102 protein-coding genes, 1 pseudogene and 1 riboswitch (1 of these 104 running past the window's edge) are annotated in these 115,343 nt (G+C 71.6%); of the genes and pseudogenes, 48 read left to right on the plus strand and 55 right to left on the minus strand.

The window, feature by feature from the left end; all coding sequences use genetic code 11:
• Positions 1-131: 131 nt before the first annotated feature.
• From ACFXPL_RS12365 to ACFXPL_RS12385, 5 genes are all read left to right on the plus strand, one after another.
• The gene (locus ACFXPL_RS12365) at positions 132-1,136 is read left to right on the plus strand and encodes a carbohydrate ABC transporter permease (RefSeq protein ID WP_384916709.1); all 1,005 of its coding nucleotides are present in this window, start codon (positions 132-134) and stop codon (positions 1,134-1,136) included.
• Positions 1,133-2,032: a carbohydrate ABC transporter permease gene (locus tag ACFXPL_RS12370; RefSeq protein WP_384916712.1), complete on the plus strand. Its 900-nt coding sequence runs from the start codon at positions 1,133-1,135 to the stop codon at positions 2,030-2,032. The genes ACFXPL_RS12365 and ACFXPL_RS12370 overlap by 4 nt, the downstream gene beginning before the upstream one ends.
• 151 nt (positions 2,033-2,183) lie before the next feature.
• Positions 2,184-2,864, plus strand: a complete 681-nt coding sequence (locus tag ACFXPL_RS12375; RefSeq protein ID WP_384916715.1) for a ferritin-like domain-containing protein — start codon at positions 2,184-2,186, stop codon at positions 2,862-2,864.
• Positions 2,861-3,718, plus strand: a complete 858-nt coding sequence (locus ACFXPL_RS12380; RefSeq protein WP_384916718.1) for a ferritin-like domain-containing protein — start codon at positions 2,861-2,863, stop codon at positions 3,716-3,718. The genes ACFXPL_RS12375 and ACFXPL_RS12380 overlap by 4 nt, the downstream gene beginning before the upstream one ends.
• A gap of 141 nt (positions 3,719-3,859) precedes the next feature.
• Positions 3,860-4,726, plus strand: a complete 867-nt coding sequence (locus tag ACFXPL_RS12385) for an endo alpha-1,4 polygalactosaminidase (RefSeq protein WP_384916721.1) — start codon at positions 3,860-3,862, stop codon at positions 4,724-4,726.
• Positions 4,727-5,264: 538 nt separating this feature from the next.
• Here ACFXPL_RS12385 and ACFXPL_RS12390 read toward each other — a convergent pair.
• The 3 genes from ACFXPL_RS12390 to ACFXPL_RS12400 all read right to left on the minus strand — a co-directional run bounded on the left by ACFXPL_RS12390 (position 5,265) and on the right by ACFXPL_RS12400 (position 7,568).
• Positions 5,265-5,657 carry a hypothetical protein gene (locus tag ACFXPL_RS12390; protein WP_384916723.1) on the minus strand — a complete coding sequence of 131 codons (393 nt, stop codon included), beginning with the start codon at positions 5,655-5,657 and terminating at the stop codon, positions 5,265-5,267.
• 46 nt (positions 5,658-5,703) lie between these two features.
• Positions 5,704-6,423: an HAD family hydrolase gene (locus ACFXPL_RS12395; RefSeq protein ID WP_384916725.1), complete on the minus strand. Its 720-nt coding sequence runs from the start codon at positions 6,421-6,423 to the stop codon at positions 5,704-5,706.
• 236 nt (positions 6,424-6,659) lie between these two features.
• The gene (locus ACFXPL_RS12400; protein WP_384916727.1) at positions 6,660-7,568 is read right to left on the minus strand and encodes a ScbA/BarX family gamma-butyrolactone biosynthesis protein; all 909 of its coding nucleotides are present in this window, start codon (positions 7,566-7,568) and stop codon (positions 6,660-6,662) included.
• Between the two features lie 149 nt (positions 7,569-7,717).
• On the opposite strand from ACFXPL_RS12400, the gene ACFXPL_RS12405 reads away from it, so the two are divergent.
• The 8 genes from ACFXPL_RS12405 (at position 7,718) to ACFXPL_RS12440 (ending at position 17,163) form a co-directional block, all read left to right on the plus strand.
• Positions 7,718-8,596 (plus strand): ScbR family autoregulator-binding transcription factor, encoded by an 879-nt coding sequence (locus tag ACFXPL_RS12405; protein WP_384916730.1) that lies wholly within the window; start codon positions 7,718-7,720, stop codon positions 8,594-8,596.
• 267 nt (positions 8,597-8,863) lie between these two features.
• Positions 8,864-9,928 (plus strand): 5-dehydro-2-deoxygluconokinase, encoded by a 1,065-nt coding sequence (gene iolC / locus ACFXPL_RS12410; protein WP_384916734.1) that lies wholly within the window; start codon positions 8,864-8,866, stop codon positions 9,926-9,928.
• Positions 9,921-10,790 (plus strand): aldolase, encoded by an 870-nt coding sequence (locus ACFXPL_RS12415; RefSeq protein ID WP_384916737.1) that lies wholly within the window; start codon positions 9,921-9,923, stop codon positions 10,788-10,790. The genes iolC and ACFXPL_RS12415 overlap by 8 nt, the downstream gene beginning before the upstream one ends.
• A gap of 77 nt (positions 10,791-10,867) precedes the next feature.
• Positions 10,868-11,773 (plus strand): 5-deoxy-glucuronate isomerase, encoded by a 906-nt coding sequence (gene iolB, locus ACFXPL_RS12420; protein WP_384917009.1) that lies wholly within the window; start codon positions 10,868-10,870, stop codon positions 11,771-11,773.
• Positions 11,773-13,656 carry a 3D-(3,5/4)-trihydroxycyclohexane-1,2-dione acylhydrolase (decyclizing) gene (iolD, locus tag ACFXPL_RS12425; protein WP_384916740.1) on the plus strand — a complete coding sequence of 628 codons (1,884 nt, stop codon included), beginning with the start codon at positions 11,773-11,775 and terminating at the stop codon, positions 13,654-13,656. Before iolB ends, iolD begins: the two co-directional genes overlap by 1 nt.
• 38 nt (positions 13,657-13,694) lie before the next feature.
• Positions 13,695-15,191 (plus strand): CoA-acylating methylmalonate-semialdehyde dehydrogenase, encoded by a 1,497-nt coding sequence (locus ACFXPL_RS12430; RefSeq protein ID WP_384916743.1) that lies wholly within the window; start codon positions 13,695-13,697, stop codon positions 15,189-15,191.
• Positions 15,192-15,277: 86 nt separating this feature from the next.
• Positions 15,278-16,300: a Gfo/Idh/MocA family protein gene (locus tag ACFXPL_RS12435; RefSeq protein ID WP_384916746.1), complete on the plus strand. Its 1,023-nt coding sequence runs from the start codon at positions 15,278-15,280 to the stop codon at positions 16,298-16,300.
• The gene (locus ACFXPL_RS12440) at positions 16,297-17,163 is read left to right on the plus strand and encodes a sugar phosphate isomerase/epimerase family protein (RefSeq protein WP_384916749.1); all 867 of its coding nucleotides are present in this window, start codon (positions 16,297-16,299) and stop codon (positions 17,161-17,163) included. The genes ACFXPL_RS12435 and ACFXPL_RS12440 overlap by 4 nt, the downstream gene beginning before the upstream one ends.
• Here ACFXPL_RS12440 and ACFXPL_RS12445 read toward each other — a convergent pair.
• Positions 17,141-18,487, minus strand: coding sequence for a PP2C family protein-serine/threonine phosphatase (locus ACFXPL_RS12445; protein WP_384916751.1), 1,347 nt, complete (start codon positions 18,485-18,487; stop codon positions 17,141-17,143). The two genes, ACFXPL_RS12440 and ACFXPL_RS12445, sit on opposite strands and share 23 nt — an antisense overlap.
• Before the next feature lie 114 nt (positions 18,488-18,601).
• On the opposite strand from ACFXPL_RS12445, the gene ACFXPL_RS12450 reads away from it, so the two are divergent.
• From ACFXPL_RS12450 to ACFXPL_RS12465, 4 genes are all read left to right on the plus strand, one after another.
• Entirely contained in the window at positions 18,602-19,144 is a 543-nt protein-coding gene (locus ACFXPL_RS12450; RefSeq protein WP_384916754.1) for a nitroreductase family deazaflavin-dependent oxidoreductase, read from the plus strand.
• A gap of 162 nt (positions 19,145-19,306) precedes the next feature.
• Positions 19,307-20,431, plus strand: a complete 1,125-nt coding sequence (locus tag ACFXPL_RS12455; protein WP_384916758.1) for a trypsin-like serine peptidase — start codon at positions 19,307-19,309, stop codon at positions 20,429-20,431.
• Between the two features lie 106 nt (positions 20,432-20,537).
• Positions 20,538-20,948 (plus strand): hypothetical protein, encoded by a 411-nt coding sequence (locus ACFXPL_RS12460; RefSeq protein WP_384916761.1) that lies wholly within the window; start codon positions 20,538-20,540, stop codon positions 20,946-20,948.
• 275 nt (positions 20,949-21,223) lie between these two features.
• A complete protein-coding gene (locus tag ACFXPL_RS12465) occupies positions 21,224-22,627 on the plus strand; it encodes an amino acid permease (protein ID WP_384916763.1) in 1,404 nt (467 codons plus the stop codon).
• Between the two features lie 127 nt (positions 22,628-22,754).
• Here the strand turns inward: ACFXPL_RS12465 and ACFXPL_RS12470 are convergent, their stop codons facing one another.
• The 4 genes from ACFXPL_RS12470 to ACFXPL_RS12485 form a co-directional block, all read right to left on the minus strand.
• Positions 22,755-23,534 (minus strand): transglycosylase SLT domain-containing protein, encoded by a 780-nt coding sequence (locus ACFXPL_RS12470; protein ID WP_384916766.1) that lies wholly within the window; start codon positions 23,532-23,534, stop codon positions 22,755-22,757.
• 4 nt (positions 23,535-23,538) lie between these two features.
• Positions 23,539-23,703: riboswitch (cyclic di-AMP (ydaO/yuaA leader) on the minus strand.
• Positions 23,704-24,258: 555 nt separating this feature from the next.
• Positions 24,259-25,587, minus strand: a complete 1,329-nt coding sequence (locus ACFXPL_RS12475; RefSeq protein WP_384916769.1) for an enolase C-terminal domain-like protein — start codon at positions 25,585-25,587, stop codon at positions 24,259-24,261.
• Positions 25,588-25,625: 38 nt separating this feature from the next.
• Positions 25,626-26,963, minus strand: coding sequence for a gluconate:H+ symporter (locus ACFXPL_RS12480; protein WP_384916772.1), 1,338 nt, complete (start codon positions 26,961-26,963; stop codon positions 25,626-25,628).
• A 558-nt stretch (positions 26,964-27,521) separates the two neighbouring features.
• Positions 27,522-28,133 (minus strand): substrate-binding domain-containing protein, encoded by a 612-nt coding sequence (locus ACFXPL_RS12485; RefSeq protein WP_384916775.1) that lies wholly within the window; start codon positions 28,131-28,133, stop codon positions 27,522-27,524.
• A gap of 69 nt (positions 28,134-28,202) precedes the next feature.
• Between ACFXPL_RS12485 and ACFXPL_RS12490 the strand changes: the two genes are divergently transcribed.
• Positions 28,203-29,891 (plus strand): adenine deaminase, encoded by a 1,689-nt coding sequence (locus ACFXPL_RS12490; RefSeq protein ID WP_384916778.1) that lies wholly within the window; start codon positions 28,203-28,205, stop codon positions 29,889-29,891.
• An 84-nt stretch (positions 29,892-29,975) separates the two neighbouring features.
• Here the strand turns inward: ACFXPL_RS12490 and ACFXPL_RS12495 are convergent, their stop codons facing one another.
• From ACFXPL_RS12495 to ACFXPL_RS12520, 6 genes and pseudogenes are all read right to left on the minus strand, one after another.
• Positions 29,976-31,247, minus strand: coding sequence for a TIGR02679 family protein (locus ACFXPL_RS12495; protein WP_384916781.1), 1,272 nt, complete (start codon positions 31,245-31,247; stop codon positions 29,976-29,978).
• Between the two features lie 62 nt (positions 31,248-31,309).
• Positions 31,310-35,440 (minus strand): TIGR02680 family protein, encoded by a 4,131-nt coding sequence (locus tag ACFXPL_RS12500; protein WP_384916784.1) that lies wholly within the window; start codon positions 35,438-35,440, stop codon positions 31,310-31,312.
• A complete protein-coding gene (locus tag ACFXPL_RS12505) occupies positions 35,437-36,801 on the minus strand; it encodes a TIGR02678 family protein (protein WP_384916787.1) in 1,365 nt (454 codons plus the stop codon). Before ACFXPL_RS12505 ends, ACFXPL_RS12500 begins: the two co-directional genes overlap by 4 nt.
• Entirely contained in the window at positions 36,798-38,354 is a 1,557-nt protein-coding gene (locus ACFXPL_RS12510) for a TIGR02677 family protein (RefSeq protein ID WP_384916790.1), read from the minus strand. The genes ACFXPL_RS12505 and ACFXPL_RS12510 overlap by 4 nt, the downstream gene beginning before the upstream one ends.
• Positions 38,355-38,634: 280 nt before the next feature.
• Positions 38,635-39,735: pseudogene (locus ACFXPL_RS12515) on the minus strand (polysaccharide lyase family 1 protein); the annotation flags it as partial.
• Positions 39,736-39,932: 197 nt separating this feature from the next.
• Positions 39,933-40,574, minus strand: coding sequence for a TetR/AcrR family transcriptional regulator (locus ACFXPL_RS12520; protein WP_384916793.1), 642 nt, complete (start codon positions 40,572-40,574; stop codon positions 39,933-39,935).
• Positions 40,575-40,687: 113 nt separating this feature from the next.
• On the opposite strand from ACFXPL_RS12520, the gene ACFXPL_RS12525 reads away from it, so the two are divergent.
• The 7 genes from ACFXPL_RS12525 (at position 40,688) to ACFXPL_RS12555 (ending at position 47,769) form a co-directional block, all read left to right on the plus strand.
• Entirely contained in the window at positions 40,688-40,858 is a 171-nt protein-coding gene (locus tag ACFXPL_RS12525) for a hypothetical protein (RefSeq protein WP_384916797.1), read from the plus strand.
• Positions 40,855-41,475, plus strand: coding sequence for a WHG domain-containing protein (locus ACFXPL_RS12530; RefSeq protein WP_384916800.1), 621 nt, complete (start codon positions 40,855-40,857; stop codon positions 41,473-41,475). Before ACFXPL_RS12525 ends, ACFXPL_RS12530 begins: the two co-directional genes overlap by 4 nt.
• Positions 41,476-42,079: 604 nt before the next feature.
• A complete protein-coding gene (locus ACFXPL_RS12535) occupies positions 42,080-43,126 on the plus strand; it encodes a medium chain dehydrogenase/reductase family protein (RefSeq protein ID WP_384916803.1) in 1,047 nt (348 codons plus the stop codon).
• 581 nt (positions 43,127-43,707) lie between these two features.
• Complete coding sequence (locus ACFXPL_RS12540) at positions 43,708-44,343, plus strand: ABC transporter permease (RefSeq protein WP_384916806.1); 636 nt, start codon at positions 43,708-43,710, stop codon at positions 44,341-44,343.
• Between the two features lie 323 nt (positions 44,344-44,666).
• The gene (locus tag ACFXPL_RS12545) at positions 44,667-45,884 is read left to right on the plus strand and encodes a sensor histidine kinase (protein WP_384916808.1); all 1,218 of its coding nucleotides are present in this window, start codon (positions 44,667-44,669) and stop codon (positions 45,882-45,884) included.
• An 18-nt stretch (positions 45,885-45,902) separates the two neighbouring features.
• Positions 45,903-46,601 carry a response regulator gene (locus ACFXPL_RS12550; RefSeq protein WP_384916812.1) on the plus strand — a complete coding sequence of 233 codons (699 nt, stop codon included), beginning with the start codon at positions 45,903-45,905 and terminating at the stop codon, positions 46,599-46,601.
• A gap of 124 nt (positions 46,602-46,725) precedes the next feature.
• Entirely contained in the window at positions 46,726-47,769 is a 1,044-nt protein-coding gene (locus tag ACFXPL_RS12555; protein WP_384916815.1) for a DUF418 domain-containing protein, read from the plus strand.
• 52 nt (positions 47,770-47,821) lie between these two features.
• Here the strand turns inward: ACFXPL_RS12555 and ACFXPL_RS12560 are convergent, their stop codons facing one another.
• From ACFXPL_RS12560 to ACFXPL_RS12585, 6 genes are all read right to left on the minus strand, one after another.
• Positions 47,822-48,733, minus strand: a complete 912-nt coding sequence (locus tag ACFXPL_RS12560; protein ID WP_384916817.1) for a hypothetical protein — start codon at positions 48,731-48,733, stop codon at positions 47,822-47,824.
• 4 nt (positions 48,734-48,737) lie between these two features.
• A complete protein-coding gene (locus ACFXPL_RS12565; protein WP_384916819.1) occupies positions 48,738-49,157 on the minus strand; it encodes a hypothetical protein in 420 nt (139 codons plus the stop codon).
• A 137-nt stretch (positions 49,158-49,294) separates the two neighbouring features.
• Positions 49,295-49,834, minus strand: a complete 540-nt coding sequence (locus ACFXPL_RS12570) for a hypothetical protein (RefSeq protein ID WP_384916821.1) — start codon at positions 49,832-49,834, stop codon at positions 49,295-49,297.
• A 34-nt stretch (positions 49,835-49,868) separates the two neighbouring features.
• Positions 49,869-50,096, minus strand: a complete 228-nt coding sequence (locus ACFXPL_RS12575) for a hypothetical protein (protein WP_384916824.1) — start codon at positions 50,094-50,096, stop codon at positions 49,869-49,871.
• A 97-nt stretch (positions 50,097-50,193) separates the two neighbouring features.
• Entirely contained in the window at positions 50,194-50,877 is a 684-nt protein-coding gene (locus ACFXPL_RS12580; RefSeq protein WP_384916828.1) for a DUF6585 family protein, read from the minus strand.
• The gene (locus tag ACFXPL_RS12585; RefSeq protein WP_384916831.1) at positions 50,874-51,956 is read right to left on the minus strand and encodes a BTAD domain-containing putative transcriptional regulator; all 1,083 of its coding nucleotides are present in this window, start codon (positions 51,954-51,956) and stop codon (positions 50,874-50,876) included. Before ACFXPL_RS12585 ends, ACFXPL_RS12580 begins: the two co-directional genes overlap by 4 nt.
• Before the next feature lie 184 nt (positions 51,957-52,140).
• On the opposite strand from ACFXPL_RS12585, the gene ACFXPL_RS12590 reads away from it, so the two are divergent.
• Entirely contained in the window at positions 52,141-54,474 is a 2,334-nt protein-coding gene (locus tag ACFXPL_RS12590) for a helix-turn-helix domain-containing protein (RefSeq protein ID WP_384916834.1), read from the plus strand.
• Positions 54,475-54,577: 103 nt separating this feature from the next.
• Positions 54,578-54,706 carry a hypothetical protein gene (locus ACFXPL_RS12595; RefSeq protein WP_384916837.1) on the plus strand — a complete coding sequence of 43 codons (129 nt, stop codon included), beginning with the start codon at positions 54,578-54,580 and terminating at the stop codon, positions 54,704-54,706.
• Positions 54,707-54,880: 174 nt separating this feature from the next.
• On the opposite strand, the gene ACFXPL_RS12600 is transcribed toward ACFXPL_RS12595, so the two are convergent.
• Positions 54,881-55,900: an aldo/keto reductase gene (locus ACFXPL_RS12600; protein ID WP_384916840.1), complete on the minus strand. Its 1,020-nt coding sequence runs from the start codon at positions 55,898-55,900 to the stop codon at positions 54,881-54,883.
• A 28-nt stretch (positions 55,901-55,928) separates the two neighbouring features.
• Positions 55,929-56,825: a helix-turn-helix transcriptional regulator gene (locus ACFXPL_RS12605; RefSeq protein ID WP_384916843.1), complete on the minus strand. Its 897-nt coding sequence runs from the start codon at positions 56,823-56,825 to the stop codon at positions 55,929-55,931.
• Between the two features lie 363 nt (positions 56,826-57,188).
• Here ACFXPL_RS12605 and ACFXPL_RS12610 point away from each other — a divergent pair, with 363 nt between their 5' ends.
• The 3 genes from ACFXPL_RS12610 to ACFXPL_RS12620 all read left to right on the plus strand — a co-directional run bounded on the left by ACFXPL_RS12610 (position 57,189) and on the right by ACFXPL_RS12620 (position 61,175).
• Positions 57,189-58,592, plus strand: a complete 1,404-nt coding sequence (locus ACFXPL_RS12610) for an MFS transporter (RefSeq protein ID WP_384916846.1) — start codon at positions 57,189-57,191, stop codon at positions 58,590-58,592.
• Positions 58,592-59,476 carry an aldo/keto reductase gene (locus ACFXPL_RS12615; protein WP_384916850.1) on the plus strand — a complete coding sequence of 295 codons (885 nt, stop codon included), beginning with the start codon at positions 58,592-58,594 and terminating at the stop codon, positions 59,474-59,476. The genes ACFXPL_RS12610 and ACFXPL_RS12615 overlap by 1 nt, the downstream gene beginning before the upstream one ends.
• A gap of 613 nt (positions 59,477-60,089) precedes the next feature.
• The gene (locus ACFXPL_RS12620) at positions 60,090-61,175 is read left to right on the plus strand and encodes a BTAD domain-containing putative transcriptional regulator (protein WP_384916853.1); all 1,086 of its coding nucleotides are present in this window, start codon (positions 60,090-60,092) and stop codon (positions 61,173-61,175) included.
• Here ACFXPL_RS12620 and ACFXPL_RS12625 read toward each other — a convergent pair whose 3' ends face one another.
• Entirely contained in the window at positions 61,176-61,838 is a 663-nt protein-coding gene (locus ACFXPL_RS12625) for a cutinase family protein (RefSeq protein WP_384916855.1), read from the minus strand.
• Between the two features lie 157 nt (positions 61,839-61,995).
• Between ACFXPL_RS12625 and ACFXPL_RS12630 the strand changes: the two genes are divergently transcribed.
• A complete protein-coding gene (locus ACFXPL_RS12630) occupies positions 61,996-63,657 on the plus strand; it encodes a peptidase M23 (protein ID WP_384917011.1) in 1,662 nt (553 codons plus the stop codon).
• Between the two features lie 136 nt (positions 63,658-63,793).
• On the opposite strand, the gene ACFXPL_RS12635 is transcribed toward ACFXPL_RS12630, so the two are convergent.
• Both ACFXPL_RS12635 and ACFXPL_RS12640 read right to left on the minus strand, forming a co-directional pair.
• Positions 63,794-64,837 (minus strand): alpha/beta hydrolase, encoded by a 1,044-nt coding sequence (locus ACFXPL_RS12635; protein WP_384917014.1) that lies wholly within the window; start codon positions 64,835-64,837, stop codon positions 63,794-63,796.
• A 73-nt stretch (positions 64,838-64,910) separates the two neighbouring features.
• The gene (locus ACFXPL_RS12640) at positions 64,911-65,201 is read right to left on the minus strand and encodes a penicillin acylase family protein (RefSeq protein ID WP_384916858.1); all 291 of its coding nucleotides are present in this window, start codon (positions 65,199-65,201) and stop codon (positions 64,911-64,913) included.
• Between the two features lie 150 nt (positions 65,202-65,351).
• Here ACFXPL_RS12640 and ACFXPL_RS12645 point away from each other — a divergent pair, with 150 nt between their 5' ends.
• Positions 65,352-66,875 carry a peptidoglycan DD-metalloendopeptidase family protein gene (locus ACFXPL_RS12645; RefSeq protein ID WP_384916861.1) on the plus strand — a complete coding sequence of 508 codons (1,524 nt, stop codon included), beginning with the start codon at positions 65,352-65,354 and terminating at the stop codon, positions 66,873-66,875.
• Positions 66,876-66,892: 17 nt separating this feature from the next.
• A complete protein-coding gene (locus ACFXPL_RS12650) occupies positions 66,893-67,753 on the plus strand; it encodes a hypothetical protein (RefSeq protein ID WP_384916864.1) in 861 nt (286 codons plus the stop codon).
• On the opposite strand, the gene ACFXPL_RS12655 is transcribed toward ACFXPL_RS12650, so the two are convergent.
• Both ACFXPL_RS12655 and ACFXPL_RS12660 read right to left on the minus strand, forming a co-directional pair.
• Positions 67,641-68,048, minus strand: coding sequence for a site-specific integrase (locus ACFXPL_RS12655; RefSeq protein ID WP_384917017.1), 408 nt, complete (start codon positions 68,046-68,048; stop codon positions 67,641-67,643). The genes ACFXPL_RS12650 and ACFXPL_RS12655 overlap by 113 nt on opposite strands.
• Positions 68,049-68,377: 329 nt before the next feature.
• Complete coding sequence (locus tag ACFXPL_RS12660) at positions 68,378-68,944, minus strand: rhodanese-like domain-containing protein (protein ID WP_384916867.1); 567 nt, start codon at positions 68,942-68,944, stop codon at positions 68,378-68,380.
• 84 nt (positions 68,945-69,028) lie between these two features.
• Here ACFXPL_RS12660 and ACFXPL_RS12665 point away from each other — a divergent pair, with 84 nt between their 5' ends.
• Positions 69,029-69,307 (plus strand): metal-sensitive transcriptional regulator, encoded by a 279-nt coding sequence (locus ACFXPL_RS12665; protein ID WP_384917020.1) that lies wholly within the window; start codon positions 69,029-69,031, stop codon positions 69,305-69,307.
• Positions 69,308-69,323: 16 nt separating this feature from the next.
• On the opposite strand, the gene ACFXPL_RS12670 is transcribed toward ACFXPL_RS12665, so the two are convergent.
• From ACFXPL_RS12670 to ACFXPL_RS12680, 3 genes are read right to left on the minus strand one after another with little or no spacing between them, the layout of a single operon-like run.
• Positions 69,324-70,067, minus strand: a complete 744-nt coding sequence (locus ACFXPL_RS12670; protein ID WP_384916870.1) for a sulfite exporter TauE/SafE family protein — start codon at positions 70,065-70,067, stop codon at positions 69,324-69,326.
• Positions 70,064-70,429, minus strand: a complete 366-nt coding sequence (locus ACFXPL_RS12675) for a rhodanese-like domain-containing protein (RefSeq protein WP_384916873.1) — start codon at positions 70,427-70,429, stop codon at positions 70,064-70,066. Before ACFXPL_RS12675 ends, ACFXPL_RS12670 begins: the two co-directional genes overlap by 4 nt.
• A gap of 45 nt (positions 70,430-70,474) precedes the next feature.
• Positions 70,475-71,839: a rhodanese-like domain-containing protein gene (locus ACFXPL_RS12680; protein WP_384916876.1), complete on the minus strand. Its 1,365-nt coding sequence runs from the start codon at positions 71,837-71,839 to the stop codon at positions 70,475-70,477.
• Positions 71,840-72,198: 359 nt separating this feature from the next.
• Between ACFXPL_RS12680 and ACFXPL_RS12685 the strand changes: the two genes are divergently transcribed.
• From ACFXPL_RS12685 to ACFXPL_RS12700, 4 genes are all read left to right on the plus strand, one after another.
• Positions 72,199-72,651: a GntR family transcriptional regulator gene (locus ACFXPL_RS12685; RefSeq protein ID WP_384916879.1), complete on the plus strand. Its 453-nt coding sequence runs from the start codon at positions 72,199-72,201 to the stop codon at positions 72,649-72,651.
• Positions 72,652-72,655: 4 nt separating this feature from the next.
• On the plus strand, positions 72,656-73,588 hold the full coding sequence (locus tag ACFXPL_RS12690; protein WP_384917022.1) for an ABC transporter ATP-binding protein: 933 nt from the start codon (positions 72,656-72,658) through the stop codon (positions 73,586-73,588).
• Positions 73,585-74,640 (plus strand): ABC transporter, encoded by a 1,056-nt coding sequence (locus tag ACFXPL_RS12695; protein ID WP_384916882.1) that lies wholly within the window; start codon positions 73,585-73,587, stop codon positions 74,638-74,640. The genes ACFXPL_RS12690 and ACFXPL_RS12695 overlap by 4 nt, the downstream gene beginning before the upstream one ends.
• Positions 74,641-74,722: 82 nt before the next feature.
• Positions 74,723-78,109 carry a S8 family serine peptidase gene (locus ACFXPL_RS12700; RefSeq protein WP_384916885.1) on the plus strand — a complete coding sequence of 1,129 codons (3,387 nt, stop codon included), beginning with the start codon at positions 74,723-74,725 and terminating at the stop codon, positions 78,107-78,109.
• Positions 78,110-78,512: 403 nt separating this feature from the next.
• On the opposite strand, the gene ACFXPL_RS12705 is transcribed toward ACFXPL_RS12700, so the two are convergent.
• Positions 78,513-79,841, minus strand: coding sequence for a class I SAM-dependent RNA methyltransferase (locus ACFXPL_RS12705; RefSeq protein WP_384916888.1), 1,329 nt, complete (start codon positions 79,839-79,841; stop codon positions 78,513-78,515).
• A gap of 106 nt (positions 79,842-79,947) precedes the next feature.
• Complete coding sequence (locus ACFXPL_RS12710) at positions 79,948-81,996, minus strand: APC family permease (RefSeq protein WP_384916891.1); 2,049 nt, start codon at positions 81,994-81,996, stop codon at positions 79,948-79,950.
• Between the two features lie 381 nt (positions 81,997-82,377).
• On the opposite strand from ACFXPL_RS12710, the gene ACFXPL_RS12715 reads away from it, so the two are divergent.
• Positions 82,378-83,046, plus strand: coding sequence for a potassium channel family protein (locus tag ACFXPL_RS12715; protein WP_384916894.1), 669 nt, complete (start codon positions 82,378-82,380; stop codon positions 83,044-83,046).
• Entirely contained in the window at positions 83,046-83,723 is a 678-nt protein-coding gene (locus tag ACFXPL_RS12720) for a potassium channel family protein (RefSeq protein WP_384916897.1), read from the plus strand. The genes ACFXPL_RS12715 and ACFXPL_RS12720 overlap by 1 nt, the downstream gene beginning before the upstream one ends.
• A gap of 198 nt (positions 83,724-83,921) precedes the next feature.
• Here the strand turns inward: ACFXPL_RS12720 and ACFXPL_RS12725 are convergent, their stop codons facing one another.
• From ACFXPL_RS12725 to ACFXPL_RS12755, 7 genes are all read right to left on the minus strand, one after another.
• Positions 83,922-84,710 (minus strand): DUF3159 domain-containing protein, encoded by a 789-nt coding sequence (locus ACFXPL_RS12725; protein WP_384916900.1) that lies wholly within the window; start codon positions 84,708-84,710, stop codon positions 83,922-83,924.
• Positions 84,711-84,713: 3 nt separating this feature from the next.
• A complete protein-coding gene (locus tag ACFXPL_RS12730; protein WP_384916903.1) occupies positions 84,714-85,100 on the minus strand; it encodes an OB-fold nucleic acid binding domain-containing protein in 387 nt (128 codons plus the stop codon).
• A gap of 69 nt (positions 85,101-85,169) precedes the next feature.
• Positions 85,170-85,859: a response regulator gene (locus ACFXPL_RS12735; RefSeq protein WP_365819145.1), complete on the minus strand. Its 690-nt coding sequence runs from the start codon at positions 85,857-85,859 to the stop codon at positions 85,170-85,172.
• Between the two features lie 26 nt (positions 85,860-85,885).
• Positions 85,886-88,429 (minus strand): ATP-binding protein, encoded by a 2,544-nt coding sequence (locus tag ACFXPL_RS12740; RefSeq protein WP_384916907.1) that lies wholly within the window; start codon positions 88,427-88,429, stop codon positions 85,886-85,888.
• Between the two features lie 247 nt (positions 88,430-88,676).
• Positions 88,677-89,468: a DUF3710 domain-containing protein gene (locus tag ACFXPL_RS12745; RefSeq protein ID WP_384916910.1), complete on the minus strand. Its 792-nt coding sequence runs from the start codon at positions 89,466-89,468 to the stop codon at positions 88,677-88,679.
• 1 nt (position 89,469) lies between these two features.
• A complete protein-coding gene (gene dut / locus ACFXPL_RS12750; RefSeq protein ID WP_384916913.1) occupies positions 89,470-90,012 on the minus strand; it encodes a dUTP diphosphatase in 543 nt (180 codons plus the stop codon).
• Positions 90,009-90,629 (minus strand): PaaI family thioesterase, encoded by a 621-nt coding sequence (locus tag ACFXPL_RS12755; RefSeq protein WP_384916916.1) that lies wholly within the window; start codon positions 90,627-90,629, stop codon positions 90,009-90,011. The genes dut and ACFXPL_RS12755 overlap by 4 nt, the downstream gene beginning before the upstream one ends.
• A 58-nt stretch (positions 90,630-90,687) precedes the next feature.
• Between ACFXPL_RS12755 and ACFXPL_RS12760 the strand changes: the two genes are divergently transcribed.
• Positions 90,688-91,146 carry a DUF3093 domain-containing protein gene (locus tag ACFXPL_RS12760; RefSeq protein WP_384916919.1) on the plus strand — a complete coding sequence of 153 codons (459 nt, stop codon included), beginning with the start codon at positions 90,688-90,690 and terminating at the stop codon, positions 91,144-91,146.
• Positions 91,147-91,222: 76 nt separating this feature from the next.
• Here the strand turns inward: ACFXPL_RS12760 and ACFXPL_RS12765 are convergent, their stop codons facing one another.
• From ACFXPL_RS12765 to ACFXPL_RS12780, 4 genes are all read right to left on the minus strand, one after another.
• A complete protein-coding gene (locus tag ACFXPL_RS12765) occupies positions 91,223-92,149 on the minus strand; it encodes a hypothetical protein (protein ID WP_384916922.1) in 927 nt (308 codons plus the stop codon).
• A 13-nt stretch (positions 92,150-92,162) separates the two neighbouring features.
• Complete coding sequence (locus ACFXPL_RS12770; protein ID WP_030350183.1) at positions 92,163-92,459, minus strand: DUF4193 domain-containing protein; 297 nt, start codon at positions 92,457-92,459, stop codon at positions 92,163-92,165.
• 406 nt (positions 92,460-92,865) lie between these two features.
• Positions 92,866-94,098 carry a sensor histidine kinase gene (locus ACFXPL_RS12775; RefSeq protein WP_384916925.1) on the minus strand — a complete coding sequence of 411 codons (1,233 nt, stop codon included), beginning with the start codon at positions 94,096-94,098 and terminating at the stop codon, positions 92,866-92,868.
• Positions 94,099-94,102: 4 nt separating this feature from the next.
• The gene (locus tag ACFXPL_RS12780) at positions 94,103-94,756 is read right to left on the minus strand and encodes a response regulator transcription factor (protein ID WP_384916928.1); all 654 of its coding nucleotides are present in this window, start codon (positions 94,754-94,756) and stop codon (positions 94,103-94,105) included.
• Between the two features lie 335 nt (positions 94,757-95,091).
• Between ACFXPL_RS12780 and ACFXPL_RS12785 the strand changes: the two genes are divergently transcribed.
• The gene (locus ACFXPL_RS12785; RefSeq protein WP_384916931.1) at positions 95,092-95,265 is read left to right on the plus strand and encodes a hypothetical protein; all 174 of its coding nucleotides are present in this window, start codon (positions 95,092-95,094) and stop codon (positions 95,263-95,265) included.
• Between the two features lie 184 nt (positions 95,266-95,449).
• On the opposite strand, the gene ACFXPL_RS12790 is transcribed toward ACFXPL_RS12785, so the two are convergent.
• Positions 95,450-96,250, minus strand: coding sequence for an inositol monophosphatase family protein (locus tag ACFXPL_RS12790; RefSeq protein ID WP_384916934.1), 801 nt, complete (start codon positions 96,248-96,250; stop codon positions 95,450-95,452).
• Between the two features lie 11 nt (positions 96,251-96,261).
• A complete protein-coding gene (locus tag ACFXPL_RS12795) occupies positions 96,262-97,389 on the minus strand; it encodes a ferrochelatase (protein ID WP_384916936.1) in 1,128 nt (375 codons plus the stop codon).
• 152 nt (positions 97,390-97,541) lie between these two features.
• On the opposite strand from ACFXPL_RS12795, the gene ACFXPL_RS12800 reads away from it, so the two are divergent.
• Both ACFXPL_RS12800 and ACFXPL_RS12805 read left to right on the plus strand, forming a co-directional pair.
• A complete protein-coding gene (locus tag ACFXPL_RS12800; protein ID WP_384917025.1) occupies positions 97,542-98,804 on the plus strand; it encodes an MFS transporter in 1,263 nt (420 codons plus the stop codon).
• Positions 98,749-100,083, plus strand: a complete 1,335-nt coding sequence (locus ACFXPL_RS12805) for a D-arabinono-1,4-lactone oxidase (RefSeq protein ID WP_384917028.1) — start codon at positions 98,749-98,751, stop codon at positions 100,081-100,083. Before ACFXPL_RS12800 ends, ACFXPL_RS12805 begins: the two co-directional genes overlap by 56 nt.
• Before the next feature lie 27 nt (positions 100,084-100,110).
• Here ACFXPL_RS12805 and ACFXPL_RS12810 read toward each other — a convergent pair whose 3' ends face one another.
• Positions 100,111-101,142 (minus strand): hypothetical protein, encoded by a 1,032-nt coding sequence (locus ACFXPL_RS12810; protein ID WP_384916939.1) that lies wholly within the window; start codon positions 101,140-101,142, stop codon positions 100,111-100,113.
• Between the two features lie 513 nt (positions 101,143-101,655).
• On the opposite strand from ACFXPL_RS12810, the gene sepH reads away from it, so the two are divergent.
• The gene (gene sepH / locus ACFXPL_RS12815) at positions 101,656-102,684 is read left to right on the plus strand and encodes a septation protein SepH (protein WP_384916942.1); all 1,029 of its coding nucleotides are present in this window, start codon (positions 101,656-101,658) and stop codon (positions 102,682-102,684) included.
• Between the two features lie 125 nt (positions 102,685-102,809).
• Here sepH and ACFXPL_RS12820 read toward each other — a convergent pair whose 3' ends face one another.
• Complete coding sequence (locus ACFXPL_RS12820; RefSeq protein WP_384916945.1) at positions 102,810-103,634, minus strand: sulfurtransferase; 825 nt, start codon at positions 103,632-103,634, stop codon at positions 102,810-102,812.
• Between the two features lie 288 nt (positions 103,635-103,922).
• On the opposite strand from ACFXPL_RS12820, the gene ACFXPL_RS12825 reads away from it, so the two are divergent.
• Positions 103,923-104,693, plus strand: a complete 771-nt coding sequence (locus ACFXPL_RS12825; protein ID WP_384916948.1) for a VOC family protein — start codon at positions 103,923-103,925, stop codon at positions 104,691-104,693.
• 448 nt (positions 104,694-105,141) lie between these two features.
• Here the strand turns inward: ACFXPL_RS12825 and ACFXPL_RS12830 are convergent, their stop codons facing one another.
• The 6 genes from ACFXPL_RS12830 to ACFXPL_RS12855 all read right to left on the minus strand — a co-directional run bounded on the left by ACFXPL_RS12830 (position 105,142) and on the right by ACFXPL_RS12855 (position 108,320).
• Positions 105,142-105,603, minus strand: coding sequence for a pyridoxamine 5'-phosphate oxidase family protein (locus tag ACFXPL_RS12830; protein ID WP_384916951.1), 462 nt, complete (start codon positions 105,601-105,603; stop codon positions 105,142-105,144).
• 130 nt (positions 105,604-105,733) lie between these two features.
• Positions 105,734-105,931 carry a hypothetical protein gene (locus tag ACFXPL_RS12835; protein WP_384916954.1) on the minus strand — a complete coding sequence of 66 codons (198 nt, stop codon included), beginning with the start codon at positions 105,929-105,931 and terminating at the stop codon, positions 105,734-105,736.
• A gap of 238 nt (positions 105,932-106,169) precedes the next feature.
• On the minus strand, positions 106,170-106,319 hold the full coding sequence (locus ACFXPL_RS12840) for a hypothetical protein (protein ID WP_384916956.1): 150 nt from the start codon (positions 106,317-106,319) through the stop codon (positions 106,170-106,172).
• Positions 106,316-106,747, minus strand: coding sequence for a hypothetical protein (locus tag ACFXPL_RS12845; protein WP_384916959.1), 432 nt, complete (start codon positions 106,745-106,747; stop codon positions 106,316-106,318). The genes ACFXPL_RS12840 and ACFXPL_RS12845 overlap by 4 nt, the downstream gene beginning before the upstream one ends.
• 240 nt (positions 106,748-106,987) lie before the next feature.
• On the minus strand, positions 106,988-107,152 hold the full coding sequence (locus ACFXPL_RS12850) for a hypothetical protein (RefSeq protein WP_384916962.1): 165 nt from the start codon (positions 107,150-107,152) through the stop codon (positions 106,988-106,990).
• Between the two features lie 613 nt (positions 107,153-107,765).
• On the minus strand, positions 107,766-108,320 hold the full coding sequence (locus tag ACFXPL_RS12855) for a hypothetical protein (RefSeq protein WP_384916965.1): 555 nt from the start codon (positions 108,318-108,320) through the stop codon (positions 107,766-107,768).
• Positions 108,321-108,767: 447 nt separating this feature from the next.
• On the opposite strand from ACFXPL_RS12855, the gene ACFXPL_RS12860 reads away from it, so the two are divergent.
• Both ACFXPL_RS12860 and ACFXPL_RS12865 read left to right on the plus strand, forming a co-directional pair.
• A complete protein-coding gene (locus ACFXPL_RS12860) occupies positions 108,768-109,631 on the plus strand; it encodes a hypothetical protein (RefSeq protein ID WP_384916968.1) in 864 nt (287 codons plus the stop codon).
• Positions 109,632-109,718: 87 nt separating this feature from the next.
• On the plus strand, positions 109,719-112,328 hold the full coding sequence (locus ACFXPL_RS12865; RefSeq protein ID WP_384916971.1) for an NACHT domain-containing protein: 2,610 nt from the start codon (positions 109,719-109,721) through the stop codon (positions 112,326-112,328).
• Between the two features lie 3 nt (positions 112,329-112,331).
• Here the strand turns inward: ACFXPL_RS12865 and ACFXPL_RS12870 are convergent, their stop codons facing one another.
• On the minus strand, positions 112,332-114,587 hold the full coding sequence (locus tag ACFXPL_RS12870; protein WP_384916974.1) for a hypothetical protein: 2,256 nt from the start codon (positions 114,585-114,587) through the stop codon (positions 112,332-112,334).
• A gap of 3 nt (positions 114,588-114,590) precedes the next feature.
• On the minus strand, positions 114,591-115,343 hold the 3' portion of the coding sequence (locus tag ACFXPL_RS12875) for a hypothetical protein (protein ID WP_384916977.1). It continues 678 nt past the right edge of the window; only the last 753 of its 1,431 coding nucleotides appear in the window; its start codon lies off the right edge, out of view; its stop codon occupies positions 114,591-114,593.

The raw sequence follows: 115,343 nt of genomic DNA on the forward strand, positions 1-115,343 counted from the left end.
CCGCACCCCGCCCCCCGGGCGCCCCGGGCCACCCAGCCCCCCCCGGCCGGGCCGCTACGCCCGGTACGGCCGGCCCCCCCCCCGCGCCCCAACGCGGGGAGGGCACCTGGGGCTGGCTGTTCGTCAGCCCCATGGTGCTCGGCCTGGGTCTCTTCCTGGTTCTGCCGATCCTGATGGCCCTGTGGGTGAGCCTGCTGCACTGGGACGGCCAGTCCAACCCGTTCTCCGGTGACGCCGACTTCGTCGGTCTCGACAACTACCGGTCGCTGCTCACCCAGGACGGTCTGGACCGCACGCTCTTCGCGACCGCCCTGCGCAACAACGCCTACTACGTGGTGCTGACGGTGCCGCTCCAGACCGGCCTGGCGCTGGGACTGGCGCTGCTCGTCAACCAGAAGCTGCTGCGCGGGCGCGGCGCGCTGCGCACCGCGTTCTTCTTCCCCTCGGTCACCAGCTCCATCGCCGTCTCCACGGTCTTCCTCTTCCTCTTCCAGGGCAGCGGGGCCGTCAACTCCCTGCTGTCGTGGATCGGGGTCAAGGGACCGAACTGGTTCGCGGATCCACGCGGTGTGCTCTCCCTGATCCTCGGCTCGCTGGGCGTCGTCGACCCGGAGCGGCCCACCGGGATGCTGGCCGAGCACACCGCCATGGGGCTGTCGTGGTTCGAGTGGCTGTCCGGCCCCTCGGTCGCGATGTGCACGATCATCCTGCTCTCCGTGTGGACCACGTCGGGCACCTTCATGCTGATCTTCCTCGCGGCGCTCCAGGACATCCCGAGGGAGTTGGAGGAGGCCGCGGCGCTCGAAGGCGTCAACCGCCGCCAGCTCCTGCGGTACGTGACGCTCCCGGCGCTGCGTCCCGTGCTCTTCCTGGTCCTCACCCTGGGGCTGATCTCCACCTGGCAGGTCTTCGACCAGGTGTACGTGATGGGCCAGGGCGCCCCGGGCAACACGACGCTGACGCCCGCGTTCCTGTCGTACTCCGCGGGCTTCGACAACGCGGACTTCGGCCAGGGCTCGGCGATCGCGTTCATCCTGCTCGCCCTGATCCTCTGCCTGACCGCCCTCCAGCGCTGGGCGCTGGGTGAGCGCGGCGCGGGCACCAGGCGGAACCGACGTACGAGGAGGAACCGATGACCGCCTCGGGCACGCGGGTACGCGACCGGGCCCGCCCGGTACTGCCCCGGTTCCCGCTGCCGCTGCGCACCGCGGGGTACGTGCTGGTGGTGGGTATGGGGCTGCTCTATCTGCTGCCGTTCGCGCTCCAGTTGGTGACCGGGTTCAAGACCGACCCGGACGCCGCCACGCATCCGCTGTCGCTGCTGCCCGCGACGCCGACGACCGCCGCCTACCAGCGGCTGTTCGGGCTTGGCCAGGGCGACGACGGGGTGCCGTTCCTGCGCTGGCTCTCCAACTCGGCGCTGGTGGCCGTGCTGGTGACCGCGGGGCGGGTGCTGTTCGACTCGATGGCCGGTTACGCGCTGGCGCGGCTGCGCTTCCGGGGCCGCTCGCTGCTGTTCGGCTTCGTCGTCGCGCTGATCGCGGTCCCCGGGGTGACGCTGCTCATTCCGAAGTTCCTGGTGCTCAACACCTTCGGCATCTTCGACACGTACACCGGCATGATCCTGCCGCTGCTGGTGGACGCGGCGGGCGTCTTCATCATGAAGCAGTTCTTCGAATCGGTGCCGCGCGAGGTGGAGGAGGCGGCGCGGGTCGACGGAGCGGGGGTGTTCCGGATCTTCTGGTCCGTCGTCCTGCCGATGGCGCGGCCCGCACTGATCACCCTGACGATCCTGTCGTTCCAGGGCTCGTGGAACGAGTTCACCCACTTCCTCGTCTCCACCCAGTCCGCGCAGTACGAGACGCTCACCACCGGACTGGCCCGCTTCGTCTCGGGCGGGCTCGGCGGCGGTACGCAGTATCCGCTGAAGCTGGCGGCGGCGCTGCTCTCCACCCTGCCGGTGGCCGCGCTGTTCTTCTGCTTCCAGCGGTACTTCGTCAGCAACGCCAACTCGGGGGCCGTCAAGGAGTAGCGCGGTGCCCGGACGGGGCGGGGCGCGTAATCGGCCGATCCGGTGAAACACCACCGGCCCGCCGGTGACGTCCCCCGCCCCGTCCGCGTTCCTCTCGCGAAGGTGTCGTGGGGTGCCCGCGGCCGTGCGGGCCCCGACGAGAGGGGGCGTGATGAGCGCGGAGCACACCGGGGCCCGGCCGCCGGCACAACTCACCGAGCGGGCGTGGCTTCCGCACAGCGGCACACCGCGCGTCACGGGCGGGCTGAGGGCGCCGGTCGCGTCCGAGGAGGACATCATGGCGCTGCAGACGGCGGCGTCGCTGGAGAACCTGGCGGTGAGCGCCTACCGGGCCGCCGCGCGTCTGCCGTTCATCGGCAACGGCAACAGGACGGTCGTGGAGTTCATCGCCAGGACCACGCGCCACCACGAGGAGCACGCCAAGGCGTTCAACGCCGCGGTGACCCGGGCCGGCGGCCGGGCCCAGACCGGGACCGACCCGAAGTACGCGGCCGTGGTCAGGAAGGCGCTGCCGACCCTCAGGACCCCGGGGGACGTGGTCGGGCTGGCGATCTCCCTGGAGGACGTGGCCGCGCAGACGTACACGAAGAACATCGGCCAGGTCAGCAGCGCGTCGCTGCGCCGGCTCTTCGGTTCGGTCGCCCCGGTCGAGGCGCAGCACCGGGCGACGCTGCTGGTGGTACGGGCGCTGCTCGCCGCCGGTGACGAGCGGCTGATCGCGCGCCCCACCGATGCCGGGGAGCTGCCGGCGGCGGTCGGTTCCGTCGGCTTCCCCGACGCGTTCCAGTCGACGGCCGACGCGTCGCCCGTCGCGGAGGGGGCGATCCGATGAGTACGGGTACGGGTACGGGCGCGGCGCGCGGCGGCTGGGAGCTGCCCATCGGTGAGGACCGGCTCGACCGTCTCACCCGTGAGATGGCCGAGGCACACCAGGAGACCCTGCCCGTACTGCGGGCGTCCGCCGCAGCTCTGGCGGAACGGCTCGGGGCCGGCCGTGCGGGGCGGGAGGGAGCGCCGGACGCCGGGCGCCGCCGGTTCCTGCGGGGCGCCGGGGGCGCCGGGGCCGCGTTCGCGCTGGCGGCCTGCTCGGGCGGGGGGAGCGGCGGCCCGTCCTCCGGTGGCCCGTCCTCCGGCTCCGCGTCCTCCGGCTCGGCGGCGGACCCCGTCGCGGACACGGTCACGTACCCCGGTGACCTGCGGACCGTCGCGCTGGCGGCGGCGCTGGAGAACCAGGCGGTCGGCGCGTACCGGACCGCCCTGGCGGCGGGCAGGGCGGGCAGGCTCGGCACCGTACCGCCCGCCGTATCGGCCTTCCTCACGACGGCGATGGCGCAGCACGCGGACCACGCCGAGGCGTGGAACTCGCTGCTGGCGGACGCGGACAGGCCCGCGGTCACGGGGGTGCCGCTCTCCGACCGCGAGGAGGTCGCCGCCGCGCTGGGCAAGGCGCGGAGCGTGGGCGACGTCGCGGCGCTGGCACTTCAGCTGGAGAACCAGGCGGCGCAGACGTATCTGCTCTCGGTCTACGGCGTGAAGACCGCATCGGTGATCGAGACGGCGGCGACGATCGCGCCCGTGGAGGCGATGCACGCGGCCGTCCTGTCCTTCGTGGTGGGGCGTTACCCGGTGCCGGACGCGTTCCTGCCGGTCCACCGGGCGGCGAGGCCGACCCTCCTGACGGAGTGAAACCGGACGGGTGCGGTGCGCCTCCTCCGACCCCTCTGACCGGGGGCGGAGCCGGGACGCGGCGGGCGCGGTGGGAGAATGGGACCCGTCAGCCGCTCCACACCTCACCACACTTCACCGCACCGAGATCGAGGCACCACCTTGCCGTTCGCCCCAGTCGCCCGCGCATCGGCGGCTCCCCTGCTCGCCCTGTCCCTCGCGCTCGCGCTCACCGGCTGCGGCCCGAGCGAGGACTCCCCCGGCAAGGCCTCCGGCAACTCCTCTGCCACGAGCGCGAGTTCGGCCCCTCAGGTGAAGCAGCCGAAGGCGAACGAGCCCTTCGACTATCAGCTCGGCGGGGCGTACGACCCGCCCGCCGGGGTCCGTACGGTCATCAGGGACCGTACGTCGAAGCCCGCAGCCGGGGCGTTCAACATCTGCTACGTCAACGCCTATCAGACGCAGCCGGACGCCGTGGAGTGGTGGGAGGAGAACCATCCGGACCTGCTGTTGCGGGACACGGACGGCGACACCGTCATCGACGAGGACTGGGACGAGCCGCTGCTGGACGTCTCCACCGCCGACCGCCGTGAACAGTTGGCGGGCATCGTCGGCGGGTGGATCGACGGCTGCGCGCGGGACGGCTTCGACGCCGTCGAGGCGGACAACCTGGACTCGTACCTGAGGTCGGACTCCCTGCTCGACCGCGAGCAGGCGGTCGCCTTCGCCGATCTGCTGGCGGCGCGCGCCCACCGGGCGGGGCTGGCGATCGGCCAGAAGAACGCCGTGGAGATGACCGGGGCACGGGACGAGATCGGCTTCGACTTCGCGGTCGCCGAGGAGTGCGGGCGCTACGACGAGTGCGGGGAGTACGCCGACGCGTACGACGACAAGGTGCTGGTGGTCGAGTACCGGCGGGCGGACTTCACCACGGCGTGCGAGAAGTGGGGCGACCGGCTGTCGATCGTGCTGCGCGACCTCGACGTCGTACCGGCGGGAGAGCCGGACCACGTCAACGAGCGCTGCTGACGGAGCCGAGCGGCCGGCGGCGGTGGGGGCGGCCCGGTACCGCGACGACCTCGGCGACGAGAACGAGGCCGACACGATCACCGAGGCGGGCCAGAAGTCCCAGCCTCCGCCGTTCCTCACGCGTGTGAAGGGCGCCGCCACCGAACACCGTCGCGGTGCGTTACTTACCTGCGTGAGCTTTCCGCCACAGGGACTGCGTGGGCGGGGAGGCGCTCTGCACGGGCACGACTCGCCCAGGGCGAGCGCGCCGGCTGCCGGCGCCATGACGGTACCCGCCCTGCGGGTGAACCGATGGCCCGACATCGTGGACGGCAACACACTCGGTGATCTTCTCCACGAAGGGCTGGAACCCCGGGGCAATGGAACCCCGGGACGATTACGCCAGCCTGGTCATCCTCGCCCCCGGGGCACAGGCATTCTTCTGCGAGCCGCCCGAACTCGCCCGCCGCATGATGGCGGCCATACGCGTGCGGGCCGGCTCCGGGGCGGGGCCGGCCCGTACGCCGCAGACCGCGCTCCGCCGCCCATCCACCCGGGGTCACCGGCGGCGGAGCCACCGGGGCCATCGGGGGGTGTGGCGGGGGCGGCGCGGGGGAAGTGCCTGGCCGGGGGGCCGGGGGGCGGGGTTGTCCGTGTCGGGTGGAAGGCGCAGCCCCTCCTTGTCGTAGCGGGTGGCCGCGATCACCTCCACCAGCCGCTCCTCGTCGAAGTCCTCCGAGCCCCGCACATGCGGGACGAAGCCGACGAGCACCCCGTCCTCGACGACCTCGGCCCGCAGTCCCAGCTCCCCGTCGATGTCCCAGACGGCCTCACCGCCGTCGAACAGGACGACCCTGACGCCGCACTGGTACACGCCCAGGTGTGCCAGATGGGCCGGTACGCCCCGGGCGCGCAGCGACGACACGAGACGGCCGGCACGTTCCTCGTCCATCCGATGGCCATCTCCCTGTGCGGCGACTTTTAGGAGTGATAGGTCCTCAGGGCTTCATGGTAGGCCGATTCCACGAGATCTGGGCGGGCACGCGGTCGCCCGCCCAGTCACGCACCTCCGGCTCGTCCAGTGAGCGTACCCACAGGTCGACCAGTGCCATGGTGCGCTCCGAGGGCCACGGGCCGACGCCCAGGATGCGCATCCCGGCCCGGTCCGCGGCCTCGATCCCGCAGTGGGAGTCCTCGACCGCGAGGGTGTCGGCCGGGTCCGCGCCGCAGAGCCGGGCCGCGGTGAGATAGACGTCCGGGTGCGGCTTGGGTCTGATGCCCAGGTCGTCGTCGGGTACGACGACCTGGGCGAAGAGATCGAGCAGCCCCGCGGTGGCGAGCGAGGACTCCACCACCGCTCTCGGGCAGTTGCTGGCGACGGCCAGCGGGGCGAACCTGGCCGTCTGTTCGACGAGTTGGCGCGCGCCCGGCATGGTCAGGGGCCGGTCGGCGACCAAGGCGCCGAAGTGTGCGAGCAACCGTTCCGTCAGGTCCTCGCCCAGCTCGGGGTGGCCCGCCTCCTCGGCCATGAGAACGCCGCACTCCGTGTAGTGCAGCCCTTTGGCGCGTTCGGCGAAGCCCGGCGCCGGGGTGAACCCGAACTCGCGCAGGGCGCGGAGGCGCGCGTCCTGCCAGTGGCATTCGGTGTCCATGAGAGTGCCGTCACAGTCGAAGACGATGGCGGCAGGTGTCCAGGAAAGGATGCGTTGAGCTGTCATCCGATTGTTTCCGTTCAGGAGAGCCCTGACAGCGGCAGCACCGGCCACCGCGTCGATGTGAATACACCGCGGGCGCGAGGGTCACCCGCTAAGAAGCGGGTGCTGTTCCAGGGGGTCGGTGGATACGACCTCGGAATGGAGGCCGGATCCAGCGACCACCGAAGAACATAACGATCGCTACGCTAGAGAGAGAAACATTGAGCAGTCAAGCGATCGCATTTAGTATCGCTATCTGCTTATTGGTAACGCAGCACCCCGAAAGCCTTCTGCTGACCGTCCTGGAAAAAGCGGAAAACGCAGGTCGCGTGGTGCGGAACGCACAGCACGCGGGCAGGCGGCGCGTATTCGATGAAGCGCGCCGTTTTCAGCCGACCGGCGGTAGGGCGCAGCAGCCTGCCGCGGCTCACGAAGGCCGCCGCCTGACGCGCGGCCTCCAGAACGATCATGCCCGGCAGATGGTCGGTCGCGTGATCGAAGAAGTACGGATGCCTCATGTCCGCGGGTTCCACCAGGAGGGTGGCGCCGTCGGTCCCGATCACGACGTCGTGCGCGCCGCTCACCCCGACGCCGCCCGGTTCCGGGCGGGTACGGTCGGCGGGCCCGGCGGGCGCGGTGGCCGTCGTACGGCCCTCCCGTACGGCGTCGTACTGCTCGGGCCGGAAGAACCGGGCGCCGCCCCCGGCGCGCGCGAAGCGCACCCCGCCGGCCAGGTAGTCGACGTCCAGCCGGAGCCCGTTGACCGCGCCGTCGGCGTCGTGGCGCAGGCCGCTCACGGCCACCCGGCAGGTGACGCCGGTGGCGCCCGAGACCAGCCGCGGTTCGGCGGTGGGGTCGACCTCGAAGAACAGATCGGTGATGACCAGGTTCGCCGACGGCTGGACCGCGAGGTACCGCAGGGGGATGTAGATACCGAGCTGACGCAGCGTCTCGACGATCATCAGCGGACTGTGCAGATCACCCCCGCGCGGGAAGGTCGGGTGGGAGCGCGGCCAGGAGGCCGCGGCCTCGAATCCGCCGCCCCTCACCGGCCGTACGTCGGTGAGCAGCACCTCCGCGACGGAGGCGCGGTGCACCAGTTCACGGGCGACGGTGCGCGACCAGGAGAGGGGCCTGTCGTACCTGTCGATATCAACCGATGTGTTCATGCGACAAGAACATCGTAATTCTCATGATTACGCACCCGCTCCCACCCCGGGGGAGCGCCACCGGGGCCCGCCGGTAAAGGCGCTAGATTGCCTCCTGTCAGGTGACGGAACGGCAATTCGGGGTACACGTGCAGGTACGGACGGAACAGGTGCGGGCGAAAACGACGCGGAGGTTTCTCCTTGAAGCGGCGGCACATTTGTTCGACGAACGAGGTTATGTCGGAACCAGCATCAGTGATATCAGCACACAATCAGGTCGCACGAGCGGAGCAATTTATTTCCATTACTCCAGCAAGGAGAATCTCGCGCTGGCCATCGTGCAGGAGCATTTCGCGGCCTGGCCGGAGCTGATCGGACGCTACCGGACGGCCGAATTCCCCGCCCTGGAGCGACTGGTCGCACTGAGTTTCGACGTGGCGAGGGCCTTCCGTGACGATGTGGTGATCCGCGCCGGGTCCCGGCTCTGGGCGGAGCGCTCCGCCATCGACGTCACGCTGCCGCGCCCCTTCGTGGGGTGGCTGGAGACGGTCACCGCACTGCTCGAAGAGGCGCGCGAGGAAGGGGCGCTCGCCGAGGGGGTCGCCCCGGACATGGCCGCGCACGGACTGGTCTGCGCGTTCTTCGGGCTGCACACCGTCTCGGACGCGCTGGAGGGGCGCCGCCAGATCGAGGAGGGGCTGCACGATCTGTGGCTGCTGCTCCTGACCGCACTCCAGCCGGAGTGCGACGCGCGGGCGCTGCTCGTCCGGGCGCGCGAACAGCGCGAACGGATGCGGCGGGCCGAGCCCCCGGCGGAGGACGGGACGCAGGGCGGGCCGAAGGGAGGGCCGAAGGGAGGGCCGAAGGGCGAGGGGAAGGCGCCGCGGAAGAGAAAGACCACGGCGGCGGGGAAGGGCAAGGCCGTGGGAAAGGGCACGGCGACGGGGAAGAGCGCCGGCAAGGGGAAGAGCGCCCTGAAGTCGGACGGCCGGCGCGGGGCCCTGGCCGCCGTCCCGCCGGTACGCCGACGGGACGGCGTCGGATCGTAGACGGACCGGGTACGGGTACGGGTACGGCACCGCCGCCGGCGACCTGTCGGCGGGACAGAGGGAACGGGCCGGCGCCGCGTCGGCCGGGCGGCCCGGATCCGCCCCGGGAGGCGGTGCCGCGCCGCCCGGGAGGCGGTGCCGCGCTCGCCGCCCGTTCGCGGGGAAACCCATGTTTACAAACTATTGACAGGACATATGGACATCGCGCATCGTTCTCGCAACTAGAGCGCGCTAGTAGAGCGTGCCAGGTGCTGGAGGTCCCCACACATGGCAGTCCTGGACGTCCTGACCATGGGACGGGTCGGAGTCGACATCTATCCGCTGCAGACAGGGGTCGGCCTGGCGGACGTCACCTCGTTCGGCAAGTACCTGGGCGGCAGCCCCACCAACGTCGCCGTCGCCGCGGCCCGTTACGGCCGGAACACGGCGGTGATCACCAAGACCGGCGACGACCCCTTCGGGCAGTACGTACGGCGCGCGCTCACCGAGTACGGCGTCGACCCCACGCACGTCGGGGTCTCCGGCGTCGCGCCCACCCCGGTGACGTTCTGCGAGATCTTCCCGCCGGACGACTTCCCCCTCCACTTCTACCGGCTGCCCCTCGCCCCCGACCTGGACATCCGCCCCGACGAACTGGACCTCGGCGCCGTCGCGTCGGCCCGGATCTTCTGGATGTCCGGCACCGGGCTGAGCGCCGAGCCGAGCCGCTCCGCCACGCTCGCGGCGCTCCGGCACCGCGACCGGGCGTCCATCACCGTCTTCGATCTCGACTGGCGGCCGATGTTCTGGGAGAGCCCGTACGGAGACGGCCGCGCCCTCCGGTCCGAGGAGGTGAGGGCGGAGGCCCGCCTGTACTACCGCGAGGCCCTGGCCCACGCCACCGTCGCCGTCGGCAACCGGGAGGAGTGCGAGGTCGCCACCGGCGAGACCGAGCCGTACGCCGCCGCCCGCGCGCTGCTGGCGCTCGGTGTCGAGACCGCCGTCGTCAAGCAGGGCCCCAAGGGCGTGCTCGCCATGGACCGGTCCGGCCACGCGGTCGAAGTGCCGCCCGCACCCGTCGACGTCGTCAACGGCCTCGGTGCGGGCGACGCGTTCGGCGGCGCGCTCTGCCACGGTCTGCTGGCCGGCTGGGACCTGACCCGGACGATGCGCTTCGCCAACGCCGCGGGCGCGATCGTCGCCGGTGAACTGGCCTGTTCGGACGCCATGCCCGACACGGCGGCGGTCGAGGCGAAGCTCACGGAGAGCGCGAAGCTCATGGACAGCGCGAAGCTCACAGCGAGCACGACCGAGGAGGAGAGCAAGGGTGTCCAGGGAGTCCAGGGTGTCTGACCGGATCCGGCGGATCGTCGAGACGCGGGTCACCAACCCCGGCGCCATCGCCGAGGCCGCCGCCCGGCGGGTCAGAGCCGCCTCGCCGCTCGGCGGGAACGGCCGGGCGATGATCATCGCCGCGGACCACCCCGCGCGCGGCGCCAACTCGGTCGGCTCCGACCCCACCGCGATGGCCGACCGCGGCCGGCTCCTGGACCGGATGTGCGTCGCGCTGGAACGCCCCGGGGTGACAGGGGTCCTCTCCACCGCCGACATACTCGAAGACCTGCTGCTGCTCGGGGTGCTCGACGGCAAGACCGTCTTCGGCTCCATGAACCGCGCGGGGCTGGCCGGTTCGGCCTTCGAGATCGACGACCGGTTCACCGGGTACGACGCCGAGACCATCGCCGCCATGCGGTTCGACGGCGGCAAGACGCTCACCCGGATCTGCCTGGACGACCCGGCCACGCCCTCCGTGCTGGAGCAGACCGCGCGGGCCGTGGACGAGCTGAACGACCGCGAACTGATCGCCATGGTCGAGCCGTTCCTGTCGCACTGGGTGGACGGGAAGATCCGTAACGACCTCTCCCCCGACGCGGTGATCAAGTCGATCACCATCGCGTCCGGGCTCGGCCGGCGCAGCGCCTACACCTGGCTGAAGCTGCCCGTCGTCGAGGAGATGGAGCGGGTCCTCGCCTCCTCCACGCTGCCCGTGCTGCTGCTCGGCGGCGAGGTCAAGGACGCGGAGGCGGCGTTCACCGCCTGGCAGAAGGCGCTCTCCCTGCCGACCGTGCAGGGCCTGATCGTCGGCCGGTCGCTGCTCTACCCCGCGGACGGCGATGTCGCCGGCGCCGTGGACCGCGCGGTGAGCCTGCTGTGAGGGACAACGGCCCGGCTGTGCGAGAGAACGAACCCGCCGTGCGGAACAACCCCGCCGTGCCGGACGACGAGGAGTCCGTGGTGAGTGACCACACCCTGCATCTGCCCGCCGGTTCCACCGCCGAGGGACCGTTCACCACGGTCGTCACCCCCGAGTCGGCGCGCTGGGGCCACTCCGGGCTGCGCGTCGTCGAACTCGCCGCGGGCGAGCAGGTCTCCCTCCCCACCGGCGACAGCGAGTATCTGGTGCTGCCGCTCAGCGGGTCCTGCACGGTCGCCGCCGACGGCAGGACCCTCCTCCTCGCCGGCCGGGACGGCGTCTTCGACGCGGTCACCGACTTCGCGTACCTGCCGCGCGACACCGACGCCGTGGTCCGCAGCGAGCGCGGGGGCCGGTTCGCCCTCCCGTCGGCGCGCTGCGAGCGGCGGCTGACCGTACGGTACGGCCCCGCCCAGGACGTACCCGCCGAGCTGCGCGGCGCCGGGAACTGCTCGCGCCAGGTCAACAACTACTGCCTGCCCGGCACGTTCGAGGCGGACCAGCTCCTCGTCTGCGAAGTGCTCACCCCCGGCGGCAACTGGTCCTCGTACCCGCCCCACAAGCACGACGAGGTCCGCCACGACGCGCACGGGAACCCGGTCGAGAGCGAGCTGGAGGAGATCTACTACTTCGAGATCGCGCCAGGACCCGCCGGGCCGGGACTCGCCTACCAGCGGGTGTACGGGACGGCGGAGCGGCCCCTCGACGTCCTCGCCGAGGTGCGGGACGGGGACACGGTGCTGATCCCGCACGGCTGGCACGGCCCCTCGATCGCCGCCCCCGGCTACGACCTCTACTACCTGAACGTCATGGCCGGCCCCGGACAGGACCGCGCCTGGCTGATCTGCGACGACCCGGCACACGGCTGGGTCCGCGCCACCTGGGAGGACCAGGCCACCGACCCCCGGCTGCCGTTCGGCACCGGCACCCCGAAGGAGCTGTGATGGCGACGGAGACCGTACGGCTCACCACCGCGCAGGCGCTCGTACGGTTCCTGGCGCACCAGTACAGCGAGCGCGACGGCCAGGAACAGCGGCTGATCCCGGGCGTCTGGGGCATCTTCGGGCACGGCAACGTGGCGGGCCTCGGGCAGGCCCTGCTCCAGGCGGACCGTACCGGTGAGGCGGACCTCCCGTACCACCTGGCCCGCAACGAGCAGGGCATGGTGCACGCCGCCGTGGCCTTCGCGAAGATGCGCGACCGGCTCTCCGCGTACGCCTGCACCGCGTCCACAGGCCCCGGCTCCACCAACATGATCACGGGCGCCGCGCTGGCCACCACCAACCGGCTGCCGGTGCTGCTGCTGCCCAGCGACATGTTCGCCACCCGCGCCGCCGACCCGGTGCTCCAGCAGTTGGAGGACACCCGGGGCGGCGACGTCACCGTCAACGACGCCTTCCGGCCGGTGTCCAAGTACTTCGACCGGATCAGCCGGCCCGAACAGCTCGTGCCCGCCGCGCTCGCCGCGATGCGGGTGCTCACCGACCCGGTGGAGACCGGCGCGGTGACGCTCTGTCTGCCGCAGGACGTGCAGGCCGAGGCGTACGACTGGCCGGTGGCGTTCTTCCGCCGCCGCGTCTGGCACATCGGGCGGCCCGTGCCGGAACCCGCCGCGCTGGGGCGCGCCGCCGCCCTGCTGCGCACGGCGCGCAGGCCGCTGCTCGTCGCGGGCGGCGGCGTCGTGTACTCCGGCGCCGAGGCCGCGCTGCGCCACTTCGCCGAGGCCACCGGCATCCCGGTCGCGGACACCCACGCCGGCAAGGGGGCGCTGCCCTGGGACCATCCGAGCGCGGTCGGCGGCCTCGGCTCGACCGGTACGGCGGCGGCCAACGCGCTGGCCGCCGAGGCGGACGTCGTCATCGGCGTCGGCACGCGCTACAGCGACTTCACCACCGCGAGCCACACCCTGTTCGGCGATCCGGACGTGAAGTTCGTCAACCTCAACGTGGCCCGGCTCGACGCGGTGAAGCACTCCGCCGAGCCGCTGGTCGCCGACGCGCGGCTCGGACTCCAGGCGCTTGAGCGGGAGCTGGACGGCTGGAAGACCGACGACGCCTACCGGCAGCGGGTGCTGGAGCTGACGGCCGAGTGGCGGCGTACGGCGGAGGAGTGCTTCTCCCTCGGGCACGGGCCGCTGCCCGCGCAGACCGAGATCCTGGGCGCGCTGCGCCGGTCGCTCGACGACCGGGACGTCGTGATCAACGCGGCCGGCTCGATGCCGGGCGACCTCCAGATGCTGTGGCGCGCCCGCGACCCGAAGGCGTACCACGTCGAGTACGCGTACTCCTGCATGGGATACGAGGTGGCCGCGGGGCTCGGCGCGAAGATGGCCGATCCGAGCCGCGAGGTCGTCGTGCTGGTCGGTGACGGCTCGTATCTGATGATGGCCCAGGAGATCGTCACCATGGTCTCCGAGCGGATCAAGGTCATCATCGTGATCGTCCAGAACCACGGCTTCGCCTCGATCGGCGCGCTCTCCGAGTCGCTGGGCTCGCAGCGCTTCGGTACGCGCTACCGCTACCGGGACGACCAGAGCGGGCAGCTCGACGGCGATGTCCTGCCGGTCGACCTGGCGGCCAACGCCGCCTCGCTCGGCGCCGACGTCCTCCCCGCCGCCACCGTCGAGGAGTTCACCCGGGCGATGGCCAAGGCCCGGGCCTCGCACCGGACGACGGTCGTCCACGTCGAGACGGATCTGTACGGACCGAACCCGCCCGGCAGCGCCTGGTGGGACGTCCCGGTCAGCGAGGTCTCCGAACTGGAGTCGACCCGGCGGGCGTACGGGACGTACCGCGACGCCAAGCGCTCCCAGCGCCACTACCTCTGACGCCGCCCGCACCACCCACACCTTCCGAGGACCTTGAGATGACCACGATCGACCACTGGATCGACGGAGCGCCCACCCCGGGCGCCTCCTCCCGTACCGCCCCCGTCTTCAACCCCGCGACCGGCGCGTCCGCCACGCGGGTGCGGCTCGCCGGTGCGGGCGACGTGGACGCCGCGGTCGCCGCCGCCTCCCGCGCCTTCGAGAGCTGGAGCGAGACCTCGCTCAGCCGGCGGATCCAGGTGATGTTCGCCTTCCGCGAGCTGCTGGTGCGCCACGAGGACGAACTCGCGCGGATCATCTCCGCCGAGCACGGCAAGGTCGTCGACGACGCGCGCGGCGAGATCGTCCGGGGCCGTGAGGTCGTGGAGTACGTCTGCGGGCTCGGCGACATCCTCAAGGGGTCCTTCTCCGACCAGGTGTCCACCGATGTGGACGTCCACAACTTCCGCCAGCCGCTGGGCGTGTGCGCGGGCATCACCCCGTTCAACTTCCCCGCGATGGTGCCGCTGTGGATGCACCCCGTCGCCATCGCCACCGGCAACACCTTCGTCCTCAAGCCCAGCGAACGCGACCCGTCGGCGGCGAACTTCGTCGCGCGGCTGTACGCGGAGGCCGGGCTGCCCGACGGCGTCTTCAACGTCGTGCACGGTGACAAGGCCGCCGTCGACGCGATCCTCGACCACCCGGACATCGCCGCCGTCTCCTTCGTCGGCTCCACGCCCATCGCCCGGTACGTGCACGAGCGCGGCACCGCCGGCGGCAAGCGCGTCCAGGCCCTCGGCGGCGCCAAGAACCACGGCGTGGTGATGGACGACGCGGACCTCGACTTCGCCGCCCAGCACCTGATCGCCGCCGCGTACGGCTCGGCCGGTGAGCGGTGCATGGCGATCTCCGTCGCCGTGGCCGTCGGCGCCGCCGCCGATCCGCTGGTGGCGGTCCTGGAGCGCAAGGCACGCGCGATCAGGGTCGGCCCCGGCGACGACCCGGCGAGCGAGATGGGCCCGCTGGTCACCGCCGCCGCGCGGGACCGCGTCGTCGGCGCGGTAGCCGGGGGCGCGGCGCAGGGCGCCACCGTCGTGGTCGACGGGCGCGGACTGAAGGTGGCGGGGCACGAGGACGGCTTCTTCGTCGGCCCGTCGCTGCTGGACCGGGTGACGGCCGGGATGGACGCGTACCGCGAGGAGATCTTCGGACCGGTGCTCGCGGTGGTACGCGTCGACATCCTCGACGAGGCGATCGCGCTGATCAACGCCAACCCGTACGGGAACGGCACGGCCGTCTTCACCGCGGACGGCGGGACCGCGCGCCACTTCCAGCGCAAGGTCAAGGTCGGCATGATCGGCGTGAACGTGCCGGTCCCGGTGCCGATGTCGTACTACTCCTTCGGCGGCTGGAAGGACTCGCTCATCGGCGACAGCCCTGTCCACGGGCCCGAGGGCGTGCGCTTCTACACCCGCGCCAAGGTGGTCACCACGCGCTGGCCGCACCGCACGCGGGAGGCCGCCGCGGGCTTCAGCTTCCCCACCTCGGAGTGACCGGCTCCACCTGACCGGGGCCGCCTCCCGCTGCGGGCCCCCAGCTCCCGGCTCCCCCTCCTGAATCATGTGAAAGGGCAACCCCCATGACCGTGCGCATCGGTGTCATCGGCACCGGAATGATCGGCCAGGACCACATCCGCCGGCTCACCCACGTGATCACCGGCACCCGGGTCACGGCGGTGTTCGACATCGACACCGCGCGGGCCGAGGAGGTCGCCGCGTCCGTCGGCGCCCGCGCCCTGGCCACCGGGCGCGAGGTCGTCGGCGCGCCCGACGTGGACGCCGTCGTCGTCACCTCGTGGGGCCCGACCCACGCCGAGCACGTCCTCGGTGCCATCGCCGCGGGCAAGCCGGTCTTCTGCGAGAAGCCGCTCGCCACGGAGGCCGAGGACTGTCTGAAGATCATCGATGCGGAGACGGCCCACGGCTCCCGGCTCGTCCAGGTCGGCTTCATGCGCCGTTACGACGCGGGCTACCGCGAGATGAAGAAGGTCATCGAGTCGGGCGCCATCGGTACGCCGCTGATGGTGCACTGCGCCCACCGCAACGCGACCGTCCCGGCGTCGTACACCTCGGCGATGGCCGCGCAGGACACCGCCGTCCACGAGATCGACGTGCTGCGCTGGCTGCTGGACGACGAGATCCGCTCCGTACAGGTGGTGACACCGCGCAGGACCGGTAAGCGGCACGCGCACCTCCAGGACCCGCAGATCATGCTCTTCGAGACCGCCGAGGGGGTCAGGATCGACCTGGAGGTCTTCGTCAACTGCCAGTACGGGTACGACATCCAGTGCGAGACCGTCGGCGAGGAGGGCCTGGTGCGCCTCCCCGACCCGGCGGCCGTCTCCGTACGGCGGGCCGGCCACCTCTCCACCGGAATCCTCCAGGACTGGCAGGGCCGCTTCGAGAGCGCCTTCGACACCGAGTTCCGCGAGTGGGCCGAGTCCGTGGCGAACGGCGCCGAGCCCACCGGTCCCTCGGCGTGGGACGGCTACGCCGCGACCGTCATCACCGGCGCGCTCGTCCAGGCCCTGGAGTCCGGCGCGATCGTACGGGTCGACGCGCTGGAGAAGCGGCCCGCCTTCTACGGAGGAGACACCCGGTGAAGATCGCCCTCGACCCCTACATGCTCCGCGCGCTGCCCATCCGGGAGATGGTCCGCACGGTCGCCGACCTGGGGTACGCGTACATCGAACTCTCCCCGCGCGACGACTTCATGCCCTTCTTCCGCCACCCGCGCGCCGACGACGAGCGGGTGGCCGAGCTGAAGAGCGCGCTCGACGAGACGGGCGTACAGCTCTCCAGTGTGCTGCCGCTCTACAAGTGGTCCAGCCCGGACGAGACCGAGCGGCAGAGCGCCGTCCGCTACTGGAAGCGGATGATCGAGATCACCTCGCAGCTCGGCTGCCCGCTGATGAACTCCGAGTTCAACGGCCGCCCCGAGGCCGCCGCGCGGAGCGAGGCCGCGTTCTGGCGGTCGATGGAGGAGCTGCTGCCGGTCTTCGAACGCGAGGGCATCGCCCTCAACCTGGAGGCCCACCCGGACGACTTCTGCGAGGAGAACGACCCCGCGGTCGACCTCGTCCGGGCCGTCAACAAGCCGTACGTGAACTACCTGTACTGCGCCCCGCACACCTTCCACCTCTCCGGCGCCGATCCGGGCGCCGACATCGCGAAGATGCTGCGGTACGCGGGCGACAAGCTCCAGCACCTGCACATCGCGGACACCTTCGACCACAAGGGCTCGTCCGGGCTGCGGTACATCCTCAACCCGCCGGGCACGGCGGCCCGGATCCACCAGCACCTCGACATCGGGCAGGGGGAGGTGGACTGGAACACCTTCTTCTCGACCCTGCGCGGGATGGACTTCGACGGGGTCGCGACCGTCTGCGTCTTCGCGTGGGAGGAGCGGGCGAAGGAGTCGTCCGCGTTCATGCTGGAGCGCGTCACGAAGGAACTGGCCCGCTGAGGTCAGGGGCCCCGGCGCCGGCCGGGCCGCCCTGCCGCTCCGGCGCGTACCGGAGCAGCAGGGCGGCCGCGTCGTCGTGCAACGGCCCCGCCACATGGCGTACGAGATCCCTGCGCAGCGCCTCCAGCGCGGACACGGGGTCGGGGTGGGCGAGGAGCGGGGCGCGCTCGCCGAGCGGGTAGAAGGTCCCCGTCGCGTCGCGCGCCTCCGTCACCCCGTCGGTGTAGAGGAGGAGTTGGTCGCCGGGCGTGAACTCCGCCCGGAAGGGCCGGGGGCCCTCGGTGCCGTGCGCCTCCAGGCCGAGGGGCAGCGCGTACTGGTCGGGCTCGGGGAACTCCACCGCACCGTCCGCGCGGACCAGCATGGGCGGCGGATGCCCGTAGTTGAGGAAGACGGCGCCGCCCTCCTCCCCGAACTCCGCGATCAGCGCGGTGACGAACTTCTCGCCGTCCAGCTCCCGGCTCATGGCCCGCTCCACCCGGGCGCCGACCCGGGTCAGTTCGGGCTCGTCGTGCGCCGCCTCCCGGAACGCCCCGAGGACGACGGCGACGGTCTCCACCGCTTCGAGCCCCTTGCCCTGGACATCGCCGACGATGACGCGTACGCGCCCCTCCCCGACGGCCACCTCGTACAGATCGCCCCCGATCCGGGCCTCCGCCACGGCCGAGGTGTACGAGACGGCGGCGCGCAGCGGACCGGCCGTGCGCGGTACGGGGCGGAGCAGGGCGCGCTGGGCCACCTCCGCGATCGAACGGACGCTGGCGAGTTCGGCCTCGCGGCGCTGGCGCATCACGACGGCGACCAGGCTCGCGGCCGTCGCCCCGGCGACCGAGCCGAACGCCGTGTAGCCGCGACGGCTCTGCACCAGCCCGTCGTACAGCCCGAGTGTGAGACAGCACACGAGGGCGAGGACGCCGATGAAGGCGGTACGCCGCCAGCCGCCGACGAGCCCGGCGAAGGCGGGGCCGAGCGAGAAGAGCGGCAGGAAGCCGATCCTGGGCCCGGCGATCAGCTCCACCAGGGCGACGACCGCGAGCGCGGCGAACGGCAGAACTCCCAGGACGACGGGGGTGGAGAGGTCGCCGCCCGCGGTGGCGCGCCCGGCCGGCGGGCCGGTCCGCGCCCAGGGACGCGCGCCCGGCTTCCTTCCCGGGATTCGTCCCCGCTTCCTTCGCGGCTCGGCGCCCGGGTTCCTTCCCTGGCCGGTGGCCGGGGCGCCGCCGGGTCCCGCGCCGGGGCCGGGGGCCGGGTCCGCGCCGGACCGTGCGCCGGACCGGCCTTCCGATCGGTCCTCCCGCAGCATGTCCGCTCCCGCCTCGCCCATGTTTAGACTATGCAAAGGTTCTGTTGTCAAAGCATCGCGAAAGCTCCGTGAACGTCCCGTCGTTATCGAATCGACGCCGTCGTCCGGCCTCTCCGGTGCCAGGAGGTGCAGGCTGTGAACCAGCCGTCCCCGCCGCCGCACGCGACTCCTCCCACCGGATGGCGGCGGAAGCTGGCCGCGCTGCCGGTCCTCCTCTACCGCGCGGGCCTCGGACCGCTGTTCGGCCGGCGGACGCTGCTGCTCATCCACACCGGCCGGGTCTCGGGGCTGTCGCGGCAGGACGTGATCGCGGTCGTGGAGCAGGACACGGCGCCCCGGAGCTGGACCGTCGCCGCCGGATCCGCCGCCTCGGCACGGTGGTACCAGAACCTGCGGCACACCCCCCAGGTCACCATCCAGACCGGCCGCCGCTACCGGGCCGTCACGGCCCGCTTCGTCGCTCCGGAGGAGTGCGGGCTGATCATGGAACGGTACGCGCGGACCCGCCCCCGCGCGGCGCGGACGCTCCGCTCGTCGCTGGGCCCGGCCCCGGAGGCCGACGGCGACCAGGGGTACCGGGCGGCGGGCGAGCGGGTCGCCTTCGTACGGCTGGAGGAGTCCCGGCCGTCGTTCCCGCGCCCGGCGTCCTCCCCCGCACCGCGACCGCCGGCTCCCTAGCTGGCCTCCGGCTGCTGTTCAGGCCGCCGGGCCGCGGTGTCTTGAACCGGGGCGGGCTCCCCCACGTACTACCTCCTCAAGACAGGTTGTCGCCGGACTCCGTACTTCCCGGGCCCCGTGCGCACACCGTTCGACGCACTTGAGGGACCGGAGGAACGATCCATGCGCTCCAGGCACCGCCCGGTGATGCTCATGGCCTGCATGCTCGCCTTACTCGCGATCAGCGCCACCGCCTGCTCCGCGCCCGCCGGGAGCGCCGGTTCCGGGTCCGCCGTAGGGGTCGGCCCCGCCGGGGCCGCCGGGGCCGACGCGCCGGAGGGCTGGCGCGAGGGAGGCTGGCGGGACTGGGACGCCGCGGACTGGGCACGGGAGGCCGCCGCGTTCTTCAACCCGGTCATCGAGGGGCTGTGGATTCCGGGCCGGATGCTCCAGGGCACCAGCGCGGACCAGCCCGTGGACGGCGAGTTCGAGGACGCGGGCGTCTCCGACCCGGAGCCGGCGCCCGTCCCGGCGCAACCCGCGCCCGTCTCGTACCGCGACAACGCCCCGATGGTCGGCAAGCTCTTCTTCGACACCCCCGAGGGCCCTTCGGTCTGCTCCGCGACGGTGGTGACGGACCCGGCGAACCCCGGCGCCTCCAACCTGGTGTGGACGGCCGGGCACTGCGTGCACGCGGGGGCGAAGGGCGGCTGGCTCCGCAACATCGTCTTCGTCCCGTCCTACAACGACAAGGGGCTGGAGGGCGCGGCCCTGGCAGGGGTGCGCAAGAGTCAGCTCGCGCCGTTCGGGATCTGGTGGGCGGACTGGGCGCAGACCTCGCCGCAGTGGATCTCCGAAGGAACCCCGTCGGGCGGCAGCGGTTCGCCGTTCGACTTCGCCGTGCTCCATGTGAAGAAGCCCGCGGGGAGCGATTTCGCGTCGCTGGAGGAGACGGTCGGCGGCGCGTCCCGCGTCATGTTCGACGCGCCGCCGGCGACGAAGATCGCGGGGATGGGCATCTGGGGCTATCCGGCGGCGGAGCCCTTCGACGGCGAGCGGATGTTCACCTGCCGGGGCCGCCCCGGCCGGCTGTCGGTCAGGGACGACCAGCCGGCGCTGTACCGGATCGGCTGCACCATGACCGGGGGCTCCTCCGGCGGCGGATGGTTCATCGAGGACGCGAAGGGGCTGCCCGCGCTGGTGAGCAACACGTCGATCGGCCCGAGCGCGCAGACCTGGCTGGCGGGGCCTCATCTCGGCGCCGGGGCGAAGGCCGTCTACGAGGCCGTCAGCGACAAGTTCGCCTGAGCGGTGGCCGCCAGGCGGTACGCGGGCCCGTACGGGAGGCGGGCAGACTCACCGTATCGCCGGGCCGCCGGCGTCTCCCGTACGGATACGAAAGCGAGATCCGAAGGTGCCGCACATCATCGTCGAGTACACGCCCAACTTGGCCGAGGAACTGGACGTCGACACCCTCCTCGACCTCCTGCACGAGACCGCCCGGGCGCTGGGCGTCTTTCCCCGCTGGGGCACCCGCACCCTCGCCATGCCGGCGACCGCCGCGCGGGTCGGCGACCGTCCGGAGGCCGGGCCGGACAACGGCCACGTGCAGATCAGGCTGACGATCGCCCCCGGCCGACCCGAGGAGGTCAGGGGCCGGATAGCGGACGAGCTGTTCGCGACGGCGGAGAAGCACCTGGAGCCGCTCGCCGCCCGCCGCCCGGTCGGGTTCCAGCTCACGATCACCGAGTTCGACCCCACGGTCACCAGGACCGGCGGCAGCATCGTCGGCTCCCCGACCCACCGGCCGCCGCTCGACGCGTAGCCCTTGCCCCACTCTCCCGCCTCGGCCGCCGCCGGATTCGGTGGCGGCCGGGGCGGGGCGGGCAGCAGCGGGTCGGTGCGGGCGGCGGAGGGGCGGGGCGGGCAGCAGCGGGTCGGTGCGGGCGGCGGAGGGGCGGGGCGGGCGCCGGAGGGGCGGTGCGGGCGCCGGTCTTCGCGTCCGGAAACGTTTTGCCTGGACGGGGGCCGTCCGGGGACACTGCGAGGGCCGTACCGTCCCCGTCCCCACAAGCCCCGAAAGCAGTCTGAACCCACCCCATGCGCGACCCACTCCCCCACCACCCCACCGTCGCCGCGCGGGCCACGGAATCCGGCGAACCACTGGCCGGCGGGCTCAAGCAGCGCCATCTCACCATGCTCGGGCTCGGCGGTGTCATCGGCGCCGGGCTCTTCGTCGGCTCCGGCGCCGGGATCGCGCTGGCCGGCCCCGGGATCGTCGTCTCGTACCTGATCGCGGGCGCGCTCGCGATGTGCGTGATGCGGATGCTGGGCGAGATGTCGACGGCGATGCCCGCGTCGGGCTCGTTCTCCGTACACGCCGAGCGCGCGCTCGGCCGGTGGGCGGGGTTCAGCGTCGGCTGGCTGTACTGGTTCCTGCTGGTCGTCGTGCTCGCCGTGGAGGCGACGGGCGCGGCGCAGATCGCGAACGGCTGGCTGCCCTCCGTACCGCAGTGGGCCTGGGTCCTGATCTTCATGATCGTCTTCACCGGCGCGAACCTCGCCGCCGTGAAGAACTTCGGCGAGTTCGAGTTCTACTTCGCCGCCCTGAAGGTCTTCGCGATCGTCGCGTTCCTGGTCCTCGGGCTGCTCGCGGTCTTCGGCGTCCTGCCCGACACCCGACCGGCCGGTCTCGCCCACCTCACCGGACAGGGCGGCTTCCTCCCGAACGGATGGCAGGGCGTCACGTCCGGGGTGCTCGCGGTGATCTTCGCCTTCGGCGGTCTGGAGGTCGTCACGATCGCGGCGGCCGAGTCCGACGACCCGGTGCGCTCTGTGGCCCGCGCGGTGCGCAGCGCGGTCTTCCGGATCCTGTTCTTCTACGTCGGCTCGATGGCGGTCATCGTGACCGTGCTGCCCTGGACGGCACAGAAGGCCGGGCTCAGCCCGTACGTCACCGTCCTCGACGCGATCGGTATCCCGTCGGCCGGACAGATCATGAACATCGTGGTGTTCGTGGCGCTGCTCTCGGCGCTCAACGCCAACCTCTACGGCTCGTCCCGCATGATCTTCTCCCTGGCCGAACGCGGCGAGGCGCCGAAGGCCCTGCTGAAGCTGGGCGGCGCGGGGGTGCCCCGGCGGGCGGTGCTGGCGTCGGTGGCGTTCGGGTTCGTCTCCGTACTGCTCAATCTGAAGTGGCCCGACACCGTCTTCCTGTACATGCTCAACGCGGTCGGCGCGGTGCTGCTCTTCGTCTGGGCGATGATCGCCGTCTCGCAGCTCCGGCTGCGCCCGCGCATCGAGCGGGAGGCACCCGAGCGCCTGGTCCTGCGGATGTGGCTCTTCCCCGGCCTGACCTGGGTGACGCTCGCCGCGATGGGGACGGTGTTCGTCCTGATGCTCAGCGACGACACGGCCCGCCCGCAGCTCCTGTGGTCCCTGGGCGCGACGGCGCTGGTCCTGGCGGTGGCGGGGATACGGGAGCTGCGCGCGCGGCGTGTGTGATGTGGGAGGGCGCGCACGGCGACTGGGTGTGGGCGCGCGCACAGGGACGGGCCCCGGCTCCGCCGTCGCTGGACGGCGGGGCCGGGGCCCGGTGTGTTCGCCGCCCGTCGGGGCGGCGCGGGTCCGCTCAGTAAGGACCGTTCACGTTGTCGATCGAGCCGTACCTGGCGGCGGCGTAGTTGCACGCGGCCGTGATGTTGGCGACCGGGTCGTAGCTGTCCGTCGAGGTGCCGGGCACGTGGTACGCCTGGAACGTCGGGGCGATGACCTGGAGCAGCCCCTTGGACGGGACGCCGTTCTGGGCGTTGATGTCCCAGTTGTTGATGGCGTTCGGGTCGCCCGAGGACTCACGCATCACGTTGCGGTGGATGCCCTCGTAGGTGCCGGGGATCCCGTGCTGGGCCATGACGTCCAGCGACTCGCGGATCCAGCCGTCCAGGTTGTTGTCGTACGTCTTCACGGCGGCCTGGGTGACGGAGCCGGTCGTGGCGGACTTCGTGCTCGCCTCGACGGCCGGCTTGGCGGCGGTGGCCGACTTGGTGGCGGTGGCCGCCGTCTTCCCCTTGAGGGCCAGCTTCAGGCCGGGGTGGATGTGCGACGGGTTGGCCCCGACGGCGCTCCGGTTGTCCGCGTAGAGCTTCTTCCAGCCGCCGCTGACCGAGTGCGCGTGCGCGATCTTGGACAGGGAGTCGCCCGAGACCACGACGTACGTGGTGGCCTTCTGCACGGCGGCGGGAGCCTCCGCGACCTTGGCGGCGCTGACGTATCCCGTAGCCGGGGTCGCCGCCTGGGCGGTGGCCGCGGAGACCAGCGGAATCGCGAGGGCGGCGCCCCCGGTGCCCACCGCGACGAGGCGTCGGGCGATCGAGCCAGTTCTGGGACGGCGGTGCTTGGCGTTTCTGGGCACGACGAATTCCTCTCCGTCGCCTGCGAGGTGAGCTGTCGGGTTCGGACTGGAGATGTCCGGCCGTACGGCGATGCGTACGGCTTCACCCCAAGCCGTTCCGGAAGATCCGGACCGGCGACTTACCTGGGTCCCCCGCTCCTGCCTTCTGACGGATAGGTGTCTGGGTTTCCGGACAGCGGCAGGATTGGGCGTTCCATCCGGATGGACGAGAACGTAAGCGAGATATCAGGACGGCACAAGTTCCGAATTTTCGGTGCAATAGCCCCTTCGATGCCGTCCCGGGAACTCAACTTTCCTCTCTCGCGAGAGAAAACGCCCACCTCGCCCCAGCCGTCGGCCGACGCGGCAGTGACGCACGTCACGAACGTAACGGAATAATCGGACAGGCAAAAGACCTTTAAGGCGTCAAGAACGCCCAACACTACCTATATTCACTTAACGGTAAAGAGGGACAAAACGCCCTTATTGGGCACACGTGGATGAGCGTGCCCCCTCGCCCCCTCACCCGACGCTCCGACAACTGGGAACATGTCGCGGGAATTGACTCGGGACGTCACCGAATTCGCCCGGGGATTCGCCGTGGTGACGGCCTGTCGCATCACGCGGCGCCTCCCGATGCCTTCCTCCACGCTTTCCGCGATATCTTCCGGCCGTCGTCGTAGAGGTCGGTCATGAGCGTGGCAAAGGGGGCCCGAACGGAACGGCCCCCTCACCTTGCCCCGCCTCACCTCACCAGGCAGGGACGCTTACTGTCGAACTCCCAGTTACCCACCAGGAAACGCATCGCCGCGGCGTCGTCCCGGCCGGAAAGGTTCTTCTCCACATACAACTCGTGGGCCGCGAGGAGCCGGTCCATGTCGAGTTCGACGCCGAGACCCGGAGTGTCGTCGACCGTGACCTCGCCGCCGACGATCCGCGGGGGCTCCACGGTCAGCCGCTCCAGGCCCTCCTGCCAGATCCAGTGGGTGTCGAGGGCGTTGTACTCACCCGGGGCCGCGGCCCCGCAGTGGGCCATCATGGCCAGCGAGATGTCGAAGTGATTGTTGGAGTGGCAGCCCCACGTCAGGCCGGTCTCATGGCAGAGCTGGGCCACCCGCACCGACCCCTGCATCGTCCAGAAGTGCGGGTCCGCGAGCGGGATGGAGACCGACTGCAGCGCCATCGCGTGGGTGAGCTGGCGCCAGTCCGTCGCCACCATGTTGGTCGCGGTGGGCAGACCGGTGGCCCGGCGGAACTCCGCCAGGATCTCCCGGCCGGAGAACCCGTCCTCGGCTCCGCACGGGTCCTCGGCGTACGCGAGGGTGCCGACCAGGGGCCGGCACAGTTCGACCGCTTCCCGCAGCGACCAGGCCCCGTTGGGATCGAGGGTGATCCGCGCCCCGGGGAAGCGTTCCTTCAGGGCGCGCACGGCCTTGACCTCCTCCGCCCCGGACAGGACACCCCCCTTGAGCTTGAAGTCCCGGAAGCCGTACCGCGCGTACGTCGCCTCCGCCTGCCGGACGATCGACTCCGTGGTCAGCGCCTCCTCGTGGCGGACGCGGTACCACTCCACGTCCGCGCCGGGTTCCCGCACGTACTCCAGATCGGTCCTGCCGGGGTCGCCGACGTAGAAGAGGTAGCCGAGGACACGTACCGCGTCGCGTTGCTTGCCGTCCCCGAGCAGGGCGGCCACCGGCACCTCCAGGTGCTGGCCCAACAGGTCGAGCAGCGCCGATTCGACGGCCGTCACGGCGTGCACCGCCGTACGCAGGTCGAAGGTCTGCTCCCCGCGCCCTCCCGCGTCCCGGCCGCCGAACCGTTCTCCCAGAGCGCGCAGCACCCGCTTGTGGTCGCCCAACCGGGCCCCGACGACCAGGGGTTGCGCCTCGCGCAACGTACGGGTGATGCCCTCACCGCCCGGCACCTCACCCACGCCGGTCCGGCCCTCGGAGTCCTGGACGACCAGGACGTTGCGGGTGAAGTACGGGGCGTGCGCGCCGGAGAGGTTGAGTGCCATGGAGTCACGGCCTGCCACCGGATACACGGAGAAGCCGGTGACGACGGGCTGGCTCATGGGGCGGGTCCTTCCAGAGTCCGGGGAATGCGGGCAGTTCAGAGATCGAGGAGGATCAGGGCGCGTTCCATGAGGAGTACGCCGCCGAGGCCGAGGACGGAGAGCACGGTCGTGTAGGTGGTACGCGCCTTGATCGCCTCGATGACCGACAGGTTGAAGTACTCCTTGAACATCCAGAAGCCCGGGTCGTTGACGTGCGAGAAGGCGATCGAGCCGCAGGAGACGGCCAGCACCATGATCTCGGGCGGCACCCCGCTGCCCGCGAGCAGCGGCAGCACCACGCCGGAAGCCGTGACGACGGCGACCGTCGCCGAGCCCAGGGCGACCCGGAGGATCACGGCCACGAGCCAGGCGAGGACGACCGGCGAGACGGACCAGCCGTCGGTGATGTCCTTGATGTAGTCCGATATCCCGCCGTCGACGAGGACCTGCTTGAAGGCACCGCCGGCCCCGATCACCAGCAGGATCATCGCCATCGCCTGCGCCGCTCCCCGGCACGAGGCGCTGACCTCCGCCAGGCTCCGGCCGATCCGCGGCCCGAACGCCCAGATCGCCACAACCAGCGTCAGCAGCAGGGCGATCGGAGCCGAGCCGATGAAGGCGACGAAGTGGGTGAGCGGAGTCTCGGCCGAGGTGGCCATGTCGGTGACGGCCGCACCCGCGATCAGCACGACGGGCAGCAGCGCGACCGCCAGCGACCAGGCCGTGCCCGGCATCTCCTCGTCCTCGAAGACGCGCTCGCTCACCAGACCCTGGGGTACGGAGGGGTTCATGGCCCGGATGAACGCGAGCCGCGGCCACACCAACGCGATGAGCGCGCCGATGGGCACGGCGATGAACAGACCGTAGAACAGGGTCAGTCCGACGGAGGCGTGGAAGGTCGAGGCCACCGCGGTCGGCCCCGGGTGCGGAGGCAGGAAGCTGTGCATGGTGGACAGGGCGATGGACATCGGCAGCCCGACCCACAGCAGGTTCGACCGGGTGACCCGTACGAGGGTGAAGACCACGGGCACGATGATCACGAAGGCGACCTCGTAGAACATCGTGACGCCGATGAGCATGGCCGTCGCCACCATGGCCACCTGCACCCCTCGGGTGCCGCAGACGGCGAGGAGCTTGGTCGCTATCCGCTGGGCGGCGCCGGAATCCCCCATCACCCGGCCGACCATGGCGCCGATCCCGATGGTGAGCATCGTGTCGCCGATCTGTCCGCCGATGCCCTCGGAGAGGATGTCCGGAATCTTCGTGAGGGGGATCCCCTGGACGAGGGCGACCGCGACGGCGACGAGCAGGAGGGCCGCGAAACCGTTCAGCTTGAGCCGCGTCATGAGGAAGAGCAGGACCAGCACGCTGATCCCTACGACGACAAGTGGCATGGGTCAGTTCCCCTTTGAACTGTGCACCGGACAAGCGGGCGAAGCGTGCGGTGGAGCGGGGATCAGTGCCTTGTTTCCATATAAGGATGTTGTCCACGTACAAGAACGGAGGCTAGAGAGGTGAGCCCCAAGGGGTCAATGGGTCTGCGGTGACGGATCCCCCCTGGGCGCCTGCCAGTTGCCCGTACACGCGGCCCCGGGCGGACGGCGGGTACGGGTACGAGTACGGGCGGAGGGGCGGGGCGGGGCGGGGAAGCGGAGGGGCGGGGGCAGCTCGGGCGGAGGCCTGGCTGCGCCGGGCCGGTGGTGCGTTGTGACGGGCGGGGCCGCCCCCTCCCCGCCACCACACACCACCGGGTCAGCGCACCCGGGCCGAAGACCTCGGCGGGATCACCCCGAACCCTCGAACTCGCCCGGCTCCGGGGCCAGGCCAGGCCCCTCGGCGGGGACGGTCGCTCGCGCCCGCGTGTGAGGGATCAGGGGGCGGAGATCAGGGGCAGGGGCCGATCCCTGGCCGCCTGCCCGAGACCGCCGAGCCCCGCCTGCCGTCGGCCGCGTTCAACCGGCGGGGACCGGTGCCGTGGAGGCGCCGACGATCAGTTCGGTCGCGATGCGCACCCGGCGGGCGCGCTTGGGCGGGTGGGGTTCCTGGAGCAGGCGGACCGCTGCCGCGCCCGCCTCTTCGAGCGGGACCCGTAGCGCCGTCGTGTCGGGGCGGTCCGTGCTGATCGCGGTCAGGTCGTCCGACGCGGCCAGGCTGATGTCGGCGGGGACCCGTACTCCCGCGTCGCGCAGCCCCAGGCGCAGGCCGATCAGCAGGTAGCTGCTGTACGCGACCACGGCGGTGACGGTCCGCTCGGCGGCGATGTGTTCGGCGGCGGCCAGTCCCGCGTCGATACGGGGGGCTACGGGGCCGAGGACCGTGAGGTCGACGCCGCCCCGGCGGGCCGCCTCCTTGACGGCGGCGGTCCGGCGTTCGGCCATCCACGAGCCCTCCGGGCCGCCCACATAGGCGATGGACCGGTGGCCGAGGCCCACCAGGTGCGTCACGATGTCCGCCACGCCGCCCGGGGTGTCGATCAGGACACCGGGTACCGACGGCACCGTACGGTCCACGGTGGCGACGGGCAGTTTCGCGGTGAAGGCCCTGATCACCGGGTCCGGGCTCACCGGCGCTATGAAGACGAGCCCGTCGACGCGGGAGGCGACGAAGCCTGTCGACCGAACGAGAGAACCCCGATGCCTGCGCCCAGCCACTGCGACCTGCTGATCCGCGGAGCCCGCGTGGTCTCCGTACACACCGGGGAGCTGACCGCCGCCGATGTCGCGATCACCGGCGATCTGATCCGCGCCCTGCTGCGGCCCGGCACGCCGATCGACGCCGCGCGCGTCATCGACGCCGACGGGCTGCTGGTGGCGCCCGGTTACATCGACGCGCACATGCACATCGAGAGCTCGCTGCTCGCGCCGCGCGAGTTCGCCCGGATCACTCTGCCCCGCGGCACCACGACGGTCCTCGCCGACCCGCACGAGATCGTCAACGTCGCCGGGCGCGCGGCCATGGCGTGGATGATCGAACAGGGCCGCACCGCCCAGCAGTCCATGCACTGGGCGGTGCCCTCCTGCGTACCTGCCCTGGAGGGGTTCGAGACGGCGGGGGCCGTGCTCGGCGCCGACGACATCGCCGAGATGCTGGACTGGGAGGGTGTCACCACGCTCGGCGAGGTGATGGACTACCGGGCCGTGGTCGACGGCGGCCGGCGGATGCGTGAGATCGTCGCCGCGGCCCGTGCCAAGGGCGTACGGCTGGACGGGCACTGCCCGAACCTGTCCGGCGACGACCTGGGCGAGTACCTGTGGGCGGGCATCGACTCCGACCACACCAAGAACTCCCCCGAGGTCGCGGTCGAGAAGGCCCGGCTCGGCATGCTGCTGATGCTCCAGGAGAAGTGCCTCACGCCGGAGTTGGTGAGCAGCCTCGCCGCGCTGCCCGTCCTGCCCGACTTCTGTCTGGTCACCGACGACCTCGCGGCGGACGCCATCGTCGGGCGCGGCCACCTCGACCACATCGCGCGGGTCGCCGTCGGCGCCGGTATGGACCCGCTGACGGCGCTGCGCGCGTTGACCCTGCACCCCGCCCGGCGCCTCGGCCTGGACGACCGGGGCGTGGTGGCGCCCGGCCGGCGCGCGGACCTGGTGCTCCTGCGTGACCTGGCCGACTTCACCCCGGTCATGGTCGTCTGCGGCGGCGAGCAGGTCGAGGAGAGCGCCCCGGCCGAGCTGTCCGGCAACCCGTTCGCCGACTCCGTCCACCTCGACCCGCTCGCGGCGGACGACCACGCGTGGACGGTGGACCTGCCGGACGGCGAACACGTCTTCCGGGCCCTGCGGGTCAATCCGGTGGACACCTTCACCGAACCGGCCGAGGTCGTCCTCCCCGTACGGGACGGCGTCGTCCGGTGGGAGGGCCGGACGGCGGTACTGACCGTGCTCGAACGCCACCACCGCAGCGGGCGGCGCGCGACGGCCCCGGTGGTCGGCTTCGACCTGTCGGACGGGGCGGCGGCCACCACGTACGCGCACGACAGCCACAACCTGACGGTGATCGCCACGACGTCCGCGGCGCTGCGCGAGGCCGCCAACCGTGTCATCGGCTCGCACGGCGGGATCTGCGTGATCGCCGCGGACCAGGAGCCGGTGCATCTGCCGCTGCCGGTGGCCGGGGTCCTCTCCGACCGCCCCGCCGACGAGGTGTCCCGGGGCGCGGCGGCGATCCGCGACGCCCTGCACCGCTGGGGCTGGGCGCACCGGAACGCGTTCATGTCCATCTCCACCATGACGCTGCCGGTCTCCCCACAGGTGAAGCTGACGGACCTCGGGCTGGTACGGGTGGCCGACCGGGCCTGGGAGCCCGCCGTCCTGACGTGAGTACGGGGCGCGCCGGGGCCCGGTGCCCTACGCCGCCCGGGCCAGGGCGCGTGTGCCGCGGGCCCGGTGCCGTACCGCGCCCGGTCAGTGCGCGCGTGCCGCGCCGTCCGGATCGCCGGCGGCCAGGTCCGCCAGGAGGAGGTCGGCGACCAGTTCCTCGACCACGGCGGCGCCGTGGCCGGAGAGGGCGGTCGCCAGTTCCGGGTCCCAGGGCGCCTCGGTGACGCGGCCTGGCGGGAGGCCGTACGGGGTGCGGGCGACGGCGGAGCGGTAGTCCGCCGCGGTCATGCGCCAGGGGCGGGCCGTCGTCTTGTCGAGGACGTACGCGGCGATGCGGATGCCCTCGCCGTCGAAGTCGCCGTGGTAGCGGAGCGCCGCGCCGCGCTCCGCGAGGAGGCGCAGGAGGTGGACGGCCGCGCTGTTGGGCCAGCCCGACGTGCAGACGAGGGGCGGGCAGCGCGGGCCGAACCGGCGTAGGGCGAGGGCCATGACGCTGGGGTTCTCCACGATGTGGACGACGGTCGCGGGCTCCGTTGCGAGCGTGAACTCGCCCGGGGCGCGCACCAGGGCGAGGGTCGGACTGGCGGCCTGTCCCGCCTCGGCGCACACGCGCGCCACGCGGGCGAGCGGTCCACCGCCGAGGGGACGCAGTCCGGCGGCGAGGACGGTGGCGGACAGTTCGTCGTCGGCGACGCCCGCGCGGGCCCACAGGGCGCGCCGGTCCCCGGCGGAGCGCGGCGGGTCGACGTCGTGGAGGGCCGCCAGGGCGCGCAGGACGAGGGAGGACAGGCGGGTCGGGTCGTCCAGGGCGTGGGAGTCGCCTCGTACCACCCGGGCGGCGAAGACCGGCAGCGGCTCGGCGTGGGCGGGCAGTGCGGCCAGCACCGTGAGGGCGTCGGTGAGCAGGGCGCGGGTGCGTTCCGGTGAGCCGCCGACAAGACCGGTGGTCCGGCAGGAGGCGGCCCAGTCGGCGAGCGCGGGCTGGGCCCGTACGGTCGCGTGGCCGTCCAGCCAGGCCCATACGGCGGCGCGCCGGCCGTCCCGGTGGCGCCGTTCTGTGGCGCGGTCGTGCAGCGGGCCGACCAGGTCGGTGACGGCTTCGCGTACCGTACGGCCGCAGAGTTCGGTGACCGCCTCCTCCAGCCGGGCCAGGGCGACGGTGGTCCTGGCGTCGGGCAGGCGGTCCAGGCCGAGGAGGTCGGCGAGGGCTTCGCGCTGGGGGTCGTCGAGCGGTCCCAGGCTCACCCGGGTGACCGGGCGGCCCGAGGAGAGCCGGTCGTGGACCGTCTGCCACAGGGGGCGCAACTCGGGCCTTCGCAGGGCCCGTTCACCCGGGGTCGGTGCCGGGTCCGTCATTCCGTCTCCAGGTCGGTGCCGTGTCCAGGTCGGTCGCGTCCCCGGGGTCGGTGCCGGGTCCGTCATTCCGCCTCCAGGTCGGTGCCGTTCCAGACGAAGCGGGCGCTGGTGACGGCGTCGTCGTCCGTGCCGGTGAGGAGCTGGTGGACGGCGATGCCGGGCAGTTCCCCGTAGGTGCACCACTCGTGGTCGGAGGTGAGCATGAGGTCCAGGTCGAGGGCGGTGAGCAGCGCGAAGACCTGGCCGCGGTTGACGCTGTCGACGCCGACGAAGACCTCGTCCAGCAGGATCGGCCGGGGCGCCCCCGGCACGGCCTCGTAGTGGGCGGAGACCGCGGCGAACAGGGGCAGGTGCAGGGCGATGGCCTTCTCGCCGCCGGAGAGCGCGCCGTGGAGTTTCTTGGTCAGGGGCTGCCAGCCCGCTCCGTTCGCGCGGTCCAGCCGGACGGTGAACTGGTGCCAGGCCGTGTAGTCGAGCACCTCGCCGAGCTGTTCCTCCCAACTCGCGGCCGTGTCGCTGCTCTTGGCCTCGTCGATGCGCGAGCGGAAGAAGGCGTGCAGCGCGTCCCGGTCGGCGTCGGTGACCCGGCCCGGGTCCTTGAGCAGCAGTTCACGGGCGGTGCGGGTGCCGTCCGGGAGGTCGGGGCGGACCTGCCAGACCAGTTGGACGGCGACGCGGGAGGCGGTGCGGACGCGTTCCAGGTGGCCGTTCATCCGTCCGACGAGTTCGCCGGCCTGGCGGATACGGGCCGCGAGGTGCCGGCGGATGTCGCCGGTGAGGATCTGGTCGAAGAGGCGGCGCTCGGCGCCGGTGATGTCGTCGCGGCTGCGGTCGCGTTCCTGGGTGAGTGTGGTGAGCAGGCCGGTCGCCCCGACGCGTACGCCGTCCAGCGTGGCGGTGAAGAGCTGGACGTCCTCGTCGGGCTCCAGGTCGAGGTCGGCCCGGGCGCCGAGGTGCCGGCGCGCTTCGTGGACGGCCTCGGAGAGGCGGGTGGCGGCGTCACCGAGGTTACGGGGGGCGTGCGGGACGCCGGGCCACTGCGCGGCGGTGGCGCGGGCGGCCTCCAGGGTGGCCTTGGTACCGTCCCGCGCGTCGAGTTCCAGGGTGATGCCGGCGTCCTCCGCGAGTCCGGCGAGGCACAGGTGCCGCAGCCGCCGCGCGGCGCTGTCCCTGGCCGTGACCGCCCGCTCGCGCTGTTCGGCGTCGCGCCGGCTGGTGGCCCGCAGTTCTCCGATCCGGCCTTCCACGCCGATGAGGTGTTCGCCCGCCCCGCGGGCCTCCTCGCGGCAGCGGTCGCGTGCGGTCCGTGCCTCGGCGACGCGGGCGACCACCTGCCGGTAGTCCTCGCCCACGGTGGACTCCACGGCTTCCAGACGTGCCCGCGCCCCGTCGGCCTCGGTCTCGGCGGCGGTCGCGGCCTCGGTCTGCTGCCGGGCGTCCTGGTGCGAGCGGTCGGCCTGCGCCGCCAGCCCGCGGCCCTGGTCGGCGGCCGCCGCCGCGTGGAGCCGGGCGTCCACCCAGGTGTCGGCGGTGTCCCGGAACGCGTCGACGGCGTCGGAGAGCTGACGCAGCCTTCCGCCGTCGGTGGGCAGACCGTGCTCCGCCGCCCGGCGGCTGAGGGTGCGCACGGCCGCTGCCACGTCGTGCTCGCACCGTTCGAGGCGCTGGGCGTCGTCGCGTACGGCGTCGTCCCTGACGGCGACCTGGTCCTCGGCACGGTCCGCTTCGCGGCGGCACAGATCCAGCTCCCGGTGGCCGGGGCGGCCCGCCCGGTCGCCGTCGAGCCGGGCGCGGCCGGCGGCCAGGGCCCGCAGCCGGTCGTCGAGCGCGGCGAGGGAGGAGTGCGCCCGCGCGATGAGATCGGTGAGTTCGCCGATCCGGCGCTGCCGTGCCCGCTGCCGGGCGAGGGAGCCGATGTGGGCGGGCTCCGGCTTCGCCCACGTCCCGGTGGCGAGCGCGAGGCGCCAGGTGCCGTCGGCGGACACGGCGGCCTGGTGGTCGCCGGAAGGCCGCGTCCCGTAGGCGATCCCGGCGAGCAGGCGGGTCACCGTCTCCGCGGGGACGGGGATGTCGTCCTCGGGGCGCAGCACCTCCAGCAGGTTCGGCCCGGGGGCGGGCAGGGCCAGGGCCGCCTCGGCGCGGGTGTCGTGTCCGGGCAGCGTGACGCTTCCGTACGGGCCGACCCAGGCGTCCAGCAGGCCCGACGCCTCCAGTGCGGCCTCCACCCCGGCCTGTTCGGCGAGGGGGACGTCCTCGTGGAAGGCGACCAGGCGCCACAGCGGCGCCCCCATCATCGTCTCCCGGTCCGCCGTGCGGGTGAACGGTGGCGGGGGCGGCAGGTCGGTCTCCTGGCGCAGCCGGGTCATCTGCCGCACCAGCCCGTCCCGCTCCTCCAGCAGGCTCCGCCGGGTCACCCGGGCGGTCGCCTCGTCCGCGGCGATCTCCTGTTCCACGGGGCGCGCGGCGGCGTCCACCAGGGCCGTCACCTCGGTCTCCGACGCGGCGTGCGCGGCGAGTTCCTCGGGGTCGGCGCGGAGTTCCCCGCACCCCTCGGCCCAGGTGCGCAGGTCCTCGGCCTGTACGGCGAGGGCGTCGTCCCAGGCGCGGGCCGCCGTGTCGCGCCGGACGGTGGCCTCCGCGAGCCGGGCGCGGGTCTGCTCCAGTGTGTCCTCGGCGGCGCCCCGGTCGCGTACCGCCCGTTCGTGCCCGTCCATCGCCTCGGTGACGAGGGTGACCTGCCGGCGCCGGGCGGTGACCGCGCCCCGCAGCAGCCGGCGGGCCCGACGGGCCAGGTCCTCGCCCGTCGCTCCGTGCGCCGGTGTGTGCCGGGCCGTGCCGGCGACCGGCTCGCGAAGGGTGGCGCCGGACGGGGCGTCCACGCCGTCGAGGAGTGCCTTCGCCTCGTGGTGGATGGACTCCAGGCCCGCCGCCCTGGCCGACCGGCGGGTCTCCTCGGCGGCTTCCCCGGCGTGCTCGTCGAGCGTACGGGCTCGCTGTGCGGCCTCGTCGGCGCGCCGCCGGTCCCGCGCCGCCCGGTCCTGGCCGGTCCGGGCGGCGGCGCGCTGCCGCCCGCCGGCGGCCGCCGCTTCCTCGGCGCGGCGGCGGAGCCGGTCCAGTTCCTCGCCCTGCCGGTACGCGTCGCTGTCGCGCAGGCCCTCGACGGTCTCGTCCAGGGCGTGTGCGCGCCGGTCCTGCTCCTCGCGCAGCGCCTGGGCCGCCTCCCGTTCCTCCAGCGCCCGGGTGTGTTCCTCGGCGCTGAGCCGGGCGATCCGGGTGAGGTTGTCCATCTCGGTGGTCCCCGAGATCAGGGCGGCCGAACCGGCGCGCAGGACCCGCCGCGCGTATCCGCGTTGCCGGGACGCGACGGTCCCGGCCGCCGTCACCTCGTCGTCGAGCCGTTTGAGGTGTTCGCGCTGGCGGTCCAGCCGTTCGAAGCCCTCGGCGAGTTCGGCGATCTCGCCCTCGCCCAGCGGGGGCAGGGCGCGGGAGAGGAGGGTGGAGAGCAGGGACGGGTCGAGCCGTTCGGAGAGTTTGGGCTGACGCAACTGGAGCAGCGCGGACAGGAGCGATTCGTAACGCTGCTCCCCCATACCGGCGAAGAGTTCACGTCGTACCGCCGTGCGGTACTCGGCGGCCGAGGCGTGCAGGTCGCCCCGGTCGCTCAGGGCCTCCGCGAGTGCGGCGCGGGTCAGCGGCTGCCCCGCGTCGTTGACCAGGGCGAGGCCGCCGGGGTGGGCGATCCGGGCTCCGGTGGTGAAGTAGGCGGTGTGCACCCCGCTGGTGTGCACGCTCGCCTGGAGGCGCGCCCCGCAGCCGAACCAGCGCTCCGCGCCGTCGTCGCCGACGCGGCGGAACTCCATCCACACGTACCCGACGCGGGTCTTTCCCGAAGCGCCCTCGCCCAGCAGGTTCCAGTGCATGGTGCGTTCCGAACCCCCGAACGTGGAGAGCCGGTTGGGGCGCAGACTGGCGTCGAAGAGGAAGGGCAGCAGCAGTTCCAGGGCCTTGGACTTGCCGGAGCCGTTCTGGCCCCGTAGCAGCAGGCGCCCCTGGTGGAAGGTGAAGGTCTCGTCGTAGTAGCGCCAGACGTTGAGGATGCCCGCGCGGTGCGGCTGCCAGCGGCTCACGGCCGGGTGCGTCGCCGGGGTGCCGGGTTCGGGCCTGCGCGGCGGGGGGAGGTCGGTCACACTCACTGCTCGTCTCCTTCGTACGGACCGCCGGCGGCGCCCGTCGTTCGGCGCCGGCCCGTGCTCGTCGCCGGTACGGGCCGCGCGTCCGTGCTCGTCGTCCCCGCGACGCGGTAGCGGCGGGCGGCCGGGCGCCCGACGACGCGGCCCCCGACCCGGTGGACCAGTCCGACGTCACGCAGCACGCGGACGGCGTCCTCGGCGAGCCGGGCCGCGCCGTCCTGGGACTGGTACGCCTTCGCCCAGCGGGGGAAGCGGCGCAGAAGCTCCGCGCCGGCCTCGGCGAGCTGTTCCGGGAGCAGCCCGGCGGGCGCGCCGCAGACCGGTTCGAGCAGCAGCAGGGCGGCGACCCGGGCGGTGGAGGTGTCGTCGGGGAAGCGGACATCGGTGGCGACGGCGTCCGGGTCGACGAGCAGGAACCCCTCGGCGCGCTCCTCCAGGACGAACCCGGCCTGTTCGACCGAGCGGCGCAGGATCTGGCGCCCGGTCAGGGAGGTGACGTAGGCCAGTTCGTCCTCGGTGAGGTCGGCCCGGTACAGGACGGGGTCGTCGAAGAGCCGGCGCAGCACCGAGTGGCGCAGCCACAGCGTGCGCCGGGGTTCCGTGGCGGCGGTGGTCCTCGGTTCCGTCACAGCGGTGGTCCGCGTCTCTTCCTCCGTGGCCTCGCCACCGGCCGCGCCGGACGCGGCGCCGTAACGCCGCTCCCGCACCATGCCGGTGAGGAGTTCCTCGAAGCGCGTGGGCACCTCGTCCGGCGGTACGGCCAGGCCCGAGGCCCCGACGGGCGCCGCGGGCAGCCGCATCAGCAGGGTGGTGTCCACGCCGTAGAGGACCTTGGCCTCCGCCGTTTCGACGTACGTCTCGGTGGTACCGTCCACCGCCCGCAGCACCCCGTACGACTCCAGCAGTCCGAGGACGTCGACGAACGCCATCCGCTCCGGCCGGTGCACCGGGTCGAACGCGGGCAGCGCCTGATCGGCCGCCGTGGCCTGGACCACGCGGTCGGCGAGCAGGCCGATGGTCGTCATCGGCATCGACAGCAGCTCGGCCGCGGTCACGCACAGCAGCACGTACCGCCGCCGGTCGAACGGGGCCCGGCCGGCCCGCTGCCTGCGGGCGGGGCGGGAGCCGTCGGCCCCGGCGCGGACCTTGGCGAGGCGCGCGTACCCGCGGCGGGGCTCCACCACCAGATTCCAGCCGCACGTGTAGTCGAACCACTTGGCCAGCGGTCCGCGACGGCGCCGTACCAGCTCGAACCCGGTCGGGTCGGCGGCCTCGGTGAGCAGCGGGCGGGCCAGCAGCAGCCGGATACCTCGGGCGACCTCCTCCCTCTCGGCGGCGGCCAGTTGGTTGGCGAGCGTGCTCATCCCGCCGCCTCCCGGCGCAGGAGGTCCCGTACCGCCGGGAGGGCGCCCGACCCGTCCGCCGCTGTGACGGTGACGACGTAGTCCGGTCCGGCGAGCACGCCCTTCGCGGTACGCAGCACGGCGGTGCGGGCGTCGGCGGGCGGTGACAGCGCGATCTCCACCCGGCCGTCCCCGGTGCTCGCGCGCCGCAGCCCGGTGGAGTCCGGCCCGGCGGACAGCGCCCGGCCCAGCAGGTCGAGCAGCCGCTCGAAGGCGGCGGGGTCCAGCGTGCCGAAGGAGGACAGCCGTACGGGGCCGTCCGTGGCCAGGTCCCGCCAGGCCAGGGCGAGTTCCAGGCGCTCCGTCCTGGCCCGTTCGGCGCGCTCGGCCTTGACGGCGGTGACGTCCCGCACTCTGGCCGTACGGGTGAACCGCTCCGTCCTCCCGCTGGTCCGCAGCAGCGCCGACACCTCGACCGGCGGCGCCTCGGACCACGACAGCGCCGAGGGGATCAACTCGGGATCGGGGTGGGCGAGATGGGCGTGGCGCGCCGCCCCCAGGCCGAAGGCCGCCGACCACAGCCGGTGCAGGTCCTCCTCCCCGGGCGCGGCGGCGAACCAGCGTGCCAGCTCACGGAAGTCCTGTACGGCGCTGGAGGAGCGGCGGCGCGACTCGTTGATCCGCTCCAGGACCTGGAGGAGGGAGACGATGGCCCGCCGGGCGATGTCATGGAGCTGCTCGATCCGGGGGCGGGCCCCGTCGTCCGGCAGGAACCACGCCCGCAGACCCGCCCAGCGGGCCCGCCGGCTCTCCAGCCACCCGGGCGCGGGGTCCCCGCCCGCCACCGGCGGCAGCTCGGCGCCGCGCAGCGCCCGCTCGCGCAGCAGGACGACACCGCGCTCCTCGACCCTGCCGACGGCGGCGGCGACCGCCTGCCCGCGCCGGTCCAGATTGACCAGGAACTCCTGGAGATACGCGACGGTGGCGGCCTTCACCTCGCGGAAGACGTCCAGGTCCGCCCCCTCGGCACGCAGCAGCCGCTGCAACTCCCCGTTGAACGCCTTGGTGTTCTCCACCAGGGCCTCCAGATGCCCTTCCAGCTCCCGCAGGGTGGTGAAGATCCGGCGATCGGCGGAGGCGGGCTCGCCGGACAGCACCCACAGTTCGTCGAGCCGGTCGGCGATCGCCTCCAGGACGGCGGTCTGGAGCGCCCCCGTCGAGGCGAGCACGTCCAGCGCGTGCCGCACCCCGGCGAGCGCGGCCTCGCCCCGGCGGGTCAGCGAGTACTGGAGGTTGCGCCGCTCGTACTCCTCGGCCGTGCGGTAGTTCTCGGCGTGGTTGTGGACCACGTCCAGAAGCTCCCAGTGGACCAGCCTCTTCAGTACGTCGTGCAGTTCCTCGTCCTCGACGGCGGCCGGCCACCCGACCGTCCGCAGCCGCTCCCGCACGTCGTCGAGGCCCAGCGCCGTCTCCAGATGCTCACCGGCCGCGCCGAAGGCGTCCAGCACCGCCCCGTACAGACCGGCCCGCTCCCCGGTGGTGAACCGGAACATCTCCGGCGGCACCCTGCGCACCCTGTCGGCCCCCTCTCCCGCCCCATCGATACGGGCGGACAGGCCAGGTCGTCCTCTCGTGCCCTGCTCGTCCGGACACGTCTCGTCCTCGCCGGAGATTGACCCTATCGTCCCGTCAGGACCGCCGTCAGCGGCTTGCGCCGCTCGACACGCGGGCGCGGAGCCGCCGACGGCGGCCGGCCGGGCCGCGCCCGGCGTCTGGGCGGGCCCGGGTGGTGGGGCCGGCCGGCACCGCGCGGTGGGGGCCGACGGGCGCCGGGGTGACCGGCGTCAACGGTTAGCAGCCGCCGTTCGACACCTGCAGCCCCTTACCGGCGCCCGCGGTCCGGCTCACGACGTCCGGCACGCAGGCCGCCCCGTCGAGGCTGTAGGAGTACGGGATGCTGACGGTGGTGGTGGACCGCGGGTCGGGCCCGGCGGGCTTGTTCTCGCTGCTGGGGCTGGACCAGGTGACGTTGTCGAACGTGTTGCCGCCGACCTGCCAGTAACCGACCGTACTGGTGTAGAAGGTGCCCAGGACGTCCTTGGAGTCCTCGAAGTAGTTGTTGTCCACCTTGGCCCGGGCCCCGGCCCGGGAGTTGATGCCGGACTCGTTGAGCTTCACGTAGTGGTTGTTGTACATGTGGGCCACACCGCCCCGCAGCAGGGGCGTGCGGGAGTCGATGTTCTCGTACCGGTTGTGGTGGTACGTGATGAAGCTGTTCGACAGCTCGCTCTCACTCGATCCGACGAGTCCGCCGCGGCCGGAGTTGCGCAGGACGCTGTACGAGAGGGTCACGTACTGGGTGTTGTCCTTCATGTCGAAGAGACCGTCGAACCCTTCCGACTCCCCGCCCGACGCCTCCAGGGTGGTGTGATCGACCCAGACGTTGCGGACGTTCCGCTCCATACCGATGGCATCACCCCCGTTGGACGTGGGCGAGCCGGACTTCTTGACGTTCCGCACGGTCACGTTCTGGATGATGATGTTGCTGGACTCCCTTATGTGGATGCCCAGTTGATCGAATACGGCACCGCCGCCGACACCTGAGATCGTGACGTTGCTGATCTCTTTGAGCTCGATCAGCCCGGCGGCGGTGTTGCAACTCGCGCCAGACACCTTGCTGGTGTTGCCGTGGTTGATGGTCCCCTCGACCTCGATGGTGATGGGGGTACTGCTGCTGGCCCGGCCGCACAGGGCCTGATGGATCGCGGTCCCCGTGGTGGCCCGCACGGTCTGCCCGCCGGCCCCGCCGGTGGTCCCACCGTTCTGGGTCGCGTAACCGGTGGCACCGCCGGCCGCGGCCGACGCCGAGGGTACGGGCACCACCGCGCCGGTCACGGCCGCGAGGGCCACGGCGACCAGCGCCGCGCGGAACCGTGGTGCGACTCGCATTCTCATATCCGTCACTCCGTCATTCGTCTCGAATCAGGCCGGGCATATGTCATACGCATGTCATTTCATGGACACCAAGGAGGACCCGAGAAGGGACCAAGAAGGGGAAAGCGCTTTCTGGTCGCGAGGATAGGCCCCTCCCGCCGGGCCTACAAGGTTCCGGACCGCCGCACACGCACCCGGAAGGCGTCGCCCTGCCCGCCCTACCCGTCCGTGAAGTGCGCGAGCGTGGTGATGACGCGATCGGCGATGTCCGGCGGCCAGGGGAAAGCGGGGGCCACCACTCGCTGGTGGGCGAGCCCGTGCAGACCGAGCCACAACGCGACCGTGTCGGCGGACACGTCGGTACTGGTCGCGCAACCGGCGGCGACGCAGTCCTCCAGGGCCGCGGCGAGCCGCCCCATGCTCGCCCGTCCGAGCGTGCCCACATCCTCCGCCGTCACAGAACTCTCGTTCAGGTCGGGCGCCCACAGCCCGCCGAACATCGTGCGGTAGCGCCCGGGGTGGGCCCGGGCGAACTCCAGGTAACTCCGGCACAGGGCCGTGAGCCGCTCACGGGGTGCGTCACCCGCGGCGTCGACGTCCGTGCGCAACTGTTCGTCCAGCTCGGCGAAGGCGCTGCGCACCGCGGCCAGCATGATGGCGGGCTGGTCGGGGAAGTGGCGGTAGATCGAAGGGGCCGCGATCCCGACACGACGGGCGACGGAGCGCAGGGTGATGGCGCTCTCGTCACCGGTCTCGTCGAGCAGATCGACCGCCGCCGCCACGATCTCGTGGCGCAGTCGATCACCCTCCCCGCGGCGGTTCCGGACGCGGACGTGTGCCGCTGACGCATCGTCTCCCATGGCGTTACCTTACAGCGCGAAACTTATGGGCGTTCTCCTTGCGCCCAATGAACTAACAACCGTAGCCTTACGCACGTTACCCAGCGAGCGGGGCCAAGCGGATCGGAAGCAGCATGAGGGACATCGCCGTCACCGGCAGCGTGGCCGGGATCGCCCCGCCCGCACCACCCGCGATACCGCCCGTACCGCCGGACAGGGACGGGCCGGACGGCCGGCGGGTCACCGTCCGGATGAGTCAGGACCGTACGCAGGTCGCCACCGCGCCGGTCCCCCGCCGGCCATGAGCGCCGCCACCGAACCGCCCCGGGCCCGTGCGAGGAACCGTCGCGGCGAGGGAGGCAGACTCCGCGCCGAGATTCTGGCCGCCGCGGCCGAACTGCTCGACGCCGGCGGTGACCCACGCTCCGTGACCCTGCGCGCCGTCGCCCGCAGGGCCGGGATCACCGCGTCCTCGATCTACCCGCACTTCGACGGCCGGCCGGCCCTCATGCTCCAGGTGCTACGGCAGGCCTTCGCCGAACTCTCCGCCTTGATCCGGTCAGCCCTCGACACGGCGGGCGACGATCCCCAGGACCGTCTGAACACCGTCTGCCTCGCCTATCTGGACTTCGCCCGTGACCACCCCGAGCGGTACCGCGTCATGTTCGGCGGCACAGGGGCCCCTCTCGCCACCGCCGGTGATCCGGGGCCCCTCGGCGAGGAAGCGATGCGGATTCTCGCCGGCTGCCTCGCCGACTGCCGCGCGGCGGGACACTGCACCAGTACGGACCCGGCCGCCGACGCGGTCGCGCTCTGGCTCGGCCTGCACGGGCTCGCCCACCAGCGAGCCGTCGCCCCCTCGTTCCCCTGGCCGGCCGACATCGGCCGACGCGTCGCCTTCCCCTTGTCCCACCTCACGTGAACCCCCACCGTGGCCACCGGCACGCGCCTCCCTCAGGCCGGATCCCCTGCCGGCACGGCCACGCCCGGGGACGCACAGGGGGGCGCAAAGGGCTGTCCCATCGGTGACGGTCAGCCAGCCGGTGAGGGTGCGCATGCCCGGTCCCACGCACCGCGCGCTGAAGGCGTGGGCCAGGAATCCGGCTCGCCGACCGCCCGGCGGCAGCGGCCTGGAGGAGGCTTCGAGGCGCAGCCCCGTACGGCCATGACCCATGACCAGTGACGGTCACCGGGACGATCGCGGAGAACCCGTCGGCGCCCTGGCAGGCCACTGCCCGATGAGGCGGGCTGTCGATCCGGCGCACGGGTGTGGGGACTCGGGCGCGTGGGGACGCGGACGCGTGGGATCACGGAACCGCGGAGGCGACCTTCACACGACCGCCCGGAGCCCGTAGGAGCCGGTCGCGGCCCTTCTTCCCACCCGGGCAGCAGCACCCTGAGCGGGGCCCGCTTCACCCCATCGCCGCACACCGTGAAGTTTATCGGCGCATCCACTTGCCCACGATGAACTCACATGCGTAGCCTTACATCCGTAAGCACACAGACGAAACCTTCAGGGGCACGCCATGAGCAGCACCGTCACCACCTCCGTCACCGAAATCGTCCTGCCCGGCAAGGTCGAGCCGGCCGGCCTGGAGCTCCGGACCCGCGCTCTTCCGGACCCGGTCAAGGGCCAGGTCGTCCTGCGGATGGACGCGACCGGCGTCTGCTTCGCCGAGCAGCAGATGCGGCGCGGCAAGTACTACGACCAGCCGCCGTTCCCCTTCGTGCCCGGATACGACGTGGTCGGCACCGTGACGGCGGTCGGCCCGGAGGTGGACGGCGCGCTCGTCGGACAGCGGTTCGCCGCGATCACCAAGACCGGCGCGTGGGCCAGCCACCTCCTGCTCGACGCCGTGGACCTGATGCCCGTACCGGACGGAGTGGACTCGGCCGCCGCGGAGACCGTGGCCGTCAACGGCATCACCGCCTGGCAGATGCTGCACCGCACCGCCAAGGTGCACGCCGGCGGGACGATCGTGGTGCTCGGTGCCAACGGCGGCGTCGGCTCCACGCTCGTACAACTGGCCCGCCACGCCGGGATCACCGTGATCGGCACGGCGTCGACGCGCCATCACGCGACGGTACGAGAACTGGGCGCGACCCCGGTCGACTACCGCGACCCGGACATGTACAGCCGGATCCGGGAGCTCGCGCCTGACGGCGTGGACGCGGTGTTCGACCACGTCGGCGGCGCCGGGGTGGAGCAGTCGTGGCAGCTGCTGCGCAAGGGCGGAACGCTCGTCTCCTACGGCACCGCGGCCAGCAAGGACGAGGAAGGCAGCTCACAGCTGCCGGTGCTGAAGCTGTTCGGGCGGCTCGCCGCATGGAACTCCCTGCCCAACGGCAAGGGCGCGCACTTCTACAACCTCTGGGCCGGCAAGCGCCGTTGCCAGGCGTCCTGGCAGCAGCGGATGAGCGAGGACCTCTCCCAGGTGCTGCGCCTGGTGGAGGAAGGCGTCCTCACCCCGCAGATCGCCGCGAGGTTCCCGCTGTCGGACACCGCCTCGGCGCTGACGCTCGCCGAGTCCCGCACCATCACCGGAAAGATCATCATCGTTCCCGAGGCGTGACACCGTGAACGCCGCCGCTGGTTCCCCGCGACCGCTCAGGGCCGTCCGCCCGCCCAACCGCCGGGGAGAGCGCGCCACCCGCGCGCCGGTCTCCTGGGAGCCGCGACCACCCCGCTCGACCGCGGCGACGCACGGGCCGTAACGCGGCGCGCGGCGGCCAGGACCGCCACCGACCCGGCCCGCCCGCACGTGCCCACTCGGCCTCCCCCTCGCCGTGGTCCGCGAAGCCCTCGCCGGCCTGTCCGGTCGGGTTGAGGCCGCCGTACGCGATGCCGACGACGCCGGGCGGCGCCCGCACGCCGCCGGCCCCGCCACCGCCCCTCTCGACTTCGCCGGCGCCTGGAATGCCCGATCCCGCCCCTCCGCCACCGTGGTCTCTCCGGCGCGGGTCCCGCACGCGGGGGACTCGCTCGCCGACGCACCGTTCCGACTCTCCTTCCTGACCCGTCGACTTCGTACGGCGAGACGGCGAGACGGCGCCCCGCCCTGTCGCACCCCGCGCCCGCCGGGTCCAGGGCTCCCCCGAACCACGCGCTCACGCACCTTCCGACGCTTCACCCCACAACTCCCGAGGTATCGCCATGTCCGTCAACACCGCCGTCACGCCCGCCACCGCCGCCACGCCCACGCCCGCCACCGCCGGCGGCCCGGCCCCGGCCCGCCTGCCGGGCGACGTCGACAACCGTGCGACCTACATCAGCTTCGGGCTCGCCTACGTGCTCGGCCATGGCTCCGCCGCGCTGTCAAAGGGCGACGCCCCCCTGTTCGACCTGCCCGGCTGGCTGCCCATGACCCTCCTCGGTGCCGGGCTCGCCGTCGGCACGGTCCAGGCCACCGTCGCCGCTCTGCGCGCTCAGCGTGCCGCCACCGAACCCGACGACGTTCTCCCCGGCAAGCTCCTCGGCGTCGCGTGGGTCACCTCCTTCGCCGCCCTGTTCCTCGCCATCACGGGCCTGACCTCCACCCCCGGCATGCCCGACGTGCAGTCCCTGCTCTGGCCCACCGGCTCGGGCTTCGTCGTCGGCCTGCTCTACCTCGCCGAGGGCGCCGCACGCCGCAACCTGCTCCACTACAGCCTCGGCACCTGGCTCGCCCTGACCTCCACCGCGGCGCTCCTCCTCGGCGGCCCCGGCCTCTACTGGGTCCTCACCCTCGCCGGCGGCGGTGCCTACGCCCTCGCGGCGGTCCTCGAACGCCGCCGCCTCGCCGCCCCCTGAGCAGCAACAGCGCCAAAAGGACCCCAGGACCGATGGTCCAGGGGGACAGAAGGAGCGTGCCTTCGCGGCCGGCGCCTCGTCGTCGGCCGGGAAGGCACGTCCGTGCTTACGGTGGCCAACGGGACCGCACCGCGCCGAGTCGCGGCCCGCCGCCGGTCGGCATCGTCCAGGAAGGCGCGAGAGGCCGGCCGGCCGCGCACCTCGGCCTGACGGCCGGCCCTCCGGGCGTCCCCACACCCCGCCCGGCCCTCCAGGCGTCCCCGCACCCGGGTCGGCCATTCGGCCGACCCGCCGGACGGCCCGCGTTGGATAGTCTCCGTCCGGTGAACGCGCACGCCCCGCTGACCGCGGACCCGCCGAAGACCGCCCCGCCGCCCCCTTCGCCCGCACAGAGGGTTCTGTCCTTCGCGCTGTACGCGGTGCTCGCCGCGGTGTGGCTGGGGGACGTGGTGTCCACCGGGGGGCTGCGCACCTCCGAGCGCGACTGGCTGCTGCCGCTGGTGTCCGGGCCGGTGTCGGCCGTGCTGCTCCTCCTGCCCTACCGGTGGCTGTCCCTGGAACGGCGTGCCTGGGCCGCGGTGTGCGGTTCGCTGGCGCTGACGGGGGTGATGGCGGTCAGAGGAAACGAGACCGGCGGTACCTGGGGGCTGCTGGAGTCGGTGTGCCTGCTCATCCTGCTCGTCCGGACCTGCCGGCGGGCCGGCCGGCCGTACGTCACCGTCGCGCTGGGCATCGCGGTGCTCCTCGGCCCGGTACGGCTGAACGGCCCGGGTGTGCTGCCGACCTCCTTCTCGCTCACCTTCGGCATCGGCTCGGCGGTCGCGCTCGGCTGCTACCTCCGTGTGCAGGACGGCCACCGGGCCCGTGCGGTGGAGAGCGTCCGGCAGGCGGAGCGGATGGAACTGGCCCGGGACCTCCACGACTTCGTCGCCCACCACGTGACCGGCATCGTCGTACAGGCCAACGCAGGACTGGCCATCCGGGCGACGGCGCCGGAACACATCGATCCGATCCTGGAGAACATCCAGAAGTCCGGTATGGAGACGCTGGATTCCATGCGCCGCCTGGTGCGCGTACTCCGGGAGGTGGAAGGCACTCCGCGGCGGCCCGGCGAACTGTTCACCGAACTGGCCGCCATGGTCTCCGGCTTCTGCGGCCATGAGGACGGCGCGGACGCGACCCTCTCGGTGGCGGCTCCCGCCCGCGCGGCGCGGCTCGCGCCCGAGGTGGAACTCTCGGTGCACCGTGTGGTGCAGGAGTCGCTGACCAACGCGCGACGGCATGCCCCCGGCGCGCTGGTGGCCGTACGGGTGGGTACGGAGGACGGGCGGCTAAGGGTGGAGATCGGCAACACGCCCCCGGCGAAGCCGCCCGCACCGTCACCGGTCGGAGGCCGCGGGGGCTTCGGGATGGTGGGGCTCCGGGAGCGGGTGGCGGCGGTCGAAGGACTGCTGGAGGCGGGCGGAACGCCCGACGGCGGCTGGCGGGTGGTCGGCGTCTTCCCCGTCCTGGACATGGCGGAATCGGCCGCCCGAGGGTGACATGGCAGGATCAGCCATGTGAGTGATACGACGGCAGCAGACGTCACGGCGCCCTCGGTGACGAGGGTGCTCATCGCCGACGATCAGCATCTCGTACGTACGGGATTCCGGCTGATCCTGGACGCTCAGCCGGGTATCGAGGTGGTGGGCGAGGCTGCCGACGGCGCCGCCTGTGTGGAAATGGCCAGACGACTCCGCCCGGACGTGTGCCTCGTCGACATCAGGATGCCCGCGCTCGACGGCCTGGAGGTCACCCGCATCCTCGCCGGGCCCGCATCGGCCGACCGGATGCGCGTCGTCGTGATCACCACCTTCGACCAGGACGATTACGTCAGCCGGGCGCTGCACAACGGCGCCTGCGGGTTTCTCCTGAAGGACGCCAGCCCCGCGCTGCTCGTCGAGGCGGTACGGGCCGCGCGACGGGGCGACGCGCTGATCTCCCCGGCGGTCACCGTGCGGCTGCTGCGTCAACTGGAGGGCACGCGTGGCCCGTCCGCCTCCGGCGGTCGCGCCCCGAAGGCGGTCCTGACGGCGCGAGAACTGGACGTGGCACGGCTGGTCGCGGTGGGGCGCACCAATCAGGAGATCTGCGGAGACCTGTTCCTGTCGCTCGGAACCGTCAAAACACATCTGACGAACATCCAGTCCAAGCTGGCCGTGCGCAACCGGGTGGAGATCGCCGCGTGGGCGTGGGCGACGGGCACGGTCTCCGGGTAACCCGCCTTCCAGGAGTGAGCGGCCCCAAGGGACTTCGGGATGAGCCCGTATCGGCCGGACGGCCGATACGGCCCGGCCGTCCGGCCGAAGCGCCGTACCGTGCCACTGCCGCACCGTGAAGGCCATGAACACAACGACCTCGACGCACAGGGCCGCCGCCCCGGAACCAGCCGCCCAGGAACCCACCACGCGGTCGCCACACCGGATCACCGCGCTGGACTCGCTGCGCGGCTTCGCGCTCTGCGGCATCCTCCTGGTCAACATTCCGATCCAGATGACGCAAATGGCCGGCGTCGACGAGGCCTTCCGTAAATACCCGATCCCCGCGTTCCTGGAGTACTTCGTCCAGCAGCGGTTCTTCCCCATCTTCGCGTTCCTCTTCGGACTGAGCTTCGCGATCTTCCTGGAGAGCGCCGCGCGCCGATCGCCACGCCCCCGGCTGCTGCTGGTCCGCCGGCTGGTGGTCCTGGGACTGCTCGGCTTCGCGCACCAGCAGTTGCATCCCGGGGAGGCGCTGCTTCTGTACGCGATCTTCGGGCTGCTGATCCTGTTGCCCTCCTCGTGGCTGCCGACCTGGGTGGTGCTGGCCGCGGGGCTGATCGGGTCCGTCGCCTCGGTCACCGTCGCCGGCGGCGGGATACCCAGCATCCCGGGGCTGTTCCTGCTCGGCCTCGCCGTCGCGCGGCTCGGCATCGCCCGCACACTAAATTGCCGTACCGGACAACTCGCCGTCGTACTCGCGCTGGCCGCCACGGGGGCGGTCGCCGTCGGCTGGTGGCAGCACACCTACCCGGCCATCGGCCCCTACGCCACGCGGATCGCGGCGGTGGCCGGCATGCTGGGAGCGGCCACGTACGCCACCGCGGTGCTGCTCGTCCTGCGCACCCGGCTGGGCCGCCCGCTGTCGGCGGTCCTCGAACCGCTCGGCAGGATGGCGCTGACCAACTACCTCACCGCCACCCTCGCGGTGGTCGCCGCGGCCGGCCCGCTCGGCCTGCACCACTCCTCCCGCTGGGGCACCGCCATGGCCCTGGCGGCCGTCATCCTCGCGGCACAGGCCCTCATCAGCCACTGGTGGCTGACCCGCTTCCAGTACGGCCCGCTGGAGTGGGCCCTGCGCTGCCTGACCTGGTGGAACGTGGTCCCGCTGCGCCGCCCGCAGCCGTGAGGAGCGGGCCGGGGCGACGGCGCTGCCCGCAAGGGCGGTCCTGGCAGGCGGGTCAGTTCCCCTTCTGCACGGCGCAGACCGTGGCCGCGCCGTTGAAGACCTGCCACGTGAACGTCTGCCGGTCCGTGCGCCGGGGGCAACTGCCGCCGTTCAGCACCGCCGTGATCACCATGATCGCGTTTTCGCCCCGGGGTACCCGCGTCCGGTCACAGCCCCAGACACTGAACAACCGTCCCTCGCCCCCCAGGGACCCGTCGGCCTGTCTGTTCAGTGTCGCGGGAAAACACTGCCCTGCGGCGAACACACGGTCCAAGCACAAGGCGACGGACGAACCGCTGTCGTTGACGTGACCCCAGCCCCATCGGCCCGCGCCCCCGGGGCAGTTCGAGGCCGACGTCGTCACCATGGTCACCTTCGAGTAGGCGAAGCCCGCCCCGCAGTCGACGGCGACCGGCCGTTCGAGGTTCAGCTTGCCCCAGCCGTCGTCGTACACACCGAGGCAGGTACCGACGCCGGCGGACGCGAACGCCACATCGACCGGATCCGGCGGGTCGGGAGGCGGATCGGCGCTGGGGGTAAGGGTGGGACTGGGGGTGTGGGTGGGATCGAGGGAGGATTCCGGGTCCTCCGGCTCTTCGCCGTCCCTGCCGGTGGACGGCGGCTCCCGGTACGGTGCGGTCGCTGCGGAGGACCCGCCCGGGGGCTCCGATCCGCTCGCGGTCGCCGTGTGTTCCGGTTCGCCGGTCGCGGCCGTTTCCTGCCACGGCTGCCACATTCCGACAAGGATCACGAGGCCCACGAGGGCGGCGATCGCCGCCGACGAGGCACTGACGAAGTAGGTGCTGTTGATGTCACGGCCGGCCACTGTGATCTTGGACCGGCCGTCCGCCCGTGCGCTGATGCGAGTCCCACCACCGTCGGCGCCGTCCCGGCCGGAGCCGTCCGGGGTCTCTCCGGAGTTCAAACGATCACCCCTTGGTGATGTTGATGTCTCGTCCGGCCATGGTGACGCGCGACCGCCCCGACACGTTCGCGGTCAGACGGGGACTGCCGGTCCGTGGTTCCCCGTCGGACAGGGGCGGCAACTCGTCGATCAGACGCCGGAGTTCGGGCACCATCTCCGGGTCGGCGGCCAGCAGCCGCCGCAGCCGCGTCTGCCATTCGCCGACGAGTTCCCGCTCGGCCCGCTCGTCCCCGTTCCGCCGGGCGACGAGCACTTCGGTGCGCGCCTCGCCCAGTTCGGCCAGTACCGTGTCCGCCCGCTCGGGGTGTACCCGGCGCCACAGCTCGCCCATCGCCCGCCGCACGCTCTCCCACCCGGCCGTCGCCATCCCGCTGACCACCGTCGACGCAGCCAGATTCACCAGTGCCGCCAGTTCCGATTCCATGTGCCGTACTCCTGTGTCCGCTCGATGTGCCGGGTCGTTGTGACCCATCGGTGCTCTCGGTGCTCTCGGTGCTGTCGGTTCTCTTAGTTCTCTCGGTGCTCTCGGTGGCCGAAAGTGCTCGGCGGTGCCCGGCACCGTCAGGACCGCCGGACGGAACTGAAACCGCACAGGGCGCACAGGGCGACGACACCCGTGACGTGGTAGCCCGTCCCGCCCCGGGAGACGGTGTGCGTGGTCTTCCTCTCCCGGAGGAACACCGTGCCGCACCGCGAGCAGGGCCCGTCGGCCGGGGCGCCCCAGGGCCTGGACGGATCCAGCCGCACCGCCGCGGGGATCATCAGCACCGCGCAGAGCCCGGCGAGGCCGAACCCGATCCCCCTTCTCACGGCGACGCCCTGCTCGCGGCGGTCGATCATCTCCTCGTACGAGAAGGAGCCGCCCCCGCCTCGGTTCGAGTAGATGACGCACCCGTCGTCCCGTGTCATGGTCCTGTCGTCGCAGTCCGGCGCCTCGTCCGGGTCGCCCCCGGCCGTCAAGGCCAGGAGCAGTCCGATGCCGCCCACCACGGCCGCCGTGACCAGCGCCGTCGTCCGGCTCCGTCCGCTCCGACGCCGCTCGCGATCGGCCCTGGCCTTGTCGATCAGCGCGTTCGCCATGTCCCTGTCCGGTGCTCCCATGTGTTCCTCCATCTCGTGGCCGATGTGCATGCGGTCAGTGCCGGGAGGCGATGATCAGGAGCAGCACCAGGACGCCCAGGGCGAGCGCGCATCCGGAGCCGCCGCAGGACGGCCCTCGGCGGAACTCGGCCATCCCGCCGGGTACGACGTGCGGATGGCCTCGGCCGTAGTGGGACTCGATCGCCTCCGCCCCCTGGGACTCGCTCCCCCAGGCGGTGCGGTGCCCGCACTCACCGCACCGGTACCGGTAGCTGTCGGCCATGGCTGTCTCCTTCTGGGCTCAGTGGGTCGCGTGTGGCCGCCGACCACGTCCGTCGGCCGCGAACCGAGGGAATCGCGTTGAGGCAAGGGGCCGTACGTCAGTCGTCGTCCCGCTCGGCACCGGCGAGGTGCTCCGCGAGGGCGCGGAAGACGCAGAGGTTGGGGATACCGGACGCGACGGTGGTCAACGCCTGCCGGCGGCCGGCGGCGCGGACGGTGACGAGACCGTTGAGAACCTCGATCCGCCGGACCTGCGCCCAGCGCAGGGTCGTCCCCCCGGTGCCGACTTCGTCCCTGGTGATCCATACGGGACCGAAGACCAGCCGTGCCCCCTGGCTCAGCGCGGCCAGGGCCCGTGGCACCTGCGCGTCGGTGACGGCCCGGCGTATCTCGGGCCACCACTCCTCCGGCCGGCCGAAGTCACCACGGCGCAGGACGATCCGCCCGCCGTCGACGTCGAGGAGCACCAGGGCGCGGGTGATGCCCCGCGAGGACAGCACCCTGCGCCGTCGCACCACCGTGACGTCGAAGCGGATGACATGAATTCGTCTGCCGGTGGCGGCCGTCATCCCGTGCTCGTACACGTCCAGCCGGGCGCCCGCGCCCGTGACCGCGCCGGCCCGCAGCAGGCGCCCCGCGGCGGCCCAGCGGGCCCCGGGCCCGGTGGGCGGCGCCCGGTAGGTGGCGTGTCGCCTGCCGAGGTGTGCCCGGCCGGCGGCCGCGGAGACCCGCGCCAGCAGCAGTTCCTCGTCGCGTCCACGGGGGCCGGCCGCCCCGCTCACGCGGCGCCCGCCCGAACGCGACCGGTACCGGCGTCGTCCCCGCGCAGGACCGCCCGCCGCGCCCTCGACAGCGCTTCGCCCGGCGCGACCCCCAGGTCGTCGGCGAGGCTCCGACCGGCCCGGTCGAAGACGGCCAGCGCCTCGGCCCGCCGGCCGACCCGCCGCAGCGCGTGCATCAGCATCTCGGCGACCGGTTCGTTCAGCGGCTCCTCCAGAGCCAGGGCGGACAGCCCGGCGATCGCCTCGTCGTGCCGGCCGAGCCTCAACTGCCAGTCCGTCGTCCGCTGCGCCAGAGCGACCCTGCGCCGGGTGAGCCGCAGCCGCTCCGACTCCGCCAACGGCCCGGGAAGTCCGGCCAACGGCTCACCGCAGAACAGCTCCAGCGCCCGGGCGCACAGCCGCACGGCCTCGGGCAGGTCTCCGGCACGTTCGGCCGCCCCGGCCCGGGTGACGAGGTCCTCCATGCACACCACGTCCACCTCGGTGACACCGTGGACCAGTCCGTAGCCGTACTGGTCGCGCCGGATCACCGAGTCCGGACGCTCCCCGAGGCGCAGGCTCTTGCGCAGCCGGTACACGTAGACCGGTACGACGTTCCCGTCCGGCATCTCCCTTCCCCATACGCCCTCCAGGAGTTGCCGTCGGCTGACGGACCGGCCCGGGCTCAGCGCCAGCGCCGCCAGTACGGCCTGCTGCCGCAGGGGGCCGACGTCCACGGGCTGCCCCGCGAGCCTCGTACGCAACGGGCCGAGCACCGACACCCGGAGCCCGGGGCCGGGTGCGGTGCCCGTCCGTCGCCCGACGGTGGACCCCGGCGCCGGCACCGGCCCGCGCGGACCCTGTCCCGGTACGACCAGACCGCAGTCGAAGGCGTGCACGATGGCGGCGGCCCGGTCACGCAGCCCCAGCTTCCCCAGAACGCGGCCGAGCCGCTCGGCCACCACGTTCCCGGGCAGGGCGAGGGCGTCGGCGATCTCGGCGTCCCGCAGGCCGCATCCGAGCGCGTGGAGCACCTCGCGTTCCTGAGGGGTGAGGACCGTGTCGCCCAGGGCTCCCTGGGCTGCGGTCGTCGTCGGCATGGCGGCTCCCCGTTCCTCGGACCGGTCGATCCATTCGCCCCGGTCGATCGGTCGATGCCGTCGAGACTGGCCGCCGTGCAGGAAATGTGGACAGAGTATTGAAGCGGTCATATGTGACCGGTGACCGCGCTAGAGTCCCCCACCTGCAAAAAGGCGGATAACTCAGGAGAAAGGGCCGTTACTTGTGGCCAGTGAGTTCGGCACGGTCCTGCGACGGCTGCGCGAGACGGCGAGGCTGACCCAGGAGGAGCTGGAGCGGCGTTCCGGGGTCAGCGTGAGCACCATCCGCGGTCTGGAGACCGGCAGGCGCAACAACCCACGGATGACCACGGTGCGACAGCTGGCCGACGCGCTCGCCCTGCGGAGCGAGGACCGCGAGGAGTTACTGGGCTCCGCCGCCCCGGGGCAGCCGGGCGCCGCCGGTGAGCCGGGGCCGGAAGAACCGGCTGCTGAGCCGGGGCCCAAAGAACCGGCTCCCGAGTCCGGGCCGGAAGAACCGGCCGGCGAGCCGGCCGCCGCGCGACAGCCGGCACAGGACGCGCTGGCGGACGCGGCCGAACAACTCGCGCGGGCGGTGGCGGCCCGCTGGCAGCGCGAGGAGGAGCAGCGGGGGATCCAGGATCCCTTTCCGCTGCCGGTCCGCTGGAAGGCGGCGTGCGGGACACTCACCGACCACTGGGCCAACATCCGCCGCCTCCCGCCGGGATCCGAGAGCGGCCCCCTGGACCTGAGCGGCCGGTTGGAGAGGATCGCGGAGACCTACCGGAGCGTCCCCTCGGGGCGGCTGGTGATCCTCGGCAGGTCCGGGTCCGGGAAGACGATCCTGACCCTGCGCTTCGTCCTGGACCACCTGACGTCACGGACACCGGCGGAGCCCGTACCGGTGATCTTCAGCATCGGCGCCTGGAACCCCACCACCCTCACCCTGCGCGACTGGCTCACCGAGCGGCTGACACGCGACCACCCCGGCACGGCCGCCCGGGGACCCGGCAGGGTGAGCCTGGCCGCCGCGCTGGTGGAGTCCGGCCGCGTACTGCCGGTGCTGGACGGCTTCGACGAGATGGCCGACGGATTGCGCCGCCCCGCGCTCGAAGCCCTCAACGCCACCACCCTCCCCCTCCTGCTCACCAGTCGCCCCGCCGAGTACGCCGCCGCGGTCGCGGAGACCGACGTGCTGACCTCCGCCGCGCCGATCGAACTCACCGACCTCACCCTCGACGACCTGGACCACTACCTGCCCCGTACCACCCGCAAGACCGACCGCACGGACCCCACGGTGGGCGCCTGGAATTCCGTGCTGAAGACGCTGCGCGAGCCGTCGCCGGACGTGCCGGTGGCCCCGCTCGCCGCAGTCCTGTCGACTCCGCTGATGGTCGCGCTCGCCCGCACCGTCTACAGCGACACCCCGGACCACGATCCGGCCTCCCTGCTCGACACCGAACTGTTCGACAGTGCGGAGGAGTTGGAGGAACACCTGCTCGACAACTTCCTCACCACCGTCTACCAGCCCCGGCCGGGTTCACGTGACCGCGACCCGGACGGCGCCCGGCAGTGGCTCGGCTACCTCGCCCACCACCTGACCAAGCTGGAAACCCCCGACCTGGCCTGGTGGCGGCTCGGCAACGGTCTGCGCGACTCCACCCGCACCCTGGTGACCGCCCTCATGACCGGACTGGTCATCGGGCTCGTCGACGTCTCCATCGCCGCCGCCGTCCACGGCTCGCTCGCCGGTTCCCTCCTGGACGGGACGGTCGTCGGGCTCCTCACCGGCATCCTGTTCGGGCTCCTGCACTGGCTCACGTACACGGCCACGGGCAAGGACGTCACGCCGTCAGCCGTACGCCTGCGCATCCGCGGCAGGCCGGAGACCACCACATGGACGGCCGGCCCCCGGCTGGTGATCGGTACGCTGGGCGGCGCGCTGTTCGGCTTCGCCTACGGATTCGTGGTCGGCCTGGTGCACTCGTACGGCTGGGACGACGGGTTCTCGTCCGCGCTGTACCTCGGACTCATCGACGCGATCCTCTTCGGACTGGTGTTCGGCGGCGGTACCGGACTCGCCTTCTGCCTCCTCGGCCTCCTCGAAACCCCCCTCGACATCGTCTCCGCCGTCAGCCCCCGCAGCGTCCTGAACGCCGACCGGGTGACGGCGATCACCCAACTGGCCGTCTGGGCAACCATCTTCGGCGCGACGGTCGGACTGGGCATCGAGGTGGTGAACGACCTGATGGGGAGGTACCTGGGCCGACCCGCGCTGGACCCCACGTCCAGTCTCACGGTCGGCACCATCAGCGGTCTCGGCGGCGCCCTCGGCTACACCCTGAGCCTGACCGCCTGGGGCCAGTGGTGCGTGCTCTCCCGCGTCTGGCTGCCGTTGACCGGACGCCTCCCCTGGGCCGTCATCACCTTCCTCGACGACGCCTACCGGCGCGGCGTCCTGCGCCAGGCCGGCGCGGTCTACCAGTTCCGCCACGCCCGCCTGCAGAGCCACCTCGCCCAGGCCCACCGACGGAGATGAGCCGTCTCCGGGTCCGGCCTCACCACGATTTCATCGCCGCTCCCTCACGTCCGATGCCGGCCCACCGACCACCAGCACGCCATCGGCCCCGGGGGGAAATCCCATGGTGAGGACCAGCCGACTCACGCTCCGCGCCAGGACCGTCGTCCTCGCGGCGGCGGTGGCGGCCACCGCCGCCCTCACGCCCACCGCCGCCCACCCTGACTCAACAGCCGCAACGCGCCGGACCTGACCGCTCCGAGCTAAGACAGCCGCGTCGCGCGGGGCTGCAAGAACCTCCTGGCCGCCGCTGAGGAGACCCACCGCGAGGACCTGGCCGCACGGCTCACGATCGTCGGCCACTCCCAGGGCGCGCAGGTCGCCGACGAGGTACTGGAGACCATCGCACCCGCCGAGCCGACTCGCGTCACCTCCGCCGCTGGTCGGCGCGCAGCTCGAAGTCACCGTAGCTGTTGTCGACCGGGTTGACCGTGACCCCGGGGGCGACGATCTCGTCGATGGCGTCGAGCACGTCGGCCGACAGCGTGACATCGGCGGCGGGCAGGAACGCCTCCAGCTGTTCCATGGTGCGGGGCCCGATGATCGCCGAGGTGACGCCGGGGTGGTTGATGACGAAGGCGACGGCGAGCTCGATGAGCGTGAGACCGGCCTTCTCCGCCAGGGCGGCGAGTTGTTCGACGGCGTCGAGCTTGCGCTGGTTGGCGGGGGTGTTCATATCGAAGCGGGCCTGGGGCCGGGCCGCGGAGGCGGGGCCCTCGGTGGCGTGCTTGCGGTAGCGGCCGGAGAGCCAGCCCCCGGAGAGCGGACTGTAGGTGAGGGTACCCATGCCATGGCGGCGCGCGGCGGGAAGCACGTCCTCCTCGATGGAGCGGACCAGGATCGAGTACGGCGGCTGCTCGGTCACGAACCGCTCCAGGTTCCGCTCGCGCGAGACCCACTGGGCCTCGACGATCAGGGAACCGGAGTAGGACGAGGATCCGATGTAACGGATCTTGCCCTGGTGGACGAGGTCGGAGAGGGCGCCGAGGGTTTCCGAGACGTCGGTGTCGGGGCTGGGGCGGTGGACCTGGTAGAGGTCGATGTGGTCGGTGCCGAGCCGCCGCAGGGAGTTCTCGACCTCGCGGATGATCCAACGCCGCGAGCCACCCCGCTGGTTGGGGTCGTCCTGGTCCATCGGCATGAAGAACTTGGTCGCCAGGAACACTTCCTCGCGGCGGCCCTTCAGGGCCTTGCCGACGATCTCCTCCGAGACGCCGGCGGAGTACACGTCCGCGGTGTCGACGAAGTTGAGCCCCGCGTCGAGGGCGCGATGGATGATCCGGATCGAGTCGGCCTCGTCCTCGTTGCCCCAGGGGCCGAACATCATCGCGCCCAGACAGAGCGGGCTGACCTGGACGCCGGTGCGGCCGAGCGGTCGGTACTGCATGGAACACCTCTCCTCGATCGTGTGGTGGTCAGTCGTTCACGGTGGGAACGACGGTGCCGGAACTCGCCCAGCTGGCGAGCAGGCCCAGGGCCTCCCGCTCCCGGGAGTCCGTTTCGGGGGTGAAGAAGTTGAGACGCAGGCCGGGATCGGCCGGCAGGTCCATCGCCTCATAGGGCAGCGTGAGATCGCCGACCAGCGGGTGGTGAAGGTTCTTGACGCCGGAACGGTGGAATTTCACGTCATGGCGGGCCCACCGGCGGGCGAATTCGTCACTCTTGGTCGTCAGCTCTCCGATCAGATCGGTGAGCGCCTTGTCGTGGGGCGCCCGGCCCGTCTCGGTGCGCAGGAAGGCGACCGCGTCGTTGGCACCCTTTTCCCAGTCCATCCAGAACTCCTGGCCGGCGGGGTCGAGGAACATGAAGCGGGCGCTGTTGACCGGACCGCGCCGGGCGAACAGCGGCGAGTCGAAGACGGGGGCGTACAGCGCCCGTCCCAGCGCGTTGGCGGCCAGGATGTCGAAGCGCGCGTTGCGCACGTACGCCGGTACGTCGGTCATCGAGTCGAGCAGCCGCAGGATCGTGGGCCGCACGCGGGACGCGGTCACCGTGGGCCGCCGGCCCGACGGCGTCGCCGCGCGGGCGAGGTCGTAGAGGTGGGTGCGTTCGGCCTCGTCCAGCTGGAGTGCGTGCGCGAGGGCGTCGAGCACCGAGTCCGAAGCGCCGGTGAGATTCCCACGCTCAAGTCGGATGTAGTAGTCCACACTCATGCCCGCGAGCAGGGCGACCTCCTCGCGGCGAAGGCCGGCGACACGACGGTTCCCGCCGTAGACCGGCAGCCCGGCCTGCTCCGGGGTGATCCGAGCCCGCCGGGTGCTCAGGAACTCGCGGACCCCGGCGGTCAGAGCCTTCCTGTCGGTGTCAGCCATGATCAGGGCCCGGAACTTCCGCGGTGGCAGCGAGGGCGGACATGCGGTCGCTCCTTCTGATCGTCGTGAATCCTGTGCCGGTCTCCTCACGGTAGATCCGTCGGCGAGTGCCTGCGAGGTACTGCCATTACCTGGAAGAGCAGTGACTCCCACATGGGGGCCGAGGCACGGTTCTCTGGAAAAGGCCGAGGTCCCGGCCGACCACGATCGGGCCCGAACCGGAGACCGACCTGAAGGAGCACCGTGCGCACAGCGCCTCTGTCCGGAATCGGCGACGTCCACGCCGGGCGTACAGCCGATCCGAGCCCGCGGGGAGCCGCCGGAGCGCCAGGTGACCCGACAGCCACCGCACCGCGCCAGGCAGTGCGGCAGCACAAGGCCCCGGTCCACACGACACTGATCCTCGCGATCATCTGCGTCAGCTATTTCATGGTCATCCTGGACAACTCGATCGTGTTCACCGGGCTGCCGCAGATCCGGTCCGACATGGGTTTCTCCGAGTCCGGTCTGTCCTGGATCACCAACGCCTACGTCCTGGTCTTCGGCGGGTTGCTGCTGCTGGGCGCCCGGGCCGGTGACCTGTTCGGACACCGCAGGGTGTTCCTCTTTTCCTTGATCGTCTTCTCGCTGACCTCGCTCCTGGTCGGAGCCGCGCAGAGCCAGTGGTGGCTCATAGGCGCCCGGGCGCTGCAAGGCGTCGGGGCCGCGGTTCTGGCTCCCTCCGCCCTGTCGCTGCTCACGCGCAGCTTCCCCGAGGGCCGAGCCCGGAACCGGGCGATGGCCGCTTACAGCGCGGTCGCGGGTCTCGGTGCCGCTTTCGGCCTGGTGGTCGGAGGTCTGGTCGCGGATCTGATCTCCTGGCGGGCCGGGTTCTTCCTGAACGTGCCGGTCGGCATCGTGATGATGGTGCTGGCGGTGCGGTACCTGCCCGAGACCGGCCGTCGGCGGGGCCGCTTCGACGTTCCCGGCGCGCTACTGGCGACGCTGGGCTCGACCGCTCTGGTCCTCGGCATCGTCAATGCGTCCGACCTCGGCCGGACCGCCCCGGCCACCCTGATTCCGCTGGTGGCGGGTGCGGTGATGCTGGGCCTGTTCGTCCGGGTGGAGGGGCGGGCCGCACAGCCGATCGTGCCGCTGCGGCTGTTCGCGAGCCGGGAGCGCAGCGGCGCCTACGTCACCCGGATGCTCTACATGGGCGCGATGATGGGGTTCTTCTTCTTCACCGCGCAGTTCGTGCAGAGCGTCTACCACTGGACGCCGTTGCGGGCAGGTCTCTCCTTCCTGCCGATGACGCTGGTCAACTTCGTCCTCGCGGTCCAGGTGCCGCGGTTGCTGGAGCGGGTGAGCAGGCCCAGAGTGTTGCTCACCGGCGTCGCCCTGACCGCGGTCGGCATGGCCTGGCTCAGCCGTCTCGACCTGCACAGCCCCTACGTGACGGGAGTGGCACTGCCCATGGTGCTCATCGGCGCCGGACAGGGGCTGGCCCTGGCCCCGATGACCTCCAGCGGTGTCGACGGCGTCGCGCCGGAGGACGCCGGCGCGGGCGCGGGCCTGGTCAACACCGTGCACCAGATCGGCAGCGCGCTGAGCCTGAGCATCCTGACCGCCGTGGCCGCCACCGTCTCCACCGGCCACGAGGCCGCCGACATCGCAGCCCGCTCGGGCGCCGCCCTGACCGGCTCCGCCCTCCTGCTCACCTTGGCGGCCCTGGCCGTCGTGAGCCTCATCGTGCCCTCACGGGCCACCCACACCGAAAGGCCCCTGTGATGCAGAACCTCACCCTCAACAACGGCGTCGAGATGCCCGCCCTCGGACTCGGCGTCTTCCAGACCCCGCCGGACGAAACCCGGGCCGCCGTCATGGCCGCGCTCGACCTCGGCTACAGGCACATCGACACCGCCGCCGCGTACGGCAACGAGCGCGAGGTCGGCCAGGCCATCCGCGACTCCGGGGTGCCCCGCGACGACATCTTCGTCGAGACGAAGATCTGGATCAGCGATTACGGGTACGAGGAAACCCTCCACGGCTTCGACAAGAGCGCCGCCAAGCTCGGCGTGGACCGAATCGACCTGCTCATCCTGCACCAGGCCCTCCCGTCGGACTTCGACAGGACCCTCGCCGCCTACCGCGCCCTGGAGAAACTCCTGGCCGACGGCAAGGTCCGCGCCATCGGCGTCAGTAACTTCATGGTCGACCACCTGACCGCCCTGCTCGACGCCACCACCGTCGCCCCCGCGGTCAACCAGTTGGAGATCCACCCCTACTTCCAGCAGCGCGCCGTCCTCGACTTCGACGACCAGCACCACATCCTCAACCAGGCGTGGTCCCCCATCGGCGGCATCACCTTCTACCCGGGGTACGGCGACAACCGCAAGGGCGTCCTGGAGGACGCCGTCGTCACCGCCGTCGCCGAGGCACACGGCAAGAGCCCGGCCCAGGTGCTGCTGCGCTGGGGCCTCCAGCACGGCCGCTCGGTGATCCCCAAGTCCACCAAGCGCCACCGCATCGCCGAGAACATCGACGTCTTCGACTTCGAGCTGACCACGCACGAGCTGAAGGCCCTCGACACCCTGGAGACCGGCCGCCGCGGCGGCCCCGAGCCGACGAGCGTCACCCTCGCGGAGTACGGACGCGCCATCCCCGAAGCCTGACCGGAAGGAGAGGACCATGACCACCTGGAACGACCCGGACCTGAGAAAGGTCGGCTCCGGGGTACGGCGGTCCCGCACCCGGTGGCGTGGTCGTCGTCCCGTTCGTCCGGGCCGACAACACCTGCGCCTACTGCCGCGAGGGCCCGCAGAGCTCCTGCCCGCACGACGGCGTCCTCGTCCTTGAAGCCGGTCTCCCGGAGCACTCCGAGGAAGGATTCGGCGAAGGCCCGCGTGTGAGGGCCGGTTGAGTGGGTGCCGCCAAAGACGTGCCGCCAAAGACTCCGGCACCGTCACGATGAGCCAGGAGCGCCCGGGCGCATGGCTCGGGCGAGCGCTCGGCTCGGCGGTCCCATGACGCTCCCCGCCGCAGCCCCGCCCCTGGCGCAGGCTCGCCGCCACCCTCGCCCGCGCCGCGCTGCCCGAGGACGCGACCAGCCCCCCTGCCACCTGACGGCCACCTGCCGCTGTTCGCCGGCCCCCACCCCGAATCGACGGGCAACGGAACGCTGGGGGTGTCACTCCGTATCGTTCCGGATGCCTTGCCCGACGCTCCTCCCACTACCTTGTCGACGGCGCCCGCAAGACCGACCCGTCCGGAGCCCGTGGAGCAGCGATGCCGACGACCGTCACCACCTTCCGCCCTACCGCCACCGCGCTCAGGCATCAGGAGCGCCAGGTGCTCTCCGCGGTCGGCTGCGGCCTGCGGGACGACGAGATCGCCGCTGCCCTCGCCATCCCCGAGGACGCCGTGGCCGAGCACCTCGCGCGGATCCTGATGAAGCTCGGTCTGCGCGACCGGGCCGCCGCCGTCGTCCACGCCTTCGACTGCGGTCTGGTCGTCCCCGGACGTGGCCCCCGCACGCTGCCGGTGAGACCGGTTCCACGGACCACCGCCGTGCGAGCGGCGGGGCCGAAGGTACGGATCTCCCTGCTCGGGCCGCTGCGGGCATGGTGGGACGGGCGGCCCCTGGACCTGGGACATCCGCGCCAGCAAGCCGTCCTGGCGGCCCTGGCGCTGGGCGCGGGGCGGTCCCTCAGTCAGCGGGAACTACTCGATGACGTATGGGGGATGGAGCCGCCGGCCACGAACGTGGTGCCGGTGTACATCTACCGATTACGCAAGGCCCTGCGCGTCGGGGGCGGTCCGGACCCGGTCATCGAACGCGGACTCCGTGGTTACCAGCTGGTCTCCGGCGCGGTCGACGTGGACGTGGCACGCATGGAAGAGCTGGTCACCCGCATCGACAAGGCCGATCGAGCGGGCGAACCGCTCGAAGCGGTCCGCCTCTGTGCCCAGGCACTGGAGTTGTTTCACGAGGAACCCCTGGCCGGCTTGCCGGGGCCGCTCGCCGAACTGGAGCGGCTGCGGCTCACCGAGCGCAGGATCGCCATCGTGCAGCGGAAGTTGGAGTGGCAGCTGCGCCTTGGCCAGGATTCGGAGGCGATCGCCGAGCTGTTCGCCCTGTCGGCGGCGCACCCCCTCAACGAGCCTTTGACCGCGATGCTGATGCGGGCCCTTTACCGCAATGGGCGCCAGGCCGACGCCTTGACGGTCTTCGAGCGCGCCCGCCGCCTTCTCGCTGACGACCTCGGGGTTCCTCCGAGTCGGCTGCTGCGGCGGGCGCACCAGATGATTCTGCGCGGTGACGAAGCCGGCCTCGGGCTCATTCCCGTGGCCGGGTCCACCACCGGCCCCTGATCACCAGGCGGCGGGATACCAGGCGCCGTTGTACCACTGCTCGTTGGCGCTGTCGTTGTGGTGATCCATGTTGAAGTCGTTGGGATAGTTCCTGACGTGGTTGTCCGGGTACGTCCAGATGCCGGCGGACTCGTCGCAGACGTAGTCCGAGTGACAGATCGTCTTGACCGGTACGTCGCCGAAGAACCTGTCGGCGCCGGCGAGCGGAGCGCCGACGATACCGCCGAACGGCACGGATCCCCCGTTGGCGCCGGGGTTGCCCTGGCGCTTGGGGTCCGCGACGAGAACGGCGTTGACGTTGTCGAAGGTCCGCCAGTTCTCGGTGACCCAGATGTGCACCACCGCGGCGCCCAAGGAGTATCCGCCCATCTTGACGTGCTGGCCCGGGCACGCGGCACGTTGGTCGCGCACCAGCCGGTTCAGCTCGTTGACGCCTGCCCGCGCGCTCGCGCCGTTGGGAATCTGGGTGGGGTACCCGACGTGCTGCTGGATGTTGCCGGTGAAGCCGTCGTTGTTCCACGAGCTTCCCGTGCCGCCGACAACGATCGTGTAAGTGCCCTCGCACGGAGCCGCCGCCGCCTGCGCCGTGGACGCCTGCATCACCGAAAGCCCCGCCGTCAGCAGAAGTCCGGCCAACGCGGCCGTCATTCTCTTCGCTCGCATTCGATCCTCCTCGTGTGGTCTGCCTACGTCTCAGGAGATTGGCAGTGGCCGATGAAATCCCGATGAAAGGCGCGGGGAGGCCGATTCCATCAGGATTTCATCGGTGCTTTCTACTGTCGGCCGCCAACGACCGGAGTTCACGACGGAAAGGCACACCGTGGCAAGAAGCGGCTTATACCGCGTATTCACCGGACTGGCCCTGGTAGCCGGTATCTGGGCGTTGGCCATCGGGATGACCGCCTCGGTCGCCGTCGCCCGACCCGGACCCGTTCCGGGGCCGGGCGACGACCGGTCCGGTGTCTCCCGGTATTTCAGTGGCCCACAAGGCATGGCCATTCCGACCGCGCCGTGTGATCCGGCCGGTCCGTCGGCCACCGACGGCGTCATGGCCGACCAGCTCAACCCGCAGCTCAACGCGAAGATGGCCGGCTATCTGAACGCGTACAAGATGTCCTGCGCGCGGATGGTCACACAGGCGGTGAAGGACCGGGGGCTCAACCCGAGAGCCGCGGCGATCGCCATCGCCACGATCATCGTGGAAAGCAGCATGAACAACTACTCCCAGGCCGTCGACCACACCAGCATCGGGCTGTTCCAGCAGCAGGACTGGTGGGGCACCCGGGAGCAGCGTCTCAACCCGGCCTACGCCACCAACGCCTTCCTCGACGCGATGGAACAGTCGTATCCGGGCGGCTCGTGGAACGACGCGCCGATCGGCGAGGTCTGCTGGCGCGTGCAGCAACCCAGAGAGGACCTACGCCACCTGTACGGAATCGAGGCGGGCGACGCCACTCTCATCGCCAACGCGTTGTGGCCCGGTACGAGCGTCGGCCCCAAGCACCCCTACGCCTCCGGTCGGGTCGTGTCCGGGCGGTCCGCGGACGGACGCCTTGAGGCGTTCGCCGCCGGTGCCGACGGCGTGTACCACGCGTGGCAGACCGCGGTGAACGGCGCCTGGTCGCCATGGCGGTTCGCGGGCGGTCCACGCGACGCCCAGCTGGCGGTGGCGTCCAACGCGGACGGACGGATGGAACTGTTCGCGCTGTCGGACGGTACGTTCGATCACATGTGGCAGACCGGGCCCAGTGCCGAGTGGTCCGCCTGGGAGAACTTCGGCACCGGGGGGTACGGACTGGCTGCGGGCACCAACGCCGACGGCCGGATCGAGGTGTTCGCCTCCAACGCCAACGGTGTGTTCCACCGCTGGCAGACCGCGCCCAGCGGCGGTTGGGCCGAATGGGAAGGCACCCACGGCGGCCCGGCCAACGCGCGACTCGCCATGGAGAACGCGCCTGACGGGCGACTTGAGGTCTTCGCGCTGTCCGACTCGACGTTCGAGCACCTGTACCAGACCGGCGTCAACGGCGAGTGGTCCGCCTGGGAGAACTTCGGCACCGGAGGACGCGCCGTCACCGCCAGCTACAACCAGGACGGCAGGATCGAGGTGTTCGCCTCCAACGCCGACGGTGTGTTCCACCGCTGGCAGACCAGCCCGACCTCGTGGTCGGCGTGGACCGGCACCGGCGGGATCCCCAACGCCGAGCTGGCCACGTCGCGATCGGTCGACGGACGGGTGGAGGTCTTCGCGATCAACGCCACCACCGCGAGCCATGCCTGGCAGACGGGCCCGAACGCGGCGTTCTCGCAGTGGGAGAACTTCGGTGGCGGCGGCACGTCGATCGGTGCGAGCAACAACGCCGACGGTCGCATCGAAGTGTTCGGTACCAGCCACGCCGGCGTCTATCACCGGTGGCAGACCGGCTTCGCCACCTGGTCGGAATGGTCCTGGCTGAACGACTCCGGCCCCGCGATCGCCTAGGGCCTCTCGGAACACGCCCTTTGAGCCGGCCTTCCCGGCTGGGGGCCGATCCGGGAACGAGAGCTCCGGAACGCGCGCCCGCCGTCGTCCCGCAGACCGCACCAGCGGCGGGCGGAACGACGGCGGGCGCTTGCCGTCAGACTGCGAATTCCCTTTCGAGCCTGGGGATCAGGTCCCGGAGATCCTGTTCCCAGCAGCCGGCGTTGTGGCCGCCGCTGCACCGGGTGCCCCAGGCGGCCCCGTCGCCATAGTTGACGTAGTGGTAGGACATGCCCAGAACGTCCATGGCGGCCTTGACGTTCTTGGCCGCGCCCGCGACCCAGAACTCCGGTTCGAGGGGCGAGCCGCCTCCGTCGCCCACGTAGACGGAAACCCCGACTCCGGCCTTGGCCAGTCTGTCCATGTGCTGTGACGGGTCGACCTCGTTCCACCGCCAGTCGGCGTTGAACACCGGGTAGGGCGAGCCGAACGCGGCGTCACTGTCCACACCGGGCTTGTAGGGAGAGTCGTTGGGGTCGCAGGCTCCGGACGCCGAGGCGCAGATCGCGCCCGTCGCGTCGATGAGGGAGGCGACGACGGCCAGCCGGAGGTCCATCGACCTGGCCGACAGATCGATGTCTCCTGACAGGGACGCGGTGTGGCCGAACAGGTCGGGACGGGCCTGGGCGTAGTGGAAGGCGCCGAACCCACCCATGGAGACGCCGGCGATGGCCCTGGCCTTCTTGGCGGCGATGGTCCGCAGGTTCGCGTCGACGAACGGAACCACCTGCTTGAGGTGGAAGTTCTCCCAGTTCTGGGCACCGGCCGCGGTCTTCTGGTCGAGCCAGTTGGCGTACCAGCCCCGAGCGCCGCCGTCCGGGATGACGGTGATCATCTGGTCCGACATCGACAGCGCCGGATACGTCTGCTGGACCGGATCGTCGGGCGAACCGTGCAGGAAGTACAGCACCGGGTAGCGCCGGCCCGGGGCGTCGTAGTACCCGCTCGGCAGAATGATCTTGATGTGCTGCTCACCCGCGACTTCGGGTGTGGTCACGGTGAGGTAGAAGTCGGTGGCGTTTCCTGTCGCCGCGCCGACCTGGGTCAGGCCGAAACCGTTCGTCATCGGTGGCGGCGCGGTGCCTCCCTCAGAGGCCTGTACCGAACCCGCCGGCGCGAACACCGCCAGGGCGGCGAGCATCCACGCCACCGCCGGTCGCCACCAATGCGCTCTCCTCGTCACTGCGTTCCCCTTTGTGAGATTGTCGGCATTCTCAGTTCAGAACCTTGATCTGCAATTCCGGTGAAGCCGCGAGCTGATCCTCCGTGAACCGCCCGGTCACCCACTTTCCGGCCGAGAACAGCTTGGTCTGGTCGCGGTAATGCGGTGAATTCGATGTGACCGACCGGGAGTGGGCCATTACGGAGAACGCCTGCGGCGGACCGTCGGCAGCCTCGCTCCGTACCTCCTCCGTGCCATCGCCGTCCTTCCCCTGTCGTACGGGCCGCCATCTGAACGCGGCCATGCTAAGGAGGACCGATGAAATCTCGATGACCAGCAGCAACAGACGCCTGGCCGACTTTCTCCCGTCTGTCGGTCCGTAACCTTCCGGGGTCTCCCGGGCCCGCACGGTTGCTAGCCTCCGTACCGTTCGTCCGCACGGCCCCAACCGTCCATCCCACTCACCCCGAGACTGCCAAGGGGAGGAGGACTCGTGCTTCCAAGGCTTTCCCGACGCACACTGACCTGGGTTCTCACGTCGACAGCCGCCCTGCTGCTGCCGACGCTGCTGCCCGCGACTCCGGCCGCAGCCGCCCGGACCGCCGCCGTCGCCGCCGCCGCGGCCTGCCCGGCCGCCGGTTTCGTGTCCCAGCACTTCCACAGCGACCACAACGGCGTCGACATCGCCAACGTCGTCGGCACGCCGCTCCACGCCGTGGGCGACGGCGAGGTGACCATCTCCGGGTACACCGGCGACTACGGCCAGTGGATCCGGGTTCTGCACCCCGACGGGCGGATCTCCGAGTACGGGCACATGGTCCGGCGGGACGTCTCCGTCGGCGACCGCGTCGTGGCCGGCCAGCAGATCGCCCTGATGGGCGCCGAGGGGAACTCCACCGGTCCCCACCTCCATCTGCGGATCTGGGGAGACCGGTCCACCTCCTACGGGATCGACCCCGAGGTCTACCTCGCCGAGCGCGGCGTGGTGCTGCCCTGCACCCCGGGCAGCGGTCCGCGGCCCGAACCCTTGGTGTATCCGGCGGAGTCGGGCCGGGTGGTGTCGGCGCGGTCGGCGGACGGGCGCCTGGAGCTGTTCGCCGCCGGAGCCGATGGCGTCCACCACGCCTGGCAGCAGGAGGTCAACGGCAACTGGTCGGAGTGGGAATCGCTCGGCGGACCCGGCAACGCCGAACTCGCCCTCGCACCGAACGCCGACGGCCGCCTGGAACTGCTCGCCATCAACGGGAACACCTTCCAGCACCGCTGGCAATCGACCCCGTCCGGCGGCTGGTCGGGATGGGAGACCTTCGGCGAGGGCGGCCGGGACACCGCGGCCGGTGTCAACGCCGACGGCCGCATCGAGGTCTACGCCTCAGGCCCGGCCGGGCTCTTCCACCGGTATCAAGTCGCCCCGAACGGCGGCTGGTCAGGATGGGAGTCCGCGGGTGGCGGCCCCGCTGACAGCCGGGTGGAGATGGGGAAGGCACCCGACGGACGCCTGGAGGTCTTCGCTCTCAACAGCACCACTTTCCAGCACCGGTACCAGACCGCCCCCAACGGCGACTGGTCCTCGTGGGCCGGATTCGGCGAAGGCGGCCATGACCTGACGGTCGACCACAACGCCGACGGACGCCTGGAGGTCTTCGCCTCCGGTCCGGTCGGCGTCTTCCACAAGTACCAGACCGGCCCCACGAGTTGGTCCGGATGGGATCCCATGGGCGGCCCCGCCGACTCACAGCTCACCAGCGAACGCACCCCCGACGGCCGCGTCGAAGTCTTCGCCATGAACGGCACCACCGCCATGCACATCTGGCAGACCGCCGTGAACGCCCCCTACAGCGACTGGGCGCCCTTCGGTACCGGCGGCACCGAGGTCACCGCCGCCACCAACGCCGACGGCCGCATCGAGGTCTACGGCACCAGCCACGCCGGCGTCTATCACCGATGGCAGACCGGCTTCGCCACCTGGTCCGACTGGAACTGGCTCAACAACTCCGCCGGCCCCGCCGTCGACTGACCCCTCTGAAGGAACTCATGCTTCCGATCAGCGGACGGAACCTGTTGCGCGGTGCGGCCGGCGCCGGCGCCCTCCCGTTCCTGGGCGCCGGCCCGGGCGTCGCCGCCACGACCTCCGAGGACGCCCCGCCCCCTCACCGAGTCGGCACGGGACCCTTCACGTGCGTCTACGACCCGTCCACCTCGGCAGGCCCGCGATATCTCAACGATCACACGCTGATCGAGGCTCAGGGCCGCTGGCACCTGTTCGGCATCGTCGGAAACAGCGCGCCGCGCGGCGAATCACCGGACAGCGCGGCGGAGATCTCCTTCGTCCACGCCTCCGCGCCGAGCCCGCACGGACCGTGGACCAGCCACCCCGACGCGCTCGTCGTCGACCCGTCCTATTTCGGTGAGGATCACCTGTGGGCGCCGCACGTCGTCGAGGCGGGCGGCAGGTTCTGGATGTTCTACGCCGCGGGCGGCGCGAGTGGTGCGGCGATCAACCTCGCCACGTCGACCGACCTGTTCGCCTGGACCCGCGAACCGTCCGGCCCGCTGTTCCGGGGGCTCGCCGCGCGTGACCCGATGGTGCTGCGGGTCGGCGGCGAGTGGGTCATGTACTACACCGAACTCTCCGGCCCGGGCGGCCACCATGTCGTCGCCTGCCGTCGTTCCGCCGATCTGCGTCACTGGGGCGATCCGGGTGTCGCGTCCACCGACGCGAGCACGGACACGACCGCCTCGGTCACCGAGTCACCGTGCGTCGTCGAACGAGACGGCTGGACTACCTGTTCATCGGTCCGCGCAACGGCGACGAGGGCACCGACGTCCTCGCGTCGCGGGACCCGTTCCATTTCGAGCTCGGACGGACACGGCCCCACCGGAACAGCTTCGTGAACGCGGCGAGTTCGCGGTTCCACTTCGCGCCGCCGATCCGGCCCGGGTTCGCCTCCGCCCGGCACCGCCAGTCCCGGAAATCAGCCAAGTCCCGCTCGCTCGCGACCGCCCACTCGGCACCCCGCACGGACAGGAAATCCAGTAGGACGCGGATGTCGGTGGCGTGGTTCCGCTTCGTCTCCCGCTCCAGCACCCGGAACTCGCGGGACCGGACGAAGTCCAGCAGACTTCGGTCGACCGAGCCGTCCGGCCGGACGAGGAACGGGTCCCCGGGCACCAGGCCGATACCAGCCACCGCGCCGGGCAGATCACGGATACCGAGGACACCCTCGGCCGGCAACGGGCCCCGTCGATCCGGAACCCAGACAAGATCCCACGCGAACAACGCGTACCCCCTCAGAAGGGCTTGAACACGTGAGATCTACAGGGAAGCCGTCAACTGGTGCCGCGAACACGGCGCCCCCAACTCCGCAGACACGCTGGCTTCGTACGCCATCCGTCTCGAAGAGCTCATCGAGGACATCCACCTCGGTGACACCGCCTCCACCGGTAGACCGCCGCTGACCACGGCCACCGCGCCCGCCGCTCACCCCATGGGAACGGTCAACGCCAACCGCGGGCGTATCAGTCCTGCAGCGCTCGGAGGGTGGCGTGGAGGTCGGTGGTGCGGGGCTGGTTGTGGGGGAGTTCGGCGAGGGCGGCGGCCATGCCGCAGGTGTTGGTGGCGGCGGAGAAGATCAGGCCGCCTCCGACGGCCGCGGAGAGCCAGCGGGCGGGGCGCCAGCGGGTGCCGGCGGCGAGGCCGAGGACGACGAGGGATCCGGCTGCGAGGCGGACCTGGCGTTCCATGGGCCAGACGGGAGAGGCGTTGTCGGGGCGGTGGAGGGGGTGGCCTTCGCCGGCCCAGGCGGTGGTGCCGCCGGTGAGGGTGGTGGCGGGAATGTCGGCTGCGGCGAGTTCGGTGCAGGCGGTGGTGGAGCGGTTGCCGGAGGCGCAGACCATGAGGAGGGTGCCGCGGGCGGCTGCGGCCTTGAGGGCGGGCAGCGCGGTGTGGAGGTGATCGAGGGGGATGTTGTGGGCGCCGGGGAGGTGGCCGGAGGCGTATTCGCCGGGAGTGCGCACGTCGATGACGGTGTAGTGGTCGAGGCGAGCGGCGACCTGGGCGGGGATGAGGGCGTTGGTGGTGGTCATGTGCGGGTGGTCCTTCCGTTGGTGTTCCGGGAGCGGTTGCCGAACCCGGTATGATACCCCTAGGGGTATTTATGGAGGTGGATGGTGGAGCTTGAGATGGCGGCCGACGAGCTGAAGTCGGTCCTCAATCGGCTGCGGCGGGCTCAGGGCCAGATCGCGGGGATCATCAAGATGATCGAGGAGGGCCGGGACTGCGAGGATGTGATCACGCAGCTCGCGGCGGTCTCCCGTGCGCTGGACCGGGCCGGGTTCGCGATCATCGCGACCGGGCTGCAGCACTGCATGGCCGAGGGTGGCCAGGCGGCCGGTGACCGCGATGCGATGCGGGCGAGGCTGGAAAAGCTGTTCCTGTCCCTGGCCTGACGGGTGGCCGGGGTGTTCATGGGATCACGTCGATCAGCATGAACACGGCCACCGCCAGGAGCACACCGGCGAAGACCTTTTGCAGGCTGTTGCCGGAGACTCTGGTGCTGAGGCGCTTGCCGTCCCAGGCGCCGAGGATCGCCGCTCCGGTGAACGGCCCGATCAGCGCCCAGTCGAGACCACCACCGGTCCCGGTACGGGCGATCAGGGCGGCGAGTGAGTTGACGGTGATGACGAGCAGACTGGTGCCCACCGCCCGCCGCATGGTCAGGCCCAGCACGCTCACCAGGGCCGGGACGGCGAGGAACCCTCCTCCGACGCCGAGGAACCCGGTCACCGCGCCGAGCCCAGCGCCTGCTCCGGCCGCCTTGCCGGGCCGTATCCGCTCCGGCGGCCTCGACGAGGACGGGCGGAACAGCCGCACGGCCGCCAGGGCCGCGATCGCCGCGAAGGCGACGGTCAGCACGGCTTCCGGCACACGTCCGGCGGCGGCTCCCGCGAGGTAGGCGGGGATGATGCCGGCGGCGGCGAAGAGCGATCCGGCTTTCCAGGCGACGTGGCCGTCGCGGGCGTGGGCGCGCAGGGCGGTGGCGGAGGTAGCGGCCACGATGATCAGGCTGGCGGTGGTGGCCGCGGACGGGGTGAAGCCGAGCAGGAGGATCAGGGCAGGTACGGCCAGGACGCTGCCGCCGCCGCCCAGGGCTCCGAGGGCGAGGCCGACGACGGCTCCGGCGATGAGGGCGAGAACGATCGGGGTCACGCTATCTGGCCGTGGTTCCCGCGTTCGTCGAGGACGGGGTGTCCGGCGGCGGGCCACGCGTTCATGCCGCCCTTGACGTCGACGGCCTGTCGGCCGCGCTGGGTGAGGAGTTTCGCGGCCTGCTGGGAGCGGTGTCCGCTGCGGCAGATCACCACCAGGGAACGGTCGGTGGCTTCGGCCGGTAGGCCGGCGCCGGCGACGAGTTCCGACAGGGGGACGCGGACGGCGCCGGGGGCGTGGCCCGCGTTCCATTCGGGCTTTTCGCGGACGTCGAGCAGGATCGCGTCCGGGGTGTCGCCGCTGGTGCGGCTGTGGGCCTGGTCGACGCTGACGCGGGGCTGGCTGCGGCGGAAGAGGAACATCGAGTTCTCCCCTCTCCTTCTCGGATCTCGTGCGGTGGCGGGGTGTCAGCCGGTGGTCAGTGGCAGGCCGGCGTCGGTGGCGGCGTCGAAGCCGTCGTCGACGGCGACGACGTCGCGGCCGGCGGCGTCCAGCAGGGATGCGGCGATCGCGGCCCGCATACCGCCGGCGCAGTGCACCCACACCGTCCCGGGTGGAACCTCAGCGAGGCGGCCGTGGAGCTCGTGGATGGGGATGTGCACCGACCCCGTAATCCAGCCGTTCGGCCGCTCGGAGTCACGGCGCACGTCCAGGACCACCACCCCGTCGCTGCTGTGTGCGGCGAGTCCGCCGAAGGTCGAGTGGGGGAAGGAGGCCGGGGCCTGTCCGGCGGGCAGCCAGGCGGCGGGGGTGCCGGTGGCGGCGGCGGCCGGGCGGTCGATGCCCACCCGCACCAGCTCACGCTGGGCGTCGGCGAGCTGCTCGGCGGACTCGGCGAGCAGGGTGACCGGCTTGCCCCAGGGGATCATCCAGGCGAGGTAGGTGGCGAGCTTGCCGTCGGCCTCGAAATTGAACGACCCGTCCACGTGTCCTTCGGCGAACGCGACACGGTTGCGCAGGTCGACGACCCATTCGCCGGCCGCGAGGCGGGCTGTGATCTCGTCGGCGTCCGCGAGGGCGGGCGGGGTCAGGTCGAGCGGTGCGGGGCCCGCGGCGTTGGCCGGGCCCATGTGCGCGTAGTAGGCGGGCACGTCCTCCAGCCCGGCCAGCAGCTCCGCGACGAAGGTGTCCACGTCGACGGTCAGCGCGGTGTTCGCCGTCTTCTCCTTGCCGATCGTGGTCTCCTCCCCCTCCGACTGGACCGAGGAGCAGAAGCTGTCGAAGCCGTGGGTAGGCAGCACAGCCGTCTCGTCGGGAAGATCGGAGACCAGACGATGGGCGGAGGCGTGCTGGGCGCGGGCCAGCTCCTCGGTCAGCCGCGGCTCGACCAGGTCCGGGCGGCCCACCGTGCCGATCAGCAGGGACCCTCCGGTGAAGACGACCACTGCACGCCCCGCCTCGTGCAGGGCGTAGGAGGTGTGGTGCGGCGTGTGTCCCGGGGTCGCGATCGCCGTCAGCGTCACCCCGCTGCCGGGGTCGATGTCCGCGGTGTCGCCGTCCGCTACGAGCACGCGGTCGAAGGTGACGTTCGCGCCGGCCGGTACGAGGTAGCGGGCTCCGGTGATCCGGGCGAGTTCGAGGCCGCCGGTGACGTAGTCGTTATGGATGTGGGTCTCCACTACGTGGGAGATCCGCACACCGCGCCGGGCGGCGGCCGCCAGGACCTGGTCGATGTCGCGCGGCGGGTCCACCGCTACTGCGGCACTCTCACCGCCGGCCAGGTAGCTGCGGTTGCCGAGACCTTCCAGCTCGATGGTGTCAACGAAGAACACGCCGGTACTCCTTACGAATGGAAATTACCCGGGGGGGGAGAGGGCTCCGCGCCCCGGCCCTCGGCCGGTCCAGAGGCGGTCCGAGCAGCAGATTCACCTGGCCTGCGGTGGAGTCCTCCCATGGGTTGCCGTTCTGCCCGCTTCCGCTTCCGCATGCGCCGAACCCGGCCATGAGGGCCATCGTCAGACCGGCCACCATCAGGCGTCTCTTGCTGGACATGCCTTGTTCCCTGTCCGCCGATGTCCCAAAAAAGCGGTCAGGGCACCTCCCACCCGCTTCTCCTCGTCCCCCGGCCGGCATTGACAACCACCCGCGCACCCCTCCATCATCATTCCACTAATCAAGTAGTGGAATAGTGGTGGTGATCGTGGAGTACCGCATCGACAGGCGGAGCGGGGTCCCCGCCTTCCAGCAGATCGTGCACCAGACCAAGCAGGCCCTCCGGCTGGGCGTACTCGTGCCGGGTGACCGGCTGCCCACCGCCAAAGAGGTCGCCGCGACCAGCACGGTCAACCCGAACACCACCCTCAAGGCGTACCGCGAGCTGGAGCGCGAGGGCCTGGTCGAACCGCGACCGGGCCAGGGCACCTTCGTACGCCGCACGCTGGGCCGCCCCGAGACGGGCACCGACTCTCCGCTGTACGGGGAGCTGGTGGCGTGGATGTCGAAGGCGGCCGGGGCCGGTCTGGAGCAGGAGGACGTGGCCGCGCTGGTCGCGTCGGCGATGGAGAAGCAGTACGCCGCCGGGAACGTGGCGGCAACGGGGTCCACGGCAACGGGGTCCACGACAACCAGGAGCACAGGTGAGTGAAGGTATGTACGCGGAGGAACCGGCGATCGAGGCGCACGGGCTGGGGATGCGCTACCGGCGGGGCTGGGCGTTGCGGGACTGCTCCTTCCGGCTCCCGGCGGGACGGATCTGCGGCCTGGTGGGCCCCAACGGGGCGGGCAAGACCACGCTGCTGAGCATCGCGGCCCATGTCCTGCAGCCGACGAACGGCTCGATCAGCCTGTTCGGTGAGGCTCCGGGCTCGGTGGAGTCCGGTCGGCGCACAGCGTTCCTCGCCCAGGAGAAGCCCCTGTTCCGCCGCTTCACCGTGGCGGAGACCCTGCGTCTGGGCCGGGAGCTGAACCCCGGCTGGGACCAGCGCGCCGCCGAGGACATCATCCGCGCGGGCAACGTGCCCTTCGACGCGAAGATCAGCACCCTCTCCGGAGGCCAGCGCACCCGCGTCGCCATCGCCCTCGCCTTCGGGAAGCGCCCCGACCTGCTGATGCTCGACGAGCCGATGTCGGACCTCGACCCGGTCGTGCGCCACGAGATCATGGGCACCCTCCTCGCCGAGGCCGCCGAGCGCGGCACCACCGTGCTGATGTCCACCCACGTCCTCGCCGAACTGGAGAACGTGTGCGACTACCTCGTCGTCGTCTCGGGCGGCGGAGTGCGCCTCGCCGGTGACGTGGACGAGCTGATGTCCGTGCACACCCTGGTCACGGGCGTCAAGGAGGGCGAGAGCATGCCCGCCGCCCTCGGGCACCACACCCTCGTCGAGTCCCGGACCGGCGGACGGCAGTTCACCGCGCTCATCCGCCCCGAGGGCCCGGTCACCGGCCCCTGGGACATGAACGCCCCGACCATGGAGGAACTCCTGCTCGCCTATCTCCGCTCACCCGACGCACCACCGCTGATCACCCCCACCGCCCAGGTCCACGGCCAGGGGTTCGGCACCGGGGCGGTGGCGGCATGAGCACCTTCACCCGCGGCTCGACCCGCACCTCGACCGGCTCCACGAGCGACGGCAAGAACGGGACCATGAACGGGACCACCACGGAGGCCAACCGGCGCCCCCGACTCAGCGGTATGACCTGGCTGGTCTGGCGCCAGCACCGGGCCGCGTTCTGGACGATCCTCGTCGCCACCGCGCTCTCCGTGGCCTGGATCGTCTACCAGCGCGGCCAGCTGGTCGACTTCCTCGACGGCTACGGCTATCCCGGCAAGAGCCTCGACGAGGCGGGCGCCAAGTTTCAGCAGTACAACAACGCGTTCTCCTTCGTCTCCATGGGGCTCCAGGCGATACCCATCCTGCTCGGTGTCTTCCTCGGCGCCCCGCTCGTCGCGGGCGACCTGGAGAACGGCACCGCCAAGCTGGTCGCCGCCCAGTCCATGAGCCGGACCCGCTGGCTCGCCACGAAGCTGGCGCTGGCCGGACTGGTGGTAGTGGTGAGCACGGGCGTGATGTCGGCGGTGTTCGGCTGGTGGTGGAACCCCGTCAGGTCCGAGGTCACGATCATGGACTGGACCTCGGGCGCCGCGTTCAACACGACGGGCCCGGTACCTGTCGCCCTCACCCTCTTCTCCGTCTTCGGCGGGGTGGCGATCGGTGCGGTGCTGCGGCGCACGCTGCCGGCCATGGTGGTCACCTTCGGTTTCACCGTCGTCCTCCAGCTCGTCTGGGACTACTTCCTGCTGTCGCTCGGCAACGTCGTCACGGTCACGACGAACAAGGGTGTCATGGACGAGAACGCGTTCCCGTCGCTCCCCCGCGGCGCCTACGAAATCGACCAGTCGTATGTCACCGGCAGCGGGGATCTGGCGGGCTGGAGCACCTGTTCGGAGTCGCAGACCGACGCGGCACGGCAGGTGTGCCTGGACAAGGCCGATGTCGTGGGCTGGGCGGTGCAGTACCTCCCGATGTCGCAGATGAACGCCATGCAGTGGTTCGGGGCGTCGATTCTGTTCGCCCTGACCGCCGGTGTCGTGGCGTTCCTCTTCTTCTGGGGTCGTAAGCGGCTCGTCTGAGTCCGTACGCCCCGCGCCCCTTTGCGAAGGGGCGCCTCTTTCCCCCTCTGTTTCTTTGTCCCGTCCGCCGGGCTGCTCTGCCATGCCCGAAGGTCCAGAGAGAAGGCATGCCTTGAATCACCGTAAGAGGCGAGCGAGTGAGGCTTCCGCTCTCGCCGTGCTCGTCGCCGCCGCCCTTACCTCGGCCCTGCTCGGTGCCCCGGAATCCGGGGCCGCACAGTTCGACAGGGGTACGGCAGGTACGGCCGGCGCCCTCGGCAAGGCCAGGACAGTCACCCTCGTCACCGGTGACCGGGTGACCCTGGACTCCGCCGGCCAGGTCACCGGCGTACGGCCCGCCAAGGGGCGGGAAGGGACCACCTTCCGAATAGCGCGGGACGCCGACCGGACCTATGTCGTCCCGCGTGACGCCGAGCGGCTGCTCGCCAACGGCACCGCCGACCGGCGGCTGTTCGATGTGACGCAGCTGGTGAAGTGGGGGTACGACGATGCCGCCCGCGCCGATCTGCCGCTGATCGTGACGTACGCCAAGGGCCGTGCCCTCGCGCCGAGCGCGCTGTCCGCCGCCGGGGCCCGGGTGAGCCGGGACCTGCCCAGTGTGAACGGGGACGCGCTCAGGGCCCGTAAGGCCGACGGCGCCGAGCTGTGGGAGACGCTCACCGGGAGCGGGGGGTCGGCGCGGGCCAGGTCGGCCGCCGCCGACAAGGTCGAGCGGATCTGGCTCGACGGCAAGGTGGAGGCGGCCCTCGACCGGAGCGCCGCGCAGATCGGCGCCCCCGAGGCGTGGGCCGCCGGGTACGACGGCAAGGGCGTCAAGGTCGCCGTGCTGGACACCGGGGTCGACGGCACGCACCCGGATCTGAAGGGCCGTATCGACGCGGCGAAGAACTTCTCGGAGTCCGCGGACACCGTCGACCGGGTGGGGCACGGCACGCATGTGGCGTCCACTGTCGCGGGGTCCGGGGAGAAGTCCGGCGGCAAGTACAAGGGGGTCGCGCCCGGCGCCCGGCTGATCAGCGGCAAGGTGCTCGACGACAGCGGGTACGGCGAGGAGTCCGGGATCATCGCCGGTGCTCAGTGGGCGATCGCCGAGGGCGCCAAGGTGATCAACGTCAGCCTGGGCGGGCCCGACGGCCCCGGTGATGACCCCCTCGAACAGGCCGTGAACGACCTGTCCGCCTCCTCCGGCGCCCTCTTCGTGATCGCCGCCGGCAACGACGGCCCGGCCGCGGGCACCGTCGGTTCGCCGGGCAGTGCCGCCGCCGCGCTCACCGTGGGCGCGGTGGACCGTACCGACGCGATGGCCGAGTTCTCCAGCCGAGGGCCGACGGCGGACGGTTCACTGAAGCCCGACCTCACCGCCCCCGGCGTCGACATCGTCGCCGCGAAGGCGGCCGAGGGCATGTTGGGCGACCCGGCCGCCGACGGCTATGTCTCGATGAGCGGTACGTCGATGGCGACCCCGCATGTCGCGGGCGCCGCCGCGATCCTCGCCCAGCGTCACCCCGACTGGACCGGCGAGCGCATCAAGGCCGCCCTCACCGCGTCCGCCAAGCTGACCGCCGGTGTGTCGGCGTTCGCGCAGGGCACGGGACGTACGGACATCGTCCGCGCGCTCGACCAGCAGCTCACCACCACGCCGACCACCCTCGGTTTCCCCACTCAGCAGTGGCCGCACACCGACAACCAGCCGGTCACCAAGACCATCACCTACCGCAACGACGGCGACCGCCCCCTCACCCTCGACCTGGCCGTCGAGGCGTACGGCGAGGACGGAAAGCCCGCCGCCGAGGGCATGTTCGAGGTCTCGCCGAAGCGGCTCACCGTCCCGGCGGGCTCCACCGCGACCACCCAGGTCACCGCCGACTCCAGCGCGGGCACGGTCGACGGCGACTTCGGCGGCTCGGTCACCGCGACGGACGGGGCGGGCACGACCGTACGGACCGGTGTCGGCGTACAGCGCGAGGTCGAGTCGTACAACTTGACCGTCAAGCATCTCGACCTGAAGGGGAAGCCCACCGGGCGTTCGCAGACCGGGGTGCAGGGGCTGGACAACCAGATCTGGAACGACTACTCGGACGACACGGACGGCGAGATCACCGTACGGCTGCCCAAGGGCCGTTACAGCCTCGAAGGCCGTATCGACACGGGCGCCACCCCCGACGCCGGGGACCTCGCCCTCCTCATCAACCCGAAGTTCTCGCTCACCCGTGACACCACCCTCGTCATGGACGCCCGCAAGGCCGAGCCGATCCGGATCACTGTGCCGGACAGCAGGGCCAAGCACACCGACGCCACCTTCAACTTCGGCTTCGACATCGACCGGAACCGGAGCGTCACCACGTACGACGTGGGCAGCTTCGGCAAGCTGCGCGTCGGGCAGTTCGGCGCCCGGCTGCCCGCGAGCGAGGCGTTCGCGCAGTACAACGGCGCCTGGACGCACGGAAGTACGAGCTACCGGCCGGCGATGAACCGTACCGGTGATCTGGCCGGTTTCACCGTGAACCTGAAGCCCTCGCAGTTCGCCAAGGTCACGATCGCGGCCGGTGAGCCCTCCAAGGGCAAGCAGGGGTCGCTCGTCGCCGCGCCCATCATGCCGGGTGGCTCCTGGGCCGACTTCTACCCGACCGAATTCTCCCTGCCGGCCACCCTCACCGAGTACGTCCTGCCGGGCGTGAAGTGGCGGTACTCCGTGTGGCAGGAGGGCGGCCCGGACGCGGACGGCGAACGCGTGATGGACGCCGGCCAGTGGACCGCGAACCCCCGTGCGTACAGCGCGGGCAAGCAGTACACCGAGCGGTTCAACACCGGCGTCTTCGGCCCGCACCTCACGGGTCCGCTGACCGGCCTTGAGGACCGTCCGGGTGCCGTCCGGGTCGGCGACACCTTCACGGCCTACCTTCCTCTCTTCTCCGACGGCGCCGGCCATGTCGGCGAATCCCGCTACGGCAAGGCCAAGAGCACCCTGTACGCGGGCGGCACGAAGGTCTTCGCCGTGGACACGGACCTGGCCGACGTCTCGTACGAACTCCCCGCCGCCAAGCGCACGTACCGTCTCACCACGGACGTCTCCCGCCCGGCCTCGGTGTCGTCGGTCTCCACCCGTGTCACCGCCGAGTGGACCTTCACCTCCGCGCACGTCACCGGTGCCGGACAGCGACTGCCGCTGTCGGCGGTGCGCTTCTCGCCCAAGCTGAGCATGGCGAGCACGGCCAAGGCCGGTACGCGGTTCTCCGTCCCGTTCGCCGTCGAGGGCGCGGCCACCGCACGCGCCGCCCGCAAGCCGGCCTTCTCGGTCTCCTACGACGACGGCCGCACCTGGCACCCGGCGAAGACGGTCGCGGGCAAGCGCCTCGACCTGCGCCACCCGGCGAAGGCGGGCGCGGTCTCGCTGCGCGTGACGCTCACGGACAAGGACGGCAACACCCTGAAGCAGACGATCCACCGGGCCTATCGGACCGTCAAGTAGGCGGCTGTAGAAGCGTGTTGGTTGGGCGCCCGGGTCGGCTTCGGCCGGCTCGGGCGCTCCTGCTGTGAACGGGACCCGCTGACCGTCGGAAAGTGAGAGGGGAGGAGGGGAGCGCGCTCGCGCGCCGCACCTCTCGGGCGGTGACGGGCTGGTGGCGCCACTTGTAGAACCGGCCCTCCATACATGTGGCTGGGTAAGGCCGCTTGGCACCACGAAATTCTCGACCACCCGCCACGCCCGCCCAGTCGACAAGACGGGCTGACCAGCAAATCCGAATACCTGACGACCCATCAGAACGAGCGTCACATGAGCGCCAAGACGCCTCGTAGAGCGTCATTTCAGCGTCAAGATATCGCCCGTAACGCCCACACCGCACATCACGCACACCACTCGAACCCGCAGGTCAGGCGCCCTTTGCGACCGGTTCAAGGATCGCCACGCACTCCACGTGGTGCGTCATCGGAAAAAGATCGAACGCCCGCAGCGTGCGCGGCTTGTAGCCGCCCTCCCGGAAGTACGCCAGGTCGCGCGCGAGGGCCGCCGGGTCGCAGGCGACGTAGGCGATGCGGCGCGCGCCCAGGCTCGTGAGGTGTTTGACCGTCTGCTTGCCGGCGCCCGCGCGGGGCGGGTCCAGGACGATCAGGTCTGTTTCCGTGATGCGGGTGCGGGGGAGCACCTGGTCGACCTTGCCCTGTTCGACGCGGACCTTCGGGAGGTCCTTCAGGTTGTGGCGGGCGTCCTCGACCGCGCGCTTGCCGGATTCGATGCCCAGTACCGCGCCGTTCTCGCCCACGCGCTCCGCGATCGCGCCGGCGAACAGGCCGACCCCGCAGTACAGGTCGAGCGCGGTCTCGCCCTTCCTCGGCATCAGGCCCTGCATCACGGCCTCCACCAGCAGTTGCGGCGCCTGCGGGTGGACCTGCCAGAAGCCGCCCATGCCGACGCGGTAGGTACGGCCGTCGGCGCGTTCGCGGACGAAGGCGCGGCCGTGGACGCGGTGCACCCCGCCGTCGTGTTCCTCGACCCGCAGGACGGAGACGGGTTTGTCCAGCTCCACCAGCGGGAGCCGGCCGCCCTCGCGCGGGGTGAGGATGACCTGGCGGTCGCCGGAGCCCGAGGCGGCGATGGCCTCCACGGAGGCGATCTGCGGCCATTCCCGCCGCTCGACGCCCAGTTCGCTGACGCCCTCCGCGGCGATCAGGCAGTGGTCGACGGGCTCCACGTCGTGCGAGCGGTGCTTGCGCAGACCGGCGCGGCCCTTCTCGTCGACCGTGTACTGGACGCGCGAGCGCCACGCCGGCACCTCGCCCGCCGGGACCTTGTCGCCGGGCGCGGGCATGACCGTACCGTCCCAGCCGGCCTCCTCCGGGGTGAGTCCGGCGAGCCGCTGGAGCTGCTCGGCGATGACCTCGCCCTTGAGGCGGCGCTGCGCGCCGGGCTTGGCGTGCTGCCAGTCGCAGCCGCCGCACCGTCCGGGGCCCGCGTACCGGCAGGGGGCCTCGACCCGGTCCTTGGAGGCGTCGAGGATCTCCACGGCGTCGGCGCGCAGGTAGCGCGAGTCGGCCTCGCCCTCCGTCACCCTGGCGCGGATCCGCTCGCCGGGCAGGGCGTGCCGTACGAAGAGCACCCGGCCCTCGTCGGTACGGGCGATGCAGTGGCCGCCATGGGCGACGGGGCCCACCTCGACCTCGTACTCCTCCCCGATCAGCGAAGCCTGCGGTTCTGTGCTCATGACGGGGTGGCTCCAAAAGATCAAGGGGTACGGGCCGGACGGCCGGACGACAGCCCTCAAGTCTACGTGCCGGGCCTGGTCCGCGCGTCCGCCCGGCGCCGCCCCGTCACTCCCCCGCGCCGGGGTCCTTCGGCCGCGCGTCGACCGGACCGCGCCGCACGGCGCCCGGCGCGTTGTACATCCCGCGCCGCTTGGCCCGCTGCTTCGCCAGCTCCGAGGATTCGAGCTGGTACGGCACCGAGGTGACCATCACGCCCGGTGTGAAGAGGAGCCGTCCCTTGAGGCGCAGTGCGCTCTGGTTGTGCAGCAGGTGCTCGTACCAGCGGCCGACGACGTACTCCGGGATGTAGATGCTGATCGCGTCGCGCGGGTTCTCGGTGCGCAGTCCGCGTACGTACTCGATGACCGGTCGGGTGATCTCCCGGTACGGGGAGTCGAGGATCTTCAGCGGTACGTTGATGCCGCGCCGCTCCCACTCGTCCTTGAGCGCCTTCGTCTCCGCCGCGTCGACATTGATCGACAGCGCCTCCAGGGTGTCCGAGCGCATCAGCTTGGCGTAGCCGAGGGCGCGCAGCGTCGGCTTGTGGAGCTTGGAGACCAGCACGATGGAGTGGACGCGCGAGGGCCGTACGGTGTCGGCGGCCGAGTCCTCGGAGGCGGCGATCTCGGCGGCGACCCGGTCGTAGTGCCTGCGGATCGCGGTCATCGTCCCGTAGAAGATCACCATCCCGAGCAGGGCGACCCAGGCGCCGTGGGTGAACTTGGTGGCGAGGACGACGATCAGCACCAGCCCGGTGAAGAAGGCGCCGAAGGTGTTGATCGCCCGGGAGCGCACCATGTGGCGTCGCTTGGCGGTGTTCCGTTCGGTCCGCAGATGGCGGTTCCAGTGCCGGACCATGCCGGTCTGGCTGAGCGTGAACGAGACGAACACGCCGACGATGTAGAGCTGGATCAGCCGGGTCGAGTCGGCCCCGTACACACCGACGAGGAGGGCCGCGGCCCCGGCCAGCAGCACGATGCCGTTGGAGAAGGCGAGCCGGTCGCCGCGGGTGTGGAGCTGACGCGGCAGATAGCGGTCCTGGGCGAGGATCGAGCCGAGCAGCGGGAAACCGTTGTACGCGGTGTTCGCGGCCAGGAAGAGGACGAGCGCGGTGGCCGCGGCGAGGACGACGAAGAGGAACGTCCCGCTGCCGAAGACGGCGGCGGCGACCTGGGAGATCACCGGGTTCTGGATGTAGCCGGAGCCGACCGGGACTCCGCCGTTGAACAGGTCGGTGGCCGGGTTCTCGGCCATCTTGACGTCGGTGGCCATGGCCAGCCCGATGATGCCGCAGAACATGGTGACGGCGAGGCCGCCCATCAGGGCGAGCGTGGTCGCCGCGTTCTTGCTCTTGGGCTTGCGGAAGGCGGGTACGCCGTTGCTGATGGCCTCGACGCCGGTCAGCGCGGCACAGCCGGAGGAGAAGGCCCGCAGCAGCAGGAAGACGAGCGCGAATCCGGCGAGCCCCTGGTGCTCGGGCTTGATCTGGTAGTCGGCGGTGGGCGCCTGCATGGTCTCGCCGAGGACGAGACCGCGGAAGGCGCCCCAGGCGATCATGATGAAGACGCCGCCGACGAAGACGTAGGTGGGGATCGCGAAGAGCTTGCCGGACTCGCGTACGCCGCGCAGGTTCATCACGGTGAGCAGCACGATGACCGCGACGGCGCAGAGGACCTTGTGCTCGACGACGAACGGGATCGCGGAGCCGAGGTTCTCGATGCCGGAGGAGATCGACACGGCGACGGTCAGCACGTAGTCGACGAGCAGCGCGCTCGCGACGGTGAGGCCCGCCTTGGGGCCGAGGTTGGTGGTGGCGACCTCGTAGTCGCCACCACCGCTCGGGTACGCGTGCACGTTCTGCCGGTACGACGCCACGACCGTGAACATCAGGACGACGACGGCCAGGGCGATCCACGGGCTGAAGTGGTACGCCGACACCCCCGCGATGGACAGGACAAGGAGTACTTCTCCCGGCGCGTACGCCACCGAGGACAGCGGGTCGGAGGCGAAGACGGGAAGGGCGATGCGCTTGGGGAGGAGGGTCTCCCCAAGCCTGTCGCTGCGCAGCGCCCGCCCGATCAGGATGCGTTTGGGCACGTCGGTCAGTTTGGACACGAAGGGATCGTATGCGTTCGAACAGTGACGTGTACGGGCACCACCCCCATCCGGTGCTCTGCGGTCTCCGCGGCGTCAGGCCGCCGTACGGGAGTCGCTCGGCGCCGTACGGCGGCCCCCGGCGGGCCCGCGTCAGGCGGGGTCGCGCGGTCCGCGGGGCACCGGCCCGTCGTCGGCCTGTCGGTCCTTACCGATACGTTGGACCCGGGCAATGGCAGGCGCCGCCCCCGTCCCCGGGAGGGGAGCGTGCCGGGGACCACCGGCATGATGGTGCCTGGCGGACCGTGAACCGGCCGCCGTGCAGCCCGGCGAGCCGAAAGAGAGACATGAGCAGGACATTTACGCAGGTCAGAGGACCTGCGGGGAGCGTGGTGTAGCGCCGTGCATATCGTCATCATGGGCTGCGGCCGGGTGGGCGCCGCACTGGCGCAGACCCTGGAGCAGCAAGGGCACACGGTCGCCGTCATCGACCAGGACCCCACAGCGTTCCGCCGGCTCGGCTCCGGCTTCGGCGGCCGTCGCGTCAGCGGTGTCGGCTTCGACCAGGACACCCTGCGCGAGGCGGGCATCGAGGACGCCGGCGCGTTCGCCGCGGTGAGCAGCGGCGACAACTCCAACATCATCGCCGCCCGGGTGGCCCGCGAGATGTTCGGCATCGAGAACGTCGCGGCCCGTATCTACGACCCGCGCCGCGCCGAGGTCTACCAGCGGCTCGGCATCCCGACCGTGGCCACGGTCCGCTGGACCGCCGACCAGATGATGCGCCGTCTGCTGCCGTCCGGGGCGGAGCCGCTGTGGCGCGACCCGAGCGGCGGGGTGCAGCTCGCCGAGGTCCATACGTCGGAGAGCTGGATCGGCCACAAGATCAGCACGCTCCAGGAGGAGACGGGCGTCCGCGTGGCGTTCCTCACCCGGTTGGGCGAAGCGATGCTGCCGACGTCGCAGACGGTGCTCCAGGAGGGCGATCTCGTCCACGTGATGATGCGTACGGACGACATAGGGAAGGTCGAGGCGGCATTCGCCGAGGGCCCGGACGGAGGCGGGAACTGATGCGCGTCGCCATTGCCGGAGCAGGCGCGGTGGGCCGTTCCATCGCGGCGGAGCTGCTGGAGAACGGGCACGAGGTGCTGCTGATCGACAAGGCACCGACCGCCATCTCGGTGGAGCGGGTGCCGCTCGCCGAGTGGCTGCTGGCGGACGCCTGCGAGATCACCTCGCTGGACGAGGCGGCGCTCCAGCGCTGCAACGTGGTGATCGCCGCGACCGGTGACGACAAGGTCAACCTGGTCGTGTCGCTGCTCGCCAAGACGGAGTACGGCGTGCCGCGGGTGGTCGCCCGGGTCAACAACCCCAAGAACGAGTGGCTGTTCAACGAGGCGTGGGGCGTCGACGTCGCGGTCTCGACGCCTCGGCTGATGTCGGCGCTGGTGGAGGAGGCGGTGAGCGTCGGCGATCTCGTACGGCTGCTGCGTTTCAGCCACGGCGACGCCAACCTGGTCGAACTGACCCTGCCGCCGGAGTCCGCGGTGACCGGGACTCAGGTCGGTTCGGTGAGCTGGCCCGAGGACACCTCGCTGGTGACGATCATCCGGGGGACGCGGGTGCTGACGCCCCATCCGGAGGAGACCCTGGAGGCGGGCGACGAACTGCTGTTCGTGGCGGCGCAGGCGCGCGAGGAGCAGTTGGAGGACCTGCTGTCGGTACGTCGCGAGGACACCGCGGACTGACGGGCCCTCCCAGGCCCCTCCCGTACACCTGTGCACGAACATGTGCGCCGATACGCGAAATCGCCGGGCAGGTCGCGACCTGCCCGGCGATTCGTCCGTACGCGTGCCACCGCCGGTTCCGTACCCGTGCCACCGCCGGTCGCTTACGCGTGCCGCCGCCGGTCGCCTACGCCGGCCGCCGCCGGTTCCGTGCGCGAGCTATCGCCGGTGCCGGGCCGGGCCCCGGTCCCCGGTCACCGCGGCTGCCGCCGCCGCGCGCTCCTTCTCGGCCTGCTCCTCCGCCTCCATCTCGGCGAAGACGTCGATCGGCGCGGGCGCCTTCGCGAGGAAGACCCACGTCAGATAGACCGCCAGCAGGAACGGCGGGATCTTGAGCGAGATCAGCACCCAGCCGAGCTGCGCGGTGTCCGCCCACCAGTAGAGCGGGAAGAGGATCGCGCACTTGGCGAGCAGGATCAGCCCCCAGGCCCAACTGGCCTTGGCGTACGCCTTCTTGCGGCCGGGGTTGCGGGTGCGCCAGGAGAGGTTCTCCTTGAAGACCGGGCCCAGGATGAGGCCGATCAGCGGCACGCCCGCCAGCGTGGTGATGATGTAGGCGAGTGCCAGCCCCAGCGTGTAGAGCATGCCGGGGAGGTAGAAGTCCTTGGCGTTGCCGGTCATCATCGCGAAGACGACACCGAAGGCGACACCGAACACCCCGCTGAAGGCGTGCTTGACGGTGTCCCGGCGGATCAGCCGTACCACCACCAGCAGCAGCGAGACGGCGAGCGCCGCGATCGCCGAGGTGTGCAGGTCCTTGTTGACGGTGAAGATCGTGACGAAGAGCAGGCCGGGGAGGACCGTCTCCACCATGCCGCGCACGCCGCCGAACGCCTCGAAGAGCGCCGCCTCCGTGACGGCTTTCGCATCACCGTCCGGGCCGGGCGACGCGGCTGAGGACGGTGTGGGGGAAACGGTCGGGGCGGTGGGCTTGTCGGGTGACGTCACCGGCTACTCCTGTCCGAGCGGTCGGAGTTCGTATGTGGGATTGAACAGCACCCGCCGGCCGTGGCTCAGGGAGATCCGGCCGGAGGCGATCAGCTTGCGGCCCGGTTCGATGCCCACGATGGAGCGCCGGCCCAGCCACACCACGTCCAGCGGCGCGGTGCCGTCGAACAGCTCCGCCTCCAGCGCGGGCACACCGGCCCGGGGTCGCAGGGTGACCGTCCGCAACGTACCAGCCACCCGGACGATCTGGCGGTCGTCGCACTCGGAGATACGGGTGCAACCGGACGCCTGGGCGTCGTCGCGCAGCTCCTCCGACTCCAGATCCTCCTGGGAGCTGGAGAGCCGGTCGAGCATCCGGCGGAAGCGGCCGGTCGGCTTCTCAGCACTCATGTCTGAAGGGTACCGGGGTACGGGTGCGACAGGAGAACGCAACGACGCGACCGGGCCACGGGAATCGGATCACCGTTCGAAGCGGTAGCCCATACCCGGCTCCGTGACGAAGTGCCGGGGGTGCGAGGGGTCCGTCTCCAGCTTCCGCCGGAGCTGGGCCATGTAGACCCGCAGGTAGTTGGTCTCCGTGCCGTACGAGGGGCCCCAGACCTCCTGGAGGAGCTGTTTCTGGCTGACCAGCCGGCCCGTGTTCCGTACCAGGACCTCCAGCAGGTGCCATTCGGTCGGGGTGAGCCGTACGTCGCGGCCCTCGCGGTGGACCTTCTTCGCCGCCAGGTCGACGGTGAACCCCGCCGTCTCGACCACCGCGACGGTCTCGTCGCCGTCCCCGCCGAGCGGTTCGGCGCGGCGAACGGCGGCGCGCAGCCGGGCCAGCAACTCGTCCATGCCGAAGGGCTTGGTGACGTAGTCGTCGGCGCCCGCGTCCAGCGCCTCGACCTTCTCGTCGGAGGTGTGGCGCGCGGAGAGCACCAGGATCGGGACGCGCGTCCAGCCCCGCAGGCCCTTGATCACCTCGACGCCGTCCATGTCCGGCAGCCCGAGGTCGAGCACGACCACGTCGGGGTGGCGGGCCGCCGCCAGTTCCAGCGCGGTCGTGCCGTCGGAGGCCGCGTCCACCTCGTACTTGCGTGCCCTCAGATTGATCACGAGGGCCCGTACGATCTGTGGCTCGTCGTCGACCACGAGCACCCGGGTCATAGAGGTCCGCCTTTCTGCTGTCCCGGTCATGAGCCGACGCGGGCGGGAGGTTCGGTGCGCGCCGGTACGGGGCCGGCCGCAGCGGAGAGGGTGAGCACCATGGTCAGGCCGCCGCCGGGGGTGTCCTCGGCGGCGAGCGTGCCGCCCATCGCGTCCACGAAGCCGCGGGCGACGGCGAGCCCGAGGCCGACTCCGGCGCCGCGCGGGGCGTCCCCGTGGCGCTGGAAGGGTTCGAAGATACGTTCCTTGGCGTCCTCGGGGACGCCGGGGCCTCGGTCCACCACCCGTACCTCGACCCGGGCGCCGAGCGCGCTGGCGGCGACGGTGACGCGCCGCCCCTCGGGGCTGTACTTGACGGCGTTCTCGACGATGTTGGCCACCGCGCGCTCCAGCAGCCCGGGGTCGACGGCCACCATGGGCAGCGACTCGGGGATGTCCAGTTCCACGCTGTTCTCCGGTACGCCGCCGAGCGCCATCGGGACGACCTCGTCCAGGTCGATCTCGCGCATCAGCGGTGCGACGGTGCCGGTCTGGAGCCGGGACATGTCGAGGAGGTTGCCCACGAGGTGGTCGAGGCGGTCGGCGCCGTGCTCGATGCCCTCCAGCAGCTCCGCCTGGTCTTCCTCGGACCACTCCACGTCGTCCGAGCGGAGCGAGGAGACCGCGGCCTTGATGCCGGCCAGCGGGGTGCGCAGGTCGTGGCTGACGGCCGCGAGCAGGGCGGTACGGATGCGGTTGCCCTCGGCGAGCGCGCGGGCCTGCTCGGCCTCGCCGACCAGGCGCTGGCGGTCGAGTACGACGGCGGCCTGCGCGGCGAACGCGGCGAGCACCCGGCGGTCCTCGGCGGGCAGCACCCGCCCGGAGAGCGCCAGCGCCATGTGGTCCCCGACCGGCATGTCCACGTCGGCGGACTCGGGACGGTCGACGGGCTGGGGGCCCACGCTGCCCGCCCGGGTCCACGGATCGACGTCGCTCTTGCGTTCGAGCAGCGCCACGGACTCCATGGCGAAGGTCTCGCGGACCCGCTCCAGCAGGGCGTCCAGGGCCGTCTCCCCGCGCAGCACGCTGCCCGCGAGGAAGGACAGGATCTCGGACTCGGCGCGCAGCCGGGAGGCCGTATGGGTACGGCGGGCCGCCAGGTCCACCACGGAGGCCACCGCCACGGCCACCGCGAAGAAGATCACGATGGCGACCAGGTTCTTCGGGTCCTGGATGGTCAGGTTGTGGGTGGGCGGCGTGAAGTAGAAGTTGAGCAGCATCGACCCCACGGCGGCCGAGGCGAGCGCCGGCCTCAACCCGCCGAGCAGGGCGGCCAGGACGGTCAGGAAGAGGAAGAGCAGGACGTCGTTGGCGAGCCCGAGGGTGTTGTTCAGCGCCGTCAGCAGCACCGCCAGCAGGACCGGCGCGACGACCCCGGCCAGCCAGCCCCAGATGAGCCGGGAGCGGCCGAGCCGCGCGCCCCGCGCGCCGGGCAGCCCGCGCCCCTTGGCGGCCTCCTCGTGCGTGACGATGTGCACGTCCAGGTCGGGCCCCGACTCCCGCGCCACGGTGGCGCCCACACCGGGGCCGAAGATGTACTGCCAGGTCTTGCGGCGGCTGGAGCCCAGCACGATCTGGGTGGCGTTGACGCCACGCGCGAACTCCAGCAGCGCGGAGGGGATGTCGTCGCCGATCACATGGTGGAAGGTGCCGCCCAGGTCCTCGACCAGGGTGCGCTGGACCGCCAGTTCCTTGGGCGAGGCGGCCGTGAGGCCGTCGCTGCGGGCTATGTAGACGGCGAGGATCTCGCTGCCCGACCCCTTGGCGGCCATGCGGGCGGCGCGGCGGATGAGCGTACGGCCCTCGGGGCCGCCGGTGAGGCCGACGACGATCCGCTCGCGGGCCTGCCAGGTGGTACGGATGTTGTGCTCGCCGCGGTACTGCTGGAGGTATTCGTCCACCCGGTCCGCGACCCAGAGCAGCGCCAGTTCGCGCAGCGCGGTGAGGTTGCCGGGGCGGAAGTAGTGGGAGAGCGCGGCGTCGACCTTGTCGGGCTTGTAGACGTTGCCGTGGGCCATCCTGCGGCGCAGCGCCTGGGGCGACATGTCGACCAGTTCGATCTGGTCGGCGCGCCGGACCATCTCGTCGGGGACGGTCTCGCGCTGCCGTACCCCGGTTATCGACTCGACGACGTCACCGAGCGATTCCAGGTGCTGGATGTTGACGGTGGAGACGACCTCGATGCCGGCCTTGAGCAGTTCCTCGACGTCCTGCCAGCGCTTGGCGTTGCGGGAGCCGGGCACGTTGGTGTGGGCCAGTTCGTCCACCAGCGCGACGGCGGGGCGGCGCTCCAGGACGGCGTCGACGTCCATCTCGGTGAAGACGGTGCCGCGGTACTCCAGTTCGCGCCGCCCGACCGCTTCCAGGCCGTGCAGCATCACTTCCGTACGCGGCCGGTCGTGGTGCTCGACGAACGCGACGACACAGTCCGTGCCCCGCTCCACCCGGCGGTGCGCCTCGGAGAGCATCGCGTACGTCTTGCCGACGCCCGGTGCCGCGCCCAGGTAGATACGTAGCTTGCCGCGTCCCATGGCCCCATTGTCTTCCAGAAGGGCCGGCGTGCCCGACCTGCCGACCGTCCTGACGAAACTACCGCCGGTGACGACGCGCACGGTCACCGCGCGGGGGTCCGGGGGCCGGTTTTGACACGATTCTGACGGCGGGGGCGGGAGGCGACGGCGTACGGCGGGGGCGCGGGGCCTGCGGCGATCTCCCCCGGTCACGCGGATGGGCCGCACCCCGCCCGGGGTACGGCCCATCCGACGCGCGTAACGGGTGTCAGCGCACCTCGGTGATCTCGGGACCGCGCTGGAGCTGGCCCATGCCGCCGGAGAAGCGGGAACTCTCCTGGTCCTCCTGCTGGACGCCCTCGGCGACCATCTGCGCGTCGTCCGGGAGCTTGAGGACGATCGGGTCGCGGGGGGCCATCGGGCCCTCCCCGCGGACGACGACCGTGTCGCGGAAGATCTGCTCCAGCAGCCCCGCGGCCTCGGGCTGCACCGCGCCCTGCCCGGAGATCACCCCGCGCAGGAACCAGCGCGGCCCGTCGACCCCGATGAAGCGCACGAGCTGTACGCCTCCGGTGCCGTCCGGGAGCTGTACGGGGACCTGCGCGCGCAGCTCCCAGCCCAGCGGGCCCTCGACCTCGTCGATGATGCCGCCCTGCTGGGTGATGCCCGTGGCGATCTCCTCGCGGACCTCGCCCCAGATGCCCTCCTTCTTGGGCGCGGCGAAGGCCTGGAGCTGTACGGCGCTGTCGCGCACGACGACCGTGGCGGCGACGATCGCGTCACCGGCGACCTCTACGCGCAGCTCCATGCCCTCGACCGCGGGGACGAAGATGCCCCCGAGATCCACCCGGCCCTCCTCGGGCCTGGAGACCTCGGAGATGTCCCAGGGTCCGTCGGGCCTGGGCGCCGGCGGAAGGTTCGCACGGCGGGGCGCGGGCGCCGCCTCCGTGTCGTCGGCGTCCCCGGCGTCCTCGCCGGCCTCGTCGACGAACTGCTCGGTCTCGCCCGCTGTCCCCGCCTCGTCCTCGGCGGAATCACTTTTCTTGCGACGTCCGAACACGTCAATGTCCTTCCCGGTCGGATACGACCGAAGCGTATCGATTCCCACCCTGTACCCCGCCGCCCACGGCGGCATGACCGCCGGTGGACCCGAAGCCCCCCTCGGCCCGTGCAGAACCGGGAAGCTCCGCCACCTCGTGGAAGCGCACCTTCTCGACCTGCTGGACGATGAGCTGGGCAATCCGGTCGAACCGCTCGAACCGCACGCTCTCGCGGGGGTCCAGATTGACCACGATCACTTTGATCTCCCCACGGTACCCGGCATCCACCGTCCCGGGGGCATTCACCAGCGCGACCCCGCAGCGGGCGGCGAGCCCGGAGCGCGGGTGCACGAAGGCCGCGTAACCGTCGGGCAGGGCGACGGAGACACCGGTCGGCAGCACGGCGCGCTCGCCGGGGGCCAGCTCGGCGGCCTCCGTGGTGACCAGATCGGCCCCCGCGTCGCCGGGGTGCGCGTACGAGGGCAGCGGGACCTCCGGGTCGACGCGGCGGATCAGTACGTCCACGGGGCGGCCGGGGCCGCCGGACGCGGGGCTGGGGGTCATGGGTTCACCTCGAAGGCGCGGGCGCGCCTGACCTGGTCCGGATCGGCCATCGCCGCCCGGATCTCCTCCTGACGGCCGTGGTCGACGAAATGATCGACCTCGACCTCGATGAACAGAGCGTCCGCACGGACGGCGACGGGCCCCTCGGGACCGCCCAGTCTGCCCGTGGCGGTGGAGTAGATCTTCCGTCCGTGCACCGCGGTGACCTCGGCCTCCAGATGCAGCGACGCGCCGACGGGCACCGGCCGCGCGTACTCGGTCTGGAGCCGGCCGGTGACGGCGATGGTCCGCAGCAGCCAGCTCAGCGAGCCCAGCGTCTCGTCCAGCGCCGTGGCGAGGACCCCGCCGTGCGCGAGGCCCGGCGCGCCCTGGTGGGCGGTTCTGACGGTGAACTCGGCGGTGACGCGTACGCCCTCGCCCGCGCGCGCGCGAAGCTGAAGTCCGTGCGGCTGCCCCTCACCGCAGCCGAAGCACTGGTCGTAGTGCGCCCCGAGCAGCTCGCCGGGGGCGGGCGCTTCCGGGTGCCGTACCGGCGGTACGGCACCGGCGGGGGGCGTCAGGGACCCGGGCTCCGCGCGGGGTGCGGGGGGCGTCCCCGGGGACGGCACGTTACTCACAGGCGCAGACCTTACCCGCGCGGTAGCCCGCGGGCCGCACCGTGCCAAGCTTGGCCCCATGGAGCCTTCCCCCACGCCTTATGACGAACGCCTGACCGCGCCCCCTTCCTGGTGGGGTATCGCCGCTCTCCTCGCCGTGGCGGGTGGGCTGATGACGCTGCCGATGGGCACGCTGCCGATGCTCGGTGGCGTGCTCGTGGCCGGCGCGCTCGCGGCGGCCGGGGTCAGCGGTTACGGCTCCGCGCGGATCCGGGTGGTGGCGGACTCGCTGGTCGCGGGCGACGCGCGGATCCCCGTGGCGGCGCTCGGCGCGGCCGAGGTGCTGGATCCGGAGGAGGCCCGGGCCTGGCGGCTGGAGAAGGCCGATCCGCGCGCCTTCATGCTGCTGCGCAGCTATGTGCCGACGGCGCTGCGCGTGGAGATCACGGATCCGGACGACCCGACGCCGTACGTCTACCTCTCGACGAGGACCCCGCAGGCGCTGGCGGCGGCGCTGGACGCGGTACGTAGGGGCTGAGACGCGCCCGGCGGCCCAGGGGCGCTCCCCAGGGCCGCGGAGGGGCCGGGGCGGCCCTGACGGCTTCCGCGGCCTTCTAGCCCAGCTCCTCGGGCAGCCCCGGAGGCAGCTTGTCCGGCCGCTCCAGGGGCGGCAGGGCGGGCAGCGCGTCCCAGGGCACCTGGCGGGTCCGCAGGTCCTTGCGGACGTGTTCGGCGACCTTCTTGGTGTCCCGCCTGTTCATCAGGGCGCCCACGGCGGCCCCGATCATGAAGGGGACCAGGTTCGGCAGGCTGCGGACCATGCGCTTGGTGATCTGGTGGCGCAGCTCGCGCTTCATGGGGCCGCTGAGCGCCCCGTTGAAGGTCGACGGTTTGGTGATGTCGACGCCGCGCTCCTGGGTCCAGGACGTCAGATAGGCGGCGCTGCGCTCCCTGAGCGTGCCGGGCGGACGCTGTCCGTAGACCTCGTGCAGCTCCGCGATGAGCTTCAGTTCGATCGCGGCGACGGCGGTGATCTCGGCGGCCAGTTCGGCCGGCATCGCGGGTGGTACGGGCATCATCGCGGCGGCGCCGACGCCCGCCCCGACGGTGGAGCTGCTGTTCGCGGCGCCCGCGACCAGCTTGTCGGCCAGCTCCTCGGGGCCGAGGCCCGGGAACTGCGTACGCAGGGTCGTGAGGTCGCGTACCGGGATCCGGGGTGCGTTCTCGATGATCCGGTCGGCCACGAACGTGAGGGCCGCCCTGGCCCCGTCACTCCCCTTGCGCACGCCCCGTTTCACGCTGTCCAGGCGCCGGCCCCCGGTCGTGGGGCCGCCGTGGTCCTCCCGGACGGCTTCGAGCGAGGCCGGCCGGCCCCGCTCGTCCTCGTGCTCGTGCGCGCCGTGCTGGGGCAGCCGGGCGGAGTGCTCGGCAGCGGGCTGATCGCCTTCTGCCGGGCCTGAGCCGCCCTGATACGTATCCGGTGCCTCCGGGGCGCCCTTGCGCCGGAAGCGCCGTTTCCGGAACGGTGTGTCGCCTGCCACGGCCTGTCGGACCTCAGTCGCAGTCGCGGCAGATGGGCTGACCGTTCTTCTCCCGGGCGAGCTGGGAGCGGTGGTGCACGAGGAAGCAGCTCATGCACGTGAACTCGTCGGCCTGCCGCGGCAGGACCCGGACGGACAGCTCCTCGTTGGAGAGATCCGCGCCGGGCAGTTCCAGGCCCTCGGCCTGCTCGAACTCGTCGACGTCGACCGCTGAGGTCGACTTGTCGTTCCGACGGGCCTTCAGTTCCTCAAGGCTGTCCTGATCGACGTCGTCATCGGTCTTGCGTGGGGTGTCGTAATCCGTTGCCATGTCGTCGCTCTCCCCCTCTGGGTGTCTGTGGTGTCTCAGCGCACGTAACGCGTGAGAGGCCGGACTTGTGCCCGACCTGAGGCGGAGATTTTGCCTCACATCAAGGTCTGTTACTCAATCGACACCCAACCGGACTCCTGAGGAGTGATCGGCTTCGGGTGGCGAGGGGGACCGTACACGGTCCCTCTTTCCTGCCGCACGGGCGCCACCCCGTGTACTTCCCGTGATCACGACCCCCGGAAACCCGGACTTTACCGGCTTTCCGATGAAGGCTTGATCACACAGAGTCGATGGGCGGGAATTCGTCCCTGTGATCGATCACACAAGGATCCACCGAAAACCCACCCTGGAAATTCCGCGCAAAGCGAACAAAATAATCCGCTGCGTGAATACCGAGCGCAGTCTCTCAGATCGGGAGAGTGACACGCATCACCAGTCCACCCCCCTCACGCGGCTCCGCGAAGATCCGTCCGCCGTGGGCGCGGGCGACCGAGCGGGCGATCGACAGGCCGAGGCCCACCCCCTTGTCGCTGCCGGTCCGCTCCGTACGCAGGCGCCGGAACGGCTCGAAGAGGTTGTCGATCTCGTACGCGGGCACCACGGGCCCCGTGTTCGACACCACCAGGACCGCCTGGCCCTGCTGGAGCTCCGTGCTGACCTCCACCCAGCCGTCCTCCTGGATGTTGTACCGCACGGCGTTCTGCACCAGGTTCAGGGCGATCCGCTCCAGCAGGACGCCGTTGCCCTGGACGACCGCGGGAACGCACTCCGAGCGGATCTCCACACCCTTCGCCTCCGCCTCGGAGAACGCCTGGTCCACGGCGCGGGTGGCGACCTCCGCGAGGTCGACCGGTTTGCGCTCCACGAGCTGGTTGTCGCTGCGGGCGAGCAGCAGCAGCCCCTCCACCAGTTGCTCGCTGCGCTCGTTGGTCGCCAGAAGGGTCTTTCCGAGCTGCTGGAGCTCCACGGGAGCCCCCGGATCGGAGAGGTGGACCTCCAGGAGGGTCCGGTTGATCGCGAGCGGCGTACGGAGCTCGTGCGACGCGTTCGCGACGAAGCGCTGCTGCGCGGTGAAGGCGCGCTCCAGCCGCTCCAGCATCTCGTCGAAGGTGTCGGCCAGCTCCTTCAGCTCGTCGTCAGGGCCGTCCAGCTCGATCCGGCGCGCGAGGTCGGTGCCGACCACGCGGCGCGCGGTACGGGTGATCCGGCCCAGCGGCGACAGCACCCGGCCGGCCATCGCGTAACCGAAGGCGAACGCGATGACGCTCAGCCCGACCAGCGCGAAGAGCGAGCGGCTGAGCAGATCGTCGAGTGCCTGCTGACGCTGGTGGTTGACGCAGGCGTTCATCGCGGTGTTGAACTGGTCGGGCGGCGCCTGGTCGGGGAAGTTGCAGGAATCGCTGCGTACCTTGCCGCTCACGATCTGGAACGGCAGCTCACTGCCGACGTGCAGGGCCTGCGCGGCCAGCAGGTAGATGATCGAGAGCAGCAGGATGCCCGCGATCAGGAACATCCCGCCGTAGAGCAGCGTCAGGCGTATGCGGATGGTGGGGCGGACCCAGGGGAGCGACTGGTCGGGCTTTCTCGGGTCCCAGGTCGGCTTCGGAGGCGCCGTGGGCGGCGCCGGGGTGGTGGCCACGACATCAGATCCGGTAGCCGGAGCCGGGCACCGTGACGATCACGGGTGGCTCACCGAGCTTGCGCCGCAGGGTCATCACCGTGACGCGGACGACATTGGTGAACGGGTCGGTGTTCTCGTCCCACGCCTTCTCCAGAAGCTGCTCGGCCGAGACCACCGCGCCCTCGCTGCGCATCAGGACCTCCAGGACCGCGAACTCCTTGGGCGCGAGCTGGATCTCCTTGCCGTCGCGGAAGACCTCGCGGCGGTTGGGGTCGAGCTTGATCCCGGAGCGCTCCAGGACGGGCGGCAGCGGCACCGTCGTACGCCGTCCCAGCGCCCTGACCCGGGCGGTCAGCTCGGTGAACGCGAAGGGCTTGGGCAGATAGTCGTCCGCACCCAGCTCCAAGCCTTCGACCCGGTCGCTGACGTCGCCCGAGGCGGTCAGCATCAGGACCCGGGTGGGCATCCCCAGCTCGACGATCCTGCGGCAGACGTCGTCACCGTGCACGACGGGGAGGTCACGGTCGAGCACCACCACGTCGTAGTCGTTGACCCCGATCCGCTCCAGGGCCGCCGCACCGTCGTACACGACGTCGACGGCCATGGCCTCCCGGCGCAGTCCGGTGGCCACCGCATCGGCGAGCAGTTGCTCGTCCTCGACGACGAGTACACGCACGTCGTTTTTCCTTCCTCTGGGCCCGTCTTCCGTGATCAGGGCAGGTTGAAGCACTCGTTGTGCGGGCCCATCCTGCCTGTATCGGCCATAAACCGGCGGTAAGACGATGCCAGGTGACCAGGCACGTCCGGGACGGCGCCGGATTCGTCGGCTCAGGAAGGTTTCTCGGAGACGGAGCCTGGGGAAGACGACTTCACACCCGAGATCACGCCCTGTTTGTGGCATGCCACACCCTTATCTGCCCACCGGATAACTGTCCTCCAGAAGACAGTGGGCGCCTGATCTTCCCGCCGTCGGCACACCCCCGTGCCACTGACCCACGACGAGGGGGCGCAATGGACGCGTTCACCGCCGGGCTTCTCCAGCGCATAAAGGCCACGGAAACAGATCTCACCCGGGCACGTGAGACGGGTGACGACTTCCTCGCGGATGTCGAACAGGAAGAGCTGGACGACCTGCATCGGCTCGCCGCCGAGCACGGTGTGGAGGTCGGCGCCGCCAGCGTCTGACCCGATACATCACAGTCGTACAGACAAAGTCGTACAGACATACGAAATATCAGAGCCGCAAACGACCTGCTGAGAAGGACCCCGGCACCGAGGGGACGGTGCCGGGGTCCTTCCTTGTGCCGTGGCCCGTGTGCCGTGGCGCCACGGCTCTCACGTGTGCCGCGCCGGTCGTGCGGGCGCCGGGTCAGTCGTGCCAGGCTCCGTACCCCTCCAGCAGCTCCTGGAGGGGCTCGAAGACGCCCGGCGAGGCCGCCACGGTCAGATCGAATCCGGGGCCCGTACCGGGGCGGCCACCCGTACGGGCGCCCGCCTCACGGGCGATGAGATCACCGGCCGCGAGGTCCCAGGGGTGCAGCCCCCGCTCGTAGTAGCCGTCCAGCCGGCCGGCCGCCACGTCGCAGAGGTCGATGGCCGCCGAGCCGCCGCGCCGGATGTCCCGCAATTGCGGGATCAGCCGCTGGGCGACCTCCGCCTGATGGGCGCGGACGGTGGTGACGTAGTTGAAGCCGGTGGAGACCAGGGCCTGCTCCAGCGGAGGCGCGGGGCGGCAGCGCAGCGGGCGGTCCCCCAGGAAGGCGCCGCCACCGAGCACGGCGCGGAAGGTCTCGCGGCGCATCGGGGCCTCGACGACGCCCACCAGCGTCTCCCCGTCGCGCTCGGCGGCGATGGAGACGGCCCAGGTGGGGAGCCCGTAGAGGTAGTTGACGGTGCCGTCCAGCGGGTCGATGACCCAGCGGACGCCGCTGCTGCCCGCCGTGCTGGCGCCCTCCTCGCCGAGGAAGCCGTCGTCGGGGCGGTGCTCCGCGAGATAGCCGGTGATCAGCTTCTCCGCGGCGATGTCCATCTCGGTGACGACATCGATGGGGCTGGACTTCGTGGCGGCGACGGCCAGGTCGTCGGGGCGTCCGTCGCGCAGCAGCGCGCCGGCCCGGCGGGCCGCCTCCAGGGCGAGCGCGAGCAGTTCACCGGTGAGGGCGTCGGTCACAGCGGGCTCCTTCAGGCGTACGGGCTGTCGGCACCCGCGGCGGCGGGCTTGGGGGCGCGCGCCGGGCAGCAGCCGACCGGGCAGAGATCGTGGCTCGGGCCGAGCGCGCCGAGGGCGCACCGCTCCACGGCGCGTCCACGCTCGGTGGCGGCGCGCTCCAGGACGAGATCGCGCACGGCGGCGGCGAACCGCGGGTCCGCCCCGACGGTGGCCGAGCGGCGTACCGGCAGCCCCAGCTCGGCGGCCTTGGCGGTGGCCTCCGTGTCGAGGTCGTACAGGACTTCCATGTGGTCGGAGACGAAGCCGATGGGGGCCATCACGACGGCGGGGACGCCCTCGGCGCTCAGCGTCTCCAGGTGCTCGCAGATGTCCGGTTCCAGCCAGGGGATGTGCGGGGCGCCGCTGCGCGACTGGTAGACGAGCTGCCAGGGGTACGCGATCCCGGTCTCCGCGTGGACGGCGGCCACGACCAGCCGGGCGACGTCGAGGTGCTGGGCGACGTACGCGCCGCCTTCGCCGTGCCCCTCGGCCGGGCCCGAGGTGTCGGCCGCCGCGACCGGGATGGAGTGGGTGGTGAAGGCGAGACGGGCCCCCGCCCGTACCTCCTCGGGCAGTTCGGCGAGCGAGGCGAGCACCCCGTCGATCATGGGCTCCAGGAAGCCGGGGTGGTTGAAGTAGTGGCGCAGCTTGTCCACCCGGGGCGGTTCGATCCCCTCGTCGGCCAGGGTGGCGAGGGCCCCGGCCAGGTCCTCGCGGTACTGGCGGCAGCCCGAGTACGAGGCGTACGCGCTGGTGGCGAGGACGGCGATCCGGCGCCGTCCGTCGGCGGCCATCTCGCGCAGCGTGTCGGTCAGATACGGCGCCCAGTTGCGGTTGCCCCAGTAGACGGGCAGGTCCAGGCCGTGCCCGGCGAAGTCCTTGCGCAGCGCGTCCAGCAGCACCCGGTTCTGTTCGTTGATCGGGCTGACCCCGCCGAACAGGAAGTAGTGCTGTCCTACCTCCTTGAGCCGTTCCTTCGGGATGCCACGGCCCCGGGTGACGTTCTCCAGGAACGGAACCACGTCGTCCGGGCCTTCGGGGCCGCCGAAGGACAGCAGGAGCAGAGCGTCGTAGGGCGAAGTCGCCGACTGTTCTGGCATGCTCCGATCCTGCCACCCGCCCCGGTACGCCGGGCGGCGGCCCCGCCCCGCCGGGCCTGGGGAGCGCCGGAAAAGCGGAGGCGCGCGGCGGGCGGACGACCGTAAGATGTCGCGGCCAGATTCATCGCTTACCGGAGCGTCCGTTGCCTGCGTTGCCTCGTACCTACCACGCGCTGTTCGACGTTCCCGGCACGAAGGGATTCAGCGCTGCCGGGCTGATCGGCCGGATGCCGCTCGCCATGCTCAGCATCGGCGCCGTCACGATGATCTCCCAGCTCACCGGCCGGTACGGCCTCGCGGGCGCCGTCTCGGCGGCCATGGCCATGTCGGCCGCGGTGCTCGGCCCGCAGATCTCCCGGCTGGTGGACCGGCACGGCCAGCGGCGGGTGCTGCGCCCGGCGACGCTGGTCTCGGTGACGGCGATCGCGGGGCTGCTGCTCTGTGCCCAGCGGGGCTCCCCCGACTGGACGCTCTTCGTCTTCGCGGCCGGTACCGGGTGCATGCCGAGCGTCGGGGCGATGGTGCGGGCGCGCTGGGCGACGGTCCACCAGAACTCGCCGCGCGCGCTGCACACCGCGTACTCCTGGGAGTCGGTGGTCGACGAGATCTGCTTCATCTTCGGCCCGATCATCTCGATCGGGCTCTCGACGGCCTGGTTCCCCGAGGCGGGCCCGCTGGTGGCCGGGGTGTTCCTGGTGGCCGGTGTCCTGTGGCTGACGGCGCAGCGGGCCACCGAGCCGGTGCCGCGGCCCCGCGCGGAGCACACCGGGGGTTCGGCGCTCGGTTCGGCCGGGCTGCGGGTGCTGGTGGCGACCTTCGTGGCGACGGGGGCGATCTTCGGGGCGGTCGACGTGGTCACGGTCGCCTTCGCCGAGGAGCGGGGCCACAAGGCCGCGGCGAGCCTGGTGCTCTCCGTCTACGCCCTGGGGTCCTGCGGCGCGGGCGTGGTGTTCGGGCTGCTGCATCTCACCGGTTCCCCGGCCCGGAGGTGGCTGGTGGGTGTCTGCGCGATGGCCGTGAGTATGATCCCCCTCCAACTGGCCGGGAGCCTGCCGCTCCTGGCCGTGGCGCTCTTTGTCGCGGGCCTCTCCATCGCACCGACGATGGTGACCACCATGGCCCTCGTCGAAGCGCATGTACCGCGCACCAAGCTGACCGAGGGCATGACCTGGACCAGTACCGGGCTCGCGGTCGGCGTGGCGCTCGGCTCGTCGGCAGCGGGCTGGGTGGTCGACGCCGCCGGGGCACGTGCGGGGTACAGGGTGCCCGTGGTGGCGGGCGCCGTCGCGGCCGCGGTGGCGTTCCTGGGGTACCGCCGGCTCCGTGAGCCGGTACCGAGGCGGGGAGGGCATGGGGCGGATGACCGGGGACCGGAGAGTCCTGAGGAGCACGACGACCACGAGCGCGTGGCGTAACTGGGCGGGGACCGTGACCGCCCGGCCGGCCCGTACGGTCTCCCCCTCCTCCGTGGAGGAGCTGATCGGGGAGATCCGCGCGGCGGCGGCCGACGGACTGCGGGTCAAGGCGGTCGGCACGGGGCACTCCTTCACCTCCGTGGCCGCCACGGACGGCGTGTTCGTACGGCCCGACCTGCTCAGCGGTATCCGGGAGATCGACCGGGCCGCGGGCACCGTCACGGTGGCGGCCGGCACCCCGCTCAAGCGCCTGAACACGGCGCTGGCCCGGGAGGGCCTGTCGCTGACGAACATGGGCGACATCATGGAGCAGACGGTCGCGGGCGCGACCTCCACCGGCACCCATGGCACCGGCCGTGACTCCGCGTCGGTCGCCGCCCAGATCCGCGAGCTCGAACTGGTCACGGCGGACGGGGCGCTGCTGCGCTGCTCGGCCGAGGAGAATCCGGAGATCTTCGCCGTCGCGCGGATCGGGCTCGGCGCGCTGGGCGTGATCACCGCGGTCACCTTCGCGGTGGAGCCGGTCTTCCTGCTGACGGCCCGTGAGGAGCCGATGCCCTTCGACCGGGTCACGGCGGAGTTCGACCAGCACGTGGCGGAGAACGAGCACTTCGAGTTCTACTGGTTCCCGCACACCGGCAACTGCAACACCAAGCGCAACAACCGCAGCGCGGGTCCCGCGGCGCCGCCCGGCCGTGTCCCCGCCTGGATCGAGGACGAACTCCTCTCCAACGGCGCCTTCCGGGTGGCCTGCGCGCTCGGCCGGGCCGTACCCACGACGATCCCCGCCCTCGCCAGGGTCTCCAGCCGCGCGCTCTCCGCCCGTACGTACACGGACATCCCCTACAAGGTCTTCACCTCGCCCCGCCGGGTGCGCTTCGTGGAGATGGAGTACGCGCTGCCGAGGGAGGCGTTGGTCGGGGCGCTGCGCGAGGTCAAGGCGATGATCGAGCGCTCACCGCTGAAGGTGAGTTTCCCGGTGGAGATACGGACGGCGCCCGCCGACGACATCGCGCTCTCGACGGCCTCGGGCCGGGAGACCGCGTACATCGCCGTGCACCTGTACCGGGGCACGCCGCACCGCTCGTACTTCACGGCGGTGGAGCGGATCATGACCGCGCACGGCGGCCGGCCGCACTGGGGCAAGATCCACACGCGGGACGCGGGCCATCTCGCCGGGGTGTACCCGCGCTTCGCGGAGTTCGCGGCGGTACGGGACCGGCTCGATCCGGACCGGCTGTTCGGGAACGACTATCTGCGCCGGGTTCTCGGGGACTGACGGACAGCGATGCGCGCCGTACGTCTGCTACCGCCCGGTCGTCGTGCCGCCGCCGGTCGTGGTGCCGGCGGTGCCCGAGGGCGTCGGGGCCGGGGCGGACGACGCGCCGGAGCCGCTGCCGCCGGTGGAGTCCGGGCCGGAACCCGAGGGATCAGCCGGTTCCGGGGCCGTGGTGGACGGGGTACCCGTCGGGTCGGTGCCGGTGTCCGCGCCGGAGCCGGTGCCGGTCTCCTGGCCGGTCCCGCCGCTCTGTCCGCTGCCGGAGGGGGACGGCGGGACTCCGCCGCCCGGGGTGGTGTTCGTGTCCCCGCCGGTGCCGGTGCCCGTGTCGGTGGAGGGCGTGGAGGAGGGGTCGGTCGTGGTGGAGGGGGTGGACCGGTGGCCGCCACCGCTCGCGACGGATCCGACGGTCGTTCCCGTGCCACCGCTCAGGTCCTGACCGGAGATCAGCTCGTATCCGGTGATCCCGCCCATCGCGACGCCGAAGACGATGCAGGCCGCCAGGACCGGGCGCTTCCAGCCGCGGACCCGCGTGCCGTGCGTCGTGGCCCGGGTGAACTCCTCCCCCGGGGGCCCGTGGGGTGCCTGGGGCGTCTGAGCCGTCGGGGATGCCCGGGAGACCTGGAGCACCTGGGACACCTGGGGCGGCAGCCGGGTCGCGTCGACGGCGCCCGCGGAACCGGCGGAGCCGGTGAAGTCGTCCCGTCGACCCGGATCACCCCGTTCGGGCGGTATCGGAACCTGCCGGCCGGTGGGCTTCGCCTGGACCGCGGCGACGCGGATCTGTTCCCCCGTACGGCGGAACAGGTGCTGGAAGACCGAACCACCGCAGGTGGCGATCACGCTGACCAGGCCCGCGCCGATGATCGTGCCGTACACGCCGAGCTGGGAGGCGAGCACCGCCGCGGCGACCGCCGCGAGCGCGCTGCCCGCGACCTGGGGCAGGCTCAGTTCGAGCCGGGGCCCTTTCCGTCCCTCCCCCGGGTCCGCGCCCGCGCCCGTCCCGCCGTTTTCCTGCCTGTCGTCCGTTCGCGTACTGGTCGTCAGCCTCTGATCCATCTACAGCCCCTGCTTGCGCGTCTGTCCCACCTTGCACCAGGGAGTGACCTCTGAGCGAAGCGGATAGTTCCACTTCGGTGGGTTCTGTGAAGCAGGACACCCGCGCCGGGGAGCCGATCCCCCGGTGCGGTCCGTGAGCGGCCCGGGGCATCAACTCCCCGGCGCGCCGAGAACTTGGGCGGCGCGCCGGTCCACCCGGATGGCCCGAATGGAGTACTGTGGCGAGCCCTGGGGCCGGACCCCTCATGGGTGTCCGGGACCTACGGGAAGGGAGCCGAACGTGGCACTCGATCCGGCGGAGCCGCGGCACCGCACGGGCGCCTGCTGCACGGAGTGACCAGGTTCGTCACTCTGCGTCGCAAAGGGTAACCGTGCCATCGGCGATCCAGGGCCCATGCCCGACACGCCGGGCAGCACGGAAAGGTTGTGGCAGGCTGCACCCGGGCAGGCCACACTCGACTAGCGGAAGCAGCGACGCACGTGACGTCGGCAGGCACCACCCGGGAGGTTCCCATGCCCGAACTGCGTGTCGTGGCCGTCTCCAACGACGGCACACGACTGGTGCTCAAGGCTGCCGACAGCACGGAGTACACGCTCCCCATCGATGAGCGGCTGCGCGCCGCCGTGCGCAACGACCGTGCGCGTCTCGGCCAGATCGAGATCGAGGTGGAGAGCCACCTCAGACCACGGGACATCCAGGCGCGGATACGAGCCGGTGCCACGGCCGAGGAAGTCGCGCAGCACGCCGGGATCCCGGTGGACCGGGTCCGCCGCTTCGAGGGCCCGGTGCTCGCGGAGCGCGCCTTCATGGCCGAGCGGGCCAGGAAGACCCCCGTACGCCGCCCCGGCGAGAACACCGGACCCCAGCTCGGCGAGGCCGTCCAGGAGCGGCTGACGCTGCGCGGGGCCGACAAGCAGACCGTGCAGTGGGACTCGTGGCGCCGTGACGACGGCACCTGGGAAGTCCTGCTGGTCTATCTGGTCGCGGGCGAACCGCACTCGGCGAGCTGGACGTACGACCCGCCCCGGCGGCTCGTCCAGGCCGTCGACGACGAGGCGCGCGCCCTGATCGGCGACACCGACGACACGGTCACGAAGGAGCCGAGCTTCCCGTTCGTGCCGCGGATCGCCCGGCTGCCGCGCGACCGGCCGCTGGACCGTTCCCTCGACCGGCAGTTGGAGCGCCCCGTCGCCCCGGAGCCGGACGCCGCCGACGAACGCGACTCGCTCACCAGCCTGCTGGAGGCCGTGCCGAGCTTCCGCGGCGACATGGTCGTGCCCGAGCGCCCCGCGCCATCGGACCCCGGGGCCATGGACCCGGAGGACGAGCCGGACGCGGAGGAGCCGCCCGCGGCCTCGGCCGGCGCCGGTTCCGCGTACGCGGACGTGCTGATGCCACGTTCGGTGGCCGGTCACCGCGACCGGCTCACGGGCACGACGGACCGCCAGGCGGAGGCCGACGGGGTCCGCCCCGGGCGGCGGGCCGCGGTGCCGAGCTGGGACGAGATCGTCTTCGGCACGCGCCGCAAGAAACAGGACTGACCGGGTTCGCACACCCTCCTATACGCAGCGCGAGGGGCTCGTACTCACCTCACCTGGTGCGTACGGGCCCCTCGGGCGCTTTCTAGCTGCCCGGCGCGCGGGTCACCGGAGGGCCCGCGCGCCGGTTACCGGGGGTCAGGGCCCTTGGCGACCGGGCGGGCGGGGTCCGACGACCACTCCGACCACGAACCCGCGTAGAGGGCCGCGCCGATGCCCGCCAGCTCCAGGGCCAGTACCTGCTGGGCGGCGGAGACGCCCGAGCCGCAGTAGACGCCGACGCTCCGGTCGGTGGCGCCCAGCGCCTCGAAGCGGGCGGCGAGTTCCGCCACCGGGCGGAGGGTACCGTTTTCGGCCATGTTCTCCGCCGTGGGGGCCGAGACCGCGCCGGGGATGTGGCCGCCGATCCGGTCGACAGGCTCGACGTCACCGCGGTAGCGCTCGGCCGCGCGGGCGTCCAGCAGCAGCCCGTCCCGGGCCAGCGCGGCCGCGCCGTCCGCGTCGAGCACCGGCAGCGCGCCCGGTACGGGGCGGAAATCGCCCTCCGCGGGCTCCGGGACCACGGTCGAGAGCGGGCCCGTCCAGCCGGCCAGCCCGCCGTCCAGGACCCGGACGTCATCGTGGCCCGCCCAGCGCAGCAGCCACCAGGCACGGGCCGCCGCCCACCCCAGGCCCCCGTCGTACGTGACCACCGGCGTGTCCGCGCTGACACCCGCACGGCGCATCGCCGCGCCGAAGGCCGCCACGTCGGGCAGCGGATGGCGGCCGCCCTCGCCCGGCTGACCGGCCAGTTCCGTGTCGAGGTCCACGTACACGGCGCCGGGCAGATGCCCCGCCTCGTACCCCGGCCGGCCGGGCGGACCGCCGAGCTGGTATCGGATGTCGAGCAGGACGGGCGGACGCGGACCCGCCGACTCGCCGGTGAGTTCGGCCGCTGTGATGATGGCTGTCATGGACGTCATCCTCCCGTACGGCCGCCCCGCGGCGGGAGCGGCGGTGGTCCGTGCGATGTAACGGCCCGTGAAACAACCGGTAAACAGCGAATCGAGATCCCGCCAAGTGCGGCGCGGCCGGGCGGCGCGGCGCGGCGCCGGGTGCGAGCATCGGCACGGGCGTACGGCCGCTTCCGTCCCGCTCCCTCCCCGGTGCCTCCCCGTGTACTTCCGCGGTTCCACCGGCAGTTCCCCCTGCGGCGCGCCCGGTCCGTACGGCCACCACGAAGGTCCGAGGAGACAGTGACGATGACCGAGGCAGCGACCCGGCGCACGCCTGGAACACCCTGCTGGGTGAGTCTGATGGTGCACGGACTTGCCGCGACGGAGGAGTTCTACGGAGCGCTGTTCGGCTGGGAGTTCGAGCCGGGGCCGCAGCAGCTCGGACCGTACGTCCGCGGGCTGCTCGACGGCAAGGAGATCGCGGGGATCGGCCAGTTGCCACCCGACCGGCATCTCCCCATCGCCTGGACGACCTACCTCGCCACGGACAACGCGGATCTGACGGCCGACACGATCAGGAGCTGCGGCGGCACGGTCGGCGTCGGCCCGCTGGACGCGGCGGAGGCCGGCCGGATGGCCATCGCCTCCGACCCGGCGGGCGCGGTATTCGGGATCTGGCAGGCGGCGGCGCACACGGGCACGGCGGTGGCCGGGGCGCACGGCACGCCCGTCTGGAACGAACTGATCACCCGCGAGACATCCTCCGTCGGCAAGTTCTACGCGGCGCTGTTCGGCTACGACTTGGAGGCGGTGGTCTCGGCCGACTACGACTTCCTGACCCTGCGTCTGCGCGGGCGTCCCGTCGCCTCGCTGCACGGGGTGGGCCACGCGCTCACCCGGGAGCGGGGCACGCACTGGATGACGCATTTCGAGGTGGCCGACACCGACGCCGCCGCGCGGCTGGTCACGGAGCTGGGCGGGCAGGTGCTCCAGCAGCCGCGCGAGGGCCTGAACGGACGGCACGCGACGGTCGCGGACCCGGAGGGCGCGGTCTTCACGATCGTACGGTCCGTCTAGGGCGTGTTTCGAAAGTAGCGCCGTCCGCCCGTAGGGCGGGGCGCGGGGCGTCCGGTGCACTGCACTCGCTCCGCTCGCTCCGTCTCGGCGTACTGAATTGCCCTTCGGATGCCGAGCGCGATCGCAAGGCGAACGCAGCGAGCGTGCGTGCCGGGCGTCGCGGGCCAGGCGGGACTTTCGAAACACGCCCCAGAGGCGGCGCCTCGGACCGGCAGGACGTCCGGGGAGAGCGTGGCGGCACGTGCGGTCGCCGCGGGTCATCCGGCGCCGGTGGAGGCGCCGGCACAGCATCTCGTAGCCGATCTCGTCGCGGCCCTGGTGGACGTCCCCGACGACGGCCGGGGCGCGGCCGAGCTCCAGTGGAAGGGTCGGCGAGGTCGCCGCAACGAGCTGCTGATGGGTGCCGCCTGGCGTGTTCCGAGAGAGGCGCGTCGGCGAGGGACGGCCGCTATTCCAGCCACATCCCGTCGCGCATGATGACTCTCCCGCGCAGTTCCGGCTCGCCGCGCCAAGCGCGCACAGTCCTCGGGACCACGCGTACATACAGAAAGGAACCCTCTTCCACGCGTGGATCCCACCCGAACTTGTCGGCGAACGCCTCCGCCGCGCCTCCGGGCACCTCCTGGTCCTGGAAGCACTCCGCCTCACCCTGGAGGAGCACCACGTCGAAGGTGTCCGGTAGCGACAGGCGCACGCGCGGCTCTTCGCGGACGTTCCGCGCAGTCACGGAAGTGGCGCTGGTACACATCCACACCGCTCGCCCATCCCACAAGAACCACAGCGGCACCTGGTGCGGCCCGTGATCTGGGTGAGCCGTCGACACCCATACATCCCGCTCGGTAACGAGCCGCTCCAGAGCATCGCGCATACGCTCCGCCGTCTGTCGACGAACGATTCCCGTGGTCTCCATGAGGACCGACCTTAGCCAGCAGGCGCGAAGCGCGCCTGAGGCGCAGGGCCTACTCCCAGCGACCGATGACCGCCTCAGCTTCTGGCTCGGGGCGACCGGCTTCGGTGCTCGGAGTGGCCGGCGGAAGCGCTCAGTCACCCTTGTCTTCGGCAATGGCCGGCTCGTGATCGCGCCTGGGGTGGCTGCGTCGCCAGGCGGACCAGCTGAGCCGGTGGGCCGGGCCGGCCGTGAACGTGCCGTGAACGGGCCGGACAGCAACACTGATGCACAGGCGCTGGAGCGCTTCCCCGCCGAGGCGGCCCCACGCCAGGTCGACCGAACTGTCCACACGCGTCTCCCCGCTCACCCGGCCGGAGATGTCACATCCCTCATCGTCCACGATGTGGGCCGTACCTGCCTATCCGCAGACACGGCTCGATACGCGCTCTTAGCCCTTCTGTCTCTTCGCAAGTGCCTTCGCGCCTTGACGCGCTTGGAGTGGTGTCTCCTTCGCGCAGGACGACGGTCAGGCCGGTTCCCTGGATGTCGCAGCTGCCGGTGAATGGAGAGCGGGCGTCCGGGATGCTTCAGCCGTTCGCCGAGGTCGATCTACGCCACGTGGTGTCCGCGGCGGGGGCGGGAGCGAGCAGTGCGCCTCCGCCAGAGACCGGTGCGGCTCCGGCAGCGACGCCGGTGAGCTGCTTGAGTACGGCGCGACGCGAGAATTCGATGGTCATGAGGTCCCTCCGGGAATGTGTCGTGCCCGCCGGTACAGGAACACGGCGGCACAGGTCAGGACGACGGCAAGACCAGCCGACACGTAGAAGAACACGTTGATCGACAGGGAAACGTGCTCCACCGTCGAGCCGTCGGAATACATGCAGGCGTTGCGAAGGGGCCAGTAATCCTGCTTCAGGCTCGCCAACTGGGCGCCGGACGCGTTCCTGTCCTCGCACAGCTCCGGAAACGGTCCCCCCAGGGTGACGGCGAACCAGCCGTAGCAGTACACGGCCGTGGCCGAGAAACCGAAGATCAGGGCGAGAATCGCATAGATCTTGGACAGCGAATGGGGCTGGTTCCTCAGCATGAGAACGATCGCCAGGATGCACGCCGGCACAGCCAACACACTGATGAGCAGGAGCAGTCCCATCAAAGGCGCTGGCATTGCGTTCCCTCCTCCTGATCCGGTTCCGCGGACACACAGAGCCGCGTGGTCCTGCTTGCCTCCCGCGCCAAGTGTTTCCCGATGGGTGGGCAAGTTACCCGACCTGCCGCTGTCGATGGGCACGGGCGTCCAGGCCCGCTGTCATCCTGAGCGTGATGAAGAATGCGCATACCTTGGCGAAAGTTCACTCCCGCGAGAATGCTGGGCAACGGGTACAGCCCGTCGGCCGAGACACCTGCTTCAGCAGGCCACTTCCTGGTCGATGAGACGTTGCAGAACTTCGGCGAATCCCCGGTAGAACTCGTCCATCACGGAGTCGGACTCGTTCCAGGGCTCCTTGGACGTGACGTCGGGCCTGGCCAGTGTCTTGCGGCAGAAGTCCAGCGAGGACGCGTTGACACCCATCGACGGGTCGGTGTACGCCTGATCCCTCGCGCGGCCGAGTCCCCGGTCGCGAGCGAATTGGATTAACCCTTGCGCCAAAGGCCACACCGGATGATCTTGACATGTTCTTGTTCGGCTCACCGACCTTGATGCCCCCTGGCCACCAACATCGACAATGTGGTGGGGCCGAAGGCGTTGGAGAGCGCCGTGATCCCGAGTTCGCGCCGCAACGCCCGGGTCAGGGAGTACATGGTGTTCCATCCGGTCTTCCCGTCCTCCGTCACGGGGTTGCAGCCGGCGACTCTCTCGTACGTCGCGTTGACCCACTTTTAGGCCTGGAGAACCATTTCCTCAGCCATGACGGAAATCCGTTCCTTCAGCTCTTCGATATGCGCGGGGAATCGGCAAGCTCGAACCGGTCAGAACAAACGAGTGGGCAGCCTTCACGGCAGCGCGTCGGACCGGATGATGTGAACGGCGCAAGGAGGGCGCGGGTTGGGACACCGCCCGGCGCGGCAGGAGCAGTGAACGAGCAATCAGGAAGGGAGCTTTCGCCGCTCGGGCACCAGGTGGCCAGTGCGGTGGAGAGCAGTGCTGCGCCCCGGAACGCGGGGCGCAGCACGTTGGGCTGTCGTTAGTTGCAGGCACCTACCGTGAGGTAGTTGTCGACTCGCACCGTACTTCCGACCTTCATGTAGGAGTACGCCTGGCCGCAGTAGCCCTTGCTCTGGTAGACGGGCCCGGCGTAGGAGCTGTACGTGCCGAAGTCCTCGACGTCGGGGGTGGAGGTGTAATTGTCCTTCAGGCGGATGCCCATGGAGTGCGCGACGCCGGTGTCGTTGAAGAACACGGCACAGATCGGCTTGTCGTAGTAACTGTCACCCGTTGTCTTGCCGTTGGTCCAGGTGTAGGTGGAGCCGTAGGTGCTGTAACGGGCGGCGCTGACAGAAATGGTGTAGCCGGATCCGCATACGTTGGCAGCAGCCGCAGCGACCTCCGGGTTGGACGCGATGATCTGCTTGGTTTCATCTGTCGCCTGGGTGTCGACCTCGACACCCTTGACGCGCATGGTCTCGACCGATGCGTTGCCCTTCGGCTGGGCCTGGTCGGCCGCCGAGGCGGCGGGCGCAGTCATCGTCACCGCAAGCAGTGCGGCACATATGCTCGCAAAACGCACAACAGTCTTCACTTTTCCCCCTGAAGTGACAGCCAGGTACTCACTACGTGCAGAGAGTATCGCATCGAATGCACATGCGGGCAGGTTTGTTGATCTCGCCGGCCAAAGAGGGTCAGCGTTCCGTCTGGTTGGCGTTTTCGCTGGTCACACGACCGTTGAGGGCTCCCTGCGTGGAGCAGCGCAGCTCGTTGGTACAGGCGGTCGTCCAGGACAGCCTGTCTGCCCAGAGGCCCCGGAGTGGAGTTGGACGCAGAGGTGCTCCTGCTCGACCATGCGCCAACAGAACCGGGTGTGAGGATTGGGCTGCCCCGGTCCGACACCGTCCGCGTCTGCCCTGGTGAGGTGGTCTCGCAGCCTCCGTGCGGCTGCCGTCCACCGCTTCTGGGAGCCGGCCCCGTGGCATGGGAAGAGTTGAGGAAGGGCTCCCTCTCAGGAAAGCCAGGGACTACGGTTACTGACATGTGGTCAGGACAGCCACCCGGGGGTGGCGGGAGCCGGGCGAAGGCCGCCGCGATCGCCGCGGCCACGACCGTGGTCGTAGGAGTTGGCGTCACGGGCTCCCTGCTCCTGGGCGGCGACAGGGACGGCAACGCCAACGGCGTCAGCAACAACACGAAGGCGCCGGCGACCGTCTCGAAGGGCACGACGGCCTCGGCGCCGGCGTCCGGCGACCCGCACGGCGGTGAGACCGGACGCCCGACCGTCCCTGGCTGGAAGGCCGTCGTCAACCCCAAGTGGGGCACGGCCTTCGACGTGCCGCCGGACTGGGATGTCAAACCCGCGGATCTGCTGATCGGCTTCGAGGACAGCGAGGTCGACTACACCGACCCCGCCAACCGGGGCAAGGCCATCATCATCATGGGCGCACCGGCAGTCCTCCAGGAGAACTGGTGCCTGTCCCAGGTCAAAGAGGACGGGCGCGTGAAGAGCACGAGCACCGCGCTGGCGGCGGCAGGCACCAAGGGTGCCAGAGGCGCCAAGAACAGCGGCGATGCCGCCTTGAGCCAGGTGTACCGGTGGGTGTACGGCGGATACACGCAGCCGGACACGGAGAGCATCATCCGCGACAACGCGGCGACGCCCTACACGACGAAGTCCGGCATCAAGGGCAGCATCGCCTGGGCCCGGTCCAAGAACACGCCCCGGAAGGGCACGTGCGCGAGCGACGGCAAGGCCATCACGTTCGGCTTCAAGGACTCCACGGGCGCCTTCGTCGCGTGGAACCTCCACGGTGTCACGGGCGTGAAGAACGAACTCCCGGACTCGACGATCATGAAGATTCTCAGCACGGTGCGTCTCCACGGCGACCCGACGGAATCCTGAGCCGGGCGACCGCGGTCCCTGGGGCGATGCTCCATGTCCGGAGCGGTCCGGGAAGGCGGAGCGGGAAGAGCGACGACGGGGGCGGGCGTGAACGCGAGACAGACGGACTCCGGTGAGCCGCACATCACCAACACCGCGGTCGATTGCACAGCCGAGTATCTGATCCAGATCGGGATCCTCGAAGGTGATCTCAATCTGACCCTGCGCGTGGAGCCACCCGACGACGACGCTCCGCTTGCCGCGGCCGAGCGGAGGCTCGCCCGCAGTCTCCTGCACCGGTGGCGGGCCGAGGCCGACGCCTGGGGCATGACCGATCCCGAGCCACTGCCCGTGCGCTGGACACCCAGCCGAAGAGTGGCGTCCGCCGGGGAGTACGTGCCCGCGGGCTCCGGGACCGACACCATCGCCGGGACCTTCCTCCGGCTCCGGCCACGGCGGCGGCTGGTCGTGCTGGGCAACGCCGGGTCCGGCAAGACCGTGCTGTCCGTCCTGCTCACCCTCGAACTCCTCGCCCGGCGGCTCACACAGGGCGAGGACGACGTGCCGGTCCCGCTTGTGCTGTCACTGGAATCCTGGGACGCCCGGCGGCAGTCGCTCACCGATTGGCTGGTGGACCGGCTGCGCCAGGACCACCCCGGACTGCCGCCCGTGGACGGCGTCCATCCGGCCCGCCGGCTCGTCCTCGACCGGCGAGTACTGCCCGTCCTCGACGGCCTCGACGAACTGCCCGAACACCGCCGCGCCGAGGTCCTCGACGCGCTCAACGCCGGCCTCGACGGCATGGGGGACGCGGTATTGATGTCCCGCACGGCCGAGTACGAGCGTCTCGACCAGGAGGGCAAGGGTCTGCGGCACGCGACCGTGATCGAGTCGCTTCCGCTGCGCCCCGACGAGGTGGCGAGCTACCTCCGCAGCGCCCGGCCACCGGCCCGCGCGGCGGCCTGGGCACGCCTGCTGGAGACCCTGCGGAAGGAACCCTCGGCGCCGGCCGCCTGGGCCCTGACCAGTCCGCTGATGGTGTGGCTGGTGCGCCGGTCCTATGAGCACCATCCAGCGGATCCGGGGGAGTTGGTGGACCGGAAGCGGTTCCCGACCCGTGCCGACGTCGAGGCGCACCTGTTCGACCGGATCGTGCCCGCCGCGTTTCCGCCGCGGCCCCCGGACCCCGGTCGGCTGCACCCGCCCCGCACCTGGGACGCCGAACGGGCCGGTGCCTGGCTTTCGTACCTGGCGCTGCTGCTGAGCCGTCGCGAGGAGTCCGAACTGGCCTGGTGGCGGCTGTACGCGGCGCCGCTCCCCCGGCTGCTCGCCCTGCCCGCGCTGCTCGCGGCCGGCATCCTGCTCTCCCTCGTCATCAAAGCGGGCATGTCCGGCTACACGGAGGATTCCCCACTGGGTGACCTCAGCGTGACGTGGGAGGTGTCCGGCGGGGTGGTCTTCGCCGCCATCGCACGGTCCGTGACCGCCTCCTGGTTCGGGCAGCGGATCGCCGAGCCGCGGCGCGGCGCCAACCCGCTGCTGTTCATCCACGCCCTGCGCTCCCTCGACCGGAATTCGCGGGCGGGCCCGCAGGTCCGCCTCGCGGCGCTCGTGGGCGGTCCCGCCCTCGTCGTCCTCCTGCTCGTCCTGTATGTCTTCGTATCACCGGATCCCGTCCTGGTCTGGTTCTCGGTCGGCGGCGTGCTGCCCGTCCTGCTGACCATCGTGTACGCGGCTCCCGCCGACACGGTGGACGCCGCCACCCCCGACGAACTGCTGCGCGGCGAACAGTCCGCGCTCGTCACCACGCTGACGCTGGTGGCCCCGCTGATCGGGGCGGGTGCGGGTGCGTTCTTCTGGCTCGGCGGAAGCGACGGTTGGCGGCCGGCGTTCGGCGGCTGGGCGGGTGCCTCGGCGATGTTCGTACTGCTCAGCCCGTGGAGCCGCTGGGTCCTCGCCAAGTGCTCGCTCGCGGCGACCGGACGGGCGCCGTGGTCCCTGATGGCGTTTCTCAGGGACGCGCGCGCGGCGGGCCTGCTCCAGCTGTCGGGCGGAACGTATCGCTTCCGCAACCGGCGGCTCCAGGAGCATCTGGCGGGACGTCGCGCTCAGGAGCGGGGCGAGGGTGTCGGTTCTTCCGGCACCGAGCCGGACCGCATGCCCGCGCTCGCGGACTCAAGCCACTTCACCGCGGAACGCACCGTGGACCGCTACCACCTCCGCGGCCGGTCCAGGAGGCTGCCGCTGGCCCACTGGGCGGTGCTCGGCTCCCTGTTCGGCGTCTTCGTCGTGCGGTTCACCGTGAGCGGCCAGTGGCAGGACTCCGCGGCCTGGCTGGCGCTGCTCTTCCTCCCCTTGATCGGCGCCGTGATCACCGTGACCGGGTTGCTTCTGCCGCGACAGCGGCTGGAGCTGGAGCTGACCCGGAACGGCGGCGTCACCTCCGTGATCGGGCGCAGACGACGCTCCTACGAGTGGCGGCACGTCGAGGAGATCACCGTGCGGCGCGCGATCATCCGGGGCCGGGACGCGCGCTTCTACGCGCTCCAGGTCCGGTTGCACGCCGGCGCCCCGCGCCCGCCCCGCCGCTCCCGCATGGGCGAGGGTTGGTACCTCATCCTGCCGCTCGGCCTCTCGTCGCGGGTGGATCCCCAACTCGGCACGGCACTGGCCGACTTCGCGGGGCCCCGCTGGACATCGCCGTCCGGTGGCCGCTGAGCCTCAGCAGAGCGGCTCGGCGTCCGCGGAGGCCGTGAGGAGGGCGAGGCACCGTGCCGTCACCGTCCGGCCGTCCTCGCCGATGTCGACCGCGTAGGCGATGGGGGCGCGGCCCGTGGTCCCCTTGGGAGCCGTAATCCGCCAGCGCGCCTCGTACGTGTCGCGCGCCCCGAGTGTCCGGGGCGGCCGTCCGACGAGGGTGGCCTGCCAGCCCTTGGGCAGCAGGGGCGGCCGTACCGTGATGGCGAGGTCGCGTGCGGTGGCGTTCTCCAAGGCGAGCCGACCGCCGTCCGCCGGGCGCAGGCGCAGGGCGTCGGAGCTGCGCCAGCGGATGTTGAACTCGCGCAGGCGGAGCCGCTGCTCGTCGTCGTCGTCGTCCTTGTCAAGCCCGCGGCGCAGGCCGATGCGGACGGAGTCGACGGTGTCCGGGACGGGAAAGTCGTACCCGTACGTCTTCTTGAAGTAGGCACCGTCCTTCTGCTCATGAGGGTGCTCCTCCCGGAATTCGATGGTGCGGGCCCCGACCTGGCCCTCCACGTCGACGCCCGGCGCGAGCAACGACACGACGCTGTCCGGGTCGAAGTCCACCGACACCTCGCTCAGCGGCAGGGGCATCCCGAAGTCCATCCTCAGCCAGTTGCCCTTCGTCGGGGATCCCTTGACCGACCAGTAGCCCGGGCGCCCCGGCAGGGCAGCGGACGGCGGATGTCCCGGCGCCGAGTAACTGACGCTGAGCTTCGGCCAGTCCCGGGTGGCGGCCGCGGTGAGATCGAACTGGTGGACCGTACCGGTCAGCGGATGCCGCCACTTGTCATACGTCCCGGGCAGGCCGAAGAGGGCGGTCGGCGGCATCACACCCGCCTGCAGGAGAGCCAGCACGAGCGGTACGACCAGGTACCCGGCGAAGTGGCTGAGCAGAAGGGTGTGGCGGGCGGCGCGGTGTCGGGGGAAGCGGACCGTCGTGTTCTCCGGTCGGCGCACGGGCGGGGGCGCCATGCTCTCCCCGGAGCCCGGGGCCCCGGCCGTACCGGCAAGCCACTCCACCGTCCCTGCGAGATCCGAGGCCGGAATGCAGCGCACCGGGATGCCCGTGGCGTCGAGCACGCGCAGCAGATGGCCGCCGCCGGCCGCGTCAAGTCGCGCGCGCACGGCGGTGTCGTCGCCCCGTACCGCTCGGGTGTACAGCAGTGCGAAACGGCGCGGACGGCGGCGCGCGGGCAGAGCGGTGAGGACGTGCAGGACGCGGGTCACGGCGTACACGGCGTCGCTGTGCGCGGCAGGGTCGTCCACCACCAGCAGCAGTCCACGGGCCTGCCGCAGGACGTCCAGCGCGGCCACCGACTCCTGACTGCCGTACGCGTCACCAGGCGGGTCGTACCAGAGGACGGGCGCCCCGTCGGTGCGCACGAGCGGTGGCTCGGCCCCGGGCGTGACGCCCAGCTCGGCCTGCCCCTGCCGGTGCACTCCGCCGCGCTGCGCGGCGGAGCCCCCGACGAGCACGACGGACCGAGCCCGTTCGTATCCGGCGGGCAGCGCCCTCCCGCAGTGCGGACAGCACGCGTCCAGGCGGCGCGTGCCGAGGACGGCGGGCAGGCGGGTGCCGCAACGGCAGCGGTGGGAGAAGGCGCCGTACCGGTTGGGCAGCAGCAGCCGGTGTCGGGCCCGACACGTCGGGCACAGCCGGACCGGACGGTGGACGGTGCGCCCGCAGCCGGTGTACGGGCACGGCGCCGGCCCGCTGCGCAGCGCGTGCCCCGTCCGTGCGACAGCCATCCACACCACCCACCACAGGGCCCAGAGTGAACAGCCCAGCGCCCACACCAGCAGCGCGAACAGAAGGGGGAGGATGCTGAGCGCGGTCGCGGTCAGCACGACGGCGACGGCCGTCAGCAGGAAAGCCGGGCGCAGGAAGAGCATCAGGCAGCCCCGCCCGCCGGTCCCGCCCTGTGGCGACCGGCGGAACGCGTCGCTCACCCGGTCGGCCATGAACCGTTCGGCGTCGCCCATCAGGTGTTCGTGCTGCTCAAGTCCGTCCCACCAGGTCGCGCGCAGGTCGCGCGGGCCGATGACGCGGAGGTAGGCGGGCGTGGTCGGCTCACCGTGGGGGTCGGGTGGGGTGTGTGCTGCCCGGCCGAAGGTCCGCCAGACGGTGCGCAGTTGGGTCCACACCAGCTTGGGCAGGGTGATGAGGACGCCGTGGCCGACGACCAGGACGACCATCAGAGTGATCGCGAGGAGCAGTGTCACGGGGTTCGCCACGGCTCACTCCCTCCCCCGGGCCGGCCCGCGTAGCCACAGCAGCCGTGGCGCCCGCTCCGGCTCCTCGGCACGCACCAGATCGCGCAGGGCCTCGTAGGTCTCCGTCTCCTCCCAGAGTCCCCGCCGGTACAGCCGCAGGATCCGCAGCGCGGTCGGCCGCGGCTCCCCGGGCACCCGGCGCAGCACGTGCAGCGCGGTGCCGGGGGTGGCCGCGAGCGCGTCCGGTGCTTCGTGCGCGAGGGAGGCCAGGGAGGCACACGTCTGCGCGTCCAGGGCGGCGGCCCGCAGTTCGGCGGAGGCTTCGAGGGCGGCGAGCAGCCCCTTGAGAACGGCCGACCGGTACGGCTCGGGCAGCGGAGCGAGCGCGGCCCGTACGTCGCCCAGGGGCGCCGTCGCCCCGGCGAGATGGCACGCGGCGGCGTCCGTCAGGTGCTCGGGCGCCAGTCGCGCCTCCTCCGGCCGCAGCTCAGCGACGGCACGTACGAAGCCCACGAGCCGGGGGCCCTCCCCGCCGAAGGCCCCCGCATCGCCGTCGGGCGCGAGCAGCGCGCACCCGGCCCGCAGCCGCCGGACGCCCCCCTCGACGCCGTCCGCGGGGCCCGCGTCCCACAGTTCCGCGACGTCGTCCAGGACGTCGAGGCGCCCGCTCGCCAACGCGCCCGCGAGGAACCGTGCCGTCGGGATCGGCTCCGGACAACCGTCTCCGGTCAGTCGGTCGAGGTGGAACACCGGCCCCGGAGCCCGTTCCGCGGTCTC

The sequence above is a fragment of the Streptomyces sp. NPDC059092 genome (assembly GCF_042756365.1).
Classification (GTDB): Bacteria; Actinomycetota; Actinomycetes; order Streptomycetales; family Streptomycetaceae; genus Streptomyces.

Coding starts and splice junctions, on each gene's coding strand:
- ACFXPL_RS12370 (WP_384916712.1), top strand. CDS start 1,133: ATGACCGCCTCGGGCACGCGGGTACGCGACCGGGCCCGCCCGGTACTG.
- ACFXPL_RS12620 (WP_384916853.1), top strand. CDS start 60,090: ATGCCGACGACCGTCACCACCTTCCGCCCTACCGCCACCGCGCTCAGG.
- dut (WP_384916913.1), bottom strand. CDS start 90,012: ATGACCCCCAGCCCCGCGTCCGGCGGCCCCGGCCGCCCCGTGGACGTA.
- ACFXPL_RS12455 (WP_384916758.1), top strand. CDS start 19,307: ATGCGCTCCAGGCACCGCCCGGTGATGCTCATGGCCTGCATGCTCGCC.
- ACFXPL_RS12785 (WP_384916931.1), top strand. CDS start 95,092: ATGGACGCGTTCACCGCCGGGCTTCTCCAGCGCATAAAGGCCACGGAA.
- ACFXPL_RS12480 (WP_384916772.1), bottom strand. CDS start 26,963: ATGCCACTTGTCGTCGTAGGGATCAGCGTGCTGGTCCTGCTCTTCCTC.
- ACFXPL_RS12625 (WP_384916855.1), bottom strand. CDS start 61,838: ATGCGAGCGAAGAGAATGACGGCCGCGTTGGCCGGACTTCTGCTGACG.
- ACFXPL_RS12705 (WP_384916888.1), bottom strand. CDS start 79,841: ATGAGCACAGAACCGCAGGCTTCGCTGATCGGGGAGGAGTACGAGGTC.
- ACFXPL_RS12430 (WP_384916743.1), top strand. CDS start 13,695: ATGACCACGATCGACCACTGGATCGACGGAGCGCCCACCCCGGGCGCC.
- ACFXPL_RS12845 (WP_384916959.1), bottom strand. CDS start 106,747: ATGCCAGCGCCTTTGATGGGACTGCTCCTGCTCATCAGTGTGTTGGCT.
- ACFXPL_RS12760 (WP_384916919.1), top strand. CDS start 90,688: ATGGAGCCTTCCCCCACGCCTTATGACGAACGCCTGACCGCGCCCCCT.
- ACFXPL_RS12435 (WP_384916746.1), top strand. CDS start 15,278: ATGACCGTGCGCATCGGTGTCATCGGCACCGGAATGATCGGCCAGGAC.
- ACFXPL_RS12365 (WP_384916709.1), top strand. CDS start 132: ATGGTGCTCGGCCTGGGTCTCTTCCTGGTTCTGCCGATCCTGATGGCC.
- ACFXPL_RS12770 (WP_030350183.1), bottom strand. CDS start 92,459: ATGGCAACGGATTACGACACCCCACGCAAGACCGATGACGACGTCGAT.
- ACFXPL_RS12380 (WP_384916718.1), top strand. CDS start 2,861: ATGAGTACGGGTACGGGTACGGGCGCGGCGCGCGGCGGCTGGGAGCTG.
- ACFXPL_RS12520 (WP_384916793.1), bottom strand. CDS start 40,574: ATGGGAGACGATGCGTCAGCGGCACACGTCCGCGTCCGGAACCGCCGC.
- ACFXPL_RS12375 (WP_384916715.1), top strand. CDS start 2,184: ATGAGCGCGGAGCACACCGGGGCCCGGCCGCCGGCACAACTCACCGAG.
- ACFXPL_RS12475 (WP_384916769.1), bottom strand. CDS start 25,587: ATGAGCCAGCCCGTCGTCACCGGCTTCTCCGTGTATCCGGTGGCAGGC.
- ACFXPL_RS12730 (WP_384916903.1), bottom strand. CDS start 85,100: ATGAGTGCTGAGAAGCCGACCGGCCGCTTCCGCCGGATGCTCGACCGG.
- ACFXPL_RS12675 (WP_384916873.1), bottom strand. CDS start 70,429: ATGTTCCTCTTCCGCCGCAGCCAGCCCCGCGTCAGCGTCGACCAGGCC.
- ACFXPL_RS12575 (WP_384916824.1), bottom strand. CDS start 50,096: ATGGCCGACAGCTACCGGTACCGGTGCGGTGAGTGCGGGCACCGCACC.
- ACFXPL_RS12605 (WP_384916843.1), bottom strand. CDS start 56,825: ATGGCTGACACCGACAGGAAGGCTCTGACCGCCGGGGTCCGCGAGTTC.
- iolC (WP_384916734.1), top strand. CDS start 8,864: ATGGCAGTCCTGGACGTCCTGACCATGGGACGGGTCGGAGTCGACATC.
- ACFXPL_RS12860 (WP_384916968.1), top strand. CDS start 108,768: ATGTGGTCAGGACAGCCACCCGGGGGTGGCGGGAGCCGGGCGAAGGCC.
- ACFXPL_RS12850 (WP_384916962.1), bottom strand. CDS start 107,152: ATGGGTGTCAACGCGTCCTCGCTGGACTTCTGCCGCAAGACACTGGCC.
- ACFXPL_RS12505 (WP_384916787.1), bottom strand. CDS start 36,801: ATGAGCACGCTCGCCAACCAACTGGCCGCCGCCGAGAGGGAGGAGGTC.
- ACFXPL_RS12840 (WP_384916956.1), bottom strand. CDS start 106,319: ATGACCATCGAATTCTCGCGTCGCGCCGTACTCAAGCAGCTCACCGGC.
- ACFXPL_RS12635 (WP_384917014.1), bottom strand. CDS start 64,837: ATGCTCGCCGCCCTGGCGGTGTTCGCGCCGGCGGGTTCGGTACAGGCC.
- ACFXPL_RS12530 (WP_384916800.1), top strand. CDS start 40,855: ATGAGCGCCGCCACCGAACCGCCCCGGGCCCGTGCGAGGAACCGTCGC.
- ACFXPL_RS12810 (WP_384916939.1), bottom strand. CDS start 101,142: ATGGATCAGAGGCTGACGACCAGTACGCGAACGGACGACAGGCAGGAA.
- ACFXPL_RS12390 (WP_384916723.1), bottom strand. CDS start 5,657: ATGGACGAGGAACGTGCCGGCCGTCTCGTGTCGTCGCTGCGCGCCCGG.
- ACFXPL_RS12795 (WP_384916936.1), bottom strand. CDS start 97,389: ATGCCAGAACAGTCGGCGACTTCGCCCTACGACGCTCTGCTCCTGCTG.
- ACFXPL_RS12525 (WP_384916797.1), top strand. CDS start 40,688: ATGAGGGACATCGCCGTCACCGGCAGCGTGGCCGGGATCGCCCCGCCC.
- ACFXPL_RS12720 (WP_384916897.1), top strand. CDS start 83,046: ATGCGCGTCGCCATTGCCGGAGCAGGCGCGGTGGGCCGTTCCATCGCG.
- ACFXPL_RS12400 (WP_384916727.1), bottom strand. CDS start 7,568: ATGAACACATCGGTTGATATCGACAGGTACGACAGGCCCCTCTCCTGG.
- ACFXPL_RS12555 (WP_384916815.1), top strand. CDS start 46,726: ATGAACACAACGACCTCGACGCACAGGGCCGCCGCCCCGGAACCAGCC.
- ACFXPL_RS12490 (WP_384916778.1), top strand. CDS start 28,203: ATGCCTGCGCCCAGCCACTGCGACCTGCTGATCCGCGGAGCCCGCGTG.
- ACFXPL_RS12540 (WP_384916806.1), top strand. CDS start 43,708: ATGTCCGTCAACACCGCCGTCACGCCCGCCACCGCCGCCACGCCCACG.
- ACFXPL_RS12830 (WP_384916951.1), bottom strand. CDS start 105,603: ATGGAGACCACGGGAATCGTTCGTCGACAGACGGCGGAGCGTATGCGC.
- ACFXPL_RS12465 (WP_384916763.1), top strand. CDS start 21,224: ATGCGCGACCCACTCCCCCACCACCCCACCGTCGCCGCGCGGGCCACG.
- ACFXPL_RS12695 (WP_384916882.1), top strand. CDS start 73,585: ATGAGCACCTTCACCCGCGGCTCGACCCGCACCTCGACCGGCTCCACG.
- sepH (WP_384916942.1), top strand. CDS start 101,656: ATGCCCGAACTGCGTGTCGTGGCCGTCTCCAACGACGGCACACGACTG.
- ACFXPL_RS12595 (WP_384916837.1), top strand. CDS start 54,578: ATGGTGAGGACCAGCCGACTCACGCTCCGCGCCAGGACCGTCGTCCTC.
- ACFXPL_RS12600 (WP_384916840.1), bottom strand. CDS start 55,900: ATGCAGTACCGACCGCTCGGCCGCACCGGCGTCCAGGTCAGCCCGCTC.
- ACFXPL_RS12740 (WP_384916907.1), bottom strand. CDS start 88,429: ATGGGACGCGGCAAGCTACGTATCTACCTGGGCGCGGCACCGGGCGTC.
- iolD (WP_384916740.1), top strand. CDS start 11,773: ATGGCGACGGAGACCGTACGGCTCACCACCGCGCAGGCGCTCGTACGG.
- ACFXPL_RS12570 (WP_384916821.1), bottom strand. CDS start 49,834: ATGGGAGCACCGGACAGGGACATGGCGAACGCGCTGATCGACAAGGCC.
- ACFXPL_RS12735 (WP_365819145.1), bottom strand. CDS start 85,859: ATGACCCGGGTGCTCGTGGTCGACGACGAGCCACAGATCGTACGGGCC.
- ACFXPL_RS12820 (WP_384916945.1), bottom strand. CDS start 103,634: ATGACAGCCATCATCACAGCGGCCGAACTCACCGGCGAGTCGGCGGGT.
- ACFXPL_RS12495 (WP_384916781.1), bottom strand. CDS start 31,247: ATGACGGACCCGGCACCGACCCCGGGTGAACGGGCCCTGCGAAGGCCC.
- ACFXPL_RS12615 (WP_384916850.1), top strand. CDS start 58,592: ATGCAGAACCTCACCCTCAACAACGGCGTCGAGATGCCCGCCCTCGGA.
- ACFXPL_RS12565 (WP_384916819.1), bottom strand. CDS start 49,157: ATGGAATCGGAACTGGCGGCACTGGTGAATCTGGCTGCGTCGACGGTG.
- ACFXPL_RS12395 (WP_384916725.1), bottom strand. CDS start 6,423: ATGACAGCTCAACGCATCCTTTCCTGGACACCTGCCGCCATCGTCTTC.
- ACFXPL_RS12690 (WP_384917022.1), top strand. CDS start 72,656: ATGTACGCGGAGGAACCGGCGATCGAGGCGCACGGGCTGGGGATGCGC.
- ACFXPL_RS12805 (WP_384917028.1), top strand. CDS start 98,749: ATGACCGGGGACCGGAGAGTCCTGAGGAGCACGACGACCACGAGCGCG.
- ACFXPL_RS12650 (WP_384916864.1), top strand. CDS start 66,893: ATGCTTCCGATCAGCGGACGGAACCTGTTGCGCGGTGCGGCCGGCGCC.
- ACFXPL_RS12585 (WP_384916831.1), bottom strand. CDS start 51,956: ATGCCGACGACGACCGCAGCCCAGGGAGCCCTGGGCGACACGGTCCTC.
- ACFXPL_RS12700 (WP_384916885.1), top strand. CDS start 74,723: ATGCCCGAAGGTCCAGAGAGAAGGCATGCCTTGAATCACCGTAAGAGG.
- ACFXPL_RS12535 (WP_384916803.1), top strand. CDS start 42,080: ATGAGCAGCACCGTCACCACCTCCGTCACCGAAATCGTCCTGCCCGGC.
- ACFXPL_RS12660 (WP_384916867.1), bottom strand. CDS start 68,944: ATGACCACCACCAACGCCCTCATCCCCGCCCAGGTCGCCGCTCGCCTC.
- ACFXPL_RS12445 (WP_384916751.1), bottom strand. CDS start 18,487: ATGGGCGAGGCGGGAGCGGACATGCTGCGGGAGGACCGATCGGAAGGC.
- ACFXPL_RS12825 (WP_384916948.1), top strand. CDS start 103,923: ATGACCGAGGCAGCGACCCGGCGCACGCCTGGAACACCCTGCTGGGTG.